The organism is Chryseobacterium subflavum, from assembly GCF_055762745.1.
This window is the reverse complement of sequence record NZ_JBVTMR010000002.1, coordinates 692,059-807,401: the sequence shown is the minus strand read 5'-3', so window position 1 is coordinate 807,401 and position 115,343 is coordinate 692,059. Positions and strand designations below refer to the sequence as shown.

The 115,343-nt window shown below is 35.2% G+C and carries 93 protein-coding genes, 3 tRNA genes and 2 riboswitches (2 of these 98 only partly in view); of the genes, 47 read left to right on the top strand and 49 right to left on the bottom strand.

Annotated features, from left to right (window positions below; translation table 11 throughout):
• A protein-coding gene (gene trhO / locus AC0INN_RS12945; protein WP_306613490.1) for an oxygen-dependent tRNA uridine(34) hydroxylase TrhO crosses the window boundary here: on the bottom strand, positions 1-838 show its 5' portion. 533 nt of this gene lie to the left of the window's left edge; 838 of the gene's 1,371 nt are visible here — the first part of the coding sequence; the start codon lies at positions 836-838; its stop codon lies off the left edge, out of view.
• Between the two features lie 376 nt (positions 839-1,214).
• Here trhO and AC0INN_RS12940 point away from each other — a divergent pair, with 376 nt between their 5' ends.
• Positions 1,215-2,744, top strand: coding sequence for a trypsin-like peptidase domain-containing protein (locus tag AC0INN_RS12940; protein WP_172284607.1), 1,530 nt, complete (start codon positions 1,215-1,217; stop codon positions 2,742-2,744).
• Positions 2,745-2,793: 49 nt separating this feature from the next.
• On the opposite strand, the gene AC0INN_RS12935 is transcribed toward AC0INN_RS12940, so the two are convergent.
• From AC0INN_RS12935 to AC0INN_RS12925, 3 genes are all read right to left on the bottom strand, one after another.
• Positions 2,794-3,249 (bottom strand): hypothetical protein, encoded by a 456-nt coding sequence (locus tag AC0INN_RS12935; RefSeq protein WP_172284609.1) that lies wholly within the window; start codon positions 3,247-3,249, stop codon positions 2,794-2,796.
• Positions 3,249-3,629: a RidA family protein gene (locus AC0INN_RS12930; protein WP_045491236.1), complete on the bottom strand. Its 381-nt coding sequence runs from the start codon at positions 3,627-3,629 to the stop codon at positions 3,249-3,251. The genes AC0INN_RS12935 and AC0INN_RS12930 overlap by 1 nt, the downstream gene beginning before the upstream one ends.
• A 128-nt stretch (positions 3,630-3,757) precedes the next feature.
• Positions 3,758-6,358 carry a putative LPS assembly protein LptD gene (locus tag AC0INN_RS12925; protein WP_172284611.1) on the bottom strand — a complete coding sequence of 867 codons (2,601 nt, stop codon included), beginning with the start codon at positions 6,356-6,358 and terminating at the stop codon, positions 3,758-3,760.
• 53 nt (positions 6,359-6,411) lie between these two features.
• On the opposite strand from AC0INN_RS12925, the gene AC0INN_RS12920 reads away from it, so the two are divergent.
• The 9 genes from AC0INN_RS12920 to AC0INN_RS12880 all read left to right on the top strand — a co-directional run bounded on the left by AC0INN_RS12920 (position 6,412) and on the right by AC0INN_RS12880 (position 11,902).
• Positions 6,412-7,704, top strand: coding sequence for an N-acetylmuramoyl-L-alanine amidase family protein (locus AC0INN_RS12920; RefSeq protein WP_172284613.1), 1,293 nt, complete (start codon positions 6,412-6,414; stop codon positions 7,702-7,704).
• A 58-nt stretch (positions 7,705-7,762) separates the two neighbouring features.
• Positions 7,763-7,837: transfer RNA gene (locus AC0INN_RS12915), tRNA-Glu, on the top strand.
• Positions 7,838-7,848: 11 nt separating this feature from the next.
• Complete coding sequence (locus AC0INN_RS12910; RefSeq protein WP_172284615.1) at positions 7,849-8,169, top strand: hypothetical protein; 321 nt, start codon at positions 7,849-7,851, stop codon at positions 8,167-8,169.
• A gap of 67 nt (positions 8,170-8,236) precedes the next feature.
• Positions 8,237-8,491: a 30S ribosomal protein S20 gene (gene rpsT, locus AC0INN_RS12905; RefSeq protein WP_273650527.1), complete on the top strand. Its 255-nt coding sequence runs from the start codon at positions 8,237-8,239 to the stop codon at positions 8,489-8,491.
• An 11-nt stretch (positions 8,492-8,502) separates the two neighbouring features.
• A tRNA-Glu gene (locus tag AC0INN_RS12900) sits at positions 8,503-8,574 on the top strand.
• Between the two features lie 70 nt (positions 8,575-8,644).
• A tRNA-Glu gene (locus AC0INN_RS12895) sits at positions 8,645-8,716 on the top strand.
• Between the two features lie 145 nt (positions 8,717-8,861).
• Positions 8,862-9,521 carry a FadR/GntR family transcriptional regulator gene (locus AC0INN_RS12890; RefSeq protein ID WP_306613486.1) on the top strand — a complete coding sequence of 220 codons (660 nt, stop codon included), beginning with the start codon at positions 8,862-8,864 and terminating at the stop codon, positions 9,519-9,521.
• A 65-nt stretch (positions 9,522-9,586) separates the two neighbouring features.
• Entirely contained in the window at positions 9,587-10,795 is a 1,209-nt protein-coding gene (locus AC0INN_RS12885; RefSeq protein ID WP_306613484.1) for an MFS transporter, read from the top strand.
• A gap of 315 nt (positions 10,796-11,110) precedes the next feature.
• On the top strand, positions 11,111-11,902 hold the full coding sequence (locus tag AC0INN_RS12880) for a T9SS type A sorting domain-containing protein (protein ID WP_306613482.1): 792 nt from the start codon (positions 11,111-11,113) through the stop codon (positions 11,900-11,902).
• A 254-nt stretch (positions 11,903-12,156) separates the two neighbouring features.
• Here the strand turns inward: AC0INN_RS12880 and AC0INN_RS12875 are convergent, their stop codons facing one another.
• From AC0INN_RS12875 to AC0INN_RS12780, 20 genes are all read right to left on the bottom strand, one after another.
• Positions 12,157-14,430: a T9SS type A sorting domain-containing protein gene (locus tag AC0INN_RS12875; protein WP_306613480.1), complete on the bottom strand. Its 2,274-nt coding sequence runs from the start codon at positions 14,428-14,430 to the stop codon at positions 12,157-12,159.
• A gap of 25 nt (positions 14,431-14,455) precedes the next feature.
• Positions 14,456-15,649, bottom strand: a complete 1,194-nt coding sequence (locus AC0INN_RS12870) for a cell surface protein (protein WP_306613478.1) — start codon at positions 15,647-15,649, stop codon at positions 14,456-14,458.
• A gap of 13 nt (positions 15,650-15,662) precedes the next feature.
• Entirely contained in the window at positions 15,663-16,799 is a 1,137-nt protein-coding gene (locus AC0INN_RS12865; protein ID WP_306613476.1) for a YncE family protein, read from the bottom strand.
• Complete coding sequence (locus AC0INN_RS12860; protein WP_306613474.1) at positions 16,796-18,823, bottom strand: TonB-dependent receptor plug domain-containing protein; 2,028 nt, start codon at positions 18,821-18,823, stop codon at positions 16,796-16,798. Before AC0INN_RS12860 ends, AC0INN_RS12865 begins: the two co-directional genes overlap by 4 nt.
• Before the next feature lie 112 nt (positions 18,824-18,935).
• Positions 18,936-19,119: riboswitch (cobalamin riboswitch) on the bottom strand.
• A 100-nt stretch (positions 19,120-19,219) separates the two neighbouring features.
• Positions 19,220-20,173, bottom strand: coding sequence for a transporter (locus AC0INN_RS12855; RefSeq protein WP_306613472.1), 954 nt, complete (start codon positions 20,171-20,173; stop codon positions 19,220-19,222).
• Positions 20,174-20,186: 13 nt separating this feature from the next.
• Entirely contained in the window at positions 20,187-21,239 is a 1,053-nt protein-coding gene (locus AC0INN_RS12850) for a cytochrome-c peroxidase (RefSeq protein ID WP_306613470.1), read from the bottom strand.
• Positions 21,226-22,062, bottom strand: a complete 837-nt coding sequence (locus tag AC0INN_RS12845) for an MbnP family protein (RefSeq protein WP_306613469.1) — start codon at positions 22,060-22,062, stop codon at positions 21,226-21,228. The genes AC0INN_RS12850 and AC0INN_RS12845 overlap by 14 nt, the downstream gene beginning before the upstream one ends.
• A gap of 215 nt (positions 22,063-22,277) precedes the next feature.
• The gene (locus AC0INN_RS12840) at positions 22,278-22,646 is read right to left on the bottom strand and encodes a hypothetical protein (protein ID WP_172284639.1); all 369 of its coding nucleotides are present in this window, start codon (positions 22,644-22,646) and stop codon (positions 22,278-22,280) included.
• A 3-nt stretch (positions 22,647-22,649) separates the two neighbouring features.
• The gene (locus AC0INN_RS12835; RefSeq protein ID WP_172284641.1) at positions 22,650-23,324 is read right to left on the bottom strand and encodes a superoxide dismutase; all 675 of its coding nucleotides are present in this window, start codon (positions 23,322-23,324) and stop codon (positions 22,650-22,652) included.
• A gap of 109 nt (positions 23,325-23,433) precedes the next feature.
• Positions 23,434-24,117, bottom strand: coding sequence for an SCO family protein (locus AC0INN_RS12830; protein ID WP_373428015.1), 684 nt, complete (start codon positions 24,115-24,117; stop codon positions 23,434-23,436).
• Positions 24,104-24,379: a YHS domain-containing protein gene (locus AC0INN_RS12825; RefSeq protein WP_172284645.1), complete on the bottom strand. Its 276-nt coding sequence runs from the start codon at positions 24,377-24,379 to the stop codon at positions 24,104-24,106. The genes AC0INN_RS12830 and AC0INN_RS12825 overlap by 14 nt, the downstream gene beginning before the upstream one ends.
• A gap of 108 nt (positions 24,380-24,487) precedes the next feature.
• Positions 24,488-24,847: a hypothetical protein gene (locus tag AC0INN_RS12820; protein ID WP_306613464.1), complete on the bottom strand. Its 360-nt coding sequence runs from the start codon at positions 24,845-24,847 to the stop codon at positions 24,488-24,490.
• A 135-nt stretch (positions 24,848-24,982) separates the two neighbouring features.
• Positions 24,983-26,947 (bottom strand): heavy metal translocating P-type ATPase, encoded by a 1,965-nt coding sequence (locus AC0INN_RS12815; RefSeq protein ID WP_306613462.1) that lies wholly within the window; start codon positions 26,945-26,947, stop codon positions 24,983-24,985.
• 44 nt (positions 26,948-26,991) lie between these two features.
• Complete coding sequence (locus tag AC0INN_RS12810; protein WP_172284650.1) at positions 26,992-27,411, bottom strand: Fur family transcriptional regulator; 420 nt, start codon at positions 27,409-27,411, stop codon at positions 26,992-26,994.
• Positions 27,412-27,426: 15 nt separating this feature from the next.
• The gene (locus AC0INN_RS12805; protein WP_273651073.1) at positions 27,427-28,323 is read right to left on the bottom strand and encodes a cation diffusion facilitator family transporter; all 897 of its coding nucleotides are present in this window, start codon (positions 28,321-28,323) and stop codon (positions 27,427-27,429) included.
• 20 nt (positions 28,324-28,343) lie between these two features.
• Entirely contained in the window at positions 28,344-29,216 is an 873-nt protein-coding gene (locus AC0INN_RS12800) for a bestrophin family protein (RefSeq protein WP_172284652.1), read from the bottom strand.
• Positions 29,217-29,246: 30 nt separating this feature from the next.
• On the bottom strand, positions 29,247-29,987 hold the full coding sequence (locus tag AC0INN_RS12795) for a methyltransferase family protein (protein ID WP_306613459.1): 741 nt from the start codon (positions 29,985-29,987) through the stop codon (positions 29,247-29,249).
• A gap of 45 nt (positions 29,988-30,032) precedes the next feature.
• Positions 30,033-31,277: an efflux RND transporter periplasmic adaptor subunit gene (locus AC0INN_RS12790; protein ID WP_306613457.1), complete on the bottom strand. Its 1,245-nt coding sequence runs from the start codon at positions 31,275-31,277 to the stop codon at positions 30,033-30,035.
• 1 nt (position 31,278) lies between these two features.
• Positions 31,279-35,637, bottom strand: coding sequence for a CusA/CzcA family heavy metal efflux RND transporter (locus AC0INN_RS12785; protein ID WP_306613455.1), 4,359 nt, complete (start codon positions 35,635-35,637; stop codon positions 31,279-31,281).
• Positions 35,638-35,776: 139 nt separating this feature from the next.
• Entirely contained in the window at positions 35,777-36,100 is a 324-nt protein-coding gene (locus AC0INN_RS12780; RefSeq protein WP_306613453.1) for a DUF6660 family protein, read from the bottom strand.
• Positions 36,101-36,366: 266 nt separating this feature from the next.
• Between AC0INN_RS12780 and AC0INN_RS12775 the strand changes: the two genes are divergently transcribed.
• Genes AC0INN_RS12775 through AC0INN_RS12765 form a run of 3 tightly spaced genes read left to right on the top strand, consistent with a single transcriptional unit; the run spans position 36,367 to position 44,800 of the window.
• Positions 36,367-37,221: a cell wall anchor protein gene (locus AC0INN_RS12775; RefSeq protein ID WP_306613451.1), complete on the top strand. Its 855-nt coding sequence runs from the start codon at positions 36,367-36,369 to the stop codon at positions 37,219-37,221.
• Positions 37,222-37,228: 7 nt separating this feature from the next.
• Entirely contained in the window at positions 37,229-37,729 is a 501-nt protein-coding gene (locus AC0INN_RS12770; RefSeq protein WP_306613449.1) for a T9SS type A sorting domain-containing protein, read from the top strand.
• A 36-nt stretch (positions 37,730-37,765) separates the two neighbouring features.
• Positions 37,766-44,800: an RHS repeat-associated core domain-containing protein gene (locus AC0INN_RS12765; RefSeq protein WP_306613447.1), complete on the top strand. Its 7,035-nt coding sequence runs from the start codon at positions 37,766-37,768 to the stop codon at positions 44,798-44,800.
• Between the two features lie 452 nt (positions 44,801-45,252).
• On the opposite strand, the gene AC0INN_RS12760 is transcribed toward AC0INN_RS12765, so the two are convergent.
• A complete protein-coding gene (locus AC0INN_RS12760; protein WP_306613445.1) occupies positions 45,253-46,746 on the bottom strand; it encodes a RagB/SusD family nutrient uptake outer membrane protein in 1,494 nt (497 codons plus the stop codon).
• Between the two features lie 24 nt (positions 46,747-46,770).
• Positions 46,771-49,686 carry a SusC/RagA family TonB-linked outer membrane protein gene (locus tag AC0INN_RS12755; protein ID WP_306613443.1) on the bottom strand — a complete coding sequence of 972 codons (2,916 nt, stop codon included), beginning with the start codon at positions 49,684-49,686 and terminating at the stop codon, positions 46,771-46,773.
• An 83-nt stretch (positions 49,687-49,769) separates the two neighbouring features.
• Positions 49,770-49,866, bottom strand: a riboswitch (SAM riboswitch).
• A gap of 245 nt (positions 49,867-50,111) precedes the next feature.
• Here AC0INN_RS12755 and AC0INN_RS12750 point away from each other — a divergent pair.
• The gene (locus tag AC0INN_RS12750; protein ID WP_273650502.1) at positions 50,112-50,516 is read left to right on the top strand and encodes a type II 3-dehydroquinate dehydratase; all 405 of its coding nucleotides are present in this window, start codon (positions 50,112-50,114) and stop codon (positions 50,514-50,516) included.
• Positions 50,517-50,566: 50 nt separating this feature from the next.
• Here AC0INN_RS12750 and pckA read toward each other — a convergent pair whose 3' ends face one another.
• From pckA to rimP, 15 genes are all read right to left on the bottom strand, one after another.
• Positions 50,567-52,183, bottom strand: coding sequence for a phosphoenolpyruvate carboxykinase (ATP) (pckA, locus tag AC0INN_RS12745; protein ID WP_172282384.1), 1,617 nt, complete (start codon positions 52,181-52,183; stop codon positions 50,567-50,569).
• A 130-nt stretch (positions 52,184-52,313) separates the two neighbouring features.
• Positions 52,314-53,216 (bottom strand): GYDIA family GHMP kinase, encoded by a 903-nt coding sequence (locus AC0INN_RS12740; RefSeq protein WP_273650501.1) that lies wholly within the window; start codon positions 53,214-53,216, stop codon positions 52,314-52,316.
• A gap of 11 nt (positions 53,217-53,227) precedes the next feature.
• Entirely contained in the window at positions 53,228-54,103 is an 876-nt protein-coding gene (gene fabD / locus AC0INN_RS12735) for an ACP S-malonyltransferase (RefSeq protein ID WP_172282380.1), read from the bottom strand.
• Positions 54,104-54,171: 68 nt separating this feature from the next.
• Positions 54,172-56,121, bottom strand: a complete 1,950-nt coding sequence (locus AC0INN_RS12730; protein WP_306613440.1) for a LysM peptidoglycan-binding domain-containing protein — start codon at positions 56,119-56,121, stop codon at positions 54,172-54,174.
• 38 nt (positions 56,122-56,159) lie between these two features.
• Entirely contained in the window at positions 56,160-57,746 is a 1,587-nt protein-coding gene (bshC, locus tag AC0INN_RS12725; RefSeq protein ID WP_273650499.1) for a bacillithiol biosynthesis cysteine-adding enzyme BshC, read from the bottom strand.
• A gap of 14 nt (positions 57,747-57,760) precedes the next feature.
• Positions 57,761-59,659, bottom strand: a complete 1,899-nt coding sequence (locus tag AC0INN_RS12720) for a putative porin (protein ID WP_273650498.1) — start codon at positions 59,657-59,659, stop codon at positions 57,761-57,763.
• Positions 59,660-59,767: 108 nt separating this feature from the next.
• Positions 59,768-61,219 (bottom strand): RagB/SusD family nutrient uptake outer membrane protein, encoded by a 1,452-nt coding sequence (locus AC0INN_RS12715; protein ID WP_306613438.1) that lies wholly within the window; start codon positions 61,217-61,219, stop codon positions 59,768-59,770.
• Positions 61,220-61,224: 5 nt separating this feature from the next.
• Positions 61,225-64,206, bottom strand: coding sequence for a SusC/RagA family TonB-linked outer membrane protein (locus tag AC0INN_RS12710; RefSeq protein WP_273650496.1), 2,982 nt, complete (start codon positions 64,204-64,206; stop codon positions 61,225-61,227).
• 313 nt (positions 64,207-64,519) lie between these two features.
• On the bottom strand, positions 64,520-65,170 hold the full coding sequence (locus tag AC0INN_RS12705) for a hypothetical protein (protein WP_273650495.1): 651 nt from the start codon (positions 65,168-65,170) through the stop codon (positions 64,520-64,522).
• A 30-nt stretch (positions 65,171-65,200) separates the two neighbouring features.
• The gene (locus AC0INN_RS12700) at positions 65,201-66,004 is read right to left on the bottom strand and encodes a hypothetical protein (protein WP_273650494.1); all 804 of its coding nucleotides are present in this window, start codon (positions 66,002-66,004) and stop codon (positions 65,201-65,203) included.
• 17 nt (positions 66,005-66,021) lie between these two features.
• The gene (locus tag AC0INN_RS12695) at positions 66,022-67,629 is read right to left on the bottom strand and encodes a RagB/SusD family nutrient uptake outer membrane protein (protein WP_273650493.1); all 1,608 of its coding nucleotides are present in this window, start codon (positions 67,627-67,629) and stop codon (positions 66,022-66,024) included.
• Between the two features lie 19 nt (positions 67,630-67,648).
• On the bottom strand, positions 67,649-70,516 hold the full coding sequence (locus AC0INN_RS12690; protein WP_273650492.1) for a SusC/RagA family TonB-linked outer membrane protein: 2,868 nt from the start codon (positions 70,514-70,516) through the stop codon (positions 67,649-67,651).
• A gap of 306 nt (positions 70,517-70,822) precedes the next feature.
• Positions 70,823-73,783 carry a translation initiation factor IF-2 gene (infB, locus tag AC0INN_RS12685; protein WP_273650491.1) on the bottom strand — a complete coding sequence of 987 codons (2,961 nt, stop codon included), beginning with the start codon at positions 73,781-73,783 and terminating at the stop codon, positions 70,823-70,825.
• A 78-nt stretch (positions 73,784-73,861) separates the two neighbouring features.
• On the bottom strand, positions 73,862-75,097 hold the full coding sequence (gene nusA, locus AC0INN_RS12680) for a transcription termination factor NusA (RefSeq protein ID WP_172282359.1): 1,236 nt from the start codon (positions 75,095-75,097) through the stop codon (positions 73,862-73,864).
• Between the two features lie 16 nt (positions 75,098-75,113).
• On the bottom strand, positions 75,114-75,581 hold the full coding sequence (gene rimP, locus AC0INN_RS12675) for a ribosome assembly cofactor RimP (protein WP_273650490.1): 468 nt from the start codon (positions 75,579-75,581) through the stop codon (positions 75,114-75,116).
• Positions 75,582-75,795: 214 nt separating this feature from the next.
• Between rimP and AC0INN_RS12670 the strand changes: the two genes are divergently transcribed.
• The 19 genes from AC0INN_RS12670 (at position 75,796) to AC0INN_RS12580 (ending at position 94,556) form a co-directional block, all read left to right on the top strand.
• Positions 75,796-77,112 (top strand): UDP-glucose dehydrogenase family protein, encoded by a 1,317-nt coding sequence (locus AC0INN_RS12670; protein WP_273650489.1) that lies wholly within the window; start codon positions 75,796-75,798, stop codon positions 77,110-77,112.
• A 131-nt stretch (positions 77,113-77,243) separates the two neighbouring features.
• On the top strand, positions 77,244-78,323 hold the full coding sequence (rfbB, locus tag AC0INN_RS12665) for a dTDP-glucose 4,6-dehydratase (protein WP_273650488.1): 1,080 nt from the start codon (positions 77,244-77,246) through the stop codon (positions 78,321-78,323).
• A gap of 75 nt (positions 78,324-78,398) precedes the next feature.
• Positions 78,399-79,262, top strand: coding sequence for a glucose-1-phosphate thymidylyltransferase RfbA (gene rfbA, locus AC0INN_RS12660; RefSeq protein ID WP_273650487.1), 864 nt, complete (start codon positions 78,399-78,401; stop codon positions 79,260-79,262).
• Between the two features lie 171 nt (positions 79,263-79,433).
• On the top strand, positions 79,434-80,282 hold the full coding sequence (locus AC0INN_RS12655) for an ABC transporter permease (protein WP_273650486.1): 849 nt from the start codon (positions 79,434-79,436) through the stop codon (positions 80,280-80,282).
• Positions 80,283-80,300: 18 nt separating this feature from the next.
• Positions 80,301-81,563, top strand: coding sequence for an ABC transporter ATP-binding protein (locus tag AC0INN_RS12650; RefSeq protein ID WP_273650485.1), 1,263 nt, complete (start codon positions 80,301-80,303; stop codon positions 81,561-81,563).
• Between the two features lie 110 nt (positions 81,564-81,673).
• Positions 81,674-82,075 (top strand): sugar 3,4-ketoisomerase, encoded by a 402-nt coding sequence (locus tag AC0INN_RS12645; RefSeq protein WP_273650484.1) that lies wholly within the window; start codon positions 81,674-81,676, stop codon positions 82,073-82,075.
• Positions 82,072-82,533, top strand: coding sequence for an acyltransferase (locus AC0INN_RS12640; RefSeq protein WP_273650483.1), 462 nt, complete (start codon positions 82,072-82,074; stop codon positions 82,531-82,533). The genes AC0INN_RS12645 and AC0INN_RS12640 overlap by 4 nt, the downstream gene beginning before the upstream one ends.
• Positions 82,526-83,626, top strand: a complete 1,101-nt coding sequence (locus AC0INN_RS12635; protein WP_273650482.1) for a DegT/DnrJ/EryC1/StrS family aminotransferase — start codon at positions 82,526-82,528, stop codon at positions 83,624-83,626. The genes AC0INN_RS12640 and AC0INN_RS12635 overlap by 8 nt, the downstream gene beginning before the upstream one ends.
• Entirely contained in the window at positions 83,626-84,600 is a 975-nt protein-coding gene (locus AC0INN_RS12630) for a hypothetical protein (protein ID WP_273650481.1), read from the top strand. The genes AC0INN_RS12635 and AC0INN_RS12630 overlap by 1 nt, the downstream gene beginning before the upstream one ends.
• 5 nt (positions 84,601-84,605) lie before the next feature.
• A complete protein-coding gene (locus AC0INN_RS12625) occupies positions 84,606-85,505 on the top strand; it encodes a glycosyltransferase family 2 protein (protein ID WP_273650480.1) in 900 nt (299 codons plus the stop codon).
• Between the two features lie 5 nt (positions 85,506-85,510).
• A complete protein-coding gene (locus AC0INN_RS12620; RefSeq protein WP_273650479.1) occupies positions 85,511-86,335 on the top strand; it encodes a glycosyltransferase family 2 protein in 825 nt (274 codons plus the stop codon).
• Entirely contained in the window at positions 86,332-87,270 is a 939-nt protein-coding gene (locus tag AC0INN_RS12615) for a glycosyltransferase (RefSeq protein ID WP_273650478.1), read from the top strand. The genes AC0INN_RS12620 and AC0INN_RS12615 overlap by 4 nt, the downstream gene beginning before the upstream one ends.
• 6 nt (positions 87,271-87,276) lie before the next feature.
• The gene (locus AC0INN_RS12610; RefSeq protein ID WP_172282331.1) at positions 87,277-88,209 is read left to right on the top strand and encodes a glycosyltransferase family 2 protein; all 933 of its coding nucleotides are present in this window, start codon (positions 87,277-87,279) and stop codon (positions 88,207-88,209) included.
• 17 nt (positions 88,210-88,226) lie between these two features.
• Positions 88,227-88,895 carry an NAD-dependent epimerase/dehydratase family protein gene (locus AC0INN_RS12605; protein ID WP_273650477.1) on the top strand — a complete coding sequence of 223 codons (669 nt, stop codon included), beginning with the start codon at positions 88,227-88,229 and terminating at the stop codon, positions 88,893-88,895.
• 12 nt (positions 88,896-88,907) lie between these two features.
• On the top strand, positions 88,908-89,834 hold the full coding sequence (locus AC0INN_RS12600) for a glycosyltransferase family 2 protein (RefSeq protein WP_273650476.1): 927 nt from the start codon (positions 88,908-88,910) through the stop codon (positions 89,832-89,834).
• 57 nt (positions 89,835-89,891) lie between these two features.
• Entirely contained in the window at positions 89,892-91,688 is a 1,797-nt protein-coding gene (gene asnB / locus AC0INN_RS12595; protein ID WP_306613433.1) for an asparagine synthase (glutamine-hydrolyzing), read from the top strand.
• Positions 91,685-92,623: a glycosyltransferase family 2 protein gene (locus AC0INN_RS12590; protein WP_273650474.1), complete on the top strand. Its 939-nt coding sequence runs from the start codon at positions 91,685-91,687 to the stop codon at positions 92,621-92,623. Before asnB ends, AC0INN_RS12590 begins: the two co-directional genes overlap by 4 nt.
• 5 nt (positions 92,624-92,628) lie before the next feature.
• Entirely contained in the window at positions 92,629-93,570 is a 942-nt protein-coding gene (locus tag AC0INN_RS12585) for a glycosyltransferase family 2 protein (protein WP_273650473.1), read from the top strand.
• Between the two features lie 47 nt (positions 93,571-93,617).
• Positions 93,618-94,556 (top strand): glycosyltransferase family 2 protein, encoded by a 939-nt coding sequence (locus tag AC0INN_RS12580; protein WP_273650472.1) that lies wholly within the window; start codon positions 93,618-93,620, stop codon positions 94,554-94,556.
• 67 nt (positions 94,557-94,623) lie between these two features.
• Here AC0INN_RS12580 and AC0INN_RS12575 read toward each other — a convergent pair whose 3' ends face one another.
• Positions 94,624-95,394 (bottom strand): class I SAM-dependent methyltransferase, encoded by a 771-nt coding sequence (locus AC0INN_RS12575; RefSeq protein ID WP_273650471.1) that lies wholly within the window; start codon positions 95,392-95,394, stop codon positions 94,624-94,626.
• A 148-nt stretch (positions 95,395-95,542) separates the two neighbouring features.
• Here AC0INN_RS12575 and AC0INN_RS12570 point away from each other — a divergent pair, with 148 nt between their 5' ends.
• Genes AC0INN_RS12570 through AC0INN_RS12550 form a run of 5 tightly spaced genes read left to right on the top strand, consistent with a single transcriptional unit; the run spans position 95,543 to position 100,265 of the window.
• The gene (locus tag AC0INN_RS12570) at positions 95,543-96,082 is read left to right on the top strand and encodes an acyltransferase (RefSeq protein WP_172282319.1); all 540 of its coding nucleotides are present in this window, start codon (positions 95,543-95,545) and stop codon (positions 96,080-96,082) included.
• 4 nt (positions 96,083-96,086) lie between these two features.
• On the top strand, positions 96,087-96,920 hold the full coding sequence (locus AC0INN_RS12565; protein ID WP_273650470.1) for a glycosyltransferase family 2 protein: 834 nt from the start codon (positions 96,087-96,089) through the stop codon (positions 96,918-96,920).
• A gap of 58 nt (positions 96,921-96,978) precedes the next feature.
• A complete protein-coding gene (locus tag AC0INN_RS12560) occupies positions 96,979-98,151 on the top strand; it encodes a glycosyltransferase (RefSeq protein WP_273650469.1) in 1,173 nt (390 codons plus the stop codon).
• A 33-nt stretch (positions 98,152-98,184) separates the two neighbouring features.
• Positions 98,185-99,630: an AMP-binding protein gene (locus AC0INN_RS12555; RefSeq protein ID WP_273650468.1), complete on the top strand. Its 1,446-nt coding sequence runs from the start codon at positions 98,185-98,187 to the stop codon at positions 99,628-99,630.
• Positions 99,627-100,265 (top strand): GNAT family N-acetyltransferase, encoded by a 639-nt coding sequence (locus AC0INN_RS12550; protein WP_306613429.1) that lies wholly within the window; start codon positions 99,627-99,629, stop codon positions 100,263-100,265. Before AC0INN_RS12555 ends, AC0INN_RS12550 begins: the two co-directional genes overlap by 4 nt.
• On the opposite strand, the gene AC0INN_RS12545 is transcribed toward AC0INN_RS12550, so the two are convergent.
• Positions 100,262-100,492 carry an acyl carrier protein gene (locus AC0INN_RS12545; protein ID WP_172282309.1) on the bottom strand — a complete coding sequence of 77 codons (231 nt, stop codon included), beginning with the start codon at positions 100,490-100,492 and terminating at the stop codon, positions 100,262-100,264. The two genes, AC0INN_RS12550 and AC0INN_RS12545, sit on opposite strands and share 4 nt — an antisense overlap.
• Before the next feature lie 56 nt (positions 100,493-100,548).
• Here AC0INN_RS12545 and AC0INN_RS12540 point away from each other — a divergent pair, with 56 nt between their 5' ends.
• The 8 genes from AC0INN_RS12540 (at position 100,549) to AC0INN_RS12505 (ending at position 107,180) form a co-directional block, all read left to right on the top strand.
• On the top strand, positions 100,549-101,106 hold the full coding sequence (locus AC0INN_RS12540; protein ID WP_273650466.1) for an acyltransferase: 558 nt from the start codon (positions 100,549-100,551) through the stop codon (positions 101,104-101,106).
• Positions 101,106-102,254 (top strand): glycosyltransferase, encoded by a 1,149-nt coding sequence (locus AC0INN_RS12535; protein WP_273650465.1) that lies wholly within the window; start codon positions 101,106-101,108, stop codon positions 102,252-102,254. Before AC0INN_RS12540 ends, AC0INN_RS12535 begins: the two co-directional genes overlap by 1 nt.
• 35 nt (positions 102,255-102,289) lie before the next feature.
• On the top strand, positions 102,290-102,847 hold the full coding sequence (locus AC0INN_RS12530; protein ID WP_273650464.1) for a serine acetyltransferase: 558 nt from the start codon (positions 102,290-102,292) through the stop codon (positions 102,845-102,847).
• 328 nt (positions 102,848-103,175) lie between these two features.
• Positions 103,176-103,844: a carbonic anhydrase gene (locus AC0INN_RS12525; RefSeq protein WP_273650463.1), complete on the top strand. Its 669-nt coding sequence runs from the start codon at positions 103,176-103,178 to the stop codon at positions 103,842-103,844.
• Between the two features lie 20 nt (positions 103,845-103,864).
• Complete coding sequence (locus tag AC0INN_RS12520; protein WP_172282300.1) at positions 103,865-104,164, top strand: hypothetical protein; 300 nt, start codon at positions 103,865-103,867, stop codon at positions 104,162-104,164.
• Positions 104,165-104,310: 146 nt separating this feature from the next.
• The gene (locus AC0INN_RS12515; protein ID WP_172282299.1) at positions 104,311-105,903 is read left to right on the top strand and encodes a SulP family inorganic anion transporter; all 1,593 of its coding nucleotides are present in this window, start codon (positions 104,311-104,313) and stop codon (positions 105,901-105,903) included.
• A 57-nt stretch (positions 105,904-105,960) separates the two neighbouring features.
• Positions 105,961-106,596 carry a carbonic anhydrase gene (locus AC0INN_RS12510; protein ID WP_172282297.1) on the top strand — a complete coding sequence of 212 codons (636 nt, stop codon included), beginning with the start codon at positions 105,961-105,963 and terminating at the stop codon, positions 106,594-106,596.
• Between the two features lie 161 nt (positions 106,597-106,757).
• Entirely contained in the window at positions 106,758-107,180 is a 423-nt protein-coding gene (locus AC0INN_RS12505; RefSeq protein ID WP_273650462.1) for a hypothetical protein, read from the top strand.
• A gap of 44 nt (positions 107,181-107,224) precedes the next feature.
• On the opposite strand, the gene pth is transcribed toward AC0INN_RS12505, so the two are convergent.
• The 6 genes from pth to mfd all read right to left on the bottom strand — a co-directional run bounded on the left by pth (position 107,225) and on the right by mfd (position 114,956).
• On the bottom strand, positions 107,225-107,788 hold the full coding sequence (gene pth / locus AC0INN_RS12500) for an aminoacyl-tRNA hydrolase (protein ID WP_273650461.1): 564 nt from the start codon (positions 107,786-107,788) through the stop codon (positions 107,225-107,227).
• An 85-nt stretch (positions 107,789-107,873) separates the two neighbouring features.
• Positions 107,874-108,806, bottom strand: a complete 933-nt coding sequence (locus tag AC0INN_RS12495; RefSeq protein WP_172282292.1) for a hypothetical protein — start codon at positions 108,804-108,806, stop codon at positions 107,874-107,876.
• 272 nt (positions 108,807-109,078) lie between these two features.
• Entirely contained in the window at positions 109,079-109,822 is a 744-nt protein-coding gene (locus AC0INN_RS12490; protein ID WP_273650460.1) for a hypothetical protein, read from the bottom strand.
• Positions 109,823-109,825: 3 nt separating this feature from the next.
• The gene (locus AC0INN_RS12485; RefSeq protein WP_273650459.1) at positions 109,826-110,641 is read right to left on the bottom strand and encodes a hypothetical protein; all 816 of its coding nucleotides are present in this window, start codon (positions 110,639-110,641) and stop codon (positions 109,826-109,828) included.
• A 2-nt stretch (positions 110,642-110,643) separates the two neighbouring features.
• On the bottom strand, positions 110,644-111,453 hold the full coding sequence (locus AC0INN_RS12480; protein WP_228457018.1) for a hypothetical protein: 810 nt from the start codon (positions 111,451-111,453) through the stop codon (positions 110,644-110,646).
• A gap of 140 nt (positions 111,454-111,593) precedes the next feature.
• On the bottom strand, positions 111,594-114,956 hold the full coding sequence (mfd, locus tag AC0INN_RS12475) for a transcription-repair coupling factor (protein WP_273651072.1): 3,363 nt from the start codon (positions 114,954-114,956) through the stop codon (positions 111,594-111,596).
• Between the two features lie 296 nt (positions 114,957-115,252).
• On the opposite strand from mfd, the gene AC0INN_RS12470 reads away from it, so the two are divergent.
• Positions 115,253-115,343, top strand: partial view of a hypothetical protein gene (locus AC0INN_RS12470; RefSeq protein WP_306613424.1) — the start only. Its footprint extends 272 nt past the window's final position; 91 of the gene's 363 nt are visible here — the first part of the coding sequence; the start codon lies at positions 115,253-115,255; its stop codon lies off the right edge, out of view.

Sequence of the window (115,343 nt, the reverse complement as noted above, 5' to 3'; positions counted from 1 at the left end):
AACAATTGGTATGATTGTCACAAGGCTTTCCACATTGGTGGCACTGTGAAATGATATCATCTGTAATTCTTTCCCCTAAACGGTGGTCAAATACAAAGTTCTTACCTATGAATTTACTTTGAATCCCTTCTTCTTTTATCTGGCGGGTATATTCAATAATTCCACCTTCTAGCTGGAACACGTTTTTAAAGCCCTGATGTTTAAAATAAGCACTGGCTTTTTCACAACGGATCCCGCCGGTACAATACATCAACAGGTTTTTGTCTTCTTTAAAATCCTGTAATTGCTCATTGATAATCGGTAAGCTTTCTCTGAAGTTTTCCACATCAGGTGTAATAGCCCCTTCAAAATGACCGACTTCACTTTCATAATGGTTCCTAAAATCAACCACAATGGTGTTAGGATCCTCAAGCATATTATTAAATTCCTGAGCTTTTAAGTGAACCCCTTTATTGGTAACGTCAAAAGTATCATCATTTAATCCATCGGCAACGATTTTATGTCTGACCTTTATTGTTAATTTTAAAAAAGAATGATTGTCTTGCTCAACAGCTACGTTCAAACGAATTCCTTTCATAAATTCATACACCTCCAGTGTATCGCGGAAAGCCTCAAACTGATCTGCAGGAACGCTCATCTGAGCATTGATTCCTTCGTGAGCAACATAGATACGCCCTAAAGCATCAAGTGCATTCCAGGCTATAAATAATTCGTCGCGAAATTTTTTGGGATCTTCAATTTTGGCATACGCATAGAAAGACAATGTAAGACGTTCTTTACCGGCTTCATCAATAAGTTGAGCTCTTTCTTCTGCGCTTAAGGTGTTGTACAGTTGCATGCTATAAACGTTTTAAGTGAGAAAAATTTTTGCAAAGATAATCATTTTTTCTATTAGCCCTATTCTCGGTTTAAAACACTATCTTTAATGGTGCTGAAGAAAAAGATTAATAAATATGGTAATTTGTTGTATGAAAATACAGATAATTTAACCTTTGTGACAATACAACCATCTATATGTCATATTGTCTTTAATAAATTTTTAAGTTTCGTTAATTGAGATTTCATCAATTATCAGTAATACCATAAAAATACCGTATTCCTGTTAAATTTTAGTTAAAGTTGAAACACATTACACTAATTGCACACCTATTTAGCATTAAATTTGTTTACTGTAAAACTAGAATTAATTAATAAAAAATAAAAGAAGATATACAATGAAGAGTACTTTAAAAAAACTATTACCATTTGCTGTAGTAGGAGTTATCTCAGGAGCTACTACCGTTGGCACGATACAATATTTCGGTCACAATGCCAACAACGGAGACCAATCTTATTTTACTAAATCTGCCAATACTTCTTTCGCTGGAATGAATACGGCAGCTACAGGAGATGATTTTGTAAAAGCCGCAAAAACAACAGTTCCTGCTGTAGTTACCATTAAAAATTACCAGACCAGGACTTCAAGCAGAGCGTCGGAGCAGGATTTATTTGATTTCTTCTTCGGAGATCCTTTTGGAGGAAGAGGCGGACAACAAAGACAGAAACAACAACAGATTCCGGACAACATGCCTTCAGGGATGGGTTCAGGAGTTATCATTTCTCCGGACGGGTATATCATTTCAAACAACCATGTTGTAGCAGGTGCCAATAAATTGGAAGTTGTTTTAAGCAATAAAAAGTCATATATCGCTACATTAGTAGGAACCGATCCTAATACGGATATTTCCTTATTAAAGATAGAAGAAAAGGGACTACCCTATTTGAATTTTGCTAATTCAGACAACATTGAAGTAGGGCAATGGGTTCTTGCTGTAGGTAATCCGCTTGGGTTGAACTCTACGGTAACTGCCGGTATTATTTCTGCAAAAGGAAGAGGAATCGGCATTCTTGGATCACAAGGAAAAGCAAGTAATCCGATTGAAAGTTTTATCCAGACAGATGCTGCCATTAACCCTGGAAATTCAGGAGGAGCACTTGTAAATGCCAATGGCGACCTGATCGGGATCAATTCGGCCATTCAATCTACCACAGGTTATTATCAGGGATATGGATTTGCAATCCCTTCTAACCTGGCAAGAAAAATTGTTGAAGACATTAAAAAGTTTGGAATTGTACAGAGAGGATTCTTAGGAGTTGCTTCTTTAGACCTTTCAGATGATCAGCAGGTTGCTATGTACAACAAGCAGAAAAAAGCCAACGTTAAAGTAGGTTCCGGAGTTTATGTTACAGAAGTTACGGACAACAGTGGTGCTGAAAATGCAGGAATCAAAAACGGAGATATCATCACTAAAATAGACGGAACATTAATTACAGACTTTGCAGATCTTTCTATGGCGGTAGGAAGCAAACGTCCTGGTGATAAAGTTCAGGTTACTTATCTGAGAAACGGTAAAGAAAATGTGACTACGGTTACTTTAAAAGACCAGAAAGGAGGAACTTCTACGAGAACTAAGGCTGACCTTAGCGTTACAGAAAAAATAGGATCTGAATTTGAGCCATTAAGTGACTCCTTTAAAACCAGCTACGGACTAAACAGTGGTGTTATCGCTAAAAACGTATCAGAAGGAAGCGAAATGGCTAAAATAGGAGTTGTAGATAACTATATCATTATAGAGATCAACGGTAAGCCTGTAAACTCACAAAAAGATGTTGAAAAGATCCTTGACAAGTATCAGGGAAATGTTCAGGTGAAGTTTGTGGATGAATATGGAAGAATCTATACAAAAGGTTTCAAAATGCCTTAATCAATAAAGAAACTATAAATAAAAAAACGCTGCAAATGCAGCGTTTTTTTTATTTTGTTTTATTCATTTTATCAGCAATCCTCTTTTTCTTATTCCTCTCATAAATAACTTCTACAATCTTACCTCCGATCCAGGAGAAAGGGAAAAAGGTAAGAAATATGGAAATTTTATAAAATGTAGGATGGTAAGGAAATATAATAACATCCAGCATTGCTATGAACAGCATGATAAAACCAATGAGAATAGCATAGGCTACTTTAGCATATTTTACAATAATCGCGGTTGCCACACCTCCTATTGTTGTTCCTAAACCGGAAATAAACAACAGAAATCCAAAAAAGGCTCCGTCATTTCTCATGCTGTACAGAAATCTCTGCCAGTGTTCAAAAGGAGCAAAAGCATCAAAAGTAATCCACTGCGGAAAAGCTCTTATACCAAGAGTAATAATAAGCCCTGCAATACCAAGACCTACCAACACCGCAAATGTATTTCTTATAAAGCTCATTAATCCTGATGTGCAATCATCGAAATTTCAATATCAACATTCTTAGGCAGGCAAGAAACCTGTACCGTTTCACGAGCCGGATAGCTTTCTGCATCCAGATAAGATGCATAAATATCATTCATCACAGCAAAATCATCCATACTCTTAAGAAATATTGTCGCTTTTACAACGTTTTTAAAAGTCATCCCAGCTTCAGTAAGAATTGCCTCAAGGTTTTTCATTACCTGATGAGTTTCTTTCTCAATTCCTTCTACCAATTTACCTGTTGCAGGATCTACAGGAATCTGACCTGAAATATATAAAACTCCGTTAGCCATATTTGCTTGTGAGTAAGGTCCGATTGCTGCAGGAGCATTAACTGTGTTGATTATTTGTTTCATATGTGGATATTTATTTTTTTATCTATACTATCACCATTTGCTTTATCCCTCTTCCGGGACTTTAATGGATTCAGCAAAATTTATTTTGGGTGCAAATATAAAATTTATTCTCAAAACTCCACCTTATATTAGAAAGGTGCATTCGGTTGGGTAAAACTTCTATCCTTATATTTAAGTGCATCACTCAAAATATTAGCTTTTATCCCTATAAAAAAGTCATATACCTTATATTGTCCGAAAGGAACCCAGTTAAAATTAATCGTAAAACTTCGCTGATCCCTGGAGAACCCTATCCTTGTATATGCCAACTGTTTGGTGATCATATCGTAGTGTGTACTCCCGTTAATGTTCCAATAAGGAGTAAGCTTAATACTTCCATCCAATCCTACTGAAGCAATTTTCGTCCCAAATCTGGATAAGTTTTTGGAATAAGCGTAGTTTGCATTAACATTCAAAGTCCATGCCTGATCAAAATGAGCATAATGATCATCATCGAAATAATAATTTTCATTTCTTATTTCTCCTTTAGACTGGTATTTTTTAGCATAATCTGTTTTAGCTCCAAAGATCTCACTGCTTAAAGGATATGACACCTGAATATTGAACCCCTGTACACTAAATCCCCCAAAACGTTCAGTCCTGATACCAGTATCTGATCCCGGAACAAAAAGAATTTTATATGGATCTAATGACAGGCTGGTATTAACACTTAATTTATTCTCAAAAAATGAAGATTGTCCGTTAATTGAGAAAATTGACCATGGATGGTCTTTAGCAGCAAAATTATAACTTCCGGAAAGATTTAATGATTCGAAGATTTTTATTTTCTTCACTCCTGTAGAGTCTTTCTTAGACTTTACCTTCATTTCAATGTTATTCCCTATATTAAAACCTAATGATCCTTGCATACCACTTGTAGGCGATCCTACAATCCCACCGTCAAAAATAGAATAAGGAGTTAAAGCCCCGTTGGCATCATAATAATTCTTATAGTACCCGAATCCAGGTTTTCCGAAGTCAGGAGAATAAGTGAATCCGATACTTGGGGTCATCATATGCCTGATGGCTTCTATTGCAGATCCTTTTTTGAAATTAAGCATTCCGTATAATGTAGTCTGTAAACTCGCTGTACTTGAAAAATAAGAATATCCTGCAATCTGCTTATTCACCTGGTCTACCACTTTATTAGAATTGTTGCTTAAAGGATCATAATATCTGGTAAGGGTCTTTGTTGTCAGGGCATTATTAATTGTAGTTCCTAAACTGAAGGTAAAATATTTAGCAACGGTGGTATTCGTCCCTAAAGTAATATTATTCGTAAGACCTGTTTGAAGCTTATCCCACATAGCCTTAGTAAATAGCTCCCCTTCGTTTGTTGTCACAAAGTTTGTTAAATTTAATCCGGTATTTACCGTAATATTTTCCAGAAGACCTTGTCTTACTCCTGTTTTTGATTTAAATAAATAAAATTGATTGATTGCAACGTTCATTTGCGGCAAACGAAGATCTGCCAATCCGGTAGCAAAGTTCTGTGAATACGATGCCGTTGCCGTAACAGTAGCAGGAAGTTTTAAGAACCTTTTAGTCACTGTAACGGTCGAGTTCTGCTGGGTATTCAATACGTTCTGATTGAATATATAGTTATTGTTGATGGTATTATTATAGAATTTATTACTTACGATATCTACCGATGCAGAAAATGTAAGAAACGGATTTGCTTTTGTATCCTGCGTATGCCTCCAGGCAATCCTGTATGTACTGCTTCTTGAATAATCATCCAATCCTTTAATTCCTCTGATGGTCGTTCCTATATCAGCGGTGAAATTCCCCGAATACCTATATTTCTTTACATAGTTCATTTCCGGTCTCACGTTCCAGCTTCCTTTCGTATAAATGTCAGCAAGGACTTTCATATCAAAATGGTCTCCAATGGGCTGATAATATCCGATGCCATTCAGGAAAAACCCTACATCCTGTCTTTCCCCGAAACTGGGGATCAGGATACCTGCAGACCTTTTACTGGAAAACGGTAAAATAGCAAAAGGCATAATTAGAGGTGTAGGCACCTGCTCTATATACATTTGTATCGGTCCTGTAATAATCTGGGATTTTTCTTTGGTTTTTACCAGTTTGATATTGGAAGCGAGCAAATGGTAATCTGCAGCTGTATCTTTTTTCTTCAGGAAATACTCATCTGTAGTATATAATGCGTGTCTCATTGCAAAAACGGAATCATTATACTTTTTCGTTTTATTGGCAATGATTACCCCTTCACTCTCTTCTGTTCGTGCGTTATAGGCAATCGCCTGTCTTGTCTTATAATTATAATTGAACTGATCCGTTTCATACTTTTTCCCGGCCTGGGTAGTAAGTACAGGTTCTATAATCTTCTTTCCTAAAGAATCCTGCTTTCCACGGGCATAGATCAGATTCTTCTGCTCATCAATAGAAATATAATCCGCATCAATCTGCATATCCTGATATTTTACCTGAGCTTTTTGGTTCAGGTATATCATTTTTTTAGGGAAATCTCTCCGGATATTATCTGCTTTTGTCATAAGAACATCATCTAATGATTCCTTCTTTGCAACAATGGTATCCTTTTTGGAAATAGTATCATTAATTACCGTATTTTTAGGCAATTTTTCAGGAGTTTTCTGTGCTAAAAAATTGTTAAAAATTAGGATAATTAAAATTTGTAATATATTTTTGAGGACGGTTTTGGCCAATTTTATTGTATGTAATTAAGGCTCAAAATTAATATAATTTTTAAAACTGTAAGATGTACAAACAAAAATTTAAAATAATTTTATCATTTATCCTCATTCTTTTGAGCCAATTTATTTTTTCACAAAAAAAATTTACGATCGTTTTAGATGCAGGACATGGAGGGAGTGATTCAGGGGCGAAGAGGACTTATAGTGATATTGGACTTCTTGCTGAAAAAGATGTAACCCTTTCAGTTGTCCTAAAATTAGGAAGGATGCTTGAAAAAAATAAAGACTTTAAAGTAATCTATACCCGCAAATTTGACGAATATCCTTCTCTTTCCGACAGAACCAATCTCGCGAACAGAAGCAAAGCCGACCTTTTTATCTCGGTACACTGTAACTCGGCACAAAGATCTTCAGCTTACGGAACAGAAACCTATGTACAGGGGCCTGACCAAAATGACACCAACCTGGAAGTTGCCAAAAGGGAAAATGATGTGATCTTTCTTGATGAAAAAGACAGACAGACCTTTGGTTCCTATGATGCCAGCTCTCCGGAATCTCTGATTGCATTAAAGCTTCAGCAAAGCAAATACCTGGAATCTAGCTTATTATTCGGTGGATTGGTAGAAGATAACTTTGTAAATAAAGACAAAAGATTTTCAAGAGGTGTTTTCCAAAAGAACCTGCACGTTCTTCGTATGAATGCAATGCCTTCCGTACTTATTGAGACCGGATTTATCAATCATGCAGAAGAAAGTCACTATTTAGCCTCGGACAGAGGACAGGAAGAGATTGCAGAAAGTATCTATCAGGCGATTATCGATTATAAAAAAGCAATTGACAGAAAGTCAGGAGGTCCTTCTATGATCGCAACCAAAAAGCCTGAACCAGAAAAACCTGTAGAAGTTGCATTAAAAAATGATTTCAGGATACTGCTAATGAGCTCCCCTACTAAATACAATGATGGAGATCCAGCTCTTAAAGGATTGAATTACATTCTTCCTATCAAAGAAAACGGACTGTACAAATATTATTATGGAGTAACGAATATGGCTTCCGTAAAAGATATTAACCTTAGAACAGCCAAAGATGCCGGATTCAAAAATGCATTTGCCGTAGGATTTATGCCTAACCAAAAACTAAGTACCGGATACTATACGATAGAGGTATATGTAGGAGATAAATTAAATGGTAACTCATTTATTCTCCAGACCCTGAAAGACGTGGAAAGGAATAAAGAAAGTGGAGTTTTCTACTACACTTATGGAAAAGTATACACATTGGAAGATGCTGTGAAAATCCAGAAAGAGCTTGAGACAAAGGGCATTAAGAATACTATCATACAAAAAGTTTACAGATAGTGTAAAAAATAATTTTGAAGTTAAGAAGTTAATTATTACTTTTGCAACCTCAAAATTTGGCCTATTCGTCTAGTGGTTAGGACTCAAGATTTTCATTCTTGCAACAGGGGTTCGATTCCCCTATAGGCTACCAAATTTGATATCATGCCGGATTTAAAAATTCAAGAAGCAACATTGCTTTTTAAGAAGATCCACTCTAACCCAAAAAGTTACGACTTGAAAGTTAATGAAGATGGGATAATAGGCAGAGATGACAAGATAAGTTTCAGACTTTACAGGTATGGAGAGAGGGTAGCCTTTGAAGTAACTATAGATGGACTAACTTTCACCAATACTACTGGAGAATGGAACAACGCAATGATAATGTTGGGAAATATTATCAAGAAAATAGATAAGGAACAAGAAAATTTTAAAATAGAACAAGCAATAGACAAACTGAGAAAATATTTATCTGAAGAAAATTGAAATTATTTAAAAATAAATTTGGCAGATAAAAAAAAAGTTTTTACTTTTGCACTCACATTTGAACGATATGGCAAATCATAAATCAGCATTAAAGAGAATTAGACAAAACGAAGTTAGAAAAGTTCGTAACAGATACTACCACAAAACTGCTAGAACAGCAATGAAGGTTTTGAGAAATGAAGAAGACAAAGCTGCTGCTGCAGAGCAATTGCCAAAGGTTATCTCTTTGTTGGATAAATTAGCTAAGAAAAATATTATCCACAAAAACAAGGCTGCTAACTTGAAAAGTAAATTAACTAAGCACGTTAATAAATTAGCGTAATACGGATAGTTGGCCCGTTCGTCTATCGGTTAGGACCTCAGATTTTCATTCTGGTAAGAGGGGTTCGATTCCCCTACGGGCTACTAATAAGAGTTGTAAACTTATAAAAACAAAAAATCTAACACATTAAGATATCTTAGTGTAATGGTAGATGGCCCGTTCGTCTATCGGTTAGGACCTCAGATTTTCATTCTGGTAAGAGGGGTTCGATTCCCCTACGGGCTACAAAAGCTGCAAACAATGTTTGCAGCTTTTTGTTTTATAGTCCCTCTCATTCATAAAGACGAGATTTTTAAAAATTTATTTATATATCTCTTTGCAATATATACTATAAGTCCTACCTTTGCAGTCATCAGATGATAAGATGTATATGACACAGATCAAAAAAAAGACATTAGCTCAGGAAGTTGCAGAAAGACTCACCGAAGGAATACTCAATGAGACTTATTCAATCGGTGATCAGCTACCTACGGAGCCGGAACTGATGAAAGTATATGGTGTGGGACGCTCGAGTATTCGCGAGGCTATTAAAATACTATCCATTAAAGGTGTATTAAGTGTACAGCAAGGTGTAGGTACATTTGTGGTTTCAAAAAATGTCCAGGAATCTCTGGAAACCCAGATGAGCAATGCAGAAATTGAAGAAGTAGAAGAAGTACGATCTCTGCTGGAGTCAAAAGTTGCTGCAAAAGCAGCTCTCAATCATACGGAAGCCCAACTGAAAACCATAAAAGAATATCTGGATCTGAGAAATAAGTTTGCGGAAGAAAATATGGCACTGGAATGTTACCAGGCTGATATCAATTTCCATTTATCCATAGCGGAAGCGTGTGGAAATAAACTCCTGAAAGAAATTTATAAAATAGCCAGCAGACAAGTCCTCAGAGTCTTTGAAAGCAGCCATAAAAACAATACTGAAGCATTCAGGATTTCACAGAAATTGCATGCGGAACTCTATGAATATATTAAGAACAGAGATGCGGCTAATGCGGCTCTTGTTGCTGAAAAAATAATTCACAAACTATTATAAAAAAAGATTTTCTATTAACAACTTAAAATTCATCAGATGACAAGATGAATTAAAACTATTATTCTATGGACACTGTACAGACAAAAACAATTGACACCCATAAGATTGTTTATCCCATTCTCTTTATGATCAGCTTTTCTCATTTTTTAAATGACCTGATCCAATCTACAATTCCTTCCTTGTATCCCATTCTAAAGGGAGAGTTTAAGCTGTCATTTTCCCAGATTGGTATTATTACCCTGGTGTTCCAGCTTACCGCATCTATTCTACAGCCCTTTGTTGGTATATACACAGACAAAAAACCTAATCCAAGGTCACTGGCTATAGGTATGGCGCTTTCCATGGCAGGATTATTACTCCTTGCGGCAGCACATGAGTACTATGTTATTCTCATTTCAGTTGCACTCATCGGAATGGGATCTTCCGTTTTTCATCCTGAGGCTTCACGGGTTGCCCAACTGGCTTCCGGTGGCCAGAAAGGGCTGGCCCAGTCTATATTTCAGGTGGGAGGAAACTCGGGAAGTGCAATCGGTCCCTTATTAGTTGCACTTATAGTCCTTCCCTTAGGCCAGGGTTATGTGGGACTATTTGCTATAGCTGCTTTCATTGGTATTATTGTTTTATGGAGAATTGGAAACTGGTATGCTGAAAGGCTATCCATAAGAAAGACAGTAAAACATTCAGATATGGTCGTACACATAGATCTTTCAAGAAAAAAAGTAATATTCTCAATTACTATCCTTTTAGCCCTTGTATTTTCTAAATACATCTATCTGGCATCAATGACCAATTACTTCACATTTTTCCTTATTGATAAGTTTCATATTTCAGTAAAGGATTCCCAGTTGTATTTGTTCATGTTCCTTGCAGCAGTTGCAGTAGGAACGATCCTTGGTGGCAAACTGGGTGATAAATACGGCAGAAAGAAAATAATCTGGATTTCTATCTTGGGTGCTGCTCCTTTCACGCTTTGTCTTCCTTATCTTTCTTTGATGTGGACAGTTATTTTTGCAATTCTTATCGGATTGATCATTGCATCCGCTTTCTCTGCTATTCTGGTTTACGCTACCGATCTTATGCCGGATAAAATCGGATTAGTAGCCGGGTTGTTTTTCGGATTCATGTTTGGAATGGGAGGTATAGGATCTGCTGTTCTGGGGGCGGTAGCAGATGACACCAGCATAGAATATGTATTTAAAATATGTGCTTTTTTACCTCTTATGGGTATTATTACCGCATTTTTGCCTAATATAAAAGGAACAAAAAAACACTGATTATAATTATAAATTTGGTAAATGTAATCCCCCTTTATACATGGTAAAGGGGGATTATTTTAGTCTCATTTTCAATAGATTATACATTAAGCCATCGTTAATTCTTAATGAATTTTTTCCACTATAGGTAGAATTAAAATACATAATACAATATTTGACATCCCTTTATAGATAAGGGATTACTTCATTTTCAACGACTTGCTTAGGTTAAGGAAAAATTAAAAATCATTATTAAATCACATAAATATGAAATAAATACATTATCGTAACCTTTTTTTTTGTAATTTTAAAATTCTAAAAACTAATTTCTAACATATGAAAACAAATCTATTCGCAGGCCAAAGCATGACGAAAAAAGTAGTCTTGGCTTCTTTACTATTGTTCCTAATGAACACAATGTCTTTTGCACAACTTAACAAAGTGTACGCAAGCAGTCAAACAAACCGGGCATATGGTATCTGTGTTGCTTGTTTTGTACAAAATCCAGAAAACGCAGTAGGCAGTAACGAAAACGACTACTCTACCCTACTTGTTCCTATTGGATTATTAGGAAGAACAGAACAGACTCTGATTTTCCCTACGTCCAATATCATTGCTGATACGAATAAACTTGTCATTGGTGTTGGTACAGATCAATCTATTCTTACTGCACAATTAATAGGTGGATTATCTGTAGAGACATTTCTTGGCGATGTTTCCAATAATGATTATATGAACATCTTTGATGATGTGCTTAAGTTGGGCGGTACAGATGCAAGTAGAGGAGCTCTTGAACTTACTATGAACAAACCTTTCGACCGTGTGAAAATAAGCCTTAACTCAGGATTGCTTAACCTTAATGGAGGTTTCCGTATTTATTACGCTTATCAGTACAAAGATCCACACATCAGTTTAATGGCATACAGCAAGAATGGTCAGGTTACCCTTGATGGAAATGTACCTTTCGAAGGATCTGACGTTGCATTAATCAATACATCAGGAAAAGAAGTGTATCGTTCAAAACTAAAATCAAAAACGTTTGAATCTACACTACCGGAAGGAGTTTATATTATGACCCTTACAACAAAAGAAGGAAAAATATACTCTCGTAAAATCATGATTAAATAAAAAAACATGTAATAACAACATGTGAAAAATACGGCAGGCTAAAAGCCTGCCGTATTTATTTGTAATCAATTTAGAATAATAATGATCATTCTGTCGCTGAATATTTTCAACTCTGCTAGAGTAAGCGTTCGGGTAATCAGTTAAAAAACGGATATATAATCTGTTTCATGGTATCTTACAAAAGCCCTTAATCTATATAAAAAACCCTCTATCACATGATAGAGGGTTTAATGTATAAACTATTCTTTAAGAATTTAATTCTTAATAAATTTTTGTTGATAAACTGCCTTGTCAGTAACCACCTTTAGAATATAGATCCCCTTAGTAAGAGTGCTTACATTGATTTGTCCATTACTGAACTGAGTAGGAATAATTTTTCCGGAAGCATCATATACCACCGCATTCAATACTTTATCTTGAGTTTTAATATTAAGAACATCTGTCGCAGGATTAGGATAAATTCCCAATTCAAGCTTTCTAACGTCTGCTGTTCCTAATGTAGACAAATTAGCATTTACTACAAGTGATTTTTCCACAAGCTTTCCATTTGAATTAAAGCTTATAACAACTGTAGAAGTTCCCGTATTTTGTGGTGTTAATACCAACTCATCATTTGTATTAATCACAGCATTTACAACTCCTGAATTACTATTGGACTTTACAGTTTTTACAATAGCTAACGAAAGGTTATCAGCATCAGAAACCACTGTTTTAAGGTCGATGGTAGTCGTACTGTTCACTGTAGTTTGTGATGGGAATGTACTTTGTACAACTGGAGCAATAGTATCCGGGAACACGGTAACCGCAGGAAACCAATAATAATCATTTAATATTTTAGTATTGGTAAGAGCTCCTGTACTACTGAATGTATGTACCCAGTTTTTCTGATAGTGTGCTCCATAACCACTTTCTGTTGTATTCAAAATCAATTCATCCGTAACAGGATTTACACGCAAAGCAGCTCCATAAGGAATCTGCTTGTAAGTTCCCGTTTGTCCTGGAATTGCTGCAAAGCTTTCGTTAAATGTTTTATTGGTAACATCAAATTTCACAATCTGGCTACCCGAAGAGAATGCATTAATTGAGTTGATCCAGTACAGCGCATTTTGTTTGGTACTATACGTCAATCTTCCGGCATACCATGCTCCCCAGTCTCCAATGTATTTAGTGGTAGGAATAGCATAATCTGTTGTTACAAAAGTAGTAGGATGGATATTCACCAATTTCTGTTGCTTAATCGCCCAAACACTTCCATCTTTAGCCTGCACAATTGAATAAAATGCACCTGCAATAGTCTGAACAACAGCGTTGGTATTCGGATTGATCACAAGAATCCCCCCGTTTTGTGTCACAGCAAATACATATTGCGATGTACGAATCATATTCCCAATCTGGCCTTTACCATTAGTTTCGGGCACTAAAGTTCCAACCTGCAAATTATCAATATCAAATAAAAAGATTCCGGTAGTGGTCCCAATATATCCCTTATGTTCATTGACACCCAGGAAAAACCTTCCGTCTCCTCCTCCAATAGTATTAAATCCAGCGATCTTTTGCATGGTAGTGGCATTCGCTACAACAAGTCTCCCTCCAGGTGTATATTGTGTATCACCTCCATCAGCAGCCTGTTTCGAAATAAAGTAAAACTTATCACCATAGATCGTTCCATACTGTGTAGTAGCTCCGAATGCTTCATTATTATTTTTGTCACTATATATTCTATAGTTGATCTGTCCATTATTATTTACAAAATTAACAGAGCCATTGGTATGCCCATACCAATCTTCATTTACCATAAAATAGCCATCTGTAAAAGTTGCCGGTGAAGCATAAGCGGATACTGATGTTAATGTTGTAGAAATCGGCTGATCAACCATTCCCGGATAAAAATTCCAAAGATCCCATGCTCCGTTTTCTAAAGTACGGCTGCTGGCACCTAAACTAGAATATCCAAAATCGGTATCTGTAGGATTCTTCACCCAATAAGACCAGTATCCGGTAGTCCAGCCAGACTTCCAGTGATCATTAGCCGCATCTATCGCTGTATAATCATCAAAATCATATGCTGTCGTATTGACGATACCATTTAAAGGATACAATGGATATGTTACATTGTTATTCTTGTATAATCCATTGGTCCCTTGTCCGTTCAGATCAAAACCAAGTCCTCCGATCGCTGTTCCGAAAGTAGTTCCCTGATACAGCAAAGAATAAAAACGGTGGTCCGCTTTAGCAATGGCCTTTAGCATATCCTCTCCTGTAGCATTTCCATCCCACTTAAATCCCCAAACTAAAGCATCAGGATTTTTTCCATCATTCCATTGGACAACAAAAGCCGCCTTTTTAGAACCCGTCCCCACCCAGTACTGAATATCAGAAAAACTGGTTACGGTAGTTGTTGTTTTCAGCCCATTTTTATGTACTGAATTTTGTTTGATGTCATTTCGGGGCACGCCCTGAACTGTGATCTGTGCATTCGTGAAAAATGCAAAGAATAACAGTAATGTTAAAAGATAGATCTTTTTCATTTTTAAATAAATTTATTGTTGAATTTTATTTTATGTATAAATCGTACGCTCCTGCTACTTCCGTAGACACTTCTCCCAGCCAGCCTGCTTCCTGATTGATTCCCGTATGCACTTTTACAAAATCGATCCCCGGAAGCTTTACATATTTTCCGCTCTTATCTACAGCCCAGGAAATATCAATATTGGATGCCTCATCATTATTCGGAGCGTTATCCGCGTATCCAAAGTCATATGATTTACCAATCCAATAAGACCCATTTCCACTCTGATCGTAAAAATTGTTTTGTAATCTAGTTCCTGACAAGCTGTAAGAAGCATCAGAAATCCATAAAGGGAAATAGCTGTGGTCATGGAACCCGTTTTTGGTTTTAAATCCGGTATTTCCCTGGTTATCCTGCCATTTAATATATTCGATATCAGTTTGCCATGGCTCACTTCCGGGAACAGGAAGTTTAGTTTCATTGGGTTTGAAATAAGTGATGCTGTAATTCTTTACGGTTGTATTTTTAAAATATTCGCTTCCAGCAATTTCGTACCATTCATTATCATCAGGTTTCCCGTTTTTATTTCTGTCATAAGCCACCATAATAATTCCCGGCTCACAAGAACCCGAACGTGGATCGTTAGCATTATTTCCCCAGAAAGCATTTCCAAGAATCTTAAAATCCCGGCCGTTCATATTTGGAATCGTATGATCAAACCCAAAAACAACATAGCCCCCGAATCCTCCTAAACTGATCATTGTGGAATTTGAGCCGATTAAAGATTCCCTGGCTTTTTGCAACATAGTATTGGCTGTATTTCCAGCAAGATATTCAGGAATTTCATTGGTAAACTGTCCTATTGCAGGGCGGAAATCCAGTACACTGGCAATATATTTACTGTAGGAACCCGGCTCCTTATTTACAATAATGGTAGATTGATATGTTTTCACATTTCCATTTTGTTCTATTTTCAGTGTCAGTGGATATGTCTTCGCGTAAGGGCTGATAAAATCGAGTTCAGATCCTTCAGAAATAATGGAATCTTTAATACTCCAGGTGAGTTTACCAGGAACATTTGCGGGAATATTCAGTACCTTAAAACGATTGATCGTGTAAGACTCTTCCAATCCCTTAAATGAAGACTCTTCATCTCTGTCACTTTTACATCCTGATATTCCGGTTAAAAGAAATATAACCAGTACAGCAGGTATTATTTTTAAAATTTTTCTGTCCATATCTAAGATTCAGTTATTTATATAAAAAGGTAAAGTGAGCCGGAATATTCCCTCCTTCCGTTTTCCATTTAAAATGACCATTTTTATTAAAGCAATAGACAAATCCCGTGGATACATAATTCCTCGCATCGGTAATATAAATATCCTCAGTAATGGGATTTACAGCAATTCCATAAGGAGCCTTGATTGCATCTGCATATTCCTGATCGATAATTTTATCAGAAATCACCTGTTCGGTCTTTACATCAATAATTCCAAAAGTTTTAGTATAAGAATGGGTATTATAATTGAATTCATTTCCATAGTAATAAAGCTTATCATTCACAATGGTCATTTCACTCACTGCGAGATGAAAATCTTTTTTCACAGTTCCGGTTGCTGCATCAACGAGAAATAAACTTGATGGTACATTGTAATAATCTCCTCTTGAGCTTACATACAAATCCCCGTAATTATCCTTTTTAAGGCGGTGAAGGTTGATTGCAACATTTATTTTTTTACTTTCTGTAAATGTATTGAGATCGATCACAGAAACAGTTTTATCATAATTTGGAACCATATACCCTCCTGAATTAGCTACAAAAAGCTGGTTTCCCACAATCTCAATTTCTTCAGGCTGATATCCTACGGTAACTTGTCTTTGAATAGCAAGGGAAGTCGTATCAATCTCCACAACTTTTCCTTTAGGAGAATTAGGATTAATATCAACCGGCCCAGCGTAACTGCTGGCATAGGCTTTTCCATCTTTGAATTTAATGTACCTGCAGTTTTGTAACTGGATTGTTTTGATTCGCTTTGCTGTTTTTGCATCCAGCACCTCGATTTTATTGGATACATTCACCACAACATACAATTTACCTCCGTAAATCTGAATATCATTTCCCACATCGCCTAATTCTTTGACAACATTGGGATTAATTTCTGCATAAATATTCCTTCTGTAGTTTCCTGTTGTATAATCAAAAAAATCAAGTGTGCATTTATTGCTCCCCATATTTCCTTCATTCAAAACATAAAAACCTTTGATTGCAGTATTTTCCGGTTGTGTAAGACCCGTCTCAACTTCTTCTTTCGGAGTGTATTCATCTGTTCTGCATGACAGTAATGAAAACGCAATAAATAAGAACACGTAATAGCTTATTTTTTTCATAATGTATAGCTTACAATAAGTTTAAAATTTCTTCCTGGCATTGGATAGTTCCTTACCACATCATAGTGCTGATTCAAAGTATTATTGACCTCAAAGCTTACCTTGAGCTGGTGAGAATACCAGTTAAACCTTTTCTGAATCGATAAATCGTGTGTATACCAGGGTCTGATGAGATTATATTCAATATTGTTTTGTTGTGCATCATAACGTTTCCCCGTATACATAAAGCTATAATTAAAGCTCCACTCCTTATAATCAGCCATCAAAGTAAAAGTTCCTGAATGCCATGGCACATAAGGAATCTGATCTCCATAATATGACTCCCCTTTTTCAGTAAAATCGCGTGCACTTTGGTAGGTATAGCTCAACAATGGTTTCAATATTACTTTCCCAAGGTCCAGCTCAGCCTGTATATTCACATCTGATCCTATGATATGAACATCTCCAAGATTCGTCATCATCCATCTGAAAAGATTGGTTGTGGGCACTGCAATGATCTTATTTTCCACTTTGTTATAATACCCGTCTGCCTTGAAGTAAATACTTTTCAGAACCTGATGGTTATAAGTCTTCTGATAAGTAAAACCTACGTCATATTGATTGGTAAATTCAGGTTTAAGAAAAACATTCCCGATCATGGTATAGTACAGGTCATTGAAAGTCGGCATTCTAAAAATCCTTTTATAAAATGCTCTCACTGTTAAATTCTTAAAGGCCAGTGGCTGGTAACTCAAAAATGCAGAGGGTGTCCATTCACTCTTATCCGGCGACTTGGAATTACGTTCAACATTCTCCCGAATAAAAGTGCCTAAAACACTTCCAAGAAACTTAAACCGGTTCCATTGGTAAGTGGTTGCAAAAGCAACCAATGAGGTATAACGCGTGGGAAATGAGAAAAGCTTAAGATCGGAATCCAGATTATTATACTGGAAATCAACATTAGCACTAACATCCCAGTTTGGTGTAATTGAGTAAATATTGGAAGATGATAAATATAATTCTCTCTGGATATATGTATTATCCGTTTTTAAAGCCGTTTCAGCTACATTTACCGTATCCATATACCGGGTATAGTCGTAGGCAAATTTAGCTTTGAGCTGAGTCTCAAATTTTGGAAATATTTTTTTCCTTAGGTGAGCCTGAACAAAATAATTTCTATCAAGTAATTTTTGTCCTTTCGGATCAAAACCATTATTCACAATTGCTGAGGGAATCCCACGATCTGAAATATATCCGTAGCCCCGGACATTCCAGTCTCCATTATTCAGATTTCCCTGCAGGCTGGTCTCAAATCTTTTGGCAGTAATATAAGAATCATATCTTGTTGCAATTGTATCATTGGCTATAGTACCATCGGGGTGTTTTTTCTGGTATTTGTATTTATATTGTCCGTCACTCTGTATAAATTCGGAGCTGAAACTTGCGGAAATTTTATCTGAAAGCTTTTGCTCCAATCGAAATGACGGGTTGAAAAGATCGATTGAACTGTTTTTTATTCTAAGTACAAGATTCGTTTTTTTATTTCCGGAAAAATAAGGAGTCTTGGGTTGGAGATAAATTGAGCCGGAAGATCCAAAATCTTTTGCAGGCTGAAAGATCTCACTTTTCTGTCCGTTGTATAATGAAATTTCTCCGATATCATCCAGCGAAAACTTTCCCAGATCGATGACCCCGTTTTGTGCGTTTCCCAATTGAATCCCATCATAGAAAACACCGACATGCTGGCTACCCATGCTTCGGATATTAACCGTTTTCAATCCGCCAATTCCACCGTAATCCTTGATCTGTACTCCCGAAAAATAGCGTAATGCATCGGCTACGGACTGGCTGTTCAACCTTTCCAGCTGTTCTCCTGAAAGAGTTTGAGCGGGAAGAATTTCTTTAAAATCTTTTTTATAAATGGTAACCGGAAGGATCCCTTTTTCCTTTATACTATCTCTTGACTGAGAAAAATAAAGCTGGTTAATTAGCACAAGGATTGTGATAATTATTTTTTTAGTTGTAAAAGTAAATTTCGGTTCCATTAGCTCATTGAGAATAATCTTGACACTAATGGATATAAGAAAGCAGCAATAACATTGTACAGCCATAGCTGCACAGAAGCATTGTTGTCCTTAGCTTTATTCCACGAAAGCATCAAACTTAAATCTTCTGGCAGGTCTTCTGACTTACTCCATTTTTGAAATCCTTCCCATTAAAAACAGTGGATATATACATCAAAAATTTTGGTTTAGAGTTTACAGCAGCGGGTCTGTTCCGGATTTACACCGGATTCCCTTTTAAAAGCCTTTTACAGCTCACCAGATTCCGGCAAAGATAGAAAATTCTTCTTAGAAACAATATTATACTTAATAAAATGATTTTCAACAGAATAAAAACAAACATTCCGTTACATGAGTAACGGAATGTTCATTTGATTTTTATATCCCAAAGTTAATAAACACACTGAATCTGGATTTAGCTTCAATGTTTCCACCCGCTAGGTTTGAATAGGCAGGAAGCATCAGTTCACTACCCAGGCTCCATTTACTATAGGAAAGTTCAAAGCCTAATTTTCCATATAAAGCACTTCCGGCAGTATCCGGTAAGGCTTCATCAAATTGCTTATTCCTATCATATACTTCTCCCTGTAATCCGGCTTTCCCGGAAAAGATCATTTTTTTGTCCGCATAAAGCTGATAAAATCCGGTAGCTGCATAGTTCCATTGGTTTCCAAACTGATAATACTTCTTATTTTCACCTTTAACAGTATAATCCGTATTAACAATTACCGCAACTTTGTTCTTTTGGTATTTATAATTCACAACCATCTGATAATCCCAGCTTCCTGTTCCCAATTGGAAACTCGGATTCACTCCCGTAATTCCTTTTTCATCAAATCTTCCTAACGGAACTTTTATTCCTAATCCTCCATTTAATTGGTGAGATGCATCTTTAGAATTGATCAGCTGATAAATACCCATTACATTCAGATCCCCTATTCCATTAATTCTGATGTCTCCCTGCATTGTTTTTTTTTCATGAAACTGAAAAGGGAGACTCACGTAAGCACTCAGCTTTTTCGTAATGGGAACTTTTCCCCATAACTGGATGGTATTGAAGTACTGATCCTGGGTGAGATCATTCACAAAAAGGTTTTCTTTGGCTTTATAATGCTGTGCAAAATATTTTATTCCTATAAATTGAGGATTAAGCAAAGACTCAAATCCTGATGATCCATTTCCTGCAGCACAGCCACAAGCATCACAATCATCATCAAAAAATTTGCTGGGGTTAAAGCTATTTTCAGGAATATACAAACTGTCTCTTATGGGTTCTGCATAGGCTATTTGGCATAAAAATAAACCCAATACTATTAAAAAAATGTTTTTCATGTTTGATTAAAATTTATTCTGAGAATTTTGGGTTGGTAACAAAGTCTTTATCAGATAGAGTTTTCAGGAAAGCAATAATGGACTGCTTCTCCGCATTGTTCATCGTGAGTCCGATATGTCCGTTTTGTTTAAGCAGCGGATCAAGGTTAGGATTGTCCTCTACATTATCCGAGTAAAAATTAAGAACAGCATCCAGGGTATAGAATCTCCCGTCATGCATATAAGGTGCTGTATATTCCACATTCCTTAAGCTGGGTACCCGGAATTTCATCCAATCTACCTGATCCAATGTTACCCTGTAACGCCCGGCATCCTTAAACTGACTATTGTAATACATTCCTGTATTGCGGAAACTTTCATCCGTAAACAATTCTCCGCTATGGCATGAGGAACATTTCTGCTGGAATAGTGCCATTCCCTTCATTTCCGTTGTAGTAAAAGTTGCTTTTCCATGCTTATACTGGTCATACTTAGAATTACCAGAAATCATCGTTACCATGAACTGTGACAAAGCCTTCAAAACCCTTTCCCCTGTAATATATTCATCACCATAAGCGGCTTTGAAAAGATTTCTATACTTACTGTCGGCATTTAATTTAGCAATCACTTCAGGCATTGAACTATCCATTTCGTTTGCGTCGGTAATAGGAATAATGGGTTGCTCATTAAGGTTATGAATTACCCCATCCCACATATATCGCTTTAAGAATGCCATATTCTGGATGGGAGGGGCATTGCGTATTCCGATCCTGTCATCCACCCCATGGCTCACATTATGCCCATGGTGCGTAAAAGCATTTTCCTGTATATGGCAGAATCCGCACGAAATGGTATTATTTCGGGAAAGCCTTCCTTCGTAGAATAATTTCCTTCCCAGCTCTACTCCATTTTTGGTGACCGGATTCCCAGTTTTATCAAACGTCATTTCAGGAAAATAAGCTGGAAACTGTAAGTTATAAGCCTCATCCTTTTCCAATGGCTCAATAACCTCATCTGAGCACGATATGATATTAAAAAATGTAACAATAATCAATCCTGCCTTCAGAATATTTTTAATCTTCATCATTATGAACGTGGTTTACGGTAAACATTTTAGTAAGGTTGTTGGTTACACTTACCAAATGCGGACTCGATCCCATCATCATATCGTTAGATGTATTCAGGGTAAGTTTTGTGTCACCACTCAGATACTGATTAAGATCGGCCAGAATATGAATCGACGGTCTTATTTTTCCGGTCACTCTCGCCGTTGTTGGGAGGTCTAAAGTAATTTCCCGGTATAAATCAGGAGTATTATTAGCCGCTACATTTCCCATATTTCCCGTATGATTCATAAACTCCTTCTCTGCAGCAGTACTTCCGTATTTCCCTTCCAGCTTTACAAAAACATAGCCCGCAGCCCAGGACCAGGACATCCCCTTTGTTTTAGCTTTATTCCAAAACTCTGCCTGCCCGTCCATTCCCAGGAGATAAGCATTCTGGCTGATTCCCAGACCGAACTTCACTTTTTTATAATTGTTTTTAGGAATTCCGGTAAGGTTTACATAAACGATTCCTGCTACGGCATCTGCCTGGTCTATGATAAAGGCTCCTTTATCAGGATTATTTTCATTGTATTTAAATTCTTTTCCGGATTCATCAATCAGGCTGATATTACTTATAATATATTTTAAAGTAGAAAACTGGTGTTTTTGTCCGCTTGAAGAAGTTTGGGTTGTCTGATTCAAAACAATACCGCCAAGGTTATTGAATCCGTTTTCAAACTTTATCTGTAGGTTTCCCGGTGTAGTATCCTGTGAATTATCCCTATCGTCATTACTTTGACATGATGAAGCACTAAGTAATATAAGGCCAATAAACAATAGAGATAAAAATTTATAAATTTTCATTGTTGATTTTTTTTAAGTTGTATTTGTTTGAATAGAAATAAGCATCGAATGTTGAAAACATTCATTTTCTCAATCCCAATAAGCATAAAAGTTTTAGCACTTTAGAATTATAAAGTGAATCATGAAACAATTATGAAGAACACATGAGTGTGGAAAATCTGTAATTTTCGCAGTACGTGAGCTTTAACAATTGGAGATAAAATGTATAAACAACCTTAAAAAACCGGCGGCCTGAAAATATGTTTCAGGAAAAGAAAAGAGTAATTCTTTTGATAAATAAAAGTAAAATTGTGATCGTATGTTAGACCTGTGTTTTTTATTTCTGTAATTTCCGGAAGGATGTAGATATCAAGAATTTTTTGTCCGGAAGTTTTTCCCTTACTCAAAGGGGCTGTTTCTGTATCATTGGTTTTAGCGAGTTCTTTACTCAAATAACATTTACCATTACAATTCAGCTCTGGTTTGTTTTTGTTAACACAAAGAACCTCAGCAATATAATCATAATTTACAGCATATTCCATGATGGGGATCAGAGGTCTGACCACGATATAGAAGGTAAGGAATATGCTGCAAATATAATTCATGATCTATTTTTTGCTCAGTGCGTTTTCATATCTCTTACTTACCTCTTTCCAGTTTAATACATTCCAGATCGCGGTAAGATAGTCAGCTCTCTTATTCTGATATTTTAAATAATAAGCATGCTCCCAAACATCAATTCCAAGAATTGGAGTTCCTTTTTCTTCTACAACATCCATTAAAGGATTATCCTGATTAGGTGTTGAAGAAACAAACAACTTCCCGTTCTTATCCACAGAAAGCCATGCCCAGCCGGAACCAAAACGATCAGCTCCTGCCTTGCTCATTTTCTCTTTAAAGGCATCAAGACTTCCAAAAGTTTCTGTAATTGCTTTTAGTAATTTCGCAGAAGGTTGAGTATTTTTCTCAGGCGTTAACATGGTCCAGAAAAGTTCATGGTTAAAATGTCCTCCGGCGTTGTTTCTGATCGTTGGACTAAGAGTTGAAACTTTAGAAAGGATCTGGAATAAAGTCTCTTTTTCCTGGGGTGTTCCAGCAATTGCCTTGTTTAAATTACTTACATACCCCGCAGCATGCTTTGTATAATGGATTTCCATCGTTTGTGCATCTATTGAACCTTCCAACGCATTGTAAGCGTATGATAAAGGAGTTTGCTTGAATTGCGCAAAAGCAAATTGCGCCGCCAAAACTGCACCTAAGGCAGCTATTTTCATAATCTTCATAATGTTTTGTATTTATGGTTTAACATTTTTTTAAAGAGTAAGTTTGATGATGGAAGACAAGGGTCAAAGACCTTTATTCACAATCAATATACTTCCTGACATCCAACTTTTAATTTAATAACTTCTTAATATCTTCAATCAGCCTTTCCCTGTCCGGATGATATTTGCCGGTAAGCTGTGTTTCTTTTCCTTCAGGATCCTTATAGTTTAATCCTGAATAGTAAAGGATAGGCATATTGTCTTTATTATATCTGCACCGGATATTTCCTTCCTGATCAACAAGCGCAATCATCCCGCTGTGATTAAGACTCTCTCCCTCATCTTCTTTATCCCCAACATAGATATTGAACTGATCCGCAAGGTTTCCAATGTACGTCCGGTCTCCGGTTAAAAAATGCCAGTTGGGAGATTTTGCTCCGATTCTATTGGCATGTTGTTTCAACGTTTCCGGAGTATCGTTCAACGGATCTATGCTTATGGAAATAATCCCAAACTCAGGATTGTTAATCTCCTCTTCGATCACTTTCATATTGCTGTTCATTACAGGACAGATGGTGGGACATTTACTAAAGAAGAATTCCACCAGATATACTTTGCCCAGCATATCTCTATTGGTAATCTTTTTATTATTCTGATCGGTAAGCTCAAAATCAGGAACCTTCATTACAGTATAAAGGTTTTTTTTAAAATAGCTCATACCGAAACCTACTCCCAGGAAAATAACTGCAATAATTGCAATGGGAATAACGATCCTGCTTTTTGAGCTTTGGGCTATTTTTTTATTTTTGGACATATTTTTCAGGATTTTTGTTGAATTCGTCCTTACAGGAAGCACTGCAAAAACCGTACACCTTGTTCTTATATGTTGCTGTAAATTTTAAATAATCTGCCGTTTTCATATGACATACAGGATCTTCAGCGTTGACTACTTTTACCTTAAGGTTCTCCTTTGGAGTCATCATACTTTTACTATGCTTTACTTTAGGTGTTTCCTGGGCACAGGAAATAAATGATACTGACAGCAGCAAAGCTGTCAAAATGAATATATGTTTCATTGGATTGAAATGAAATTTATAATAATGGATTAATTCAGAGATGTGATTAAAACTAATCACATAATAAATAGCTAATAAAGATTAGGTATTCGACTAGTAAATTAGTTATTATACTAAAGGAGGATGGAATATCCTGGAAAAATAATCTGAAGAATGCGATTTGATATAGCCTGGATTAGCAACTTTTTGCAAGATTTCAAATCCTTTGGCATCAGCAAATGAAAGAATATCATTGGAAAGAAATACATCAATAACAGAAATTTTTATCGTTTGTGGCCCCGATTGCTTTTCTGTTTTAGCGAGTTCTTTTTCTACATAACATTTACCCTTACATGTAGATTGCGGTTTATCTCTGTTTTCACAGAGATTTTTTACAATATAATCATAGTTAACCGCATAGTTCACTAATGGCAATACAGGACGTATTGCTATGGTAAAAATAATGAATATGGATATGAAAAGTTTCAATGATCAATTCTATTCCACAAATATACTACTCAAATTCTTTTTAAGTATAATTTATGATGAAAGTCATCGATATTTTTCAGACAGAAGCCTCACTGAGATCCAGCAAGGCTTCTTATAATTAAGTTTAATTATGGTTTATGATTGAAATTTCATCCTTTGAATCCTTACGGCATTCAGGATTGCAATCAGTGAAACTCCGACATCTGCAAAAACCGCTTCCCACATGGTCGCCAAACCTCCTGCACCAAGGATCAAAACAATTCCTTTTACCACAAATGCCAGGGTAATGTTTTGCCATACAATCTGTTTGGTCTTCCTACCTATATTAATGGCCATAGGAATTTTACTTGGCATGTCATCCTGTATTACAACGTCAGCTGTTTCAATCGTTGCATCACTTCCCAGTCCACCCATTGCAATTCCTACATCACTCAAAGCTACAACCGGAGCATCATTCACTCCATCACCCACAAAAGCAACCGTCTCATTTTTAGCTTTGATAGCTTTTACTTTATTCACCTTATCCTCTGGAAGTAAATCCCCATAAGCGTTCTGAATTCCCAAAGTATCCGCTACATATTTTACAACTGAGCTTTTATCGCCACTCAGCATGGTTGATTTTATATTTAATACTTTTAATTTATTGATCGTTAATTGTGCATCGTTTTTAATGGTATCTGCAATAGTAAGATATCCTACAAACTTATTATCATAAGCGACCGCAATTAATGTATACACAATATTATCCGGGTTGATATCATACTGAATATTGAATCTATCCATCATTTTGAAATTCCCAACCAATAAATCTTTTCCATTAATTGTTGCTTTCAGCCCGTGCCCTGCAATTTCCTCTACGTTTTCCATAGGAATGGAATGATCTATTTCTCCTACATACTCATGAATAGCTGTTGCTACAGGGTGCGTACTCTGGCTTTCTAAAAGGTTTACCAGTTTCAATATTTCATTTTTATCAAACTCAGGCTTGAAGTCCACTTCCTGAACTTTGAAAACACCTTCTGTCATTGTTCCGGTCTTATCCATTACAACATTCTGGATTTTAGCAAGTGCATCTAAGAAGTTACTTCCTTTGAACAGAATTCCATTTCTGCTTCCCGCTCCAATTCCTCCGAAATATCCCAAAGGAATTGAGATCACCAATGCACATGGACAAGAAATCACAAGGAATACTAAAGCTCTGTACAACCAATCTTTAAATTGATAGTCCGCTACAAAGAAATAAGGTAATAATGCAATTGCTATAGCAAGCAGAACAACAATCGGAGTATAAACTTTCGCAAATTTTCTAATGAATAATTCGGTTGGAGCTTTTTGCGCTGTAGCATTTTGAACCAGCTCCAGGATCTTACTCAGTTTACTATCCTGATATGCAGTGGTAACTTTAACCTGGCTAACAGTATTTAAATTGATCATTCCCGCAAGCACTGCATCACCTTTGGTTTTGGTATCCGGCTTACTTTCCCCTGTAAGTGCAGCTGTATTAAATGAAGCAGTTTCTGAAAGCAACTCTCCATCCAGCCCTAATTTCTCTCCGGATTTCAATTGAATAATTTCTCCTATACCTACAGTCTCTGCTTTCACTATTTGGGGTTGCCCACCTTTTAAAACAGTTACCTCATCCGGACGCTGATCTAATAATGATTTGATATTGCTTTTCGCCCTTGTAACGGCCAAAGTTTGAAATACTTCTCCAACGGCATAAAAAAGCATCACTGCTACTCCTTCAGGATATTGGGCAATAACAAATGCCCCAATTGTTGCAATCCCCATTAAGAAGAATTCTGAAAACACATCTCCTTTAATGATGCTTTCATAAGCCTCTCTTAATACTGGAAGTCCAACAGGAATATAGGCCGCTGAGTACCAAACGATCCGAACCCAACCGGTAAACCATTCTGTTTTTATATAATTGTCTAAAGAGACACCGATCATTAATAAAACAAAAGAGATTACTGCAGGTAAAAACAACTGGAAAGTCGTTTTATCTGAGGTATCATGAGAGTGACCGTGATCATGGCCATCTCCTTCAAAATGATTGTGCTCTTTTTTTTGAGGTTTTGTATTACAGCATTCTTCCATAACTTATAATTTTCAACAAAATTAATTTTAAAACAAGTGCAATACTATTGCAAACTTTCCAAACAATCTTCGCAAATCCCTTTAGCAAAAAGCCTTATTTCATCAATCCGGAAATTAGTTTGGATATTATCTGGAAATGAAATATCTTCTTTACAGGTGGTTTGCTTACAAATTTTACAGTAAAAATGAAGATGCCAGTCTTTATGTGTTTTCTCGTCACAATCATCATCGCAAAGCTTATACTTGGTAGTTGTATTTTCCTGTATCCCGTGAACAATTCCTTTCTCTTCAAAAGTTTTTAAGGTCCTGTAAATAGTTGTTCGGTCTGCATTATCAAAATGACTTTCAATTTCAGACAATGACAAAGCGGCTTCCTGAGAGCTCAAAAAATCATATACCAGGATACGCATACTTGTTGGCTTCGTATTTTTGTCTATAAGCTTATCTTCTATATCTTTTTTCATTTCTGATATTTTTTATTAATAATGGGTAACATCTTCCTGATAACTTTCTTCCTCAATCTGAAAAGTAGTATGGCTGATGGTAAATCTGGATGTTGTTTCTTCGGTCAGTTTTTCCAGCAGCTGATTTTGAGTAATTGTATCATCTTTAACAATATGAGAACTCATTGCATTTACGCCGGAAGTAAGGGACCACACATGGAGATCATGCACGCTTTTTACACCAGGAACCTGTTCCAGTGATTTACGTAACAGATCAATGTCTACATCTTTGGGAGTACTCTCCAGTAATACATTAACAGCTTCCTTAAGAAGTCGCCAGGTTCTGGGAAAGATCAGTAAGCCAATTGCTGCCGAGATCAATGGGTCGGCATAGTACCAGTTGGTTGTAAGCATAATTACACCTGCAATCATAACTCCTACAGAAGTAAGCATATCCGAAAGAACTTCAAAATACGCACCTTTCATATTAAGACTCGCTTCGGAATCTTTTCTAAGGATCAACATTCCTGCAATGTTTACTAAAAGTCCTATTCCTGCAACAATCAACATTGATTTACTCTGCACTTCTGGAGGGCTTTTAAATCTCTGATAAGCTTCAAATAAAACATACACGGAGATTCCCAGCAGTACCACGGCATTGATCACCGCTGCCAATATTTCTGTACGGTAATATCCAAAAGTCTTTTTGGAGTCCGCTTTCCGTTCTCCGATTTTTATTGCAATAAAAGCCAGTAACAATCCTACCACATCTGTAAGCATGTGAGCGGCATCTGCAAGCAACGCAAGACTATTGGTAAGAATTCCTCCAATAACCTCCGCAATAAGATATGCTCCACTAAACGATAATACAATAAGAAGATTCTTTTTATGTTTACTGGCTGCGGAAACTGTTTGTGTGTTTTTTTCGTTCATCATTTCAAAAATAAGTTGGGTTACATTTCGTAGTACAAAGGATTTTCTTTCTTCATAGGAACATTCTTTTCCCCGACCATCTGTCTCAGGTTAATTTCTATTGTCTGTGCTAAAGAAGTCATTGGGGTATCAACAGGGGTATTTTCAAAAGGATCCTGCATGATGATTGATGTTCTTTCTATAGCGATAAACATTGTAGGAACTAAAATAGTGACCAATACTTCGATTATCAATTGATTATCATCCAATCCAAATGGTAAAATAGCAGCAAATACATAGATTAACACATGGACCAAAATACTATATGACCGGGGGAAAACCGTATTCTTTAATCGCTCACATTTTCCCATGCTATCACAAAGCTTTGTAATGGCATCATTAAGTTGTAATTGTTGAAATTCTGAGATTTCCCCTGAAGAAAAAGCTTTTCTTACCTGCCTGGAATGTTCATCGAGTAATGCATTCGGAACATTTAAAGCATCAATTTGATGAGCAGTAAGATATTCCTGTACCTTTACAGAAAAGGGCAGCTTTCTAAGCGATTCCCCTAACGCAAAAGTCCAGATGATCTGTCTTTCCGCGAATTCCTGTGCTTGTTTTTCAGGTAAAAACTGAATCGCTAATCTGATCAAAGTCCGGGAATCGTTTACAATGGCTCCCCAGACAATTCTTGCCTCCCACCATCTTTCGTAAGATTGTGAAGTACGGAAAGCCAATAACAGAGAAACGGCCGTTCCCACTAATGCAGGAATATTCAGAGGAAGTGATATTTTTCTAAATCCGGGAAGTAAATCTAAAAGCCCTATACAAAAAGCAAATATGCAAATGAAAAGAATCTGAGATTTTATTTCATTAATGAAATACCAAATGGATAATCTTTTGTTTAATAACATAATTATTTTTTTAAATTAAGTTCTAACCCTTTAAGATCTGTTGTTTTCTAAAAGTTTCGTTTTCATTTTTAATACTTTAAGTACAAAGTACATCATCATTGTAATGATCGTACCAGAAATGAACAACAAATTATGATCAGAATGATCTCTAATCCATTCTCCTGTAATATCGAACAGCGTAAAGATCAAAAACATAGCAAAAAGCCCATTCTTTTCTTTCTTCAACACCTTTTTTAGACTAAATGAGAGTTCGTTTTTCCTAAACAATCCTAAGTTAGGAATAAAAACCGGTACTTTGGATGCCCAGCTTCTATATTTTTCTCCAAATTTTCTTTCTAAAAATTGTTCCTCTGCATAAATAATCCGCTCATAATAAATCCAGTAAAAAAGAATGAAGGCAACGACAAACCATAAATTTTCTGTAAATAAGGCAAGTCCCAGCCACATAAAAAAGTTCCCAAGATATAAAGGATTTCTTACTACACTGTATATCCCTGTTGTATTAAGTGTATCAGCTACCTGACCTTCTGAGGTATTCCTTCCCGAGGTATTTTTAGGTGTATATCCCACTGTATAAACTCTAATCCCTAAACCTACAGCACTTATTAAAAGGCAGGCAAATTCGTATAGAATTTCGCAGCTCGTTGTTTCTTCTTTTAAATTCATTTGAACAGAAACCACAAAACCGATAAATAAAATACCTATCGGTAATGTGCTTCTATATTTGAAAAGCCAATTCCCTTGTTTTTCAAGTTCTTCTTTTAAAGCCATCTTGTGAAATAATATTATTGTGTTTTTTTGTCGGAAGGCTTTTAATTAATCCTGCTCGCCAGCATTGGTGAGCTTCGCATTTACAAAAAATGTACTTTTCACTACTATTTTAGAATCAGGGGCAATTTCTGTTACCGGAGTTATTGCTGTATAACCCATATCAGAAGAACCTTTTACCACTTCAATCTTCTCAAAATTGATCATTTTCACATTTTCTTTAGGCATTTCTTTCTTAGGTTTTTCTTCATCATGATTTTCAGCAGGCTTTTTATCCGTTTGAACAAAAATATAAGACTTGCCATCTGCTTCTACAATTGCATCATTAGGAACAGCCGGTGTGGTTGTTTTTTCGAGACTTACAACTCCGGTAATGCTCATTCCATCAATTAATCCTTCCTTATTCCCGATTACATTACAGTGTACAGAAATGGTCTTACTCGCATTCTCAAAAGATGAACCTATGCTGAATACTTTGGCATCATACTCTGTCTCTGGGTTGTTGGTTAGATTAAAATGAACAATTTGCCCAACTTTCATTTTCGGAAGATCTTTTTCGTATATCTGTAAATCCAAGTGAATGGATTCATTATCAATAACTTCAGCCACCGGAGATGAAACATCAACATAGCTCCCTATTTGTGCAGAAATACTACTCACAGTTCCATTGATAGGTGATGTTATTACCAAACCTGATCTCATATTTGCATTGTTAACAGCACCGGGGCTTATTCCCATCATCTGAAGTTGCCTCAACAAAGAGGCCTTCCTCGTTCTGAGGGTTTTTAATTCTGCATCGGAACTCTGCAGGTTTTTCTTGGCTCCTGCATCATTATCAAAAAGCTCTCTTTGTCTTCTGTACTCCTGTTCCGCAAATGTAATTCTACTATTCACAGTCAGGTATTCTTCCTGAAGTCTTATAAATTCAGGATTGGCAATTGTTGCGATCACCTGTCCTTTTCTCACCACACTACCTACCTGAACAGTAAGCGTTTTAATAATTCCTCCATATAAAGAGGTAATGGTGGCTTTACTGTTATTAGGTACATCCAAGGTACCATTGGCTTTAACGGTAGAAGTTAACTCCTTCATTTCAATGGTTCCCATTGTAATTCCAACAGCTTTTATTTGTTCTTCCGTTAATGAAGCAATAGTCTCGGAAGCTTCTGCGGGTTTCTCAATTTTTTGCTCTGCTTTTCCCGCAGGATTTTCCGCCACCTCTTCCTTTTTACTACAACTTACAGTTAACAAAGAAAGAGCAATACAATATATGATGATGTGTTTTTTTCTCATTTTATTTATTAATTATTGAATTAATCGTTACAACAGATTGGTTCACCTGCTGGATGGATTCCAGGTATTTTAATTGAATATTTGTCGCAGTCTGCAAGGCGAAAAGATACTCTACATAAGTAATTTCACCTGTTCTATATCCTAACTGAGCAGCTTTTACAATTTTCTCAGCATTAGGAATCGCTTGCCCCACATAGTAATTATATTGCTGCGTATCCTGTTGATATTGGGTTAATGCATTTTGCAATTGAGTGGAAAGCTGATTCTTCTGATACATAGCATTGGTTTCCGCAACCTGCTTCTGAAATTCCAAAGATTTTATTCTCGCCTTTGTCGCTCCGAAAGTTAGAGGAATTGCTATTCCTACATTTACAAAGCTAAACCGGTTGCCTGAGTTATAAAATACTTCCCGTCCGTTTACTGGATAAGATCCTGTTAAAGACTGGTTGGTATATCCTAAACTGAATTCCGGAAGTCCCTGTGCTTTTTCTACATTTTTGTTTTTTTCAGCAATTTCCATTTCCTGATAAAATGCTTTAATTGTAGGGTTATTATCAACCTCTTTGCTGTCCAGAATATTTCCGGATTTAAGTGGCTCATAATTTCCGTTAAACGGAACCTCAATGTCATCAGAAATATTTAAAAGTGTCTTTAAATTTTTATATGCGTTATTTAAAAATACCTGATTTTGATTGAGCAAAAGGTTGATTTCTCCTTGTTGGGTTTCAGCAGTACTGATCTCAATCTTTTTTATGTCCCCAGCCTTGAACCTTACGGTGGCTATACGAATGAAATCGCGATACAGGCTGTCCAGATTCTTTAATTGCGCTTTATTATATTGCAGATATTCAATCTGATAATAATAGGAGCGAACCTGTTTAACAAGCTCATTCATAGAAATTTCCTTCTCTATCTGTTTACCTTTTATAGTTTCCGCAATTAATTCTTTTCTGGCCTTGAATATGGTAGGAAAAGGAATACTTTGTGAAATTGCAAAAGATTGGTCAAAAGTAGGACTATTATACTGCCCGAGCTGTGCATTAAAATTCATTTTTGGCAATTCTTTAGCCGTAGGTTTTAAAGCCCTTGCAGCCTCAATGCCCAGGTCTTTGGATTTCAGTCCGGGGTTGTTCGCCACGGCCTGTTCTACTGCCTGTTCTACAGTCAATGTTCTGGATTGAGCGCTGGCGAATTGACCCAACATTATAAATCCAAGAATAATCACCGGTGTAAATGGTTTCATTTTCACCTTCTTAATTCGAAGTTTTGTATTGAAAATAATATACAGCATTGGTAACACAAATAAAGTAAGAAAAGTAGCACTGATTAATCCACCGATTACAACGGTTGCCAATGGTTTCTGAACCTCAGCTCCTGCGCCCGTGGAAATTGCCATGGGTAAAAATCCTAACGATGCTACCGTTGCAGTCATTAATACTGGTCGAAGCCTTGTTTTAGTCCCCTCCATCACTCTTTTAAAGATATCTTTTTCGCCTTCTTTTTCTAATTCATTGAAGGTTCCTATCAATACAATTCCATTAAGAACCGCTACTCCGAATAAGGCAATAAATCCAATTCCGGCACTGATACTAAAAGGCATCCCTCTTACAAGAAGGGCAAAGATCCCACCAATAGCACTCATTGGAATGGCTGTAAAAATCAATGCTGCCTGTTTTAAAGAGTTGAAAGTGAAATACAATAATAAAAATATCAACAACAGCGATATAGGTACCGCAATCATAAGACGCTGGCTAGCCTCCTGAAGGTTTTCAAATTGTCCACCGTAAGTATAATAATATCCTGCAGGTAGCTTAACGTCTTTGTCAAGCTTCTTCTGAATATCCTGAACCACACTCTGTACATCACGTCCTTTAACATTAAAGCCTACAACAATTCTACGTTTTGCCTGTTCGCGGCTGATCTGTGCGGGACCCATTTTGTATTTGACATCTGCGACCTGTGAAAGCGGGATCTGTGCTCCTGTTTTAGTATTGATCATCAGGTTATCAACATCATCAATATTAGTCCTATTAAGACTATCCAAGCGAACAACCAGATCAAAACGTCGCTCATTCTCAAAAACCTGACCGGTACTTTTTCCTGCAAACGCGGTACTTAAGGCGTTATTTACATCTTCAATATTGATTCCGTAATTAGCCATTCTTGTTCTGTCATAAGTAACATTGATTTGTGGAAGTCCACCCACTTTTTCAATTTGAGGAGCATTAGCTCCGTTTACCGATTGTATCGCCTTTCCAACTTTCTCTGCATAAATGGCCAGGGAATCCAGATTCTCCCCGAAAATTTTAACGGCTACGTCCTGTCTAATTCCCGTCATCAATTCATTAAAACGCATTTGGATCGGCTGGTTTCTTTCAAAATATACCCCGGGAATCGCTTCCAGTTTTTTACTGATCTCATCTCCCAGTTCCGCATATGATTTTTTTGTTTTCCACTCGCTCTGTGGTTTTAGCACCACAATGATATCTGAAGCCTCTGGTGGCATCGGGTCAGTAGGTACTTCGGCTGATCCGGTTTTTCCTACAACCATTTTTACCTCATCAAATGACTTGATGATCCTTGATGCCTGCATGGATGTTTCCAAACTTTGACTTAATGAACTTTGCTGAGGTAGGATACATTGAAATGCATAATCTCCTTCCTGCAATTGCGGGATAAACTCCCCACCCATATTTTTGAATATGAAAATTGAAATCACAAAAATAGAAATCGTTATAGTGACAATTACGAGCTTCAATCGAATGGCTTTTTGCAACAAAGGCTGATAAATACCTTGAAGAAAGTCCATAATTTTGTCACTGAGTGTCTTTTTATGACTAACATTTTTAGAAAGGAACAACGAGCTTACCATTGGAATATAAGTAATGGATAAAATGGTAGCTCCAATAATTGCAAATCCTACTGTTTTTGCCATTGGGGTAAACATTTTACCTTCTACTCCAGCTAAAGAAAGTATTGGAATATAAACGATCAGAATAATGATTTGTCCAAAAATGGCACTATTCATCATTTTGGACGCTGCCCTTCCTACTTCCTTATCCATCTGGATCTGCGTAAGCTTCCCGCTGTTTTTATTATGTAATAAATGCAATGTTGCCTCTACAATAATAACGGCTCCATCTACAATAAGTCCAAAATCAATTGCCCCCAGACTCATCAGGTTGGCACTCACCCCAAACACATTCATCATTCCTAAAGCAAATAATAAGGATAGAGGAATTGCTGACGCAACAATAAGCCCGGCACGAAGATTTCCAAGAAAAACAACAAGTACGAAAATTACAATTAATGCACCCTCTACCAGATTTTTCTCCACTGTTTTCATTGCTCTTCCCACGAGATCAGTCCTATCAATGAAAGGCTCAATGACTACGTCGTCAGGAAGAGATTTTTGAATAGTAGGGATTTTAGCTTTCACATTGTTCACCACCTCATTACTATTCGCTCCTTTCAGCATCATTACGACTCCACCCACGGCATCTACTTTTCCGTTATAGGTCATCGCTCCATATCGCACCGCACTTCCAAAACGAACATCTGCGACATCTTTTATGTATATAGGAATACTTCCTGTTTCATTTTTCACTGCTATGTTCCGAATATCTTCTAACGAAGTGACCATTCCGACCCCGCGGATAAAATAGGCATTCGGTTTTTTGTCAATGTAAGCACCTCCGGTATTCTGATTATTTTTTTCTAAAGCAGTAAAAATATCGGAAATACTTACTCCCATCGCTTTTAGTCTATTGGGATTAATACCAACTTCATATTGTTTCAACTCACCTCCAAAACTGTTGATTTCTGCAACACCAGGAGTTCCATTAAGCTGTCTTCGAACAATCCAGTCCTGCATGGTCCGAAGATCTTTAGCACTGTATTTTTTTTCGCTTCCTTTTTTCGGATGCAGAATATATTGATATATTTCTCCTAATCCCGTACTTACCGGAGCAAGTTCCGGAACGCCCACTCCTTTGGGAATTTCTTCAACGGCTTGTTTAAGTTGCTCACTAATAAGCTGTCGCGCAAAATAAACATCAACATCTTCTTTAAAAACAACTGTAATCACAGAAAGTCCAAACCTTGATACGCTTCTCATATCTTCAATGCCTGGAACATTTGCTATACTCTGTTCAATTGGAAAAGTAACCAATTGCTCTACCTCCTGTCCCGCTAATGTAGGACATACCGTAATAATTTGAACCTGATTGTTCGTAATATCAGGTACCGCATCAATGGGTAATCTGGTAGCACTCCAGACTCCCCAGATAATCCACAGTAAAGTCATTAAACCAATAATGAACTTATTCTTAATACTGAATTTTATAATTTTATCTAACACAAAAAAGATTTATTTTATTGAAATTATATGCACAGACATTTTAAAATGTCAAGTGCAAAAATATCATGAAGATCCATGCAATAGAATTGCAAAGTTTCACGTAAGGTTGGAAAGCTGTGCTTTCCCCAAATCAATAAAATTAAATTTTAGGAGGCTGCCAGATATTTTCGTAAACCTGATAGGCAAAGTTATTTTTGTGGAAAAGAATCTTTTTGGAAAAGTAAGCCTGTTCTTGTCTTGGAATATTTATCTGAGGTTCCATTTTAAAAGCCGCAACCGTTATCTGACAACAATTGCAAACACATAAAGGAGAACAGATATCTCCCTGATCCTTTGAATGAGACTGTTCAACGCTTAATGAAAAGTCAACTTTCGAAGAACCCGATTGTTTATGCACATCTTCACATGGCATTATGGATAATGCCGCAAAATAAAGCGCTAAAATCAATCTTAAGAAGTTCATCTGGACAAAGGTAGAATTTTTTTATTAAAAAAATATTAAATAAAATTAAACATACTCCATTAGCATATTTTTAACAGACCATCATAATACTATATAAATTTATGAATCTATATAGTATTTATTTGTACAATTATTCAAATGATTACATCTTTGACCAGGAAAATAATTCTTAATATTTAATATATTAAAAAAAATATTAAATCAATAAAGTTTTAATAAATATAAATTATATTCGCGTTTTAAAATTTAACAAAAATTAACAATTCATGAAAACGACACTTGTACCGCTATTGTTAGCCGTATCCTCTATGGCTTTTGCCCAATCCTGGAATCTTACAGGAAACTCAGGAACCACTCCCCCGTCTAATTTCATAGGCACCATTGATGACCAGGAACTTGTTATCAAAACAAATAACATGGAAAGACTTAAGGTATTTAACGGACCTTATGCCAATGGTATTGCTATCGGAAACTCTGCGGCTGCAGGAACCGTTAACGGAGCCAAGTTAGAGCTTGCAACAGTTCTTTGTAACGGCTGTGCTTCACGTTGGTCTGTTGCATCAGATGCAGTGATCAGAACTTTGGGAAGTCATAATCTGGAATTCCATATGCCTAATGACAATGCAGTTGATCCTAACTCTGATACTTCAACTCCTAATTCATCCGGAATCACCAGGATAAAATTTACAGATTCAGTACACCCAAGCAGTCTTGTGGTTTTCAATACCGGAAAAGTAACTGTAGGAACTGATCAGTATGATAATGACCCTAATTTCATCTTTTATGTAAGAAAAGGAATAAAGGCTGAACAAATAAAAGTGGAAAATCCCGCAACCAACGGATGGGCTGATTATGTATTTAAAAAGGATTACAAATTGAGATCATTGGAAGATGTTGAAAAGCATATTTCAGAAAAAGGACATTTACCAAACATCCCTTCTGCCGGAGAAGTAGAAAAAAATGGAATCAACCTGGGAGAAATGGATGCTAAGCTGCTTGAAAAAATTGAAGAATTAACATTGTATTCTATTGAGCAAAATAAAACGTTGAAACAACAATCCGATAAGATTGAAAAGCTTGAAAAACAATTGTTGTTGCTTCTTTCAGAAAAAACAAAATAAGTAAACTATGAAAAGAAAATTACTTTCCTTATTTTCTTTGTTGATTGGTGTTTTCGGATTCTCACAAACCGAAGTCTACTTCAAGTATGACGAAGCCGGAAACCAAAGATACAGAGGGACAGATGTGAGTGGTAAAAAAGCACCTGAAGACTTAAAAAATTTGGCTAAGACCGAAGAAAAACCTAAAGCTGAAGAGGTAAAGACCATCGCTGAGATCAAGCAACAACCGGTTCTGGATGAAAAAGCATTCTGGAAACAGATCAGGCTGTATCCTGTTCCTGTGAATGATTTCCTTACTATAGACTGGACCGATGAAGTAGACGGACTCATAGAATCCGTTTCTCTTTACCAGCACAGTACGGTTCACTGGAAATTCCAGCAACAGAATACTCCGGGATTAAATAAGCAGCTAAAGATCAATATGTCCAATTACGAATGGGGTGTATATGTTTTACACTTTACATTAAAAGACGGCAGGGTCTTCAGCAGAAATATTACAAAACGATAAACTTTTAATCATAACAATTTACTAACAACCAAGAATATGAAGATTCTTTCATCATTGGTACTTTCCCTCTTTTCGGTGTTGGGCTATTCCCAGACCATACTCTATCAGCAGGAAAGTACTTCAAGAACAGTACAGGATCCGCAAACCGTGGTCTTGGCTCAAGGGTTTAAGGCCTCCTCCGGCACTTCAAATCCTTTTGTGGCAAAGATCGGGCCTTCTACTGAAAACCCAGGTGGGGGACCTACAGATTCCGGCGCGGGAGCCGGTAATCCAACAGGGACATCCGCACCGGTAGGCCAGAGTTTCCATGATACCAAAGGAAATATAGAGGTTTCCGGAACCGGACAACTGCAATTTAGCTTACCAATAGCTTTACCTCCGGGAATAAAAAGTGTAGCACCTCAGATCAACCTGACATATACAAGTGGTTCTGTCAATGGAATTGCGGGTTATGGTTGGGATATTTCAGGAATAACAGCAGTATCTAGAATAAGTAAGAATATTGAAAAAGACGGAATAACCAAATCGGTACAACTTGATTATTCAGATAATTATAGCTTTAACGGACAGAGGCTCATTCTTAAATCCGGAGAATATGGAAAAGATGGAGCTGAATATGTTACTGAGAAATACTCCAATATCAAAATCAAATCATTAGGAACAAAAAATGGAGTTCAAGGACCCATGTTGTTCCATGTTACTTTTGATGACGGCTCGCAGGCATGGTATGGAGATACTGAATACAGCGATCCGGAGCACTATAGTGCAGCCAGAACGTCTACGGGATACAATCTTGTAAAATGGATGGATGCCCAGGGGAATTACATCACCTATGAATATGAGAAGAACCAATATCTTACTTCTCAACCAGTTCCAGGCGGGGATGTTACCCGGATAAAGAAAATAAAATGGGGTGGGAATGAAACCCTGAATAAACCACATTTCAATGAAATTTCGTTCAATTATAACCTGGATAGGACTTTTAAGGAGATTTCCTATCATCAGGGATTTTATTACAATCAGGACAAATTATTAAATGAGGTGGTTGTTTCCACTAACGGCGGTCAGTTTAGAAGATATGCTTTAGAGTATACGGATAATGGTACGAGTTATCAGTTTGTTAATAAGATCACTGAATATAATAGTAATAATGAAGCAGCCAATCCCATAGCCATAGAATATGAGCCTGCTCAGACGTCGGGAGAGGAAACAACCAAAGAAAATAATATCACGACTACCAATACCAAAAAGTATGGTGATTTTGATATGAATGGCATCACAGACTATCTGGAATATGTTCCCACTCCAGGGACTGCAGGTTCCACACAGGTAGGTGTTCTGAACTTTAAGAGTTCTGTGTACAAAGATGTTCCGGTTATGCCGTTACAGTATGAACTTAATCGATTTACAGCTGCTGAATTTGGTAAGGCGACATCTGTGACTTTCAAAAAAGACGGATACGTAAAAAACAAAGCAGGAATCGTTATTCCTCATACCGTTGCTACAGGAGATCCTAAAAAACCCAATTATGAATTATTGGTATACTCTGTAGATATTTCAGATTTCAGATTCAAGCTGGAATATTCGAAACTAATTACGTATGATCAGTATGCTATTGGTGATCCCGGAGATGACGACCTTCCTATGACGGGCTGTAACTATTCAGTCGTAAGCTTATCGGATTTAACAAGTTATGACTATGATGGTGATGGAATTACGGAACTTCTTTTTAATTTCAGAAGAACGAGAACATGTATTAATGGAGGGTTTGATCCGGAACCTATTGGCAAGTCAGTTCAAGAACCTATTACCCTGGATGAAACTCCCCCTCCTACACTCCCTTATATCGAGCCTTCAGTTAACTCATCCAATACTGAAGAATATGGAGTACCTCCGATCGACAATGGAGAGGTAAACATTATTCCAGGAAGTACTTTAACAAGTTTTTACTCATCCATATTATTTGATCTAAGTGAAAACCTTCCGGTTGCCGAAAGCATTTACAAATATGACGAAGGAACTGGAGCTGCAAAGAAAATCCAGTTTGCAGATTTTAACGGAGATGGAATCCAGGATATTATCTGGCTCAATAGCTCCAATGGTACTATGACCAAAGTATTTAATATCAATAAAATATCTGCAGGAAACTTTGTATTATCCAATGTAGGAAACTTCACAGGACAAGCGCTGGGAGGATTCTTCAATGGTGCACTATACGGTGACTTTAATGGCGACAGCAAAATTGATGTCTTAGTTCCTCAAGGGAATAAATCTTATAACTGGAATTTATTTTTATCTGATGGGAAAAAGCTGAATCAGTTCTACATCAATAACTTTATTTTCTACTCTTCAGGAACCGAAACCTTAACACAAGGTGTTCATAATACCTTCTTTGAAAGTGGATGTGCGTATGGTATGAGCAGATATTTCCAGTATAATACAGCAGATTTGGATGGCGATGGAAAATCTGAAATTATTGTTTCAAATGTTTTAATTACTGACCATACATGGAATGCTCACCATGACAAGGAATGGACTAATACCAATGTTACAGTTTACTCTGTTAACAAAGTATCCGGAGCCAATGATAAAAGTATTGTTTACAATCCTCCTATTACTATTCTGGGAGCAAGCATTCCACAACCTTATAATACTGAAAACACAGTTTCGATCCAAACTAATAGTGGTATCAACTTCTACAAAACAAGAAACTGGTTAAAGTCTTTTAACGAAAAGGTAATTCCTTTTAGTAATTTGACCATTAATAAAGACAACCAACAGGTTATCCTTTTAGGAAAACCAGATGATTGTTCTGGAGTTATCGGGTGCGGTTACAACTATGTGATTCAGTACGGATATCCTTATGTGCCCGCTTTGGCAAGAGCTAAGAATATCAAGCAAGGAGGAATCACCACAGAGATTAGCTACAAAGAACTTAACTCAAAAACAGATGCTAATTTTTATCAGCCCGTACAAAAAGAACTTTATCCTTATTTTGAATTGGAGCAAGCACCATTATCCGCTGCTGTATCACAGATTAAACAGTATACGCCAGCCGGTACTCTGATTCAGGATTTCAGATACAGAGGTTTTTTAAGTCACTTTACAGGAAAAGGGGTGATTGGCTTCCGTCAAACTGCCCGCTCCTCTTTATACGCTGCTGGATTTGAAAATGCAAAAATTTGGTCGGGTAAACAAATAGACCCTTTATTGGACGGAGTTCCGGTAAAAGAATGGTCCATCAGAACTGATAATGAAAGCCTGATATTCCCGGCAGATATCTCTGAGAATAATACTCAGTTATTGAGCTATAAATCGACAATTTATAAGGAAGACAAACTTCTCAACGGGCAAGTAGTTACAACTGTTTCCGATGCTGACAAGCCTAAAGTAGTAACAGCTACTGTCACTACCTCTACTTTAGCTAAAGATTTTTTGACGAACGTTACGACAACAGGAACAACTGTTTACAATAGCTATTACCTGCCGTCAAAAACTACTTCTAATGTTAACGGTAATTTTTCAGTAACTACGACCGACATTATTTATGCCAATAACCCATCAGGGATTGGAAAAGATTATTTCATTGGTCACCTAGATGCAAAAACTATACAGCATACGGCTTACAATACAACCGATAAGGTAAGCCAATACTATTTATACCAAAATAATCTTCCCAAAACAATTATTAATGTTTCTGGGAATAACTTCTCCAATAACTTCTCAGACAATCTTACCGAAGATTATAAATATGATGGATTTGGTAACATTATTGAGAAGAAAGTTACAGCCGGAAGTGACTCACAAGTCAGAATTAATACAAGCATTTATGATGATAAGGGGAGGTTCGTTACAAAGAAAACAGACAACCTTGGATTAGAAACCAACATTACCTATAATAATTGGGGTCAAATTTTGACACAAACTGATCCTCTGGGAAATACACTTACTAATACGTATGATTTCTGGGGCAAAATTGAAACTTCTAAAACAAATTTAGAAGGGATTACCACCTATCAGTATACAAAAGATAACCAGGACAATACCATAGTTATTGAATATGAACCTGATGGAAACATTTCCAGAAAATATACTAATAAATTAGGCCAGGAATATAAAACTCAAACTAAAGGTTTTGAGCAGGGTAAATTTGTGGCAGTTTACCGTATGTTTGATGCATTAGGTAGGAAAACAAAAGAATCCGAGCCTTATTTTGATCAGGCAACAGAAGAATTACCTGCAAATGTTCAGTGGAATACATTCACTTATGATGATACGGTATTCCCGGCTAAAGTTACAGCCTCTTTCTTTAACGGTAAACAAACGGAAACTTTTGTTTCAGGAACTGTTACCACCTTAAAAGAGCTTAACGGCTATGGAAGAACAACAACCAAAACGGTAGATGCTTTAGGAAATGTAATCTCTACAACAGACAAAGGAGGGACTATTAACTTCACCTACAATTCTATAGGGAAACAACTTACAGCTCAATATGGAACCAATATCGTAACGTCGAAATATGATGTTTGGGGAAGAAAAACAGAGTTTAATGATCCATCTAATGGAGTTTACAAGTATGAGTATGACGGTTTTGATCAGGTTAAAAAAATCACAAGCCCCAAAGGAACTAAGGAATACATTTACAATAATTTTGGACAGCTTATTAGTCAGAAAGAAATTTCAACAGTAGATGCAGGTGCTACGACCAATAAGATGATTTCTTATGTATACGATAATAAAGGAAGGGTTATTTCAAAAACAGGAACTTCCAAAGGAAAAGCGTATAGCACGAACCTATCATATGATCCTCAGGGAAGACTGTTATCTACTTCTGAAAATAGTAACGGCAAATATTACATGCAAAAAGGAGTCACCTATGATGATAAGGCAAGAGTCATTTCCTATGAAAAGAGTCTTTATTCTTCAGGAGTCCTTACCAAGGTTGATATTGAAAATGTGTACAGCAACTGGAATGGTGAGCTATATCAGATAAAAGACAAAACCTCTGGAAAAGTGCTATGGGCTTTAGAGCAAACCAATGCTAAAAGCCAGATTTTAAAATCAAAACTGGGAGCTGCAGAGATAAATAATACCTATGATGCAAATGGATTCTTAACTAACGCAAATCACTCTTCACAGGTCAAACCTGGTATATTACAACTTTCTTATTCATTTGATGCCATTAAAAATGAATTGAAAAGCAGGACAACAGGAGGGGATTTTAATATTGTCGAGTCATTTGACTATGATGACAACAACAGACTGATCAACTGGACCAATCCTGTAACAGGCATTAAACCTTCAAACAATCGTAATATCTATGATGAAAAAGGAAGGATTCTGGAAAACGACCAGGTGGGAACCATTAAGTTTAATAACGCAGCTAAGGTGTACCAGCCTACAGGAATGACCTTGAATGCAGCAGGAACACAGAATTATAACAATGATCTGATCCAGAGTATTGTTTATAACGAGAACAATGATCCCGTATTCATTGATGGACAAAAAGGAGATGTAGCCTTCCAATATGGACTGACGAGTATGAGACAAAGGGTTACTTATGGGGGTAATTTTGCAGCTGATGGAGACGGGAAGTTTACTAAATTCTATAATGGGGATGGAAGCTTTGAAGTAGTGGTTGACAATACTACAGGTAAAGAAAAGCATGTTCTTTACATTGGAGGAACACCTTATGAAAGTAACATCATTTTCCTCAAAGATTATAACGAGACTAATGGTTCGTATAAATTTTTGCACAAGGATTATCTCGGAAGTATTCTGGCAATTAGTGATGAAACAGGAAACAAGCTTGAACAAAGACACTTCGACGCATGGGGTAATTTCACCCATCTTCAGATAGGAAACGGAGTTATTACTACCGATAAAAATATTATTGATAATACTGCGCTACTTATTGAAAGAGGATACACCAGCCATGAACATTTTGCAGAAGTGGGAATCATCCACATGAACGGAAGACTGTATGATCCTTTACTCAGAAGGTTCTTAAATGCTGATGAAAATATCCAGGATCCTTACAATACTCAGAATTACAATAAATACGGGTATGTAATGAACAATCCACTCTTGTTTAATGATCCAAGTGGAGAATATATTTTCGGTATAGAATCTGCTTTATTAGCAGCAGTAGTAATCGGAGCAATCATTGGTGCTGCAAGTTATGTTGTAAGTGCAATTATTACAGGACAGAAGCTTTCTCTCCTGGGATTATTTAAATCCACGGTATTTGGTGCCATATCAGGTGCCGTCACATTTGGAGTAGGAAGCATATTCTCGGTCGCCAAGGAAGGTGTACAAGTTGCAACAGCTTTTGCTAAAAGCTTAGGAACTGTGGGAACAGTATTTGTACAAGCTGCAGCCCATGGTATCGCTCAAGGCGCTTTATCTTTAATGCAAGGAGGTTCTTTCCATCAAGCACTGTTATCTGGAGCATTAGGTAGTTTAGGAGCCTCGGCTTTTGGTGCAATAGCTAACGATGCTGCGAATAAACTACTTGGGCAAATTGCCTTTGGTGCTATATCAGGGGGCATTGGTGCAGAACTTACTGGAGGTAACTTCTGGCAAGGCGCAGTTATTGGTGGGATTGTTGCTGGACTGAACCACGGTTTGCATGAAATGGATAGTCCCGTTCAGAAAACACAGCCTAAAACTGATAAACCACAGCAAGGCACACTAGAGAGTAAATTAGAAAATAAGCTTAGTAAGCTAAAAGTGGGTCAAAAAATATCAGGATCTGAACTAAGTTTTATTAATGAAGATATTGGAGATTATATTGTTAGTATAACAAAAGTTAGTGCAACAGATTTTACTGTAGAACGAACAGGAGGCATTACGACAGGAAGATTAGCTTTAGAATCAAATGCAAAAATTGTAATTAATAAAACAAAAATCACATTCCGAAGTAAAATAGAAGATGTTTATAGAATTAAAGTTTTGGGTGTAAAATCTATAGCAAAATCTCAAATCTTAACTGATTTCTACCTTAATAATAATATGAAAATTGTATTTAACAAAGATGGAACAGCCACAACTTACTCTCCTAAAAAATAAATTAATTTATTTTTTAATTATACCTCAATTATTTTTAGGTTTTATTATATTTAGGTTAGTTGAATGGAAAAAAGAAGACGAAATTGCAGGTTTTATGGTAGACTTATTGTATTCAAAAGATTTACATATAAGCAGATTTACCAATAGGTGGAATGACGATCTTTTTAAAACTATTCCAATCCTAATGTTGACCGACTTCATTTTAGTCGCTTTTGTTCAAATCATTATTTTATTAATCTTTAGAAATAAATCATATTATAAAATATTATGGATTAGTTTTATTGTATTGATATTAACTAATATTATAGTATTCGCTATTTATAAATAAGATTTAAAGTTTAATCATTATTAAAAATTCCGTCTCAATTTTTGAGACGGAATTTATTTTATCAATAAGAATTCACATTTTATATATCATATCTTAAATGACATAATTTAATTATTATTCTTATTTACAAATTCGGGTTATTCTCCACCTCTTTCTGCGGAATCGTAAACAAATAATACTTGCTGTTCGGCGCAAAGGCAGATTGATCAGGAAAAGAAAATACAGAATGTCCTCTTCCATTCACTGTTTTTACAGTTCCATCCGGAGTTGTTACTTGTACTTTAATTGGCTGACCATTGGAATCAGTAAAAGGTTTTCTTACTACAGTTCCCTGAGTTCTTATGATATCAGACAATGAAAATCCTTCTCCAAACAATTCCTTTCTTCTTTCGATCAGGACTTCTTTGATCACATCATTCTGGGCTAAAGATCCACTGTACAGATTAGCCTGTCTCGCTGATTTCAGTTGATTCAAAACTGCCACAGCATTGGTCACATTCCCATTTCTGGCTTCTGCCTCAGCTTCAATTAAATACATTTCAGCTGATCTCATAAACACAATATCAGCAATGAGATTAGCTTTAAATTTAAATTTAGCATATCTTAAAAGTCCTTCTCTTCCAGGAAGCCCATCCCATTGAAATAATTGATACCGGATATCATGGGTGTCAAATAAATCTTTAAAATATGGATCTGCCATAAAACTGTAGTAGTAACTTCCTGATGAAGAAACATCTAAGTAGTGGAATGCATAACTTTCTCCTGATTGTTCCTGCGTCTGACCATGTCCCCAGATCCATTCCCCATTGGTAATATCATTAAACCCGTCCTTATACTTTTCGGGAGCCATCAACGGAAAACTAGCTTTTGCAATTTGAGCAGCAGCAGTAGCCTTAGTCCACTCACCCGTATTTAAGTAAGTCCTGGCCAATAATCCATATACTACAGACTTATCAATTTTATCCTTATTATTTCTTGTATAATTTGCTAATAAAAGTCCTGCTTCTGATAGGTCGTTTTTAATCAAAGTATAAATTTCTTCAAGGCTAGCTCTCTTTTTTCCTACAGAATTTATGGATGTAGGTTCTGTATAAATTGGAGCCACCAAAGCGTTTTTGTCTTTTAAATAGCTAAACTGATAAAAGCTGGCTAAATTCAAGTAACAAAAAGCACGTAAAGCTTTTGCCTGGCCCTTAACCTGATCCTTTTTAGACTGACTTCCTTCTACTCCATCAATACGACTAATCACATTATTCATGTTATTGATTGCAGAATATAATAAACTCCATACAAATTGAGAACGGCTTCCGGTACTATTCACTAAATCGGTAAAAGCGTAAGCCGATGCAAAGCCATATTTATTAGTAAGGACAGCGACATCACTTCCCATAGCATCGCTGGCCCGTAATACTGTTGAATAGCCAATGTTAGCATAGGTAGGCCCGTCATCATTGAATTTTGCCCATGTCCCATTAATCACCGTTTCAGCACTTTCAGCTGTCTTGAATATCTCGGCTTCATTAGCCTGATTAGTAGGAGCTGTTTCCAAATCATTAGTACATGCAGTAGAAGAGAAAGCTGCTATAAGTATAAATGATATATATTTTATTTTTTTCATTGTTTTGATTGTTTTAATATAAACTTAAAGTGTAGCCTGAAGACCGAATGTTATTGTTCTCATTGCCGGATATCTGTAATAAGTGGTACCATCTATAGCTTGCTCGGGATCCATTCCTTTGTGCTTGTAGAAAGTTAAAAGGTTTTCAGCCTGAAGATAAATTCTGAACTTTTTCAGTCCCAGTCTTCCGAAATAATCTGAAGGTAACGTATATCCGATACTCACATTTTTCAATCTGGCATAAGTCCCCGAGTATAAAAACCTTGAGGACGTTGAAGTCCAGTTATTTGTCGTTGTACTTAAAGCCGGAACATCCGTATTGGGATTTTCAGGCGTCCATCTGTTTAACATCTCTGCACTCCATGCCCTTCCAGCATTGCTTCCATTTGACATTAACATGGTGTAATCTGTATCAAGAATTTTTCCTCCAACACTAAAAGTTAGCAGCGCGGATAAATCAAAATCCTTATATGTAATATTTGTAGTGATTCCACCGGAAAATTTAGGCAAAGAAGAACCCTGTAATGTTTTTGTCGCCTTTGCATATTCGGAAGTTGTTCCTTCTACTGTATTCCCATTGGCATCCTGATAAACATATTTCCATAGCGGAGCACCGTTACTTGGATCAACTCCAACCCATTCCGGAATAAAGAAATCATAAACAGAACCGCCAACCTGCAATAATTTAGTTCCTGTTACAATTGGACCTTTAGGAAGTTTCGTAATTCTGTTTTTTAGGGTTGTTACATTAACATCCACATCCCATTGAAAATCGTCCGTTTTAACAGGAGTTGTGAATAATGAAAATTCAAAGCCTGTATTTTTCAGTTCTCCAATATTCGCAGAATAGCCACTAAAACCAAGAGACGGAGCCAAAGGCCTGTCAAATAAAAGATCTTTACTTTGACGCTGGAAATATTCCACATTACCCTTAACCCTGTTTTTAAGAATAGCAAATTCCAGCCCCACATTCAAGTTAAGATTGGTTTCCCACTTAAGATCAGGAGTGGGAAGCCTGCTAGCAACTGTTCCTCCTTCTCCCAGATTATTGTAAAATGCGTAAAGACTCTGGTAAGCATAATAAGTACTCAACTTATCATTTCCCTGTCCTCCGTAACTCGCACGAAGGGTTAGCTGGTTAAAGAAATTTAGATTTTTAATGAATTGCTCATTAGACGCCTTCCATGAACCTCCTACTGACCAGAAAGTTCCCCATCTATTTTGAGGTGAAAAACGGGAAGATCCGTCTGATCTTACAGATCCGGAAATAAAATAAGTGTTATTGAAATCATACTCTGCTTTACCTAAAAAACTCAGTAAACCTAATTTATCACTATTACCACTAAAACCTCCTAATAATGCCGCTGCATCCGGTTCATAATAATAAGGTAAAGAAAACTGACTTCGGCTTCCGGATATCGTCTGATACTCATAATGATAAAACTCCTGTCCGGCTAGAATATTGAAATGATGCTGATTGAATTTTTTGTCATAGGTCAAGATATTACTGGTTGTATAAGATAATGTCCGTGAATTTGTCTTGGTCACTGAACCTCCGATTTCACTACCTTCCCCAAGTAACGGATTTGAATAATAATGGCCATTATAATTTACCAAGTCAATTGAAAAACTGGATTTAAATTTTAATTCCGGTAAGAAGGTAAAATCCAAATACCCTTTTCCTGAAAAGTTATCTTCCCTGTTTTCATTTTTGTCTAATGGCAAAGTTGCTGCTGCATTTTGATTTTGCAAAGCACTTGTCGGCCTGTACTTTCCGAAGTCGTAAATTGTATTTCCGTTAGCATCAAGCTTATAGCTTCCGTCAGGATTTCTTTCATAGTATGGATAAAAAGAAGGAATTACTCTGGATGCATTAATAATATTATCAGTTCTTGAATCGGAAGATGGTGGTGCCTCCTGAAGACTATTGGTATAGCTAAGGTTTGCTCCAACTGTTAACCATTTTTTCACTTCATTATTAATCTTCAATCTCGTACTGTATTTTGTAAATCCGGATCCTATGGCAATACCCTTATCATCAAGATATCCCAATGAGAAAAAGTAGTTTCCTTTTTCATTTCCGCCACTAAAATCAAGATCAACCTGGTTTCTTGAGGCCACTCTTTGTAGTATATCCCTCCAGTCATCATTCCATAAAGGCCTTGCTCCAGGCAGCAGTTTTCCATCTGTCCCTACCGGTTTTGCATAGTTAGAACCATATGGATTGATGCCCAGGTTATTCACAAGATTATCTGTGGCCATTTGTGCTGCCTGTTGTGCTGAAACCTGTGCTGATTTATAACCATTTCTCATTGCTTCCCAATATAATTGAAAATACTGGTCCGTGGTAACCTGTTCATAGTCCTTTACAGCCCTGCTGGAAAATCCCTGACTGATATTAAAATTGATTCGTGATTCTCCTTTTTTCCCTGACTTTGTAGTCACAATAATCACTCCGTTAGCACCTCTTGATCCATACAGAGAGCTTGCCGTAGCATCTTTCAAAACACTAATTGATTCTATATCATTTGGGCTGATAGAATTGATATTTCCATCAAAAGGAATTCCATCCACCACGAATAAAGGATTACTTGAGGCACTAATAGATCCGATCCCCCTGATACGGATTGTTGCCGTAGCACCCGGTTGGCCTGAAGCACTTACTGCCTGCAATCCCGCTACCTGCCCTTCCAAAGCTTTTGTAATATTGGTTACCGGCCGATTATTAATCTTTTCGCTGGAGATCGTCGCTACAGAACCTGTGTAACTCGTCTTTTTCGCTTTACCGTAAGCTACTACAACGACTTCATCAATATCTTTTTCCCTAAGCGTATCTTTCTTCTGCTTTATCTCCTGCCCATTAACACTAATAATGCCTAAGAAAAACAAAGCACCGGGTGAAATCCAAACACCAGCTTTGAATAAATTTTTACTAACCATAATCAATTTTATTTGTTAAATATTAAAAAAATACCCTTTGCGGAAAACACAGCAAAGGGCATCAAGAAATTGATTTAACCAAATGCTTATTTTTCCTTAAAAGGCTGAATGTAACACCTTGCATCATGCAGGTTGTTAAGACTTCGTAGGGTCAGTTCCCTCCATCTTTCTTTATAAGCCGATCGAAATATGGATGCAAATCTAAAAACAATTAGTCTATAAAACAAGTAGACTAATTTATTTTTTATTTTAAATTCTCAAAAATTAACTTAATTTTCACTTAAAACACCTGTTAATAAACCATTAGAGAAAATGTTAAATTTTTAAACATGAGAAATATCATTAAAAATAATGTAAAACATCTTCTTCAAATAAAACCCGTAAAATATCCGCACTAATCGAAAAAAACTTTTTAATTTTATGTTATGAAAATTTTAATCATAAACGGACCGAATCTAAATCTGTTGGGTACAAGAGAACCTGAAATTTATGGAATAATTTCAATGGATGAATATTTGGAAAAACTAAAAGATGAATTCCTTTCTTACGAACTGAACTATTATCAATCGAATATTGAAGGAGAATTAATTAACAGACTTCAGGAAGATGATTTTGATGCTGTTATTATCAATCCGGGGGCTTTTACTCATTACTCTTATGCGATAGCCGACTGTTTAAAGAATATACAGAAACCTAAGATTGAAGTACATATCAGCAATATTTATAAAAGAGAAGAATTCCGGCAAAAGTCAGTAACAGCGGCTCACACAGATGCTGTATTATCCGGCTTTGGAATGAAAGGATACAGACTGGCTTTATTAAGCTTTTAGGATGTTTTAATACATAAAAAAGCCTCATCAATGATGAGGCTTTTCTTTTTTTATATTGTTTGTTCTTGTAATTGAGGTCCGGAAGCAACCAGCTTTTTCCCCTCTTCAGTGTTACAATACTGTTCAAAATTCTTAATATATCTTGATGCTAAGTCTTTAGCCTTCTCTTCCCACTCTGAAGCATCACTGTATGTATGTCTTGGATCCAGAATGCCTTCTGAAACATTGGGTAAAGAAGTAGGAATTTCCAAGTTCATAATAGGTACTTGTGCCTTAGGAGCGTTCTCAATAGATCCATCAATTATTGCATCAATAATGGCTCTTGTATCTTTTAATGAGATTCTTTTTCCTGTACCGTTCCATCCTGTATTTACCAAATAAGCTTTTGCTCCATGTTCTTTCATTTTACCAATCAAGGTTTTAGAGTACATGGTAGGATGTAACGTAAGAAATGCCTCACCAAAAGCCGGAGAGAATGAAGGTTCTGGAGAAGTAATTCCTCTTTCAGTTCCTGCTAATTTAGAAGTATATCCACATAAAAAGTGGTATTGAGCCTGATTTTCATCTAAAATTGAAACCGGAGGTAATACTCCGAATGCATCAGCTGAAAGATAAACAATCTTCTTAGCATGCCCAGCTTTAGAAGGCAGTACAATTTTGTTAATATGGTAAATCGGATAAGAAACTCTCGTGTTTTCAGTGATTGAATTATCAGTATAATCAGAAACACCATTATTTACAACAACATTTTCAAGAAGAGCATCTCTTTTAATTGCTCTGAAAATGTCCGGTTCTTTTTCTTCCGATAAGTCAATTACTTTTGCATAGCAACCTCCCTCATAGTTGAAAACTCCATTGTTATCCCAACCGTGTTCATCGTCACCAATAAGATATCTTTTAGGATCAGCGGATAAAGTTGTTTTACCTGTTCCGGAAAGGCCGAAGAACAAAGCAACATCTCCTTCTTCTCCTACGTTTGCAGAACAGTGCATAGATGCCATTCCTTTTAGCGGAAGGTAGTAGTTCATCATTGCGAACATTCCTTTTTTCATTTCTCCTCCATACCAGGTTCCTCCAATGATCTGTAATTTTTCCGTAAGGTTGAACATTACAAAATTCTCGGAATTTAGTCCCTGAGCTTCCCAATTCGGATTCGTTGTTTTAGAACCGTTCACAACAGTGAAATCAGGTTCTCCAAAGTTTTCCAGCTCATAATGAGATGGACGGATGAACATATTAGTAACGAAATGCGCCTGCCATGCAACTTCTACGATGAATCTCACTTTAAGTCTTGTGTCAGCATTTGTTCCACAAAATGCATCCACTACATAAATTTTCTTAGAAGAAGAAAGTTGGTCTAGCACTAATTCTTTACAAGACTTGAAGATTTCTGCTGTTGTAGGCAAGTTCACTTTGCCATCCCAGAAAATTGTGTCTCTTGTAACATCATCCTGAACAATGTATCTGTCTTTTGGAGAACGGCCAGTAAAAATTCCTGTTTTTACTGATACTGCACCAGATTCCGTAAGTTCAGCTCTCTCAAAACCCTGATTTTCAGGAGAAACTTCTGCTTGAAATAATTCCTCATATGAGGGATTATATATTATTTCGTAGTCTCCCTTAATCCCTAATTTTTGCAAATCCTGGATGATTTTAGCGTGTTTCATTTTACTTATATTTTCTATTTCTTTTTTTAGTCCAACAAAATTAAATATTAATTTAGTGTTACAGGTGGTTAAATATAATGATATAAGTCAGAATGACAAAGAAAAAAACAGAACGGCAAATTATTAAATATCAAGCAATTATATCAGTCCATTCAAAAATAGTCGCAAAACCTTTTCCCCGAAAATAGTCCTCAAAGCCCCTAAATTTGGCACTCATTACAAAATCTCCCCCCCAGGCACCCAAACTTTTCACAAAAACCGGACAGTCGGAGAAGAATTTGTCTTTAACGGTAGGAATATTCAGAAAATCAGAAATTTTTCTTTCATGAACAGTCATTAAATGACAAAAATCATTTAATTCATTACATAATAGAATTTCATTGGTAAGGGCAGAAAATACTTCGATCAGTTTCCGGGATTTTATTTTAGACTTATACAGATCGATTGCTTCCCTGCTGTCTTGTTTTTGATTTAAATGGATAAAAATCAAGTCGTCCTTAAAGATAGGATCAAAGGTTACTCTTTTATATTGTATTACCGGTTTATTCTGATACAAAACTGCTGATTTTTCCTTTGCGACAGCAATATCATAACCACTTCCACCCAAACTTAGACTATTTAGCATGAAAGGATCTGTATCAGCCCACACAGAAAGGTTGTTCATTAATGTTGAACTGCTTCCCAATCCAAAATCGGAAGGGAACTGTAGATTTGTTTTTAAAAAGTATGAATCTGCATTCTGGAATTTACGAGTAGAAAGCTTTTGGACGTTTTTCAACGTTTTTATAAGAAATTGGGCACTGGGAGCTATATTTGTCTCAAGGATTTTCCAAGAGGAATAATCAATGACCACTTTCAGCCATAGTTTATTTTGATGGTAAGCTTCCCAAAAAACCAATGATTTCCCATCTTCCGTTTCTTCAAAGAAAAACTCTTGTCCCAGCCTGGTTGGTACCGCTAGGACAAGAGCTCCATCTATAGCAAAATATTCTGAAGTAAGCATGAGCTTTCCCGGTGAAAATATTTCGCCCATTTGTTTATTTTTTAGATTGCCGAAGCAACGTCTACAGAACTATCAATTTTCTTGATCAATCCCTGTAAAGTTTTTCCTGGTCCAACTTCTACAAAGTTAGATGCTCCGTCTTTAATCATATTCTGAACAGATTGTGTCCATTTTACAGGACCTGTTAACTGAGCAATTAGGTTTTTCTTAATTTCGTCAGGATTTGTAACTGCAGTCGTGGTAATATTCTGATAAACTGGAATCGTTGCTTTTCTGAACTTAGTTTGTTCAATAGCAGCGGCCAATCTTTCTTGTGCAGGTTGCATCAATGGAGAATGAAAAGCCCCATTAACAGGTAGCAATAATGCTCTCTTCGCTCCCGCTTCTTTCAATTTAATACAAGCTTCTTCTACGGCAGCAGTTTCTCCTGAAATTACAAGTTGCCCAGGACAATTATAATTTGCAGGAACAACAATCCCATTGATCTGTGCACAAATTTCTTCAACTTTAGCATCTTCCAATCCTAAAATTGCAGCCATTGAGCTTGGATTAATATCACAAGCTTCCTGCATTGCTTTTGCTCGCTCAGAAACTAATTTGAGACCGTCATCAAAAGACAGAACTCCATTAGCGACCAATGCTGAAAATTCTCCTAAAGAGTGACCGGCTACCATTTCAGCACCAAGTCCATTTACAGCTTTTAAAGCAGCTACAGAATGTATAAAAATAGAAGGCTGAGTAACCTCGGTTTTCTTTAGATCTTCTTCTGTCCCATTAAACATAAGGGATAAAATATCGAAACCTAAAATTTCATTGGCAGATTCCATCAAGTCCTTTATGTCTTTTCGAGAATCATATAGTTCTTTTCCCATCCCAACAAACTGAGAACCCTGCCCAGGAAATACAAGTGCTTTCATCTAATAATTTAAAATATTATGCAAATATAAACATAATGTGAAGATTTTCTTTCATCCAATGTACTTCACTAAGGAACTAATCGGATTACACGATAACCAGTATTCACATAAGCTCCATTAGCTTTGGACTTTACAAATTCAAACTTGGTTGCAAGCTGAGTTTGAACTTTATTCATTTGTTTAAAAATTTCTCCTTTTTTATTCTCTCTGGTTAACATGTCATTGACAACATCAAAACCAATAATTGCATATTTGGGAGGAGTCTTGCAATATTTACCTTTATAGGCTGCCAAAATCTCTTTTTCAAAACTTCCGTCCGTATTGATTTTTCTGTCCATTAAATAAACCAGACTCGCCTGACTAAGGTCGTCTACCTTTTTCTCAAAACTTGGAGCATAATACATGCTAAAAGCTTTTATTCCCTGTACTTCTTTTGTCAGGGCAATAACTCTATTTGAAAAAGCCTCCCCCGTACTATCGTTATCACTCGCTAAAATAGCTATTACAGGAGCAGATTGTCCCGTCATCATATTCTGGTCTGCCTTAATTTCTGCAGGAGAACTTACAATTGTTACATTTGGATTTTTCACTGCCTTTTCGAGACCAGCTTTAATATAATTTGCATTTTCCTTTTTGCTGTCTGCAACTATATAAATTTTTTGATCCGAGTATACAGTTTTTACTTCATCTACAATTTTATCCGCATAGGTTTGATCATTCGTTTCAATAATAACCAGATTACTGTAGTTATACAATTCCGGAGAATTTGCAAACGGCGCTACAATTGGAATTTTCTGGCTTTTAGTAAAATCTAAAACATCAATGACATTCGATTTAAAGAATGGGCCTATAATTAAATCTGTATTATTAGGATTGATTTGAGTCAATGAATTCCTAAATGAAGCTTCATTACCGGAATCAACTACTTTAATATCCAGTTTCTGACCGTTTCTTGCATTTCTTTCAATGGCTAATTTAGCTCCTGTAAGAAAATCCATTGCCATTCCCCTATATTGAGTTTCATTTGTACTATAGCCGAAAGGAAGCATCAAAACAACACTTAAAGCATCTCCGCTTTTCTTAATGTATGCAGGATCAAGCTTCTTAATTTTCAAAACCATTCCGGTCTTTAGTCCGTGGGTCAAATCCGGGTTTAAAGCGATTAATTCGTCAATGGAAATACCATATTTATTCACAATAGAGAAAACAGTATCCCCTTGCTGAACAGTGTAAGTAACATATTCATCTCCTGCCTCCGCATTCACGTTAGAGGAAGTATTAGCAGATGACTTTTCGTTGCCTGAATCAATTTTAGTTTTAGGGTTAACAGGCTCCGTAATCACATTAGCAACATTGCTATTTGATTTTTTAACATGGATAACCTCTCCTGGTTTTAATCCTTTTTCTTCCAATCCAGGATTTAAAGCATACAGCTCTTGCTGGCTAACTCCAAATTGTTTTGTAATTCTGTAATAATTATCTTTTGATTGAATTGTATAGCTATCCTCATCCGTTGCCACGGCAGTTGATGGAGTATTATTAGCAGTTGCTCCTACAGTTTTTGAAGCTACAACAGGTTGTTGGTTGCCTCCATATTTTTTTATGCTTTCAAAAGGTAATGTAATCTCATCACCGATCTTCATATGAGAATCCAATTCAGGATTCAGCTTTCTCAAGTCAGTTTCAGAAATACGGTATTGCTTTGTAATTCCATAGATGGTTTGTTTCGGCTGTAATACAATTTTACCAAGCTGAGCATTGGGTTTAGCTTTTTCAATGACAGCACTTTTTGTAACAGGAGCAGAAGTGCTTTTATCAGATTTAACTGTAAGCACATCACCGACTGTCAACTTTCCATCTTTAAATTTTGGATTTAGTTTCAGCAGTTCATCCACCGTTATACCATACTTCTTGGCAATATTATAAGGATTGTCTCCTTTAACTACGGTATGTGATTGTTGAGCGGAAACGCCCAAAACCATACATAAACTGGATAGAATAAAAAACCTTTTTATCATAGTAGATAATTATAATTTACAAAAATACTCCTTTAAAATTAAATGGCAACAATTATTAATTTTGATTCTTGAACCACCATTTCTTCTAAACAAGTTTCAAGCCATGAATATCCATAATCAGCGAAAAATACACTAAAATTATAAACCCTTTCCTGCCATGTTTTAGAAGGATGTACGTTTAAAAATAAATTTTCCAACCTTTCAAGCAATTCACTTTGTTTTATCTTTTCTGCATGAAGAAGTCGCTTTTTCATCCTTTTGTAAGATTTGAGCTGTCTAATTTCTTCCGCCTTAACCATATTTCCAAAAGATTTCTCGGTAGTTTCGGCGATAGACCGTAATTCAGAAAAGCTATTGATCAAAAGAGATTCTTTTTCTTCAAGTAACCTGAGAATACTACTATTATCTAAGATCCTGTTGTTCGTAATAGCTGCAAAATTCTGAAAGAAATCATCAACTTTCAGATCAAGCTTATCTATTTTTTTTAATACTTTCTCCTGTAAGAACAACATTGAGTTTCGGGGAATCAAAACAGGAAAAGGGATATCTATTTTAGTAAAATAGTCTTTTAACTCAAGCCAATACATAATTTCTGCATTACCCCCGATATAGGCTAAATTAGGCAATACTTTTTCCTGATAAACCGGACGCATTAATGCATTAGGGCTAAATCTTTCCGGGGCTTTATCCAACTCATTTAAGATCTCTTCCTTTGTAAACCGGATGGGAGTATCCACCACACTATAATGATCTCCTACCAATTCTATCCGATCTCTCGTGTCAGAAAGGTAAAACAAATTAATTTCCCTGGGATTCACCTGAACCTTTCCATATTTATCTGTGAGAAATTTCACTTTTTCTTTAGAAGCATGATATAATGCAGAATGAATTAACTCTTCCCGGAAAATTTCTTTGACCTGATTTTTCAATATGCCTGAATCCCCATCAATGATTAACAAACCAAACTCTGAAAAAAGTCTGTTCACTAATGTCTTTATAGCTTCTGTAAGAGTATTCCCGACTTTGTAAGCTTCTTTAAGCATTAAAATAAGCTCTGTCCCAAAAACAGAATCCTTAAATTCCTTTTCAAACTCAGAAATGAAAAATGTATCGCTTATCTGAATTCTCCCGACAGGTCCACCAGACTTTTCATTAATTTCGTAATAATTATTCTCGGTTTTGAAGTGATTGATCTCAGCAAAATCGTGATCTTCAGAAGCCATCCAATATACAGGAACAAAATTAAAGTCCGGAAAATTAAATTTTAAATAAGAACAAGTCTTAATAGTTTGTAAAATTTTATACACAAAAAAAACAGGCCCCGAAAAAAGGTTTAGTTGATGACCTGTTGTTATAGTAAAAGTATCAGGAAGCTTTATGTTGTTTAAATTTTCCCTTTGCTTTTTAGAAAGTATGAGTCCGGATAACTGTTGTTCAAGAGCGGTGGATAATACCACTCTCTGTTCTGAAGTAAAAGATTCTTGTTTTAGATGAATTTTTTTTCTAAAATGGTCTAATGAAAATGTATTTTCTTCAAAACCCTCAATTTTATGATTTAAAAAATCTTTTATTAACTGAGGTATATTTTCTATATCATTAAATGATATTTTACTGATTGTTTTCAACTGGTGTCATGATTTTAGTTGAACAAATACCAAACAATTCCAAGGTTCAGTCTAAAATCATAAACCGGATAATGTGGAAATGCATAGGCTTTATTAGATGAGATAAGTGTACCTATCTGTTGCCCTTCAATAAAGAAGAACATTTTTTTAACTTTCATATTGATATAAACATCGGCAATAGGCTGTCCCCCGATTGAAAATGAATCCGCTCTTGGTAAAATGTATTCGTTAAGTATCGGAAAATATTCTCTTGAAGCAAACTTTGAGAAATAGTAAACTTTCAGTCCAGCTTGGATTTCTGCAGCATTTTTAAACGCTTTGGTCTGATAAAAGAAATTAGCACGGCCTATAAATCCAGGCATCGGATACAAATCTTTATTTGTTAGCGCGTTCTGAAACTGCACTCTTGTATTTAAATGATATTTACCAAAACTGAATGTAGCATCTCCTCCGATCTGAGAAATATTCAGCGACCCTTGACTTTGTTTAGGCATTGATGCCGCATCGAGATAAGTAAAATTGTCTATTCTGAAATAATTAACAAACAATTCTGTTTTAAACCATTTTAAATTAATATTCCCACCAATCTCAGTTATCGATTGGTTTTTAACATTCTGAAGGTAATAATTAAAATTATTATAAACAGAAGTATTCAAAAGATAATTAAAAGAAGGATAAGCACTCTGGAAATTTACTTTAGCATTTACAAAGTAATCTTTGATCGGTTCAAATTTAATGTTGTTAGTAGTTTTTACATAAGTTCCGAACTGACTTCCATTAGAAAATTCCGCAAATGAATTAAGCTGGATTTTATCTAAAAGCTTTATCTGTAAGTTTCCTACTGCTCCAATTCTATTCTCTTTAATCTCATTTGGAATCTGTAATGTAGGCAGAGTAACTTGCGTTGCTCCAAACTTTATCATTTGATAACGCACTCCTGCATCCAGTTTGAACTTTTCATTATCCCAAACCAGACTAACAGTATTGCTTAGATTATTGGAATATTTCTTTGTTGAAAGAGGAAAACCATTAACGATTTCGGCGGGTGTATCGTACCAATACCCTTCTAAAGCATTTTGAGAGTAATAATATTTATTCCCTTGGTTAAAAATGGTATGCCTGATCCTAAAAGGAAATTTTTCAGCGTTAAAAGGAGTAAACTGATGGCTTAAATAATATCTTCTGTATCCAAATTGCGAACTTGAAGATGCAAGATTCACTTCTGCATTGATTCTGTTTCTGAAATCACTGTTCCCACTCTGGAACAGATCATCAGCCACAATTCCTCCGTTTTCCTGATTATTAACATTTTGATGCAGGTAATGAGCAAATAATTCATAATTTCCGCTCTTACTTAGATAGTGTCCAGAGAATAGTGTATTATTATTAGCTGCCAATGAGTTCCTGTAAAGACCTTGTGATCGCAGTCCCATATATTCCAAAGCAAAATTAAATCGTTTCCCAATATTTTGGGTGTAGGTAGATCTTAAAACCGCTCCGTTCTTTATAGAATTATGATAAACAAAAGTTGCTGTTGGAGTTTTTACGTCATAATATTTCACGTCATTAATCCCAATAATTCCATAAGATTTATTGGAAGGCAACAGTGAAAGATCCTGCTCTGCATTTACCTCATAAGAAAGAGGATTAAATCCAGCTCCCACATTAGGAAATTGAACTCTCCCAAAGTTATCTTTATTGTTATATTGTGAAAAGACGTATGTTTTTTCGTAAGTCATCACCGTATCAAATATTTTCTTTTCAGAAAATTGAGTCTGATAAAGATAATCATTGATGGTAGGTTTGAATATTTTTAAAGAATCCTTCTTTCCAGAGTCAATAACTAAAGTATCCTTGTCTTTGACTGGATTGGTCTTTTCAGTTGAGGATGGTTTTACCGTTTGTGCTCTCAAAAAAAAAGAGCAGATCAATAAACAAAAAAAAATGTACTTCATAAGATTTTATGAAGTACAAATTTAATAATTATTATTTAAGATTTTCTCTTATATAAAAATTTGATGTTAATTAGGATTTTGAACAATATTTGGGTTAGTATCTATTTCTGCCTGCGGAATTTGCCATAAAAATTTGTTAGAATTAGCAGGATAGGTAAGTTGTCCAAATGTTGGATGATTAGTCCCTGTATATACTCTATTTAATCCAACACCTAATCGCTTCATATCAAACCAAGCACAACCTTCACCCCACATCTCAATTCTTTTTTGAGTCGTAATCTCAGTTATTAATGCTGCACCAGTATTAGTAGATGTTGTATAAGAAGCATCTCTAGCTTGTGTAATTTGGGCAAGTACAGCCTTAGCTTGAGGCTCATTTCCAGATCTAGCAAGCGCTTCTGCTTCAATATAATACATTTCAGAAGCTCTTAAGTAAATATAATCCCCATCAGTAACGGTAGGATCAATAAATTTAAGATTTGCATAAGCAGGTAACGCAGGATAACTAGGATTTCCTCCAGGTGCTACAAAAGCTTTTTTCCTATAATCAGTAGCTGAGATATTATCATATAATCTTTTATCGATTAATTTATAAATTCCAAGCCCTCCTGCATATCCACTGTTATTAGTATTATCAAAGTGTGCAAAGAAACTTGCTACGAAAGAAGTATTATCACCAGTAATAACAGCTCCCCACATAGCATCAGTTGTTTTTGTTAGATCATAGAAACCATTACGCCAATCAGCTTCTGTCCCTAAAGCGTAACCCTGTTTAGCAGCATTAGCATTTTGTGCAGCTTGAGAATATTTACCCATTTCAAGGGATACTTGAGCTAGGAAGCCTTGAGCTACAGATTTATCTACTTTTTCTCTATTTGGTCTTGTGTAACCCGTAAGCAAATCAACTGATTTCAAAAGATCACTCTCTATTAAAGAATAAACCTCACCAACTGAAGATCTTGATTTCCCTTCAAATCCAACAGTAGTATATATAGGAACACATAAGTCTGAAGTATGTCCAACATAAGTAGGCCCATATATTCTTGCTAACATAAAATAAGAGAGCGCTCTTAATGCATACGCCTGTCCTAAAACAGATTTATTTTGATCATTTACTCCTACTTTAGTAATTGTATTAATAATTGTATTTGTAGATTTAATTTGAAGATAATAAGTATTCCAAGGAAGAAGAGATCTACTATTTGTTTGAATAATTCCCGTATAATTATACCAGCTAGAATACCAGCTAGATTTAGTCATGACATTATCATTTGACATCATATCCAAACCTGCAAGAATGGATTTATGACCATAATCTTCGTGATTTCCGCCATTAGTATTACCAAAGGTTCTAAATCCTGTATATATACCATCCAATAGCGCTTGAAGACCTGCAGGGGAAGTTGCTAACTGCTCTTCATTAATAGTTGATTGAGGTTTTGTATCCAAATAGTCATCACTACAACTTGTAACAAATAAAGAAGATACTAATAGTGAATATATTGCTATTTTTTTCATTTTAATTAAAATTTAACTGTTAAACCTAAAGAGATTGTTCTAACAACTCCATAATTATTCAAAGAAAGGCCATTGTTAGCAGAAGCACCTATACTAGCCAATCTAGGATCCATTCCCTTTCTTTTACTCCACATTGCAAGGTTTGTTCCATAAAGACCAAATCTAAGTCCAGAAAGACCTTGAGGCAAAATACTTTTATCAAAATCATAACTAATAGAGGCATCTTGTAAACTGATATAATCAGATTTGATTAAGAATAAATCAGAAGCAGCCATTTGGTTCGGTCTTGATAAGTCTAATGCTGGAAGTGGTGCATCAGTATTGGTAGGTGTCCAAGTGTTATAAACATCCTTATGATAATTTTGTCCAATATTATCTGGTCCTGAAGGAAGCATTCCTTGGTAAACATTATCATACATATAACCACCAAATTGGAAAGCAAAATTAACTGCAAGGCTTACCCCTTTATAGCTCACATTAGTTCCGAAACCACCGTATGCTTTAGGATTTAGAGTTTTATCACTCAAATATAATTTTGCTTTCGTATAATCATTAGTAGTCACCTTATTTCCAGAAGCATCATCCATATACCATAAAGCATCACCATTTTCCTTATCAACTCCGGCAAATTGTCTTAGGTAATAAGTATACGCTGAAGATCCTTTATCAAATTTGAAAATACCTGATACAAAACTTGCAGGTAAGAATGTAATCTCATTTTTATAGTGAGTTGCGTTAGCAAATAAATTCCAAGTAAAATCCTGATTATTAATAATACTTGCATCTATTGAAACTTCAACTCCTCTATTTTTCATATCTCCAACATTCGTTGAAATAAATCTTGTCCCAGTAGAAGATGGTAATGGTTTGTTATAAATCATATCCTTCACCCCTCTTTCAAAATATTGAGCATCAATATTAATCCTGTTGAAAAGACTTAATTCAAAGCCAGCATTAAGGTTTCTTGAAACCTCCCACTTAATATCTCTATTTCCTTCGTAAACTTGCACAATTGTTGCATTTCCTTGAGAATCTGGAACAACTTCATATTGAGATTCATAAGCATAATAATTTCTTCCATATCCGAAATATGTTCTATTATTAAGGTTTACATTCCCAGCATACAAGATATTATCGTTTCCTTGCTCCCCGTAACTTGCTTTAAGCTTTAAATTTGTTACCACTTTATTTCCTTTCAAGAAATTCTCATTAGTAGCAACCCATGCTGCTCCAAGTCCGAAAAAGTTACCCCATCTGTTTTCTGGAGCAAACACAGAAGAACCATCTCTTCTAAAACTTGCATTTACAAAGTATTTATTATCATAGTTATAGTTAACTCTTGAAAGATAACCTTCTACTTTATATAAATCGTTAAACCCATTTAATGCGGAATATTTAGTTCCATTACTTAATATTGGAAGATCTGGAATTGCAATATTATTTTTAACTCCCGCTATCATCTTGCTGGTAAAATCGGAAGTTTCATGACCAACCATTGCACTTATACTATGTTTTCCAAATGTTTTATTCCAATTTAATAATTGCTGATTGGTCACAGTATAATCATTTGTTGTTGCATTAGTAATAGTACCTCCATACCCTGCAGCATCACCACCAATGTTATTAGAATAATTAGTGTAATAGCCACTTAATAAATCATACCCTAAATTATATGTGAAGTTGAAATCTTTAAGGAAATTCACAGAAGCATAAGCTCTACCACTTAAATTATCCTCCGAATTTCTTTTAATATCTAATAAAGTAGTTCCATATGGATTTAAAGTTCCACCATAAGGGCGGGCTAATCCCATTGGTCCAGTAAGAGTTCCAAAGTCATATACTCTTTGACCGTTAGAATCAAGTATAAAACCTCCATTTGTATTTCTTGCCCATATCGGATAAATTGGAGCAATATTCCTTGCCCAACTGAAAAGGTTACTATACTGGCTAGATGAAGCACCTTGGATAGGTGCATTTTGTTCAGTTCTAGCATAGTTTAAATTAACACCAACTTTAATATCAGAAGTAAGTCTTAATTCATTATTTAATCTAGCTGTATACCTATCAAATCCAGAATTTATAACATACCCTTCATCATTAAGATAACCAAAAGACAAGTAAGTATCATTTTTATCAGAAGAATTAGCTATATTAATGTTATATTCTTGACGAACTCTATCTTTAAATAGATTTTTGTTCCAATCATCATGATACAACAATTTTGCATTTTTATTAATTTTCCCTGTCGCAGGGTCTATAATCTGATTATCAGCGACATTATAATTATTATAAACCAAATAATCAGGGATCATTGTGTTTATTGCATTTGTCACGGCATTACCCATCGACATTCCTTTATAAACACCATCAGTTACCAATCTATTATAGAAAACTTCATAATATTCTCCCGGATCAGTAATGATATCATATTCTTTAACGGCTCGTGAGTTCACCCCGAACTTAGTGTCAAAAGTAACTGAGAACCTACCTTTTTTAGCTTTCTTTGTTGTAATAAGGATAACCCCATTTGCACCTCGGCTACCATATAATGCGTTTGCTGATGCATCTTTTAAAAATGAAATGGTTTCAATATCCTGATTTGAAATCGCATTAATATTACCATTAAAAGGCACCCCATCGACAACATACAAAGGATTATTTGAAGAAGAAAGAGATCCAATACCTCTAAATCTAACCTGCGGAGGATCTCCTGGTTGTCCCGAATTAGCGGAGATTTGTACCCCACCAACCTTTCCGGTTAAAGATTGAACAGCATTTGATGCCTGAGCATCCTCTAACTGTTTTGCATTAATTGTCGTAATTGACCCTGTAATACTCTGCTTTTTCTGAGTACCATAAGCAACAACAACAACTTCTTCGATCTGCTGCTCTTTAGTAACAGAATCTTTTTTTGTTTTCTGTGCAAAAGCTGTATGCCCTAAAAAAAACAATGCGCCAGCACTTAATACACGTAATTTCACATTCATATTAACAAATTTTAATATATTTAAGAGAGCAAATATGTTAATAAATATTAATACTGGCAACTTTTTAATTTGGCGATAATTATGATAAATACGATATATAAAAATTAATATTTTACTTCGTACATTAAAATTTAACAAAAAATAACATTTAACATTTCAATAAAACAAATTTTCCACAGTTCAAAATATCTTTAACAAACATTTATCATCCTTAAAAATATTATTTAGAATTATTATAAATTATCAGACGGTTATAAATTCCAAAGGAGCCTATTTTTCAATAGGCTCTTCTGAATTTATTTGTATGCTTAATTTAACCAGCAATAATGCTTAATAAACTATTAAGATCATCAATATTTTTGAATTTATTTTTTTTAAAATTTTGATCTAATTCCTCGGATTTATTAGGAAATAATGCTTTAATTTCATCTTTTTTCAATGGAGTAATTACCTTTTTAGCCATATCAAACAAAAAATAATCTGGTTTAGTTCTTGAAAACTTCGGGGGCCTAGCTTGATCATAGGTATTCTCCGCAACTTTTCCTGGCGTAAAGGTTATATTCTCTTTTCGAACAATTACATAATTATTTTTATCCGAAGAGGAATCAATATAATATTTCCCATTAATCAATCTCACAACATATTCATTATTGATTTTAAAATAATCAGCCTCTTCTTTTGGAATTTTATAATATTTATCATCATTCTTTAAGATAATTTCATCATTATAGATATTATATCTTAAAAGAAAAGCTCCACTCTCTCCTTTAATCATTGATGGCAAAAACTCTTTTTCTAAAAAAGGAGACCCATCATAATTATCATTATCGGCACTTTCTCCAACGCCAATTTTATTAACCGAATTAGACAACAATCTATTGTTATTAAGATTGTAAAGCACAGCACTTTGCCCAAAACAGAAGCTAAAGCCTAAAAATGACAATATAATTCCCGTCTTTTTCATTTTAAATATTTTCTTTTTTTATTGAGGTTGTTAATTTCCTACAAACGCTTCTTTTTTGTTTCCGTAAGCCGCCGTAGTACCTTTAAGGTAATAATTCCCATACACAGTTAAAGTCTTTGTACACGGATTAAATGATGAAACTTGTGAAGCATCAGTAGATTGCTTAACCCAAATAGGAGCTCCGGCATATGGAGCAGCACTATAGTTTGATCCCGTATATTGATCCGGAATAGTAACTACATATGTATCCGGATTATAATTTAACACCAAATCTATACCTACGTCTAAAAAGTCCTTTACCTTCAATTGATTCGTCGTTGACGATTGAACAATATCATAATTTCCATTTGGAGTATTCCAAAAAGCCTCTGTATTTTTAAAATTACCATTCATCAACGTAGCCGAGCATTTCAATGACATACTCATTGTATATGTTTGATAATCTATAATAGCATTCTGAATAGAATTCGATTGTAATTTAAAAACAGCTTTTTTAGCCACACTGGTCGCTCCGCTTTCCAACAATCGCACAACGAAAACTCCATTAACCTTACCAGAAGGATTATCAGTACCTTTCACAAGTTGGAAATCAACTCCTTCTTTTGCAGTTGAACTTGGATCTAAAACTAATTTCACCTCCTTATCTCCAGATACCTGCGAAATTGTTCCATATTTAACTTCAACATCTTTATGTCCACTACCCTGTTCTATTAACTGATCCGAACCTGCTGTTACAAAATGTAAATATGGCTCACCTTCGTAATGAATTTCATCATTTGTACATGACATAACAAGACAAACAAGAAATAGATATATATACTTTATTGTTTTCATTTCTAAGTTTTTTTTAATTAATACCCAGGATTCTGTTGAATTGTTGGATTTCCTTGCAGCTCAGCTCTTGGAATAGGCAGCGACCTCATACGATAATCATTAATTGGTATAGTCACCGGGATCGTTTTCACATCGTCTGTGGGATCCCTATCAATAGCCACTCCAGCAATTGCCCCCAATCTCTTTAAGTCTAAATATCTATGCCCTTCCAAATAGAGCTCTTTCCTTCTCTCCAAAAGGATATCAACATATGCCTGCTGTTTACTTGAATATACCGGTAAATCCACAGGACCCAGGTAGTTACGCGCATCCCTAACATTCTTTATAAGTGTTGCAGCCGTAGTGAAACTACCTTCTTCAACAGCGCATTCAGCTAAAATAAAATACATCTCAGATAACCTGAAAATTGGAATATCGTTTCTTAATACATTCTGACTTAAAACCTTTTCTCGTGTAGGGTCTGTAGGAATTGGATCAGGCGCCAAAGTTGCTCTGCCAGGATATTTATCTATCACAAGCACATCCAGAGCTCTGTAATTATCTATAGTCGCGTAATTGGAATTAATTACAGCAGTAGGATCAATATAGGCAAACCTCCTAATATCTCCAGGAGTACTAGCATACAGGTTAAAAGTTTTTCTACCCATATCATACAAAATAGATCCATTAGCCTGCGACGCATTGGTTGCAAACAGAGTTACAATATTTCCCCAGCTTTGAAGTTGCGGCCTGTTTAAAGAAAATATTAATTCTCTCGGATTACCAGTATCTGTATTATTCCACATTTTAACGTATGGATTCTTGGAAGTATATGCATTCAGATCTTTATGAGCCTGATTATTTTGAGCCAAATTACCTGGATTAGGAGGACTTGCCACCGTAAGTGATAAACCAGAAGTATTTAACACCGCCTGTGCCGCAGCTTTAGCTTGAGGATACATACCTCTGTATAAATAATACCTTGCTTTAAAGGCATTTAAAAAATTTTTCGTAATCCTGTAATAATCACCACTGGTTGTCAAATTACTTTCTGCAAAGGCGACATCCGCATCAATTAATGCAAAAATTTGAGAATTCGCAACCCTTGGTTTAGTTTCTGTCAACTCAGGGACATCTTCTATTAGCATAACCCCTAAAGCATTAGGATCTTTCATGTCTGTAGAAAAATAGGACAAAAGAGTAAAATAAGAAAATGCTCTTATTAGTCTGGTCTGCGAAACCACATTATTATATCTAGCTCGTTCAGACTCTGCCGGCACTATACCCTTGGCTCCTACCAAAAGCCTGTTAGCCCTATTTATTGTTGTATAATTCCCGAGCCAGATACCAGAAGTAGGCCCATTAGTAATATCAAGGTAAAATTGATGAGCACTAAGTGCCAACTCAGAATTCTGAGGCCCCATCCCCAACTCATCAGTTATTTGAGCAGATAAAAATAAATTATTGGTAATATCTAAACTAGTATATACAGCACCATTAAGGTATTTATCTAAATCGTTTGTATTAGTGAATGTCGACTCACCATTCAGTTCTCCCGCCTGCGTGATATCCAATGCATCATTACAAGAAGATACACTTACAATAACAGCTAAGGATAATATTGTTGTTTTAAAAATACTTTTCATATTGAATAATTAATAATTACTAAAAATCTAAATTAGCTCCAATTGAGAACGTTCTTGGGTTTGGATAAACACTTAAAGGAAATGTACCCAATCCCTCAGGGTCATACCCTCTCCATTTTGTCCAGGTAAAAATATTTTCACCTTGAATAAAGATTCTAGCAGCCTTCAGTATAGATTTTTCATTAAAGAATTTTTTAGGCACATTGTACCCTAGAGTTACATTCTTCATCCTCAGGAAGGATGCATCATACAGAAGTCTATCAGTAATGCTAGACATGGGCGCATTTAACGAAGGAATATCTGTATTAGTGTTAGTAGGGGTCCACGCATTAAGCAAATCAGCAGAAACATTATTTCCAGCACGCATATATGATGGATTTAATGCCCATGCCAACTGATTGTCTGATCTCCAGAACTTAGCTTGGAATGAGAATAATGCATCTAAGAAAAACCCTTTATATTCACTATTAAAGCCAAAACCTCCCGTGTACTTTGGAAAATAGTTTTTCCCCGTTTTTCTTCTGTCTTTATCTAATGCTTGTTCTGATACATTTCCGTTTGAATCCAAATATAACTCATTTCCATTATTAGGATTCACCCCTAAATAAGGCACTAGATTCCATTCATTGATGCTACCTCCTTCTACTAAAAGTAAAGATCCTGTACTTACTGGAATTGACAGTTTTTTAATAGTATTTTTATTATATGAACCGTTAGCAAATATTGTTAACTTATAATCTGATTTGTTAAAAATATTATATCTCAGCACCGCTTCAAAACCTTCATTTTTTAAAGCTCCATAATTACCTCTATAAGTATATTGACTGGTAATTGCTGATGAAGGAATATTATAATAAAGCATATCGGTATCTTTTCTGTAGACATCAAAATTACCTTCCAGCCTATTCTTAAACAATTTAAAATCCAACCCGAAGTTTGTTTGTTTAACCTCTTCCCATCGAAGTGTAGGATTTGCTATATTACTAACAAAATAACCTGAAGTGTTGGAATACCCATTTCCAACCACATTCAAATCCCTTGTAATACCAGTTCCTAAAAGCATAGGATTCGTATCATCTCCAGCCGCAATTACGTTAGCATTCCCTTGGGTACCATAAGAAGCTCTCAACTTCAACATATCGAATATTGATCCCTGCATAAAGTTTTCTTTATCAATATTCCAACGTCCTCCGACAGACCAAAACGTTCCCCATTTATTACCAGGAGCAAATCTATAACTACCATCCCGTCTTAATGTTCCACTAAAACCATATTTATCTTTATAATCGTAATCTGCCGTTGCAAAATAAGAAAGGGAACCAGCAGTAGCCTTAAATGCCGAAACCGATGGTAGATAAATATTTCTCACAGGATCGAAAGCAATATACCCGACACCTGACCCAATCGCAAATGATCTTGGATCTAAACCATTTTGAGTTTGACTACTTGAATAGAAATGAACCTTATTATACTCTAAATATGCTCCTACTCCAATAGTATGATCTCCTAATACTTTATTATAATTAACGCTAGAAACTGTAGTAAAGTTCAGCTCTCTGGAGTTACCAATAGTCTCACTACCTCCGTACTCTGTCCCATTTGTTGCAGCAACCACCAACGAAAGATACCCATTAGGATTTCTTCCTGCCATTGAATTCCCTATTTTAACATCTACCCCCGTTCTATTATTAAGCGTAAAGTCATCTGTAAGTTTGTAGGATGTAGTTACATTAGTGAAAATAGAAGTTTCATTGAAACGCCCAAATACGGACTGATCACCCCTAAGTACATCCTCAAGAATGTAAGCAAAATTACCCTCCGCTCCGGAATTAGTCCCAATTGCATTAAATAAATCGCGACCATTAGCATATTGCCCAGAAGCAATATAAGGCAAAGCCAGAAAAGATCCTATTAATGGATTTTGAACATAATTTCCATTTATACCCGAATTACTTTCTTGATTCAGCTGTTTTCTAGCAGAATACCCCAAACCAACTATAGCAGTATAATTAAACCTCTTATCAGCTGATCTACCTGTGATATTATTTCTAAATGTAAATCTCTTAAAATTAGTATTCGGAACCAAACCTCCTTGCTCCAAATATCCTAATGATGAATATACCGATGTATTTTCACCACCAAAAGTTGCAGAAACATTATGTTGCTGGGTTACATCTGCCTTAAAGAAAGTTTTTTCCCAATTTGTATTAATTGGATAGTTTGCAATTTCTTCATCAGTAAGCTTTCCCCCTGTAAGACTTGTTTGATTATTATTTTTTTGAATCCTAAGTAACTGCTGAGCATTTGCCATATTGTATTTGTTTTTAGGCATAACACTAACCCCAGTCATAGTACTATAGCTTAATCTCAATTTTGAGTTAAACTTACCTCCTTTAGTTCTAATCAACAATACTCCATTTGCTCCCCTATTTCCATAAATTGAAGTCGCTGCCGCATCTCTCAAAATTGAGATAGATTCTATATCCTCCGAATTTAAATTCCTAAACTGATTAGCCCCAGTAGGAACCCCATCAATAATCACTAATGGCTCTGTATCTGCCGAAAGTGATGAAATCCCTCTAATAACCAGATCAATTTTTGCAGAACCAGGAGAACCCGAATTAGACGCAATAGTAACACCAGGAGCAGAACCTTGTAATGAGTTTAGAAAACTAACATTTGGTCTGTTCTCTAAAACCTCCGCATTTACAGTAGTATTCGCACTGACATCCTTAGGCTTAGTTAAAGTTCTATTGTACCCTAAAACTACAACCTCCTCAATATCTTTTGATTTGATTGTATCATTTTTTTTAACAGTTTGTGCATTATATAGGCCACATATAAAAAACAACGCGCCAGCACTCACCACCCGTAATTTAACATTCATATTAACATATTTTAATATATACAAGACAAATATGTTAATTAATACTAATATTTACAAATACATTAAATTAATAATATAAAACAAATTTAACTTTAATTCAAAAATCACATTAAATTGAATAATTATTTATAATAAAAACATATAAATATTAAATAAAAAAAACATTATTATAACTATTTAACTTAAATAATAATAATATAATAAAATGTTAAAAAAACAATTTAGAATCAATATAAATTATGTTTTTAAACAAAAAAAACCACTTTTATAAAAAAGTGGTTTTCAAATATTTAGATAATTAATAAATTATTTCAATTTCTTCTTCACTGCAACTTCTTCATATACTTCAAGAATATCGCCGATTTCAATATCGTTATAACCTTTTAAATTCAATCCACATTCGTAACCTTTGGTTACTTCTTTCACATCATCTTTAAAACGCTTTAAACTCTCCAGTTCCCCGTCAAATTTAACGATACCGTCTCTTAGAACTCTTACCTTAGCACTTCTTGTAACCTTCCCTGAAAGAACCATACATCCGGCAATTGTTCCCACCTTCGAAATTTTAAATACTTCTCTGATTTCCACATTACCAATTACCTGTTCTTTAATTTCAGGAGAAAGCATACCTTCCATTGCCTCTTTTACCTCATCAATAGCTGCATAAATTACAGAATAAGTTCTGATCTCAATTTCTTCCTTATCTGCTAATTCTTTAGCATTACCACCAGCCCTAACATTAAATCCAATGATAATAGCATCCGAAGCTGTAGCTAAGTTAACATCAGATTCTGTAATCTGACCAACTCCCTTATGTAAGATATTAACACTGATCTCTTCCGTTGACAACCTTTGCAATTGATCTGATAACGCTTCAACAGAACCATCCACGTCACCTTTCAGGATTATATTCAACTCCTTGAACTCACCTAGAGCAATTCTTCTTCCAAGTTCTTCAAGCGTTGTATGTTTCTTAGTTCTGATAGAAAGCTCTCTTTGAAGCTGCTCTCTCTTATTGGCAATAGTTTTTGCCTCACTCTCATCAGCATAGACTTTAAATTTATCCCCTGCTGTTGGAGCACCATCCAGACCTAAAATAGTAACCGGGATTGATGGCCCTGCCTCTTTAAGGTTTCTACCACGTTCATCAAGCATTGCTTTCACTTTACCATGGTTTTTCCCTGCAAGTACATAATCACCAACTCTTAAAGTTCCGGTTTGCACCAGCATCGTAGCTACGTATCCTCTTCCTTTATCTAAAGAAGCTTCAATTACAACTCCCTGAGCATTTCTATTCGGATTAGCTTTCAGTTCAAGCATTTCTGCCTGAAGCAACACTTTCTCCAATAAAAGATCAATATTATTACCAAACTTCGCAGAAATTTCCTGCGCCTGAACATTACCACCCCATTCTTCAACCAAAATATTCATACCAGATAATTGCTGACGGATATTATCAGGATTTGCACCCGGCTTATCAACTTTATTCAAAGCGATAATCATTGGTACACCTGCTGCCTGCGCGTGAGAGATCGCCTCTTTAGTCTGAGGCATTACATCATCATCGGCTGCAATTACAATAATAGCAATATCGGTAATCTGAGCACCCCTTGCTCTCATAGCCGTAAAGGCTTCGTGACCAGGAGTATCCAGGAAGGTAATCCTCTGCCCGTTTTCTAACTTCACATTATATGCTCCAATGTGCTGTGTAATACCTCCTGATTCACCAGCGATAACATTGGTTTTTCTGATGTAATCAAGTAAGGATGTTTTACCGTGGTCAACGTGTCCCATTACGGTTACAATTGGTGCTCTTGGAGAAAGATCCTCCTCTGCATCCATATCTTCTTCAGATTCTGCTTCTTCAAGATCAGCATCCGAAAACTCAATTTTATAACCAAATTCATCAGCTACCAATAATAAGGTATCAGCTTCAAGTCTCTGGTTCATAGTTACCATAACACCTAGAGAGAAACATGCGGAAATAACTTCTGTTGGAGAAACGTTCATCAAACTGGCAAGTTCCCCTACTGTAATAAATTCAGTAACTTTTAATGTTCTATCCTGTGCATCAATCTCTTGCTGACGTTCATCCTGCTCTCTACGATAAGTTCTCTTATCTTTTCTATGCTTAGCAGATTTAGATTTACCTCCTTTATTAGTTAACTTCTCAAGGGTTTCTTTAATCTGATTCTTTACTTGCTCATCAGTTAGCTCCACAGGCATTGTTCTTTGCCCCGGTCTATTATTCTGACCCCCTTTCTTGAATCCACCACCCTGACCTTGTGGACGGTTTCCTTGATTGTTATTATTGTACGGACGGTTTCCACCAGGACCACCTTGACCTTGCGGGCGATTACCTTGGCCACCCTGACCTTGTGGGCGGTTGCCTTGATTACCCCCTTGCGGACGGTTTCCTTGCCCCCCTTGCTGATTGTTTCCTCCAGCCTGTTGATTGTTCCCTGTATTCTGTTGATTAGGTCCTCCAGGTTTTTCAATCCTTTTTCTTTTCTTCTTCGCACCTGAGTTAGGCTTAGGAGCAAATTGCGTTAAATCAATTTTTTCACCAACAATCTTAGGTCCGTCTAATTTTTGATAAACGGTTTCAATTTTCTGAGGCTCCTGAGATTGCTCGTCATCTTTTACAGATTCTTCCTTCACAGCATCAATTGGTTTGGCCTCAGTTTCAACAACTGGTTTTGGAGTTTCTTTCACAACTTCAATTGGTTTTTCTTCAGCTTTTTTCTCCTCCACTTTTGGTTTATCTTTTTTAACTGGTCTGTTTCTTGACTCTATTTGTGACAAGTCAATTTTATCCAGAACTTTAAATTCCTGTTTCTCTGTAGCTGCTTTAGTTTCAGGTTCCGGTTCTGACACTATCTCTTCCTTCTTCTCAACCGGAGGAGTTACAGGAACAACCGGAGCCTCAGAAATCTCTTCAGCCTCAGGTTTCTTAGAATCCAAATCTATTTTACCTAAAATTTTAGTTTCTGGTTTATTAGCTTTAGCTCTTATTACTTCAGGGGTTTTCTTTTCTTCTATTTCCAGTTTTTCTTCCGGAACTTTAATGATCACCACCTCATGGGAAGCTTTACGTTGTTCGCCATCCTTGGCAAACTCAGCCTCCAATGCAGAATATGCCGCTTCTTCTAATTGAGCGTTAGGATTGTTTTCAACCTCGAAATCCTTTGACTGTAAAAACTCTACTAATCTGGACATCGAAATGTTGAATTCCTTAACCGCTTTATTTAATCTTATTTTTGGCATTTATATTATTTACTGTTTTTTTAATTTCTAAAATTAAAGTATTTCTTTTTTACTTTTTATTAAAATTTATTTAAAATCTTAATCTTCAAATTCTTCTCTCAGAATGCGCTTTACATCTTCGATGGTTTCTTCTTCAAGGTCAACCATATTTAAAAGACTTTCAGTATCCTTATCCAATACTGATTTCGCAGTAGTAAGACCTACTTTCTTAAATTCATCCAAAATCCACTGCTCGATATCGTCATTAAATTCTCTCAAATCAACATCGTCATCCTCGCTAGACTCTCTATAAACATCTATTTCATACCCTGTCAACCAAGAAGCCAGTCTGATATTTTGACCTTGCTTTCCAATTACTTTAGAAATTTCTTCTACAGGTGTATAAACTAACGCATAGCTACTGTTCTCATTGATGTCTATTTTGTTAATTGTAACGTTACCTAACGCTCTCTTAACTAAAATTTCAGGATTTTTAGACCACTGAATAACATCTATATTTTCATTTTTCAACTCTCTTACAACCCCATGAATCCTGGATCCCTTTACACCCACACAAGCACCAACCGGATCAATTCTATCATCATAAGCATCTACGGCAATTTTAGCCTTTTCACCAGGAATTCTTACCACTTTTTTAAGCATAATCGTTCCATCCTGAATCTCAGGAATCTCCAGCTCCAATAATTTCTCAAGGAACTTAGGTGCAGTTCTGGAAATAATAATTTGTGGCTTTGAACCTTTAAAATCAACTGACTCTACGATAGCTCTGATGTTCTCTCCTTTTTTAAAGAAGTCAGAAGGAATCTGGTTTTCTTTTGGTAAAATAAATTCATTACCCTCATCATCTAACAAAATTACATGTTTGTGACGAATATGATGAATTTCTCCAACAACAATCTCTCCAATTCTGTCTCTGAACTGCTCATACAACATTGCATTATTATGCTCCTGAAGTTTTGTAGCGAGAATCTGCTTCAAAGTTAATATATTTCTTCTTCCCAGCTGTGCAACAGGAATCTCCATTGTAAAGTCTTCCCCTACTTCAAAAGTCGGATCGATTTTTTTAGCTTCAGAAATTTCAATTTCCAAATCATCGTCTTCCGACATCTCATCCTCTACGATTGTTTTATTTAAAAATATCTGAAAATCCCCCTTATCAGGGTTTACAATCACATCAAAATGATCATCTGAATCAAACCTTTTTCTCAAAAGAGTTTTCAGTGAATCTTCAATAATTGCCATAAGATCAATTTTACTGATCCCTTTTTCGTCTTTAAAATCACCAAAGGATTCAATCAACGCTATATTATCCATTTATTCTTTTTTCTTTTTAAAATTTAATTACTACTAATGCTTTTTTTATCTCAGAGTAAGGAATTTCCTTTTCCTCCTCCACATCTACTTTACCCTTTCCAATATCTTTTGGTTTTCGGTATCGTAAAATAAGTGTGATTTTTTCTTCATCCACTTTTGACAATTCACCTTCTATTTTAGAAGAATCCTCAAGAACAATTTCAATTTCTCTTCCTATATTTTTGTTAAACTGTCTGGGAGTAGATAATGGTTCGCTTAGTCCCGCAGACATAACCTGAAGACTAAAATCATGTTCTTCACGATCCATATTGAACTCTATTGCCCGGCTTGCATCAAGACAATCCTGCAAAGAAACTCCATTATCACCATCTAAAATCACTGTAATATCATCCCCTGCAGAAAACTTCAGATCAATAAGAAATAAATCTTTTCTGGTTTCAAGGAATTCATTTAATAATTCTTCAATTTTCTTTCTAAACTCCATAATTTTATGCTTGATTTACAGTACGAAAAAAGGCTTTCTTCCGAAGCCTTCCCATTTTTTTCCGTAAATCCAATGCAAATATAAGATTTTTTTTCTAAAAAAGCAAAATCATCTTATTATCAGATAAATAACCCGACAATGTATTAACATTAAATTTAAAGAGGGGTTGACAGTATTTTTATTATTTTTGTGATGAATTTTAAAAACAAACATTTTGAATATAACAATTGTAGGAACAGGTTATGTAGGATTAGTTACCGGAACTACCCTTGCAGAACTTGGCAATTCAGTATACTGTGTTGACATTGATGAAAAAAAAGTTGAAGGCATGAAAAACGGCATTGTTCCCATATATGAGCCGAACCTTGAAGAGATGTTCCATAGAAACATTCAGTCTCAAAGGTTATTTTTCACCACCAATTTAAAAGAAGCATTAGATAAAAGCGAAGTCGTATACCTTGCTTTACCTACTCCTCCCGGGGAAGACGGATCTGCTGATCTTTCTTATGTGTTGAGTGTTGCCAATAGTATTGGCGAACTGATGACTGAATATAAGGTCATTGTTAACAAAAGTACAGTTCCCGTGGGAACGGCAGAAAAAGTAAGAGAAGTTATTTCTTCAAAAACAAACATTCCTTTTGATGTTGTTTCCAATCCGGAATTTTTAAGGGAAGGCTTTGCTGTAGAGGACTCTATGAACCCTGCAAGAGTTGTTGTCGGATCAAGTTCAGAGAGAGCTAAAAATATCATGTCCAAGATATATCAGCCTTTTACCAATACAGGAATTCCTATTATATTCATGGATGAAAAATCGTCTGAACTTACCAAATATGCATCAAACTCATTTTTAGCGGTGAAAATTACATTCATGAATGAGATTGCCAATTATTGTGAAAAAGTAGGCGCTGATGTTGACAAAGTAAGACTGGGAATGGGAAGTGATGACAGAATTGGTCACCGCTTTTTGTTTCCCGGAATTGGGTATGGGGGAAGTTGTTTCCCTAAAGATGTGAAGGCATTAATTAAATCTGGGAAGCAGGAAGATTTTAATTTCCAGATTTTAGAAGCTACAGAAAATGTAAATACAACTCAAAAAGTTATTCTGGTTTCTGATATTGAAAAATATTTCGGAGGAGATCTTAATGGAAAAAAGATTGCAATTTGGGGACTAGCTTTTAAGGCAAATACCGATGACATACGTGAAGCTTCCTCTTTGGACAACATTAATCTTTTGTTGAAAAAAGGAGCTAAAATAACCGCGTATGATCTAGTCGCGGAAAACAATGTTCGTCAGATTATTGGAGACCAGATCCAATATGCAAAAACGATGTACGATGCTTTAGAAGGAGCTGACGCATTATTTATTGCTACGGAATGGCCGGAATTCAAAAATCCTAATTTTGATCTGATGGTCGAAAAAATGAACAATAAAGTTATATTTGACGGAAGAAATATGTATCCTTTGGAGGTTCCCAAACAACATGGATTCTATTATAAAAGTATTGGAAGACAAACTATCCCGAATCCATAAGCTCAATAACAAAAACAAAGTACCGTTTATTTTCTGTATAAAAAATTCAATACCCTATATTTATAATAGCAGGTATAGAATTTATATTAATACCTTAGTAACTTTAATCTTAACTGTTTCAAAATATTAAAATGAAAAATATAATTATTACGGGAGGAGCAGGTTTTATTGGCTCCCACGTTGTTAGAGAATTTGTCAAGAATAACCCTAACACCACGATAATCAATCTGGACGCCCTTACTTATGCTGGAAATTTAGAAAATTTAAAAGATATCGAAAACGAACCCAATTACGTTTTTGAAAAAGCAGACATAACAAAACCGGAAGAATTAAGAATAATTTTTGAAAAATATAACCCTGATGCTGTTATACATTTAGCTGCAGAAAGTCATGTAGACAGAAGTATTACTGACCCCATGGCTTTTATTAATACGAATGTAAATGGTACTGCCAATCTTCTTAACTTGTGTAAAGAATTCTGGACGCTTAATCCCGAACATACCCATGGAAGATTTCCAGATGAAATCAGAAAGAATTTATTCTATCATGTTTCCACGGATGAAGTATACGGCAGTTTAGGAGAAACTGGTTTCTTCCTGGAAACAACATCTTACGATCCACAATCTCCTTATTCCGCTTCTAAAGCAGCTTCTGATCATTTAGTAAGAGCTTATGGAAATACCTACGGAATGCCTTTTATCGTATCCAACTGTTCAAACAATTATGGTCCCAATCACTTCCCGGAAAAGTTGATTCCTCTTTGCATTTCCAATATTATTAATGAAAGACCGTTACCTATTTATGGCGATGGTAAATATACCCGCGACTGGTTATTTGTTATTGATCATGCAAAAGCAATTCATCAGATATTTAATGAAGCCAAGACAGGTGAAACTTATAATATCGGAGGATTTAATGAATGGCAAAATATTGATCTGGTAAAAGAATTAATCAAGCAAATGGATGCAAAACTTGGAAAACCATCTGGTTACTCTGAAAAATTAATCACTTTTGTAAAAGACAGACCAGGCCATGATAAGCGTTATGCTATTGATGCATCAAAGCTGAATAAAAACCTGGGATGGAAACCATCAGTGACATTTGAGCAGGGATTATCAAAAACAATTGACTGGTATCTTGAAAACAAAGAGTGGTTAGAAAACGTAACCTCGGGAGATTATCAAAAATACTACGAAAAACAATACAACTAAACCATCAAAAAATAATCATTTCACCAAATGCAATGTTCCAATAGAACATAATTGAAAAAATAAAAAAACAAATACATGAAAGGAATAATTTTAGCCGGTGGTTCCGGTACTAGACTTTACCCTCTTACCATTGCAGTAAGTAAACAGTTAATGCCTGTTTATGACAAACCAATGATATACTATCCTTTATCTACATTATTATTAGCGGGAATAAGGGATATACTAATTATAACAACCCCTCATGACCAGGAAGGTTTCGTTAAACTACTAGGAGATGGATCTCAGATAGGTTGCAATATTCAATATGTGGTGCAGCCAAGCCCGGATGGTCTTGCTCAGGCTTTTATTCTTGGAGATTCTTTCATTGGGAATGATCCGGCAGCACTAGTATTGGGAGATAATATTTTTTATGGATCTGAAATGGGAACCCTTTTAAAAAACAAAACAAATCCTGATGGCGGAGTTGTCTTTGCCTATCACGTTTCCGACCCCGAAAGATATGGAGTTGTAGAGTTTGACGATGATTTTAAAGCTGTTTCTATAGAAGAAAAACCTACACATCCAAAATCCAATTATGCAGTTCCCGGTTTATATTTTTATGACAATGAAGTTGTTGAAATTGCAAAAAACATACAACCTTCTGCACGAGGTGAGCTTGAAATTACAGATGTAAATAATGTTTATCTTAAAAAAGGCAAGCTGGAAGTTGGGGTTTTGGACAGAGGGACAGCGTGGCTTGACACCGGAACTTTTGATTCTCTTCATGATGCTTCAGAGTTTGTAAGTGTTATTGAAAAGAGACAAGGATTTAAAATCGGATGTATTGAAGAAATTGCATTTAGAAATAAATTTATTAACGAGGAAAAGTTATTACAGACAGCTTTAAAGTACGGAAAAAGCGGATATGGCAAATACCTTACGCAACTCGTAAACAAATAATCTTAAATCAGGAATTTATAAAGCTGTTATCTTCAATGATTACAGCTTTTGTTTATAATAATAAATATCAATATATTAGTTATTATTTTTAGTTTTTACATGAATAACAATTCATAATATATAGAACTATGAGAAAATTAATTATTATAAATTTGCATAAACTTAACACAAATGAATGAACCACAACAAAAGTGGACAGAAACCATTGAGGCCAACCATACTTTATTTGACTTAAGGCTCAAAGAAGTATGGAGATATAAAGATCTTATTTATATGTTTGTGAAAAGGGATTTTATATCCAGTTTCAAACAAACGATTCTGGGACCTATATGGTTTTTTATTAATCCGATTTTCACCACAATTACGTATCTGATTGTTTTTGGGAAACTTGCTAACTTACCTACAGACGGTGCACCACCATTGCTATTTTATCTAGCTGGGGTTACTCTTTGGAACTATTTTTCAGGTGCACTACTTGGTACTTCAAATACATTTGCAGGAAATGCGGCTATCTTCGGAAAGGTATATTTCCCGAGACTTGTCACCCCTATTTCAATTGTAATTTCAAATTTAATGCGTCTTGGTGTTCAATTCTTTTTGTTCATCATTGTTTGGGGATACTATCTCGCTAAAGGAGATATTCATTTTAACATATGGATCTTGGCTACTCCGCTTTTGGTCGTTCTTATGGCCCTTTTCGCATTAGGTGTTGGTATGATCTTTTCTTCTCTTACAACAAAATACAAAGACCTTAACATGCTATTGGGCTTTGGTGTAAGCTTATACATGTATGCAACTCCGGTTATCTATCCTGTATCATCGCTACCCGGATATTTTAAAAAGTTAGCCTATTACAACCCATTAACCGGTATTTTTGAATGTTTTAAGTATGGATGGTTAGGTGTTGGAGATTTTTCACCATTGATGCTTGGAATAAGTACTATAATCATCCTTATTCTTTTGGGGATAGGAGTTGTTGTTTTCAATAAGGTTGAAAAAACATTTATGGATACTGTATAATTATTAAACTAAAAAAATATGCTCGCTTTAAAAGCAGAAAATATATCAAAACAATATCGTTTAGGACAAGTTGGAACAGGCACACTTTCTCATGACCTTAATAGATTCTGGTACAGGTTAAGAGGTAAAGAAGATCCTTATTTGAAAATTGGAGAAGCTAATGATAGAACTTCAAAAGGAGATTCCGAATATGTTTGGTCACTTAGAGATATTAATTTCGAAACAAAGCAAGGGGATGCTTTAGGAATTATTGGCAGAAATGGTGCAGGAAAATCAACACTATTAAAACTTTTAAGTAAAGTTACCAAACCCACAACGGGAAAAATCTACACCCAAGGAAGAATAGCTTCTTTGCTTGAGGTTGGAACTGGCTTCCATCCGGAAATGACAGGCAGGGAAAATGTATTTTTAAATGGGGCAATTTTGGGTATGACCCGAAAGGAAATCACAAGAAAGTTTGATGAGATCGTTGATTTTTCTGGCGTAGAAAGGTATATAGATACTCCGGTAAAAAGATATTCATCAGGTATGTATGTACGTCTGGCATTTGCTGTGGCTGCCCATTTAGAATCGGAAATTCTTATTGTAGATGAAGTTTTGGCTGTTGGAGATGCAGAATTTCAAAAAAAATGCCTGGGGAAAATGGGTGATGTCACCAAAGGAGAAGGAAGAACTGTACTTTTTGTAAGTCATAATATTACTGCTATTAAAGAGCTTTGTAACACTGCATTATTATTAGATAAAGGCTTATTAATTAATCAAGGGGATATTAATAAATGTATTATAGAATATCAAAAAAATAATGAAGCCAAATTTTTCTACAATTATTTGGATGATCCTATAAAACTTGAAAATGAAAAGATTTTAATTAAATCCTTCAAAACCGAACCAATTAATGGAGATATGATTAATATAAAGTCGGGTATCCTTGTAACTGTTTCTTTTATGTCAAAGATGGCGAATGTCGATATTGATCTTTCCTTTCTTCTTAAAAATAGCCACGATCTTACAGTAATGAGTACTGGACTGATGTTAAGTACTAACAGAGAATCTCAAAAAGGAGATTATACTGTTACATTTGAAATACCTCCATATACCCTTAATGAGGATTCCTATTATTTTGATTTTTTCTGGGGTGTTAATAGATCAGACATAGCATTCAGAACACAAATTTTTGGTTTTGAAGTAAATGGAATGCAAAATCAATTCGGGGAAATAATTAAATCTCCAGGAGTTTTATTTCCAAAAATCACACATAATGTAAATTATGAGAAAATGTAAAAATAATGGATATCTGGATAACATATTATTAAAGTCCATTACATCCTTTGTTATATAAAATTTATACATTTACTTGAAATAATTTATTACTAACTAATTATATTCATTCGATGGATATCCCACATATCATAAATTTTTCTAAAATTGGCTCCCAGGATTTGGGATATATTACTGTTGCAGAAACACAAAAAGACACTCCTTTTGAAATAAAGAGAGTTTACTGGACTTATTATACTCCTCAGGATGTTATAAGAGGAGGTCATGCACATAAAGAACTTCAACAAGTGATATTTGCAACCTCTGGTATTATAGAATTTAACACGCTTGATCTTCAGGGAAATAGAGAAACTTTCATTTTAGATTCACCTTCGAAAGGCCTCTATATTCCTAAACTAATTTGGAGAGACATCAAGTTTAGCCACAATGCTGTACTCCTGTGTTTAGCATCTGAACTTTATGATGAGAAAGATTATTTCAGAGATTTTGAGGAATTTAAAAATTATAAAAAATGATTCACTCTCTGGCTGATGTACAATCTCAAAACATAGGTGAAGGAACCTACATATGGCAATTCTGCGTCATTCTTAAAGACGCAGAAATTGGAAGTAACTGTAATATCAATTGTCAGGTATTTATAGAAAATAAGGTAATTATAGGGAATAATGTAACAATAAAGCCCGGTGTTCAGATCTGGGATGGAATTACAATAGAAGATGATGTTTTTATTGGCCCTAATGCAACTTTCACGAATGACCTGTTTCCAAAATCCAAAAATAAGCACTTTAAACTGGAACATACATTGATAAAAAAAGGAGCATCTATTGGTGCAAACGCAACCATACTGGCAGGTGTGACAATTGGAGAAAATTCGCTTATCGGAGCAGGGAGTGTTGTTACCAAAAACATTCCTGCCAATGAAATCTGGGTTGGAAATCCAGCAAAATTTTTAAAGAAAAATACTCATGATTAAATTTCTTGATTTACAGAAAATAAATCTTACCCATCAACAAGAAATTGAAGATGCCATCTTAAGTACTTTCCGTTCCGGATGGTATTTATTGGGTGATAGAATAAAAACATTTGAAACAGAGCTTGCTCAATATTGCGATGTTCCTCATGCCATTGGCGTGGCAAATGGGTTAGATGCATTAAGGTTAATTTTCAGAGCTTATATTGAGCTTGGTATTATGACTGAAGGAGATGAGATTCTTGTTCCCGCCAATACCTATATTGCTTCTATCCTTGCCATCACAGATAATAAATTAGTTCCGGTTTTAGTAGAACCAGATCTTAATACTTACAACATTGACACTTCTAAAATAGAAGAAAAAATTACTTCACGGACCAGAGCAATTCTACTTGTTCATTTATATGGGAGTATTGTATTTTCAGAGAAAATACAACAAATTTCAGAAAAATATAATCTAAAAATAATTGAAGATAATGCTCAAACAATTGGAGCATTGTGGAAAAACAAAAAATCAGGAAGTTTAGGAGATGCTGCAGGATTCAGCTTTTATCCAGGGAAAAACCTTGGAGCTATAGGAGATGCCGGCGCTGTCACTTGTAAAGACAATGAATTGGCGACTTGTGTGAGAACTTTGGCAAATTACGGTTCTCAAAAAAAATACGTTAACCAATATCGTGGTTACAATTCGCGTTTAGACGAAATTCAGGCTGCTGTGTTATCTGTAAAATTAAAATATTTAGACGCAGAAAATTACGAACGAAAAAAAATTGCAGATAGATACCTTAAGGAAATTATAAATCCAAAGATTATTCTCCCTCAACATAAATTAGAAGAAAACAGCCATGTATATCACCTTTTTGTAATCAGAACAGAAGATAGGGATAAGCTGCAAAAGTATCTTGAAGAAAATGGAATCCAAACCCTCATACATTATCCCATTCCACCTCATCATCAGGAAGCATACTCAGAATGGAAGGAACTTAGTCTGCCTGTTACCGAAAAGATTCATAATGAGGTTTTAAGTTTACCAATTTCCCCAGTAATGACAGATGGGGAAATTTTAAAAGTTATACAAACCTTAAATGCATTCTAATGGTTCTCAATATAATATTTTCTTACAATCGTGCGATTCAGTTAGATTACTTATTACAATCTACTTTAAAACATTTTAAAACAGATTCAAAAATCGTTGTTTTATATCATACGAGTGGACCTCATAAGGAAGGATATGAGCTTCTTAAGAAAAAATATGCAGAACAGCGTGTAAATTTTATTGAAAGAAAGAGTGTTATTTTCGATTTATCTTATTTCAAATCACTTAATTCAAAAAAAGATTGGGAATTCTTCAAGAAAAAAAATTTATTTAATAAAAACGGAGATAATTTCAAAGGATTACTTCAAAAAATCATTCGCAACAGCAATTGTGAATTCCTAATGTTCAACACAGATGATGGAGTTTTTTATGATGATATTACAATTCCGAAAGAAGTGTTTGACATCATAAGAGCCAATCCTGAAAATGCTTCTTACAGATTGTACGTTGGTGAAAATTTGGAAGGACAACCATCATATCTTGAGAAAAAGAACAACTATTATCAATGGGATTATTATACCGATACGGCTATTCATCACTGGTCTTATCCTTTTTCTGTTGATGGAACAATCTATAATTCCAAAGGACTTCTTAAGCATCTCGAAAAAATGGTTTATCATAATCCGGTAACCCTTGAAGAAAATGGATTTCAGTATATTAAACAACGTAAACTTTTCCGCATTGGTTTAAGTCCATTAACATCCAAGTTAGTAGCAACTAAATTGAACAGGGTGTCGGTAGACTCACTTAATCCGACAATTCACATAAAACCGGATTTCCTCAACGAAAAATTTATTGCTGGCTACACGTTAGAGCTAGTGATTCCAAAGAAAATCGACAATGCGAATATAGTCCCATCTGAAATCTATCTGGTAAAGAAAGATCAAAGAGAACTTATTTATTCCTTAGATGCTCACGGAGAAAAGGTACAGAGTTTGTTAGGTATTGAAGGGGCAAAGGAACAATTAGAATAATTATTTTGGAAAAAAAAGGGTTAGTAAGTATTATAGTTAGTAGCTATAATCATGAAAAGTATATTAACGAATGTCTGGATAGTATTAAATCACAGACCTATCCATACATAGAATTGATTCTTGCAGACGATTTTTCACCGGATGATTCAGTTTCTGTATATGAAAATTGGCTTAAAAAAAATAACTATTCAGCCAAAACCAATTTTCAGAAAAAAAATACTGGCCTTTCAACTATGCTGAACAATTGTATGAATCTTGTAGAAGGAGAATACATAAAAATAATTGCAGCCGATGATTTTCTCCATCCTGAAGCGATAGAAAAATGTGTAGCAGAACTGGAAAGACTAGGTGATGGGTTCGGAATGGTATTCACAGACACATATGGAGTAGATGAAAATTCAAACAGCATTCCGGATATCGCAGATTATAACTCGCTGGGAAATATTGATAAAGACCTTTTTAGGAAACAATTAATTAAGAGCAACAGAATTGCTGCCCTAACAGTTCTCATGCGAAAAAAAGCCCTTGTAGATACAGGAGAATATAAATCAGATTTTTTAGTGGAGGATTATTTTAGATGGCTAAAGATAAACGCTCTTTATTACATAGCTTACATTCCTCAAAAACTAGCTTATTACAGAATTCATGATAATAATCTTTCTTCTGCTAAAAAAGAAAGAATAGAGATGGAAACCTTGATTCTTCAGATGATGTTTGATAAAAATGGTGATATAAAAGATAAAATAAACGGAATAACACAGAAACATTATATATCGGGTGAAAAATTACCTTTGCAATATCTCAAAGCCTACAAAAATTATCCTTTTAAAGTAAAACGATTATATACTGCCATGCATTATAAGCTACCGGTTCCATTATTTAAACTTTTAAATAAAATCATTTAAAAAAAATGAATCCAGAAATTTCCATAATCGTTCCATGCTACAATCAGGCTCAATTTCTTGATGAATGCTTAGAAACAGTTCTTGATCAAAATTATGAGAACTGGGAATGTATTATTGTAAATGACGGTTCTCCGGATAACACAGAAGAGATAGCAAAAAAATGGATTGAGAAAGACCCTCGTTTTCAGTATATTTATAAAGAAAACGGAGGATTATCTTCAGCCAGGAATGCGGGTATAGAAATCTCAAAAGGAACATGGATATTACCATTGGATGCCGATGATAAAATAAGCAGCCGGTACCTTGATTTAGCTGCAAAAGAATTTAATAAAGGATATACAATTATCTATTGTGAAGCAGAAAAATTTGGTTCAGAAAATGGAAGTTGGGAACTACCGGCCTATAGCAGAAAGATGCTTGCCGTAAAAAACATGATTTTTTGTTCTGCTTTCTTTAAAAGAGAGGACTGGATGATGGCAGGAGGCTATGATACTAACCTTATTTACGGATGGGAGGACTGGGATTTCTGGATTTCTCTTTTGAAGGAAAAAGGTGATGTTTTCAAAATTAAAGAAGTAGGGTTTTATTATAGAATTAAAGAAATATCTATGATAAAAGAAATGTCGGCAAATGGTAATTCAAAGAAATTGTATACTCACAATATAATCTATAGAAAACATATAGAGTTTTTCACGAAGGAGCTAGGAAGTTTTGAAAATTTATTTGAAGCTAATGAAAAGTTAACCTCCGAAAACAAACACCTAAAAGCTATTTTAAACAGTAAAAGGTATGTTTTAGTAAGTAAAGTTTTTAAATTTTTCAAATTATGAAGGTATCAGTAGCACTGTGTACATACAATGGTGAAAAATATTTGTCCACTCAGCTAGATAGCATTTTACATCAGACTTTGATTCCTGATGAGCTGATCATCTGCGATGACGGTTCTACTGACCGAACAATTGAAATTTTAAGCACTTATGAGAAAAAGTATCCTGAGATTATCAAAGTATTTACAAACGAAACCAATTTAGGATTTATAAGAAATTTTGAAAAAGCGATCTATTTATGCAATAATGAAATCATAATTATTAGTGATCAAGACGATGTATGGGAAAAGAACAAGATAGAGGAGACGATTCTTTTCTTCCAGAAAAACCCTGATTCCGATGGAGTATTTCATGATTTAAAACTAATCGATGAAAATAGTGTTCAGCCATCATATCTTAATTGGAAAAATATAACACACGAAAATATTATTAATGACATTCGGGAGCATAAGCTTTTTGTTTCATTAGTAAGTAAAGGTAGTTTTATTCTGGGTTGTGCACTTGCCATAAGAAAAAATGCACTTGAAAAATACAATATCAAAGATTTTCCAATGGCTCATGATTATTTTATTGTACAAATACTGAGTATTAAAAATAAATTGGGATTCATTCCAAAAGCCCTTTCTTCCTACAGACTTCATCCTGGTCAGGTATATGGGCTCAGATATAATTCTGAGAAATCTGAGGCACCCTCCAGTCTTTCGAGACACCAACAGTATTTTAAAAATTATGTATGGCCATATTTAAAATCTATTGAAAGGCTTCAGGAAATAAATCCTAAAGAGGATCCTCAAAAAACAGAAATATATTCTGCCTTTATTAAAAATAGGAATTCTTATTTGAAAACAATGAACTTTCTTGACAAGAAGATATATATAGCGAAATGTATTCGTCATAAATATTTAGACTTGAAATTGTCAGACCTGTTTACAATCTAACTCATTATGGATATCAGTATTTGCATCACTACATATAAACATGAAAAGTATATCAAAGAATGTCTGGAAAGTATTTTTTCCCAGGAATTTTCCGGTTCCTATGAAATTATTGTATGCAATGACAATTCTCCCGACAACACAGAAGATATTATTAATCAACTTATTACCACACACCCCAAAGGTAACAGAATCAAATATTTTAAAAACATACCCAATTTAGGTTATGTTAAAAATACTCTATTTTCTTTTTCAAAAGCTTCAGGAAAATATATTGCTATTCTAGATGGAGATGATCTGTGGATTGACCATTCAAAAATTCAAAAGCAATTTGATTTTTTGGAATCTCATCCCGATTTTTCAGCTGTAGGAGCAGATTCCAAGGTTGTTTATGAAGATACTCCAACCCCAAGCCATAGCTTTACTGATCATCCGGGAGATGAATTGTTAAAAGATGATTTAACCGATCTGAAAATATGTCAGACATCCACCTTTTTTTTTAGAAAATCGATATTAAAGGATGACTTTCCAACGGATATTATTTCCGCAGACAGATGTTTATATTTATTGGCAGGTTGCTATGGTAAAGTAAAAATATTTCCGGAACAAATGAGTACCTACAGACAATTTGGAGCCAGTATTTCAAAAAATGTAACTTCAGAAGTCATGAAAAAAGATTTTGCTATTATTCCCTTTATAAAAAAATATAACTCAGATTATAGCCAATTAAAACTTAAGAGCTATTTTTATTATACCCTTATGTCTTATTCAAATATGATAAGCAAAATCGATTTTTTTAAGGCGAGCATTGGTTATTTTTTTTATAATGTTTTGTCTAAATTTTCCTTTACTCCGACCAAATTATACCATACCATTAAATGGAGCAGAAGAACAATTAAACAAAAATATCAGATAAAAAAACAAAACAATAGTTTTGTATAGATTAATAAACACAAAATATGATTATAGGAAACGGGCTTATTGCTAATTCATTAAAAAATATTGATACTGAAGATGTTCTTTATTTTGCTTCTGGTGTTTCAAATTCCCTTGAAACTAAAGAAACCGAATTTAAAAGAGAATTTGATCTTTTAAGCAACGCCCTTGTAAATAATAAAGAAAAGAAATTGGTATATTTTTCCACTCTAAGTGTACATGATCAATCAAAGCAGAAAAGCAATTATGTATTACATAAGCTTGAAATGGAAAATTACATTAAGAATAAATCTAATAATTATCTTATCTTAAGAATTGGAAACATTGTAGGAAAAGGAGGTAATCCCAATACTCTTTTCAACTTTCTCAAAACAAAAATTAAAGATAACAGTAGATTTACAGTTCACCGTAATGCCAGAAGATTGTTATTAGATATTGATGATATTTCAGGCTTTCTTGATACTACATGCAGATCTGTAAAAAACGAAACAATCAATTTTGCATTTCCTTATTATTATAACTTAAGAGAGATTGTCAATGCTATTCAGGATCAGATACAACAGGAAGCTTACTATGATGAGGTCGAAGAAGGAGATTTTTATAAAGTAACTTTTGACCAAAATACGGATGCTTTTTTCTCAGGAGTAAAACCTGATGTCTATTTAAATAATTTAGCTCAAAAGTATATTTAAAAATAAAAAATAGTGATACCTAAGATTTATTTTATTATTGTTACCTACAATGCCATGAAATGGGCAGAAAGATGCTTTACAAGTCTAAGAGAATCTTCTGTACCTGTACAGTGCATTGTTATTGATAATGGATCTACTGATGGCACACAGGAATATATAAAAGAAAAATTTCCTGAAATACAATTTATTCAGTCCCCAGAAAACTTAGGATTTGGAAAAGCTAATAACATCGGAATTGAGAAAGCATATAAGGATGGTGCAGATTTCTTTTATTTAATGAATCAGGATGCATGGTTATATCCGGATAGTATAAAGAACCTCCTGCAAGTCTACAATACCCACCCCGATCAAAACGACATTGGAATTATAAGCCCAATGCAGGTAGACGGATCAGAAAAATACCTGGATATTTTTTTAGATAAATATATAGCTCAGAACTGTGATAAGACGAGATTAATCTCTGATCTTTATTTTCAAACAATAAAACCTTTCTACGAAATCAATTTTATTAACGCAGCACATTGGCTTCTACCGAAGCAAACGATAGAAACAGTTGGCGGATTTAATCCTTATTTTTTCCACTATGGCGAAGATAATGAATATGTAAATCGGGTTCATTTTCATAAAAAAAAGATCATCCTCGTGCCCTCTAGTAAGGCAGTGCATGATGGAGTACAGTTACTGAATAAGATTGATTACAATAAGTATAAAGATCTGCGTATTGAAACAAATATTATAAATCCAAACTTACCTAACGCTCTACAACTGGAGAAAAAATCACTGAAACAGAGTATTTTCAAAAACCTTTTACTAGGGAACAGAACCGAATATAAAAAATTATCTCACCGATATAAAAAAATATCCCAAGAGGAAAAAACACTTATTGATATTCGAAATAAGGTAAAACAGGAAGGTCCTTCTTTTCTCAATCTTTCGTAAATTAGTCCCAAGAGATGGAATTTTTTTTAACAAAATGGTGATGAAAAAACAAAACAAATGTGTGGAATAGCAGGAATTATCAGCAATAATGCCAGAAATTATACAGAAGAAATCCAAAAAATGACTGATGCAATTGCACATCGTGGCCCGGATTCTTCCCATTATGAATTTTATGATCATATTGCTTTGGGACATCGCAGATTATCAATCATCGATTTATCTGAAAATGGAATACAACCCATGTACTCCAACACAAAAAACGAATGCATCGTTCTGAATGGTGAAATTTACGGTTATCTTGACATCAAAAAAAGGTATGCCGAGTATCCATACCATGGAAGTTCCGATACGGAGGTGATTTTAGCCATGTATCAAAGGAAGCAGGAAAACCTCATTCATGATCTTCCCGGGATGTTTGCATTTGCTATTTGGGATGAACAAAAGCAACAGTTGTTTTGCGCCCGTGATCGTTTTGGAGAAAAACCTTTCTTTTATGCTATTGGACATAACAATGAATTTATTTTTGCCTCAGAAATCAAAGCAATCCTTGCTTCCGGACTTATACAATCTAAGGTAAATCCTGATGCATTAGGACACTATCTCCAGAATGGATATGTAAACACATATCAAAGTATATATGCTAATATCTTTGCACTTCCTCCAGCCCATCAACTCATCTGGAAGGATGGAAAAATTGAAGTTTCACGCTATTATAATTTACCTGCGAAAGACAGAGTTATAAGCTTATCTGATGCTAAAGAAGAATTTTTATACCTTTTAAAAAATGCGGTTAAAAAACAGCTCATAGCAGATGTGGAAGTGGGAAGCTTTCTAAGTGGAGGACTCGACTCTTCCTCTATTGTTGCATTAGTTAATGAGTTTTTACCTAAACAAACTACTATTAGTTTTGGCTATGATCATAAAGATAGCGAGCTGAAATACGCAAAAGAGATTGCTGAAAAGTACAACACCAATCACATTGAAGTTCATGAAAAAAAACAGGATATAGCAGCGTCACTTTTAAAAGTTTCGCCCTTTCTGGATGAGCCCTTTGCTGATATTTCTTATCTCCCACATTATGAAATCTGTAAGAACGCAAGAAAGAATCTCACCGTTGTTCTATCAGGAGATGTTGGTGATGAATTATTCGGGGGATACCATTTTTATAAAGTTGAAGATCAACTAAGAAATCATTTTAGCTATAAAAACATCATCGCAAAATTTGGATTAAAGCTTTATCAGAATTTTAGAAAGACTTCTTTTGTTACCCAAAAGAATCTGCAATATTCTTCTGTTTTGGATTTTCATCAGAATTCTGTGAGAAATGCATTTAATAAAAATGAACAAAAGCTTTTGGGAATCTCAACAGATTATCATCAGTCTTATAGTTTTATTCCTGACCCTGATTCTCTGAATGATATTATGAGGGTAGATCTTGAAAATTATGTACCTGGCAATATGATGATGAAATCCGATAGGATGGCAATGGCTAATTCGCTGGAAGTTAGAACCCCTTTTCTCGATATGGATTTTGCTGAATTTTGCATCCAACTTCCGGAACAATTGAAATTAAAAGGTGATGACGATAAAATCATACTCCGTGAAGCTATGGGGTCGTATTGGACTGAGACTATAAGAAAACGGCATAAGCAAGGATTTGGAATGAGCATTAAGGCATGGTTTGAAGAAGAGTCACTCATTAACCTTTCCAACGACCTGCTCAAAGATCCTAATCAGAAAATCTTTGACTATATTGATTTTGATAATGCTCAAAAATTTCTGAATAACGATCATAAACATTGGAATTTATTACAGCTTGCTTTATGGGCTTATAACAATAAATCTATATTATGATGCTTGAAATCTCAGTAATTATTCCTGTATATAATGCAGCTGAGTTTTTAGAAAAATCAGTTCAGTCAGCATTACAATTTGAAGAAGTAAAAGAAGTTATTTTAGTCGAAGACAAATCAATTGACAATTCACTGCAAATCTGTAAAAAATTAGCTAGTGAAAACAACAAAATCATCCTTCTTCAACATCCTGATAAAGAAAATCATGGCGCTGCTGCCTCGAGAAATCTCGGGATGCAAAAATCCACAGGAGACTTTATCTCATTTTTAGATGCAGACGATTATTATTTACCCAATCGTTTCGATGCCGAAAAAGAAATATTTAAAGATCCTAAAATAGAGGGGATCTTTGGTGCTATTGGTATAGAATATCTAACCGAAAAGGGGAGACAGGAATTTCAGTCTAAGTTTAATGATACCTTTCTTACCACAGTAAATTATCCCGCAGAAGGCATGGAGGTTTTTAAAGGACTTCTTGGATTAACACCTAAAACTTTCGGTACGTTTTTTCACTTAAATGCACTCACTATAAGAAGACATCCTATCGATACACATAACCTCAGGTTCAATGAACTTCTAAGGGTTCACCAGGATTCGGATTTTATAATTAAACTGACTTATCATTGTTACTTAAAGTCCGGGATTATAGATAAACCTGTCGCCATTCGAGGCATACATGATGACAACAGAATCACTAAAATTATTAAATATTCTCCTCAATACAATCAAAGGCAACTTCTTTTCTGGAAATCATTATATGATTGGGCTGAGCAACAAAATATTTCCTCTGAATCCAAAGAAAAAATTTATTTAAAGTATAAGTCCTTTGATTTATCTCAAAAAACAGGACTCATAAAATATTATAATATCTTTATTGAAGCAATTAAAAACCCCAATATATTAAAAACACAATATCGATTTAACTATCAAAAATAGATGAAATGAAAATCTCAGTAATTATTCCTGTATATAACGCTGAAAAGTATGTTTCTCAGGCAGTGGAGTCAGCAATAGTGCATGATGAAGTATTCGAGGTGATTTTAGTAGAAGATGCATCACCGGATTCTTCTTTAGAAGTTTGTAAGGAATTAATCTCAAAGCATGATAAAGTTAAATTATACCAACATCCGGATAAAAAAAACCATGGAGCCGGCCCCAGTAGAAATCTTGGGATAGAAAAATCTACTGGAGACTTTATCGCCTTTTTAGATGCTGATGATTATTATCTCCCCAATCGTTTTGAAGCGGAAAAAAAGCTTTTTATAAATCCTGAAGTAGAAGGAGTTTATGGTGCAATCGGCGTTCATTATTATTCGGAAAAAGCAAAAGAACAGTATTATAAGCTTTTCAAAGACTCACTTACCACCGTATATAAAAAACATAGCCCAAAAGATGTTTTTCCCGGATTAATTCATAAACTTGGAAGTTTTGGACTCTTCAGTTTGGATGGGCTGACCATCAGAAAAGCTTCGATGATAAGAAAACTAAATCCATTATTTAAACCGATGAAGCTTCACGAAGACACGGAATTCTTATTTCGTTTGTCTTATTATCTTGAACTATATCCTGGAATTATTGAACAGGCAATAGCAATGAGAGGAGTACACGAAAGTAACAGAATTACTAAAGTAGATTCCAATAAAACCAAGCCTGCAATTTCAAGGACTATCCTCTGGAATGAAACTTATAAGTGGGCAAAAGATGAAGCAACCATATCTGATGATATTAAAATTCATATCAAGAGAATGCAGCGCAGTTTTGAAATTGCTAATGCCCCTAAACTAAAAAAATGGGGTATGATAATCAAATATTTAGTGACAGATTATGAAAGTATAAAGTCTGGATTATATAATATTAACTTCAGATATTCATTAATTTCGTAATCTTGTATAATATTATATCGTTTGCCTGTTTAAATTAATTGATCATAATGAAAATATCTGTCATTATACCTGTTTACAATGCAGAGAATTACATCTCTCAAGCTGTGCAATCAGCTCTTCAGTTTGAAGAAGTATTTGAAGTAATTCTTGTGGAAGATAAATCTCCGGATAATGCATTGGTCGTTTGTCAAAGACTGGTGGAAGAGCATGACAGAGTAAAATTATATCAGCACCCTGATAAACAAAATCATGGTGCCGGAGCATCTAGAAACCTGGGAATCCAAAATGCCACAGGTGATTTTATCGCCTTTTTAGATGCAGACGATTATTACTTACCCAATCGTTTTGATGCAGAAAAAGAGCTTTTTCAAAATCCTGATGTTGAGGGGGTATATGGAGCAATTGGTGTACACTATTATTCAGAAAAAGCTAGGGAACAATACTATAAGGTTTTTGAAGACCGCCTGACCACTGTTTATAAAAGACATAATCCCCAAGATGTATTTCCCGGCCTTCTTAATATGAAAGGAAGTTTTGGTCTTTTTAGTCTGGATGGATTAACAATAAGGAAAAGTGCTTTATCAAAAGTAGGACAATTATTCAAAACTCAATTAAGACTTCATCAGGATACTGAATTCATCTTCAGACTATCGTTCTATCTCCGCCTTTATTCTGGGCTATTGAATACTGCAGTTGCAGTAAGAGGAGTTCATGAAAATAACAGAATTACACAGGTAGACGTTGGTAAAATAAAACCTTCATCCACCAGAATTATGCTCTGGAGAGAAGTCAATAATTGGGCACAGCATGAAAATTTGATTTCAAATGATATAAAGAAACATATTGAAAGGACTCTCCGAAGTTACCAGATTGCAGAAGCTTCTGTTCCCAGAAAATGGGGGATGATCACAAAATATTTGTTTACAGATTTCCGAAGCATTAAATCTGGATTGTATAATATTAACTTTAGAAAGTATTTACTTTAGTATCTTTTTAATATATCAAAATTTCATTACTATAAGAAAATAATCTATACTATTGTTCTGATATAATTTACTTGATAAAAATTCCTACAAACTTATTATCCATTTCAATAATGGTCGTTTCAATATTATTTTTTTCACAGAAATCCTGATAGGCTGAATTATCACCGATATCATCACTAATAAACACTCCTCCACTCCTTAAATGGGAATAGAGCTCATTATAAGCCCATGACATCCCGTTATAACTCTTGTCTGAATCGTAATGAATAACATCAAAAATTTTATTCTCAACAAAAATTTTCGGCAAAGATTCTTTATCTGCAAAACGGAATAGTTTCCAGTTTCTTTTAAGATTTTCAGGAACTACATATCCAACATATTGATCTCCATTTTGTCCCAGGTAAGGCATATCGGAACTGTACAAGGTTCCATTTCTTTTTTCCAGAGAAAGCAATGATGCCAATGAGGACCATCCATAGGCTACTCCTGTTTCTACTACATTTTTCGCCTGCGAAAATTCACATGCATAATAAATAAGTTCTAAGGCTCCAGGTCCTCCCATTTTTATTGGACACTCCTTCTCTCGTTGCACAGCATAATCTAAAATTTCACGATAACTGGATTCAAATGAAAATGTATTTATGCCAAAAAGCTTTGTTATAGCATCTCTCTGGGAAATTGCTTTTGATCTTGCCCAAAAATTTGTTTTTTCCTTTCCTTTAAACGCATTATTTCGGTTAACTGTATTTTTTAAAATTTTCCTACCCAGTTCAGGATAGAGATCCGGCCTTTTAAGATAGGCTACAAATGTTGTAAAAACTCTTTTTAATTCTCCCATCGTGTTACTTTACACAAAAATATATTTTTTTTTAGTTACATTTGTTTAAACTAAAATCAATTTTAGTACTCAAATGATAAAAATTAGTGTAAGGTACTTGCAAAAGATCTGCCAATAATTTTATAAAAAAATAAACAAAGATAAAAGAATGCTTTCCCGATTTTTTGAAACTCTTCAAAGAAAAAAACAAATTACTATCCTTCACAAACATCCCAAAGTAATTTTAGGAAGTATAAAACTGGGGATTTCTAATCACTTTATCATCTATAAAAACATTGGAAAAGCAATTTTTGGTAAAAATATTAATTTCAGAAATTACATTCATATTTTAGTTAAGGATGAAGGAATCCTTGAAATTGGGGATAATGTTTTTATGAATAATTTTTGCTCTATCAATTGTTTAGACCACATCTCTATCGGTGAAAATACTTTGTTTGGTGAAAATGTAAAATTATATGACCATAACCATGCACACCAAAGTATACCGGAATTCAAAATTTTCCATAATGAGTTTACAAAAGCTCCTATAAAAATTGGGAAAAACTGTTGGTTAGGAAGCAATGTTACTATATTAAAAGGTGTAAATATCGGCGATAACTGTATAATAGGAGCAGGCTGCACCATATATAAAGATATTCCTGCTAATACAACAGTCCTTAATAAGCAGGAATTAATTTTCAAATCATAAAAAAATGAAATTTTCAGTTCTTATAGCACATTATAACAATGGTAATTACTTTAAAGATTGCTATGAAAGTCTTCAACAACAAACCTATACGAACTGGGAAGCTATCATAGTGGATGATTGTTCTGATGATACCGAGAAAGAAATGATAAAATCCCTGATATCCGATGACAGTAGGTTTTTGTTTTTTGAAAATGAGACCAATAAGGGAGTAGGCTATACCAAACGAAAATGCGCCGAACTTGCCACTGGTGAGATCTGTGGATTTGTGGATCCCGATGATGCCATTTTTCCGACAGCTATCGAAGAGTCAATAGAAGTTTTCAAACAGAAAAAAAATGTAGTCCTTACCTATTCCAGATTTTTATCATGTGATCAGAACTTAAATATTCTTTATCCTTTTAAATCTGCAAAACAGATCCTAAATAATGATCCTTATTTTTTTAATTATCCAATCCAGATTGCTCATTTTGTAGCATTCAGACGAGAAATATATTTAAAAACTGAAGGTATTGATTCTACATTAAAGAGTGCCGTTGATCAGGACCTATATTTAAAAATATTAGACTTTGGTGACGCATACTTTATTGCCAAGGATCTATATAAATACAGACTTCATCCTAATGGGGTATCTCAGGCAACATCAAAAGGAAAGGCTAAAGACTCATTTGCAAAAGTTATTTTTAATACATTCAAAAGAAGAAATATTATATCTATAAATGGGCGAGCTGTTCCCCAGGTTTATCAAAATGCTGAAGAGGTTTTCAGTTTACTTGATTATCAAACCAAAATGGCACACAGATTAAAGATTAAAATATTAACATTTTTGCAGAAAAATTAATATACTTGAAACTAAACACACTTCATAGAAAAAATTATCTATACAAAAGTTCAGAATAATGGAGCATAATAAAAAAATAAAAGTTCTTTTCAGACATCGCTCTATGGAGATTGGCGGTGTGGAAAAAGTAGTATTAAGTATGCTCAACAACCTGAACAAGGATAAATTTGAGCTCACAATATGCTTAAGCCTTAATCAGGGAGAGTTACGGAATGAGTTTCCTGACAACATTAGAAAAGTTTACATCGCGGAAGGGAAAGAAGATTTCTCAAAAAATCCGATTATTCAAAAAATTCAACTGGCTAGAAGAAAATTTAGACTTAATAAGATCGACAAAAATCCCAGGCTTACGGATGGGATTTTAAAAGATCAATATGATGTAGAGATTGCAACTACATACGGCATTTATAAAGCCGTTCTAAACTCCACAAATAAAGAATCTAAAAAGATTGCATGGCTTCATTCAGATCTTTCATTGGAAGGCTTTGCTCCTTACCGTGAGGAAATCTTTAAAAACATGCAACAGTTTGATTATATCATTTATGGTTCACAGCAATGTAAAGATATATTGACTGAAAAATTTCCGGACCTTAAGTTGCCTCCGGGCGAAGTTGTTCTGAATGCTATCCCCATAAAAGAGCTAAAAGCAAAAGCAAAAGCATTCATTCCTGAATTTGAAGAGCTCCCTACTTTTGTATCAGTGGGCAGACTGCACTATAGAAAAGGATACAGAACATTATTGGAGACTCACAAAAAACTAATTGATGACGGGTTTGATCATCGTATTGTTGTTATTGGTGATGGAGAGGATTATGAACTTCTTTCCAAAAGGATTGAGGAATTAAATGTAAAAAATTCTTTCAAGCTATTAGGTACCCAAATGAATCCATACCCATACGTTTCCAATGCAGATTTTTATATCATGCCGTCGGAAAGCGAAGGATGGCCATTAATTATTGCGGAAACCCTGATTCTCCAGAAACCCATACTAGCAACCAACGTGGGGGGAATTCCTGAAATGATTACCCATAAAGAATCCGGTTACCTGACAGATTATTCCCAGGAAGGTCTGTACAACGGTATCAGGGAATTTTTAACCAACAAAGAGCTTGTCCAACATATACAGGACAACCTGAAGGATATTGAAAAGCGCTTTGATAATGAAAAGATTTTCAAAAGTGTGGAAAATATTATCGAGAATCTATATCAAAGTAAAATTAAAAACCAATAACTCTTAAGTATATCATAACACAAGTTGCAAAAGATGAATTCCTTTATTGAAAATTTATACCAATCTTTTCTCCTCAACAACAAACAAGTTTGCTTAAGCATAGAGGATAAAGAATACACCTATGAGGAAGTCTTAAATCTGACCCATCAAATAAGATATCAGCTACAAACCATAAATTCTCAAAACGTAGGAATCTATCTCACTGATGATGTATACATGTATGCTTCAATTCTTGCAGTTTGGTTTGCAGGAAAAACATACGTTCCCATACATCCAGAATTTCCTTTCAGCAAGAATATGAATGTTATTCAGCAAGCGGATATAGAAGCAATCCTTACATCAGCTGAAATAACAGAGAACTATGAAACTAAGCTGATTGACACAAAAAAGATGGCTGAAGGGGTACTTTCTACACTACCTCAAGAGTCTTCCATAGATAATAACGCCTATATCCTCTTCACTTCCGGAAGTACAGGAAAGCCAAAAGGTGTTCCTATCAGGTTCTCCAATTTATACTATTTCTCTGATGCTTTCCATTCAACTTTTGGAAAATTAAATTCTGAGGATCGTGTGCTGCAAATGTTTGAGCTTACATTTGACCTTTCGGTAATGAGTTATCTGATTCCCTGGTTAAACGGAGCAACGGTTGTTGGTCTTCATAAAAAAGAAACTAAGTTTTTGCAGATCCTGGACCTGTTAGAAGCAGATAAAATTACGATAGCCTTAATGGTTCCAAGCATCTTAAATCTGATCATACCTTACCTTGATCCCGAAATAAAAAATAAAAGCTTAAGGCTAAATTTATTTTGTGGTGAGGCATTATTGACAAAGCAGATTACCGGGTGGAAAGATTTCGTACCCAATGCCAGTATCTACAATGTATATGGACCAACAGAAAATACAATTTTCTGCACTCATTATAAAGTGGAAGACCCGATAAAAGAAAAAAATGGCATCATAAGTATCGGAAAATCGGTTATCAACTCTACAATGAGCTTTTCTGACAATGAAATGAATGAAGGAGAACTTTTATTATCCGGAAAATTGTTGGCAAATTCTTATTGGAAAAATGAAGAAAAAACAAAAGAAGCATTTATTCAAAGAGATCATACAACTTTCTACAGGACAGGGGATTGGTGCGTAAAAGATAATGAAGGAGATTATTTCTATCTGAACAGGATCGATTTTCAGGCTAAGATCAATGGTTTCAGAGTAGAGTTAGCAGAAATCGAATATTTTTCAAATGAAAAACTGGAAAATGCAATCAGTGTTGCTGTTATTCACAAGGACAAAAACAATAATGATATTCTCGTCTTGTTTATCAATGAGCCAAGTATCAATGAAGATTTAATTCTTTCTCACCTGAAAGATAATCTTCCGGAATATTGTATTCCTTCAAAAATCATTAAACTCGAAAAGTTTCCGGTCAATACATCCGGAAAAATAGACCGAAACGAATTAAAAAAGACTTTGTTATGATCAGCATCAGAAAAGCCACAAAAGATGACATTCCCTTGATCATAAAAGGAATATTAGCCATTGAGAGCCATCCAATATCACTGTCTGATACTTACAGCAATATTTTCGGAAGCGACATTGATACGACTAAAGAATATCTTAATCAATTTTTTTTAGATGATGAGAACTTCGATACTGAATTATCTCTGAATACATATACCATAGCAGAAGTGGATAGGATAGCTGCAGGATGTTGTGCACTGATCCTTACCAATGTCAATTACTATCAGAATAAAAGTGAATTATTTCCGATTCATCTGAAAGGTGATCATTTATCTTCATTCATACATAAGGCAAAAAACTTACCTGAGACCAAAAGTTATTCTGAAAACAAATACCTGATCCAATATGTTTTTGTAGATGATCTCTTCAGAGGAAAAGGGGTGGCGGAATTTTTATTAAAGCACATCATTTCGGAGATGAAAAATCTTACTGATGAACTTTACATAGATGTACTAGAGAGCAGCCCGCATCTTATACAATACTATGCTAAATTTGGATTTTCCAAATATGAAACAATGGAAATAGACACTCAGGAAAATAAAGTTTACCCCAGTATCAAAAAGGTTATTCTGAAAAAGAATTTAAAAGACTAGTCGAACTTCTCTTTTCCTATGGCTTCCGTTAAATCTTTTATAGTATTAATACTTCTGAAAGATCTTGGATTAAGGCTTACGCCAAATTGATTTTCAACCAACTGCATAACCAAAACTGCTGACAGAGATCCATAGCTCTCTAATTCCTTAAAATGCGTATCCGCAGTTATTGTAGTTTTTTCGTTAAGTTCTTGCTGAAGCAGTTCGCAAAAATGTTCGATCTTCATTGTGTTATATATTTGGAGGGACAAATTTATAAAATAATTTCTAACTTTGTTTTACTATGATGATATATAAGATTATTAATAAAATATCTACCCTTACTCAGGATTTCCAACATTCCGTTTACCTTAAAATATGCAAAAACAGCGGGCTAAAATTAGGAAAGAATGTAGTGATACGAAATAATGTTTCCTTTGGCTCCGAACCATTTCTCGTGGAAATTGGAGATGATACAAGAATTGCCTCTGGGGTAACGTTTGTAACTCATTCAGGAGCTACTGCCAATATCAGGAAGCTGGAAGGCTATGAAGAGGTAAGAAATTTCGGATGGATAAAAGTTGGGAAAAACTGTGCCATCGGTAGCAATTCGGTAATATTACAAAATGTTGAGATAGGAGATAATTGTGTTCTCGGAGCTAATTCAGTTTTGTCCGAATCAATGCCTGAACATACTGTCTACGCAGGAAATCCCGCCAAATATGTTTGCGAAATAGAAGATTATGCTGATGTTCTAAAAAAAACCACGATTGACTATCCTATCCATCTTGAAAAGAATAGAAAAGAGCTTAACCAGTGGCTGAAATTGAATTTACCTCAAAAGTTCAAAACTTCGAAATAGTGCCTAAGAAAAAGATCCTTATCAGAATTGGTTCCCTACGTCACGGCGGCGCAGAAAAAGTACTTGTAACTTTTCTAAAAAATTTACCTTCTGATCGCTATGAAATTGATTTACTCTTAAATTTATACTCTGGAAAGTATTTACCGGAAGTCCCGGATTGGATCAATGTCATTTACCTTAATAAAGGTGAAATGATCACTACAAACCGTATACAGGATATTCCTAAAAAAGCAATCCGTGTTATTTATCAGAAATCACTAAACCGATTTCCGTCTCTTCTTTACAATGGTAAATTAAAAAATAAAAAATACGACATTGAGTTTGCCGCTATCCACGGAATGCGGGATGAAATTCTAAATTCTCCTCTTCAATCATCTAAAAAAATCGTCTGGATCCATAATGATTTATCACAAGTCAAAGGATATACCCATGATGAAATCCGTAAATTTTTCGGATTTGATAAAATACTGGTTATTTCTGAAAAGATTGAACAGCTATTTTATAAGGCAGCAAAAAATGAATCGGAGAAACACAAAATTATTAAGATCTACAACCCTCTTGACACAGAGGAAATTCTACAAAAAGCAGAAAAATCAATTGATGATTACAGCTTTGATTCGTCTGTACCCACTTTTGTTTCCGTGGGAACCGTATTTCCACAAAAAGGATTTGACAGACTTTTAAAAGTTCACCAAAGACTTATTGATGAAGGCTTAAAACATAGGATTTTAATTATCGGAGACGGATATGATTTTGAAAACATCAAAAAATTGAAATCGGAACTTGGAATAGATGAAACGGCAACCATGCTAGGATTTACGGACAACCCTTATCCCTACTTCAAAAGTGCCGACTTTTATATTTTAAGTTCAAGATATGAAGGTTTTCCTACGGTTTTATTTGAGGCCATAACTTTAAAAAAGAAAATTATTGCTACAGATGTTTCCGGGGTAGAGGAAATGTTGAACAACGGGGAACTTGGTATGATCGTAGATAATTCCGAAGAAGGCATCTACTCCGGAATGAAGCAGGCTTTATTACATCCAGATACTTTTCTACAATATAAAGAGGCTTTGAATAATTACCTTATGCCTTTTAACCTTAAAAATTCCGTACAGAAAATAACCCGTATTTTAGATGAGTTATAAATAAATTTATCTTTCTAACCCTACATATAATTTATATGCCAGATCAATATACTACTATCCAAAAAGACTTCTACCGCGAAAATGGAAAATGGCTTTCTAAATTTGAGATGTGGGCTAAATGTGTAAACCCCAACCTCCATTTTATTTATATACTTAGAAAAGCCCAATCCTACAAAAAGAAATCCCTTGCCGGAGCATTCTGGAGATTTGTATTAAGGCACCACCAGATAAAGTATGGGTTTCAGATCTATCCGGAAACCCAAATTGGAGAAGGGTTTTACTTAGGACATTGGGGAAGTTTGGTCATTAATCCTAAAACCAAGATCGGAATTAATTGTAACATTGCCCAAGGTGTAACCATTGGCCAGCAAAACCGGGGGAAAAACACAGGAATTCCGGCTATTGGAAATGAAGTATGGATAGGCGCTAACGCTGTAATCGTAGGTGGAATTACTATTGGAGACAATGTACTAATTGCACCCAACTCCTATGTTAACTTTGATATTCCTTCCAATTCTGTAGTTGTAGGTAATCCTGGAAAAATATATCCCAAAGAAGATGCTACGGAGGGATATATCAATAACAAAGTATAAAATTTCCGCTTTGCTGAAAAGCATGTTTTAAGCATTTAAGAATATTTTAATTCTTAAATCCACACATTCTGTCTAATTGTTCGTATTTTTATTTAGATTTTTGTTCCGTTTAAATTTTGAAAAAGTCAATAATTAGTATTAAAAATAAGATATAATGCCTGATTTTAAAGCAGATGTATGATTTTAAGCATATTTTAATATTAAACTTTGTTAAAAGAGATCAACTTTTCATCAAAAATTATATTTTTGCATAATTATTGATTTGATCTATTGGATTTGAAAATAATTTAAACGAAATGAATAATTATAAACCTTAAAAATTTATTTTATGTCCCAATCGTACGAAGTTATTTTTGAAAACAACAAAAAATGGGTCGAATCCAAAATTTCACAGGATCCGGCTTTCTTTGAAGAATTAGCCAAAACCCAACATCCGGACTACCTATATATAGGGTGCTCGGACAGTAGGGCGACAGCTGAAGAATTAATGGGAGCTAAACCTGGAGAAGTTTTTGTCCACAGAAACATTGCCAATGTTGTAAATACTTTGGATATGAGTTCTACAGCGGTTATTCAATATGCGGTAGAACATTTAAAAGTAAAACACATTATTGTTTGTGGGCATTATAATTGTGGTGGAGTAAAAGCAGCGATGACCCCTCAGGATTTAGGATTATTAAATCCCTGGCTTAGAAATATTCGCGATGTTTACAGATTACACCAGACTGAACTGGATTCAATTCAGGATGAAGGAAAACGTTATGACAGGCTTGTAGAACTTAATGTTCAGGAGCAATGTATCAACGTAATCAAAATGGCCTGTGTTCAGGAGAGATACATATTAGAAGAGTATCCTATAGTTCATGGCTGGGTTTTCGACCTTCGAACCGGAAAAATTATTGATCTGGACATTGACTTTGAAAAGGTTTTGAAAGACATCCAGAAAATATATAATCTAACCGAATCAGACTGGGTCATGAACAGAAAAACAAAATAGTTTTTCCAAAAAAGAGTGAAATGAAATTCTGGAGTATTATTGTATTGACGGTTTTCCTAAACTTTACAGCCTTGCCGAGCATTGCTGCAGTAGCGGGCTGGGATTTACTGAGAACCAATATAATAGTCAATGAAGAAGAACCACACTCCCATCCTACTTCTTTTACAGTGTACGAAAAAACACTTCCTAAAACATTAGATGTATTTGATTATCTCAAGTTCTTTGAACCGGACGTAAAAGACAGATCTTTTGTATTGGTGGATGATGATTTTCACCTGTCTCCCTTATTAACCATATTTTCTCCGCCTCCCGAAGCTTAATTTTTATAGTTAGAGTTTTTTGATACCTATTCCTTATCAACTTTTTTGATAATGAATACATACGTGCTTTAAAAATTAAATTTTCAATCTTTATAACTAGCTTATTTAAAGACAAATATGCTGGTTATATCTCACAGCTTCACATCATGAAAAAGACATCATTAATAGGAGGAATCAAGGAAAATTTCCCTTCAGGACTCGTGGTATTCTTAGTAGCACTTCCTCTTTGTTTAGGAATTGCTTTAGCATCAGGTGCACCTCCTTTATCCGGAATTATCGCCGGTATCGTAGGTGGCCTGGTCGTAGGAACAATAAGTAATTCAAACATTTCTGTTTCCGGCCCTGCAGCTGGTTTAACAGCAATTGTTTTAACAGCCATTACAGATCTTGGCGCCTTTGAATTGTTTCTTTGTGCAGGAATTATTGCAGGATTTATTCAATTGATTTTAGGGTTTGCAAGAGCTGGAAGTATTTCCAACTACTTCCCTAATAATGTAATTGAGGGAATGCTTGCGGCAATAGGAATTATTATTATCCTAAAACAGATTCCCCATGCATTAGGATTCGATAAAGACTACGAAGGACATGAATCTATTTTCGACAATGGCTTAAACTTTAATTACTTTACCGAGCTTTTCGGGGCCATACATCCGGGAGCCGTTCTTGTAACAGTAGTATCAGTGAGTATTCTTCTGCTTTGGGATAAAGTTCCCGCACTTAGGAGAATGAAGATGCTTCCTGGAGCATTGGTTGCCGTAGTTACAGGAATCCTATTAAATGAAACTTTTAAAATGACTGGAAGCCCACTGGCCATAAAAACAGAACACTTGGTTTCATTACCTGTTCCAAAATCCATTGATGATTTTAAAAATTTAATCTTATTACCGGATTTTACCGGATTTACAAATCCCAAAGTATGGATCGCGGGTGCAACGATCGCTATTGTTGCCTCCATTGAGACCTTGCTTTGTATTGAAGCATCTGACAGGCTGGACAGACAGAGAAGAATAACAGATACCAATTTAGAACTTAAAGCACAGGGAATCGGAAACCTTGTCAGCTCATTTATCGGCGGACTACCTATGACCTCCGTTGTTGTAAGAAGCTCGGCAAATGCTAATGCAGGGGCAACATCAAAGCTCTCAGCAATGATTCACGGTGTTCTGCTTCTGGTATGCGTACTGACCATACCATTTCTACTTAATTTAATACCCTTGGCAACTTTAGCCGCCGTATTAATTTTAGTAGGATATAAATTAGCAAAACCGGCTACATTCAAACATTTCTGGCATTTGGGAAAATTTCAGTTTATCCCTTTTTTAGCAACAGTTGTAGCTGTTGTGGCAACAGACTTGTTAAAAGGAGTTGGAATAGGTCTTGCCATTTCCATTTTCTACATCCTCCAGGGAAATATGAAAAGAGCATATTACCTTAGTAGGGAGAATCTGGATGATGCAGACGAAATCAATATCAAACTGGCTGAAGAAGTTTCTTTTTTAAACAAAGCAGCCATCAAAAAAACACTTAAAAATATAAAACCTAATTCTGCAGTAACCATCGATGCCAGGGATACTTCATATATAGCGACAGACGTTTTAGAAATGATCCAGGATTTTGCCAACATCCGCGCAAAAGAAGAGGATATAACGGTAGAGCTTCTGGGCTTCAAAACCTCGTACAGAGATTACGAAAAAAATGAAGATTCACACATACTGGTTACACACAGAAGAGCTATGTAAGCTCATTTATCAACAATTATTTTTTAACTTTAAAATTTGAAAAAACCATTAAATTATATGAAAGCACATACGTACGAAACCCAATCAACGATTACTCCCGAGAAAGCTTTAGAGTTTTTAAAAGAAGGAAACCAAAGATTTGTAAACAACTTAAAGGCTAACAGAGACCTTTTGGAACAGGTAAATGCTACCCGTGAAGGACAGTGGCCTTTTGCAGTTGTTTTAAGCTGTATAGACAGCCGTACCTCAGCAGAGCTAATCTTTGACCAGGGATTGGGTGATGTTTTCAGCATCAGAATTGCCGGTAACTTTGTAAATCAGGATATTCTGGGATCAATGGAGTTCGGTTGTAATGTTGCAGGTTCCAAACTTATCGTTGTTTTAGGGCATACCAAATGTGGTGCCTTAAAAGGAGGACTTGATGCCGCACAAATCGAAGGAATGGGAATGGATAACCTGAACCACCTGATTAACCATTTTGATCCGATCATCAATGAAGTGATTGAAGAGAATGAAGAACGTTCATCAAAAAACAGTTCTTTATTAGAAAGACTGAATCATCAGAATGTAAAAAATGCTATCGAAGACATCCGTAAACAAAGTTCAACGCTTAGAAACCTTGAAAATGAAGGTAAAATCAAAATCGTTGGAGCGAACTACGATGTTGAAACAGGTGCTGTAACCTGGTTATAGTATTCAGATATTACTATGTAATAGTTTAGATTAATTAATTTTTAAATTCACAATAAAGAACCATCGCACCCCGGTGGTTCTTTTATTTCAAGCATAAGAATTTTCAAGGCTCAATTTTTCCTTACATTTGATGCGTAAAAATTAATGTTGCAGACAAACTTATGAAACTACAGGACAACTTCATTCTGATTGGAATTTTAGTAATATTGAGCGGATCTTTAAAAGCACAAAAGCAAGTTACAGATACCCTCGCTTATCTTAAAAAATTTGAAACAAACAAAGAAAAATACATTGGTAAACCTTTTTCACTACTACTAAAAGACCTTTCCCAGTTACAACCTAAAAAAGCAAAATCAGATATTAATGAAAATCCCGGTAGTCCTTTGTTAAATACGATATTCAGGTTTTCAGAAAGCGATATCAACTCCGCTCAGGAACCCACAATGATTATTAAATGGAAACCTGATAACTCTCCCACAACTCCAATAGAGTTTTTTGAACAGGAGCATAATTACCGTTTTACAACCAGTGAAAGGAATTTTTTTGAAAAGAAAATTGTAAAGGATATTGTTGTTGCTAAATAATAAAACCTCCTGACGGAGGTTTATTGTTTTATGTAAAATCTGATTTATTTTCCGTTGAAAGCTGACATTGTATTATTAATGCCCGCAAAAACAAATGAAAGGCAGGCCTTTGAAAATTGTTCAATTCTTTCTGGCAATTTTTCTCTTTCCTCTTCATTCCACGTACCCAAAACATAATCTACCTGTCTCCCTTCAGTAAAGTCCGCAGAAATTCCAAAGCGAAGCCGTGCGTAATTCTGTGTCTTCAGAACTTCATTAATATTTTTTAAACCGTTGTGTCCCGCATCAGATCCTTTCATTTTCATTCTTAAGGTCCCGAAAGGAAGTACCAGATCATCCGTAATAATTAATATATTTTCCAGAGGGATATTTTCTTTCTGCATCCAGTATTTTACAGCATTACCAGAAAGATTCATATAAGTGTCCGGTTTTAAAATAAAGACTTTCCTACCTTTATATTTCCCTTCTGCCATCCATCCGAAATTGGTTGTATTAAATGAAGTTTCAAGACTTTCTGCTATTTTTTCTGCAACCTTGAATCCTATATTATGACGTGTATTTTCATATTCCGCACCCTTGTTACCAAGTCCGACTATTAAATATTTCATTTGAAATTTTTTGCAAAATTAAGGGATAAAAAATAAAAAAACTCAATCCGTTAAAGAATTGAGTTGATCTATTGTTAAAAAAATTTTATAAAGGCTTGTAGATATAATTTATTCCATACCCTTTTGTTACGTAAGTCTGCGGATCGTAATGATAATCTGTACTGAACACTGCCGGAACAGGAATAGGTGTCGTAAGATCCGTTATCGCCATTCTCTTAGGACTGTTTGGAGATAGGATCAAACTTCTCTTATCATTCATTTCTGTAGAAAGGATCACAGATATTTTATAAGCAAAAGGAAGCAATGTATATGCACTTATCTGAGTGTCAAAGTTCGCATAATCATAACCCAGTTTACCTGTTGGTGCGCCAAATACGTCATTACTCATCGGGCCATAATGTCTTACTACTTTACTTACATTATCCCCTAAATAAGTATACCCAGTTCTTGAATAGTTTTTGTAAACAAACGGAACTCCTGAAACATCCTCTCCTGATCTCATGATAATACTGTCAAGCTTGCTTGTTGAAGCTGCATATTTCAAATTATAAAGAGTCTTGGTTTTTCTGAAAAGAGTTTGAGGACCTGGAGGATCTCCCGGAATAACCGGAGGTGTTCTCCTGAACACTGAACGGCTTTCAGATACCTTATCTATTTTTCCCGATACACCATAAGTGAAAATCTGAGAATACGAAACACTATCCTTATCTAATTTTCCATTATTATCTAAATCAAGAAAACCTCTGAAATCAATCTTGCTTACCTTATCTCCGCTATACATAATATCTGTAATAGAAGCACTATCTGTAAGCACACGGGATAAAAGCAGCCCACTGTAATGATACTCTGCAATGGTATCAGCATCCGTAATTTCTCTATACAAAGCTCTAGGCCCTGTCAGTCCGGTATTGTTATGTAAATCAACAAGTGGATTTCCGTCTTCATCAATAAGATCTTTACACGAATGAATGGAAGAAAAACCAGCAAACAGTAAAATAAAATAGAAAAGTTGTTTCATTTCCAAGGGGATTATTTATTTTTTCACAAATATAATTTTTTTTTAAACAAAAAGCATATATTTATTTATATTATAAGAAAACTAACAATCAAATAAGCAGGTTTTCTTGTACTTTAGATATTCTGAAGAGAAAAGTTGGGCAAAAAAACATATTTCACTGTAGACTATATCTTTAGAAGAGCTATTTACTTATAAGTAAGTTGTGCTATAAAACAAAAAAACTAAAAGACCCGCTTTTAGTTTTTTTGTTTTTTTATCGATAAAATTAATGATTAGTAAGGTTGCAGTACCTGAGTAGTAAGTACTGATTGTGCCATATCATCATTTAAATAAGTTGTATTTACAGCTTTTCCTGTTCCTAAAGTTCCGGAGTTCAGGTTTCTTTTAGTACATGCTGCTTTAACGCTATAGTTATTCTGAGGAGTAAGGTTAGTAAGTGTAGCATTAAGATTGAAAATCTTATTTGTACCATCACCTCCAACCAAAACGTCTGTTCTCACAGCCTTAAGCGTATTGTTCACAAAAATTCCGCAAGCATAACTTATTGAAGAATTTGCATTAGCTGTTTTTTGTGTCGTTGTCTGAAAAGTAAACACTACTTTATTCGTTGCATTGGTAATAGAAAAAGTATCAACAGCTCCTGTCAGAACTGTCCAAGTAGCATCCAGTGCCGCATTTTCTGCATAAGGTGATGTAGAACCGTTTGCCCCTGAAAAAGTAGCACCTACTTTATCAGAAACCGTATTGATGGAAAACAAAGCCATACTACCCTGTCCGTCTGCAATCTTTATACTTTTCCAATCGTTACTAACCATATCGGAATTGTTATGAAAAATCTCTCCGGCATTTCCTGCGTTCCCTTTTACGGTATTAGTCCCTCCTGTTCTCAATTCTTTATTTACATTGACATCTCCATTAATATCTAATGTGTTTACAGGTGTTTTAGTATTGATTCCCACTTGAGCTTTAGACAAACCAACACCTAATAATAATGTTATTAAAAATATTTTTTTCATGATTTAATTTAAAATGGTGTTAAAGACTTGAGGGATTTCGTAAACGTCCACTTTAAGAGAAGACTGTGCAATAAAACTGTCAATATTAGTTGCCACATTGATTCCTATTCCTAAAGTAACATTACTCGTATTGTATGACTGTAGTCTTGAACAAGCAACACTTACTGTATGTGTTCCTTTTGTAAGGTTCGAAGCAATTCCGATTTGATTATGTGTCAAAAAGGTATTTGTTGCAGTACTGGCTTTAATATTCCCTTGTCTTAGGTTCACCAATTTATTATCTACAAAGATTCCGCAAGCATAATCAATCGAAGTATCTGTAGCACCATTAGCAGGGAAATTCGTATGAATTACAGTTTCAAACTGAAAATACGTTTTACTATCCGTACTGTATACCTGGAACGGCTGAGATAAAGCATTGATCTTTTTAAAGTTATTAAAAGTGCTGAAGTCGCTCCCTTTTACAAAGCTCGTAGATCGTGTAGATCTTGTAGAAGATTCCTCAGTTCCAGTAAAAGTAACACCTGTTCTATCTGAAAAAGAGTTATTAAAGATCAGGTAAAACTGATTAGGTTCATATTCAGGAATTCTAAGTGTTTTCCAAATCGGAGGATAATTTTCTCCCTGTGAAACCAATATCTGGCCATTTGTCCCCTGGACGAGGCTATTGTCTGTTGTATTTAAAACAACCAGTTTATTACGAAGGTTAATATCTCCGTTTACATCAAGTTTTGCTCTTGGAGTTACTGTTTTTATTCCTATCTGCGCAGAAACAGAAAGCCCGATTGATAAGAATAGAAGCGATAATATATTTTTCATAATTAGTTGGCTTTGTAGGTTACGTATTCAATAATATCAATCTTTAGATCCGATTCTAAAGTAAAGGCATTAGAAACTGTATTGGAATTCGAAATGTTACGTCCAATCGAAAATTGGCTGTTCACATCAGAAGACTCAATTTTTCTACAAGCCACTTCAATTTTCTGAGCACCAAGGGGAACGTTTTGCTCAGTGTAATTCAGTGTAAAAATATAATCCTGAAATCCTCCTTTGTCTGTATTATTTGTAGAAGAGACCTTATCAGGACGAACAGCAACAAGCTTACCTCCTCTGAATACTCCGCATGTAAAGCTTATATTCTGGGAAGTAGTAGCCACGGGAGCTTTCAATTCAATCCCTGTCTGGAATTGGTAAGTAATCCTGTTTTTAGGATTTTTAACTGTAAAATTATTTTCAAGGCCTTCAATCTTCACCCATTTACCCTTGCTGGTATCGGTTATATTATCCCCAACAACATTGGTATAGATCATATCACCTGCCACACCATTAGATAGACTGGTAATTCCTTTTTGATCCAGAGACAAGTACGAGTTAATTAATTTGTACTGTCCTTCTTCCATAAAAGATACGTTGATTGATTTCCATACAGGAGGTAGATTTTCTCCCTGCGAAACTAAAACTTGTCCGTTTAGTCCGGCATTTCCAACTTGAGTAGGAGTACCTCCCACTCTTAATTCTTTTCTTAAGGTGGTTTTCCCGTTTACATCGAGAGTCGAATTTGGTGAATTAGTGTCAATTCCCACCTGCGCGTGAGCATAGACAGAGCAAAGCCCTGCTATGCAGTAATACATAGTTTTTTTCATAATAAGCGGCACAAAGGTACACAATTTTAATATAAAACCCTATAGTTTAATTATTTATACCATAGAAATATGCCTATGTATTAATAGAATTCTTCGTAACGAAAAGTAGAATTATCTTTAAAACAGGGCTATAGCTGCAATATAGACCTCAACAAAATATTTACTTCATCTACATTTTTCACCTTATCTTTTCTCATCATTAAATTATTCCCTTCTTTTCCTATTTTTTCTTTTAATTGAGCCTCCGAAGGATTTTGAGTAAGGTAATTAATAATGTGCCTGAATTTTTCTGTCTGATAAAACTTATCTTGTGGATTACCTGGAAAATACCCTAAAAACACACCATTCTTCATAACTATTTTTTCAAATCCAATGTCTGCAGCGAGCCATTTTAAAGACACACTTTTTAAAAGATTAACAGCTTCCTCCGGTAAAGGCCCAAAACGGTCTATCAATTCGGATTCAAATTTCTGAAGATCTTTTTCATTATCAATTTCTGCAATCTTCTGATACAGCAATAACCTCTCTTCTGTATTAGAGATATAGAAATCAGGAAGCATGAGCTCCAGGTCGGTATCTATATTCACTTCCTTTACAGATTTAAAAAGTTTCTGCCTGTCCTCTTCATTGTCAAACAGGTTTTCAAAATCTTCATCATCTTTTAACTCCTCCAAAGCTTCCTGCATCAGCTTCTGGTATGTTTCAAATCCCATTTCATTAATAAATCCACTTTGCTCAGCACCTAACAAATCTCCTGCGCCACGGATTTCCAGATCTTTCATGGCAATCTGGAATCCACTTCCAAGATCTGAAAACTGTTCAATAGCTTCCAATCTCTTTCTCGCATCAGAAGTCATCATATCATAAGGAGGAGTGATCAGATAACAGAAAGCTTTCCTGTTACTTCGTCCAACCCTTCCCCTCATCTGGTGGAGATCTGCCATACCAAACCTTTGAGCATCATTGATAAATATCGTATTGGCATTCGGAACATCTACCCCACTTTCCACAATAGTTGTTGAGACCAGTACATCATATTTGCCCTCCATAAAATCAAGGACATTCCGCTCCAGCTGCTTCCCTTCCATTTGGCCATGACCGGTAATAACCCTGGCGTCCGGAACCAATCTCTGGATAAGTCCCGCAATATCTTTTAAATTTTCAATCCGGTTGTTGATAAAATAGACTTGTCCGTCTCTTTGTAATTCATATGAAACGGCATCACGAAGAATCTCTTCATTAAACCCGATAATCTGAGTATCTACCGGCTGCCTGTTAGGTGGTGGTGTTTTGATGACAGATAAATCTCTTGCAGCCATTAAGGAGAACTGCAAAGTTCTCGGAATAGGTGTCGCCGTCAGTGTAAGTGTATCCACATTGCTTTTAAGCGTTTTCAGCTTATCTTTTACGGAAACTCCGAACTTATGTTCCTCATCAATAATCAACAAGCCTAAATCTTTAAACTTAACACTATTGCTGGCAAGCTGATGCGTTCCTATGATGATATCTACTTTACCATTTTTTAATCCTTCTAAAGCTTCCGATTTTTGTTTTGCTGACCTGAATCTATTGATGTATGAAACATTCACCGGAAAATCTTTCAGTCTTTCCTTAAAGCTTCTGTAATGCTGAAATGCAAGAATTGTCGTTGGAACTAAAACCGCAACCTGTTTACCATCTGTTGCTGCCTTAAACGCAGCCCTTATTGCAACTTCTGTTTTGCCAAAACCTACATCTCCACACACCAGACGATCCATCACAGTACTAGCCTCCATATCCGCCTTCACATCAATCGTTGCTTTTTCCTGATCCGGAGTATCTTCATAAATAAAACTGGCTTCCAATTCATTTTGTAAATAAGAATCCGGGGTATAAGCAAAACCTTGAGCGGTTTTTCTTTGTGCATAAAGTTTGATAAGATCAAAAGCGATCTGCTTTACTTTTGCTTTTGTTTTTTGCTTTAAAGACTTCCATGCCGGAGATCCTAATTTACTCAGAACAACTTCTTTGCCATCAGGCCCGTTATATTTTGATATTTTATGAAGTGAATGAATACTTACGTAAAGTAAATCTCCATTTTTATAGGTAAGTTTAAAACATTCCTGAATTTTCCCATCATTATTAACTTTTACCAATCCCATAAATTTACCGATCCCATGATCGATATGGGCAATATAATCCCCGACTTTAAGAGACATAAGATCCTTGAGGGTAAGCTGCTCAGATTTAGCAAAAGTATTTTTAGCCTTATATCTTTGATAACGGTCAAATATCTGATGATCGGTATACACAGATATTTTATGGTTATTATCAACAAAACCTTCATGAAGTTCAGATTTAAAGCTTTTGAAGATCATTTGATGTTCAAGTTCTTCAAAAATTGACTCCAGTCGTTCTCTTTGTTTTTCTGTTGAAAACGAAATCCAGGTATCGAAACCGTCATTCTGCTTCTCTTCCAGATCCTGAATTAATAATTCAAAATTTTTATGAAAAGAAGGCTGGGAAGTTTGCTCTATACTAATCTCATAAGTGTTAAGCCCTTCAATAGCAACACTGCTGAAATCAATTGTTTTGAACTTCTTGTAATCAAATAAAAACTCCTGATCGGAAATGAACAATTCGTCAGGAGTCCTGTGAGCAATATCTTTACTTAAAGATTCATACTTTTCCAACGACTTCTCATAGAATGATCTTATTTTTTGCAATCCTACCACTCCATTTCTCGAAATCACAAAACTCTCTTTCGGCAGAAGCTGAAGTAAGGAAACCCGGCTGCCAGAAACCGAAAAGTTCATATTTGAAACAAGCTGAAATTCTTTGATCTTATCTACCGACAGCTGCGTTTCAATGTCAAAAGTTTTGATGCTTTCTACCTCGTTACCAAAAAAAGTGATTCTATAAGGCTTTTCATTAGAGTAAGAAAAAACATCTACAATTCCTCCTCTTACTGAAAACTCCCCAGGCTCGGATACAAAATCTGCCTGCTGAAACTGATAATGGGAAAGCAGTTCATCCACAAAATCAAAATCGAGCTGATCTCCTACTTTGATATGATGTGAAATTGCTTTAAAATCTTCTTTTTTCAGAACTTTCTCTGATAAAGCTCCGGCATATGCTACAATTACTTTTGGAGATTTCCCGGAATTTATTTTATTTAAAACCTCTGTTCTTAAAACAAGATTTGCATTCTGAGTTTTTTCAACCTGATAGGGTTCAAGATGAGTGGCAGGAAAATAAAGAACCTTGTCTTTACCCAACAGATCCTCCATTTCCGTATTAGCATAAAGAGCATCTTCCTTATCATCTATAATGTAAAGAATATTCTTCTTTTGGGTCAGGAAAAGCTCTGCCACAAAAACAGAAGTGGAAGATCCTGCATTCCCTTTTACCGAGATGTGTTGATTCGCTTCCAGTTGTGTGAAAATTTCTTTGCCAAATTCTTTTTGTAGTAAATCCGGAAGAAATTTTTCATGAATAGGTTTTAACTGCATAAGTAATAACGGTATAAACGACAAAATCGATTTCGGAAGTTCTCCGAAACCGTTCATTAATTTAGAACAAAGGTAGCTATATTTTTTCCAACCCAATAAAATAGCAAATTATTCAAAAATCAAAATAATCCACCATCGATAATCTAAATAGCATCTTTTTACTAAAAACTCTAATTAAAAGTTAAAAAACTAACCATTTTACTTCATGGCACAGTGTTTGAAAACTTCATTCATACGAATATAACAACACTAAAAATAGTATTATGAAAAAAGCAATTAAAATTCTGGGCATTTTTATGGTGACATTTTTTGCAGCAGTCACTATAGCATCATGTAGCAGGGATGATGATCCTGCAAACAATGATTTCTTCGCAGGCACATACCGTG

What these genes read in the sequence shown, in the direction of transcription:
- AC0INN_RS12940 (WP_172284607.1), top strand. Translation starts at nt 1,215, where the DNA reads ATGAAGAGTACTTTAAAAAAACTATTACCATTTGCTGTAGTAGGAGTT.
- AC0INN_RS12935 (WP_172284609.1), bottom strand. Translation starts at nt 3,249, where the DNA reads ATGAGCTTTATAAGAAATACATTTGCGGTGTTGGTAGGTCTTGGTATT.
- AC0INN_RS12930 (WP_045491236.1), bottom strand. Translation starts at nt 3,629, where the DNA reads ATGAAACAAATAATCAACACAGTTAATGCTCCTGCAGCAATCGGACCT.
- AC0INN_RS12920 (WP_172284613.1), top strand. Translation starts at nt 6,412, where the DNA reads ATGTACAAACAAAAATTTAAAATAATTTTATCATTTATCCTCATTCTT.
- AC0INN_RS12910 (WP_172284615.1), top strand. Translation starts at nt 7,849, where the DNA reads ATGCCGGATTTAAAAATTCAAGAAGCAACATTGCTTTTTAAGAAGATC.
- rpsT (WP_273650527.1), top strand. Translation starts at nt 8,237, where the DNA reads ATGGCAAATCATAAATCAGCATTAAAGAGAATTAGACAAAACGAAGTT.
- AC0INN_RS12890 (WP_306613486.1), top strand. Translation starts at nt 8,862, where the DNA reads ATGACACAGATCAAAAAAAAGACATTAGCTCAGGAAGTTGCAGAAAGA.
- AC0INN_RS12885 (WP_306613484.1), top strand. Translation starts at nt 9,587, where the DNA reads ATGGACACTGTACAGACAAAAACAATTGACACCCATAAGATTGTTTAT.
- AC0INN_RS12880 (WP_306613482.1), top strand. Translation starts at nt 11,111, where the DNA reads ATGAAAACAAATCTATTCGCAGGCCAAAGCATGACGAAAAAAGTAGTC.
- AC0INN_RS12875 (WP_306613480.1), bottom strand. Translation starts at nt 14,430, where the DNA reads ATGAAAAAGATCTATCTTTTAACATTACTGTTATTCTTTGCATTTTTC.
- AC0INN_RS12870 (WP_306613478.1), bottom strand. Translation starts at nt 15,649, where the DNA reads ATGGACAGAAAAATTTTAAAAATAATACCTGCTGTACTGGTTATATTT.
- AC0INN_RS12865 (WP_306613476.1), bottom strand. Translation starts at nt 16,799, where the DNA reads ATGAAAAAAATAAGCTATTACGTGTTCTTATTTATTGCGTTTTCATTA.
- AC0INN_RS12860 (WP_306613474.1), bottom strand. Translation starts at nt 18,823, where the DNA reads ATGGAACCGAAATTTACTTTTACAACTAAAAAAATAATTATCACAATC.
- AC0INN_RS12855 (WP_306613472.1), bottom strand. Translation starts at nt 20,173, where the DNA reads ATGAAAAACATTTTTTTAATAGTATTGGGTTTATTTTTATGCCAAATA.
- AC0INN_RS12850 (WP_306613470.1), bottom strand. Translation starts at nt 21,239, where the DNA reads ATGATGAAGATTAAAAATATTCTGAAGGCAGGATTGATTATTGTTACA.
- AC0INN_RS12845 (WP_306613469.1), bottom strand. Translation starts at nt 22,062, where the DNA reads ATGAAAATTTATAAATTTTTATCTCTATTGTTTATTGGCCTTATATTA.
- AC0INN_RS12840 (WP_172284639.1), bottom strand. Translation starts at nt 22,646, where the DNA reads ATGAATTATATTTGCAGCATATTCCTTACCTTCTATATCGTGGTCAGA.
- AC0INN_RS12835 (WP_172284641.1), bottom strand. Translation starts at nt 23,324, where the DNA reads ATGAAGATTATGAAAATAGCTGCCTTAGGTGCAGTTTTGGCGGCGCAA.
- AC0INN_RS12830 (WP_373428015.1), bottom strand. Translation starts at nt 24,117, where the DNA reads ATGTCCAAAAATAAAAAAATAGCCCAAAGCTCAAAAAGCAGGATCGTT.
- AC0INN_RS12825 (WP_172284645.1), bottom strand. Translation starts at nt 24,379, where the DNA reads ATGAAACATATATTCATTTTGACAGCTTTGCTGCTGTCAGTATCATTT.
- AC0INN_RS12815 (WP_306613462.1), bottom strand. Translation starts at nt 26,947, where the DNA reads ATGGAAGAATGCTGTAATACAAAACCTCAAAAAAAAGAGCACAATCAT.
- AC0INN_RS12810 (WP_172284650.1), bottom strand. Translation starts at nt 27,411, where the DNA reads ATGAAAAAAGATATAGAAGATAAGCTTATAGACAAAAATACGAAGCCA.
- AC0INN_RS12805 (WP_273651073.1), bottom strand. Translation starts at nt 28,323, where the DNA reads ATGAACGAAAAAAACACACAAACAGTTTCCGCAGCCAGTAAACATAAA.
- AC0INN_RS12800 (WP_172284652.1), bottom strand. Translation starts at nt 29,216, where the DNA reads ATGTTATTAAACAAAAGATTATCCATTTGGTATTTCATTAATGAAATA.
- AC0INN_RS12795 (WP_306613459.1), bottom strand. Translation starts at nt 29,987, where the DNA reads ATGGCTTTAAAAGAAGAACTTGAAAAACAAGGGAATTGGCTTTTCAAA.
- AC0INN_RS12790 (WP_306613457.1), bottom strand. Translation starts at nt 31,277, where the DNA reads ATGAGAAAAAAACACATCATCATATATTGTATTGCTCTTTCTTTGTTA.
- AC0INN_RS12780 (WP_306613453.1), bottom strand. Translation starts at nt 36,100, where the DNA reads ATGAACTTCTTAAGATTGATTTTAGCGCTTTATTTTGCGGCATTATCC.
- AC0INN_RS12775 (WP_306613451.1), top strand. Translation starts at nt 36,367, where the DNA reads ATGAAAACGACACTTGTACCGCTATTGTTAGCCGTATCCTCTATGGCT.
- AC0INN_RS12770 (WP_306613449.1), top strand. Translation starts at nt 37,229, where the DNA reads ATGAAAAGAAAATTACTTTCCTTATTTTCTTTGTTGATTGGTGTTTTC.
- AC0INN_RS12765 (WP_306613447.1), top strand. Translation starts at nt 37,766, where the DNA reads ATGAAGATTCTTTCATCATTGGTACTTTCCCTCTTTTCGGTGTTGGGC.
- AC0INN_RS12760 (WP_306613445.1), bottom strand. Translation starts at nt 46,746, where the DNA reads ATGAAAAAAATAAAATATATATCATTTATACTTATAGCAGCTTTCTCT.
- AC0INN_RS12755 (WP_306613443.1), bottom strand. Translation starts at nt 49,686, where the DNA reads ATGGTTAGTAAAAATTTATTCAAAGCTGGTGTTTGGATTTCACCCGGT.
- AC0INN_RS12750 (WP_273650502.1), top strand. Translation starts at nt 50,112, where the DNA reads ATGAAAATTTTAATCATAAACGGACCGAATCTAAATCTGTTGGGTACA.
- pckA (WP_172282384.1), bottom strand. Translation starts at nt 52,183, where the DNA reads ATGAAACACGCTAAAATCATCCAGGATTTGCAAAAATTAGGGATTAAG.
- AC0INN_RS12740 (WP_273650501.1), bottom strand. Translation starts at nt 53,216, where the DNA reads ATGGGCGAAATATTTTCACCGGGAAAGCTCATGCTTACTTCAGAATAT.
- fabD (WP_172282380.1), bottom strand. Translation starts at nt 54,103, where the DNA reads ATGAAAGCACTTGTATTTCCTGGGCAGGGTTCTCAGTTTGTTGGGATG.
- AC0INN_RS12730 (WP_306613440.1), bottom strand. Translation starts at nt 56,121, where the DNA reads ATGATAAAAAGGTTTTTTATTCTATCCAGTTTATGTATGGTTTTGGGC.
- AC0INN_RS12715 (WP_306613438.1), bottom strand. Translation starts at nt 61,219, where the DNA reads ATGAAAAAAATAGCAATATATTCACTATTAGTATCTTCTTTATTTGTT.
- AC0INN_RS12710 (WP_273650496.1), bottom strand. Translation starts at nt 64,206, where the DNA reads ATGAATGTGAAATTACGTGTATTAAGTGCTGGCGCATTGTTTTTTTTA.
- AC0INN_RS12705 (WP_273650495.1), bottom strand. Translation starts at nt 65,170, where the DNA reads ATGAAAAAGACGGGAATTATATTGTCATTTTTAGGCTTTAGCTTCTGT.
- AC0INN_RS12700 (WP_273650494.1), bottom strand. Translation starts at nt 66,004, where the DNA reads ATGAAAACAATAAAGTATATATATCTATTTCTTGTTTGTCTTGTTATG.
- AC0INN_RS12695 (WP_273650493.1), bottom strand. Translation starts at nt 67,629, where the DNA reads ATGAAAAGTATTTTTAAAACAACAATATTATCCTTAGCTGTTATTGTA.
- AC0INN_RS12690 (WP_273650492.1), bottom strand. Translation starts at nt 70,516, where the DNA reads ATGAATGTTAAATTACGGGTGGTGAGTGCTGGCGCGTTGTTTTTTATA.
- infB (WP_273650491.1), bottom strand. Translation starts at nt 73,783, where the DNA reads ATGCCAAAAATAAGATTAAATAAAGCGGTTAAGGAATTCAACATTTCG.
- nusA (WP_172282359.1), bottom strand. Translation starts at nt 75,097, where the DNA reads ATGGATAATATAGCGTTGATTGAATCCTTTGGTGATTTTAAAGACGAA.
- rimP (WP_273650490.1), bottom strand. Translation starts at nt 75,581, where the DNA reads ATGGAGTTTAGAAAGAAAATTGAAGAATTATTAAATGAATTCCTTGAA.
- rfbB (WP_273650488.1), top strand. Translation starts at nt 77,244, where the DNA reads ATGAAAAATATAATTATTACGGGAGGAGCAGGTTTTATTGGCTCCCAC.
- rfbA (WP_273650487.1), top strand. Translation starts at nt 78,399, where the DNA reads ATGAAAGGAATAATTTTAGCCGGTGGTTCCGGTACTAGACTTTACCCT.
- AC0INN_RS12655 (WP_273650486.1), top strand. Translation starts at nt 79,434, where the DNA reads ATGAATGAACCACAACAAAAGTGGACAGAAACCATTGAGGCCAACCAT.
- AC0INN_RS12650 (WP_273650485.1), top strand. Translation starts at nt 80,301, where the DNA reads ATGCTCGCTTTAAAAGCAGAAAATATATCAAAACAATATCGTTTAGGA.
- AC0INN_RS12645 (WP_273650484.1), top strand. Translation starts at nt 81,674, where the DNA reads ATGGATATCCCACATATCATAAATTTTTCTAAAATTGGCTCCCAGGAT.
- AC0INN_RS12640 (WP_273650483.1), top strand. Translation starts at nt 82,072, where the DNA reads ATGATTCACTCTCTGGCTGATGTACAATCTCAAAACATAGGTGAAGGA.
- AC0INN_RS12635 (WP_273650482.1), top strand. Translation starts at nt 82,526, where the DNA reads ATGATTAAATTTCTTGATTTACAGAAAATAAATCTTACCCATCAACAA.
- AC0INN_RS12630 (WP_273650481.1), top strand. Translation starts at nt 83,626, where the DNA reads ATGGTTCTCAATATAATATTTTCTTACAATCGTGCGATTCAGTTAGAT.
- AC0INN_RS12620 (WP_273650479.1), top strand. Translation starts at nt 85,511, where the DNA reads ATGAATCCAGAAATTTCCATAATCGTTCCATGCTACAATCAGGCTCAA.
- AC0INN_RS12615 (WP_273650478.1), top strand. Translation starts at nt 86,332, where the DNA reads ATGAAGGTATCAGTAGCACTGTGTACATACAATGGTGAAAAATATTTG.
- AC0INN_RS12610 (WP_172282331.1), top strand. Translation starts at nt 87,277, where the DNA reads ATGGATATCAGTATTTGCATCACTACATATAAACATGAAAAGTATATC.
- AC0INN_RS12605 (WP_273650477.1), top strand. Translation starts at nt 88,227, where the DNA reads ATGATTATAGGAAACGGGCTTATTGCTAATTCATTAAAAAATATTGAT.
- asnB (WP_306613433.1), top strand. Translation starts at nt 89,892, where the DNA reads ATGTGTGGAATAGCAGGAATTATCAGCAATAATGCCAGAAATTATACA.
- AC0INN_RS12590 (WP_273650474.1), top strand. Translation starts at nt 91,685, where the DNA reads ATGATGCTTGAAATCTCAGTAATTATTCCTGTATATAATGCAGCTGAG.
- AC0INN_RS12585 (WP_273650473.1), top strand. Translation starts at nt 92,629, where the DNA reads ATGAAAATCTCAGTAATTATTCCTGTATATAACGCTGAAAAGTATGTT.
- AC0INN_RS12580 (WP_273650472.1), top strand. Translation starts at nt 93,618, where the DNA reads ATGAAAATATCTGTCATTATACCTGTTTACAATGCAGAGAATTACATC.
- AC0INN_RS12575 (WP_273650471.1), bottom strand. Translation starts at nt 95,394, where the DNA reads ATGGGAGAATTAAAAAGAGTTTTTACAACATTTGTAGCCTATCTTAAA.
- AC0INN_RS12570 (WP_172282319.1), top strand. Translation starts at nt 95,543, where the DNA reads ATGCTTTCCCGATTTTTTGAAACTCTTCAAAGAAAAAAACAAATTACT.
- AC0INN_RS12565 (WP_273650470.1), top strand. Translation starts at nt 96,087, where the DNA reads ATGAAATTTTCAGTTCTTATAGCACATTATAACAATGGTAATTACTTT.
- AC0INN_RS12560 (WP_273650469.1), top strand. Translation starts at nt 96,979, where the DNA reads ATGGAGCATAATAAAAAAATAAAAGTTCTTTTCAGACATCGCTCTATG.
- AC0INN_RS12555 (WP_273650468.1), top strand. Translation starts at nt 98,185, where the DNA reads ATGAATTCCTTTATTGAAAATTTATACCAATCTTTTCTCCTCAACAAC.
- AC0INN_RS12550 (WP_306613429.1), top strand. Translation starts at nt 99,627, where the DNA reads ATGATCAGCATCAGAAAAGCCACAAAAGATGACATTCCCTTGATCATA.
- AC0INN_RS12545 (WP_172282309.1), bottom strand. Translation starts at nt 100,492, where the DNA reads ATGAAGATCGAACATTTTTGCGAACTGCTTCAGCAAGAACTTAACGAA.
- AC0INN_RS12540 (WP_273650466.1), top strand. Translation starts at nt 100,549, where the DNA reads ATGATGATATATAAGATTATTAATAAAATATCTACCCTTACTCAGGAT.
- AC0INN_RS12530 (WP_273650464.1), top strand. Translation starts at nt 102,290, where the DNA reads ATGCCAGATCAATATACTACTATCCAAAAAGACTTCTACCGCGAAAAT.
- AC0INN_RS12525 (WP_273650463.1), top strand. Translation starts at nt 103,176, where the DNA reads ATGTCCCAATCGTACGAAGTTATTTTTGAAAACAACAAAAAATGGGTC.
- AC0INN_RS12520 (WP_172282300.1), top strand. Translation starts at nt 103,865, where the DNA reads ATGAAATTCTGGAGTATTATTGTATTGACGGTTTTCCTAAACTTTACA.
- AC0INN_RS12515 (WP_172282299.1), top strand. Translation starts at nt 104,311, where the DNA reads ATGAAAAAGACATCATTAATAGGAGGAATCAAGGAAAATTTCCCTTCA.
- AC0INN_RS12510 (WP_172282297.1), top strand. Translation starts at nt 105,961, where the DNA reads ATGAAAGCACATACGTACGAAACCCAATCAACGATTACTCCCGAGAAA.
- AC0INN_RS12505 (WP_273650462.1), top strand. Translation starts at nt 106,758, where the DNA reads ATGAAACTACAGGACAACTTCATTCTGATTGGAATTTTAGTAATATTG.
- pth (WP_273650461.1), bottom strand. Translation starts at nt 107,788, where the DNA reads ATGAAATATTTAATAGTCGGACTTGGTAACAAGGGTGCGGAATATGAA.
- AC0INN_RS12495 (WP_172282292.1), bottom strand. Translation starts at nt 108,806, where the DNA reads ATGAAACAACTTTTCTATTTTATTTTACTGTTTGCTGGTTTTTCTTCC.
- AC0INN_RS12490 (WP_273650460.1), bottom strand. Translation starts at nt 109,822, where the DNA reads ATGAAAAAAATATTTTTAATAACATTATTATTAGGTGTTGGTTTGTCT.
- AC0INN_RS12485 (WP_273650459.1), bottom strand. Translation starts at nt 110,641, where the DNA reads ATGAAAAATATATTATCGCTTCTATTCTTATCAATCGGGCTTTCTGTT.
- AC0INN_RS12480 (WP_228457018.1), bottom strand. Translation starts at nt 111,453, where the DNA reads ATGTATTACTGCATAGCAGGGCTTTGCTCTGTCTATGCTCACGCGCAG.
- mfd (WP_273651072.1), bottom strand. Translation starts at nt 114,956, where the DNA reads ATGCAGTTAAAACCTATTCATGAAAAATTTCTTCCGGATTTACTACAA.